The sequence below is a fragment of the Oceanimonas aquatica genome (genome assembly GCF_030732065.1).
In the GTDB taxonomy this organism is placed as follows: Bacteria; Pseudomonadota; Gammaproteobacteria; order Enterobacterales; family Aeromonadaceae; genus Oceanimonas.
Genome location: NZ_JAVBHX010000002.1, coordinates 245,904 through 360,623, shown reverse-complemented (window position 1 = coordinate 360,623; position 114,720 = coordinate 245,904). Strand labels below are relative to the sequence as shown.

Annotated in this window: 104 protein-coding genes and 10 tRNA genes (1 of these 114 cut by a window edge); 76 read left to right on the top strand and 38 right to left on the bottom strand. The window is 60.4% G+C overall.

All coding sequences use genetic code 11. From position 1 onward, the window contains the following. From Q9290_RS04835 to ung, 6 genes are all read left to right on the top strand, one after another. Window positions 1-3,302, top strand: partial view of a retention module-containing protein gene (locus Q9290_RS04835; RefSeq protein WP_306078500.1) — the 3' portion only. The gene continues 1,027 nt to the left of window position 1, outside the view; only the last 3,302 of its 4,329 coding nucleotides appear in the window; the start codon falls outside the window, past its left edge; the stop codon is at window positions 3,300-3,302. A gap of 28 nt (window positions 3,303-3,330) precedes the next feature. Then, the gene (locus Q9290_RS04830) at window positions 3,331-3,822 is read left to right on the top strand and encodes a hypothetical protein (RefSeq protein WP_306078499.1); all 492 of its coding nucleotides are present in this window, start codon (window positions 3,331-3,333) and stop codon (window positions 3,820-3,822) included. A 173-nt stretch (window positions 3,823-3,995) separates the two neighbouring features. Further along, entirely contained in the window at window positions 3,996-4,700 is a 705-nt protein-coding gene (locus Q9290_RS04825; RefSeq protein WP_306078498.1) for an SIMPL domain-containing protein, read from the top strand. Between the two features lie 291 nt (window positions 4,701-4,991). After that, complete coding sequence (serA, locus tag Q9290_RS04820; RefSeq protein WP_306078497.1) at window positions 4,992-6,221, top strand: phosphoglycerate dehydrogenase; 1,230 nt, start codon at window positions 4,992-4,994, stop codon at window positions 6,219-6,221. Window positions 6,222-6,488: 267 nt separating this feature from the next. Further along, window positions 6,489-7,382, top strand: a complete 894-nt coding sequence (tesB, locus tag Q9290_RS04815; RefSeq protein WP_306078496.1) for an acyl-CoA thioesterase II — start codon at window positions 6,489-6,491, stop codon at window positions 7,380-7,382. Window positions 7,383-7,480: 98 nt separating this feature from the next. Beyond that, window positions 7,481-8,155: a uracil-DNA glycosylase gene (gene ung, locus Q9290_RS04810; RefSeq protein ID WP_306078495.1), complete on the top strand. Its 675-nt coding sequence runs from the start codon at window positions 7,481-7,483 to the stop codon at window positions 8,153-8,155. 65 nt (window positions 8,156-8,220) lie between these two features. Here the strand turns inward: ung and Q9290_RS04805 are convergent, their stop codons facing one another. The 3 genes from Q9290_RS04805 to tal form a co-directional block, all read right to left on the bottom strand. Then, window positions 8,221-8,406, bottom strand: a complete 186-nt coding sequence (locus Q9290_RS04805; RefSeq protein ID WP_306078494.1) for a DUF3545 family protein — start codon at window positions 8,404-8,406, stop codon at window positions 8,221-8,223. 166 nt (window positions 8,407-8,572) lie between these two features. Continuing rightward, window positions 8,573-8,761, bottom strand: a complete 189-nt coding sequence (locus tag Q9290_RS04800) for a DUF3545 family protein (RefSeq protein WP_306078493.1) — start codon at window positions 8,759-8,761, stop codon at window positions 8,573-8,575. Window positions 8,762-9,042: 281 nt separating this feature from the next. Further along, complete coding sequence (gene tal, locus Q9290_RS04795) at window positions 9,043-9,996, bottom strand: transaldolase (RefSeq protein ID WP_306078492.1); 954 nt, start codon at window positions 9,994-9,996, stop codon at window positions 9,043-9,045. Window positions 9,997-10,218: 222 nt separating this feature from the next. Between tal and Q9290_RS04790 the strand changes: the two genes are divergently transcribed. Beyond that, the gene (locus tag Q9290_RS04790) at window positions 10,219-11,640 is read left to right on the top strand and encodes an alanine/glycine:cation symporter family protein (RefSeq protein ID WP_306078491.1); all 1,422 of its coding nucleotides are present in this window, start codon (window positions 10,219-10,221) and stop codon (window positions 11,638-11,640) included. 191 nt (window positions 11,641-11,831) lie between these two features. Here the strand turns inward: Q9290_RS04790 and Q9290_RS04785 are convergent, their stop codons facing one another. Then, window positions 11,832-12,383, bottom strand: a complete 552-nt coding sequence (locus Q9290_RS04785) for a hydrolase (protein WP_306078490.1) — start codon at window positions 12,381-12,383, stop codon at window positions 11,832-11,834. Window positions 12,384-12,584: 201 nt separating this feature from the next. On the opposite strand from Q9290_RS04785, the gene Q9290_RS04780 reads away from it, so the two are divergent. Then, the gene (locus Q9290_RS04780; protein ID WP_306078489.1) at window positions 12,585-13,220 is read left to right on the top strand and encodes a YceH family protein; all 636 of its coding nucleotides are present in this window, start codon (window positions 12,585-12,587) and stop codon (window positions 13,218-13,220) included. 3 nt (window positions 13,221-13,223) lie between these two features. On the opposite strand, the gene Q9290_RS04775 is transcribed toward Q9290_RS04780, so the two are convergent. The 13 genes from Q9290_RS04775 to rbsD all read right to left on the bottom strand — a co-directional run bounded on the left by Q9290_RS04775 (window position 13,224) and on the right by rbsD (window position 24,985). After that, on the bottom strand, window positions 13,224-13,763 hold the full coding sequence (locus Q9290_RS04775; protein ID WP_306078488.1) for an SCO family protein: 540 nt from the start codon (window positions 13,761-13,763) through the stop codon (window positions 13,224-13,226). Next, window positions 13,720-14,505 (bottom strand): formylglycine-generating enzyme family protein, encoded by a 786-nt coding sequence (locus Q9290_RS04770; protein ID WP_306078487.1) that lies wholly within the window; start codon window positions 14,503-14,505, stop codon window positions 13,720-13,722. The genes Q9290_RS04775 and Q9290_RS04770 overlap by 44 nt, the downstream gene beginning before the upstream one ends. Then, a complete protein-coding gene (gene nirK, locus Q9290_RS04765) occupies window positions 14,505-15,926 on the bottom strand; it encodes a copper-containing nitrite reductase (protein ID WP_306078486.1) in 1,422 nt (473 codons plus the stop codon). The genes Q9290_RS04770 and nirK overlap by 1 nt, the downstream gene beginning before the upstream one ends. A gap of 192 nt (window positions 15,927-16,118) precedes the next feature. Further along, window positions 16,119-17,018 (bottom strand): LysR family transcriptional regulator, encoded by a 900-nt coding sequence (locus Q9290_RS04760; protein ID WP_306078485.1) that lies wholly within the window; start codon window positions 17,016-17,018, stop codon window positions 16,119-16,121. A gap of 100 nt (window positions 17,019-17,118) precedes the next feature. Beyond that, a complete protein-coding gene (locus Q9290_RS04755; protein WP_306078484.1) occupies window positions 17,119-17,418 on the bottom strand; it encodes a YciI family protein in 300 nt (99 codons plus the stop codon). 11 nt (window positions 17,419-17,429) lie between these two features. Then, window positions 17,430-17,981, bottom strand: coding sequence for a septation protein A (locus Q9290_RS04750; RefSeq protein ID WP_306078483.1), 552 nt, complete (start codon window positions 17,979-17,981; stop codon window positions 17,430-17,432). Between the two features lie 71 nt (window positions 17,982-18,052). Further along, window positions 18,053-18,949 (bottom strand): DMT family transporter, encoded by an 897-nt coding sequence (locus Q9290_RS04745; RefSeq protein WP_306078482.1) that lies wholly within the window; start codon window positions 18,947-18,949, stop codon window positions 18,053-18,055. A gap of 46 nt (window positions 18,950-18,995) precedes the next feature. Continuing rightward, window positions 18,996-20,000, bottom strand: a complete 1,005-nt coding sequence (locus tag Q9290_RS04740; protein WP_306078481.1) for a substrate-binding domain-containing protein — start codon at window positions 19,998-20,000, stop codon at window positions 18,996-18,998. Beyond that, entirely contained in the window at window positions 20,001-20,912 is a 912-nt protein-coding gene (gene rbsK, locus Q9290_RS04735; RefSeq protein ID WP_306078480.1) for a ribokinase, read from the bottom strand. It lies immediately after the preceding gene. 259 nt (window positions 20,913-21,171) lie between these two features. Further along, window positions 21,172-22,053 (bottom strand): ribose ABC transporter substrate-binding protein RbsB, encoded by an 882-nt coding sequence (rbsB, locus tag Q9290_RS04730; protein ID WP_306078479.1) that lies wholly within the window; start codon window positions 22,051-22,053, stop codon window positions 21,172-21,174. 39 nt (window positions 22,054-22,092) lie between these two features. Beyond that, window positions 22,093-23,058, bottom strand: a complete 966-nt coding sequence (gene rbsC / locus Q9290_RS04725) for a ribose ABC transporter permease (protein WP_306078478.1) — start codon at window positions 23,056-23,058, stop codon at window positions 22,093-22,095. Continuing rightward, complete coding sequence (gene rbsA / locus Q9290_RS04720) at window positions 23,055-24,557, bottom strand: ribose ABC transporter ATP-binding protein RbsA (RefSeq protein WP_306078477.1); 1,503 nt, start codon at window positions 24,555-24,557, stop codon at window positions 23,055-23,057. Before rbsA ends, rbsC begins: the two co-directional genes overlap by 4 nt. An 8-nt stretch (window positions 24,558-24,565) precedes the next feature. Then, window positions 24,566-24,985 carry a D-ribose pyranase gene (gene rbsD / locus Q9290_RS04715; protein ID WP_306078476.1) on the bottom strand — a complete coding sequence of 140 codons (420 nt, stop codon included), beginning with the start codon at window positions 24,983-24,985 and terminating at the stop codon, window positions 24,566-24,568. A gap of 315 nt (window positions 24,986-25,300) precedes the next feature. Here rbsD and miaE point away from each other — a divergent pair, with 315 nt between their 5' ends. Beyond that, window positions 25,301-26,071, top strand: a complete 771-nt coding sequence (gene miaE / locus Q9290_RS04710) for a tRNA isopentenyl-2-thiomethyl-A-37 hydroxylase MiaE (protein WP_306078475.1) — start codon at window positions 25,301-25,303, stop codon at window positions 26,069-26,071. Between the two features lie 252 nt (window positions 26,072-26,323). On the opposite strand, the gene Q9290_RS04705 is transcribed toward miaE, so the two are convergent. Genes Q9290_RS04705 through pspF form a run of 6 tightly spaced genes read right to left on the bottom strand, consistent with a single transcriptional unit; the run spans window position 26,324 to window position 32,551 of the window. Next, entirely contained in the window at window positions 26,324-27,121 is a 798-nt protein-coding gene (locus Q9290_RS04705; protein WP_306078474.1) for a peptide ABC transporter ATP-binding protein, read from the bottom strand. After that, the gene (locus Q9290_RS04700; protein ID WP_306078473.1) at window positions 27,118-28,119 is read right to left on the bottom strand and encodes a peptide ABC transporter ATP-binding protein; all 1,002 of its coding nucleotides are present in this window, start codon (window positions 28,117-28,119) and stop codon (window positions 27,118-27,120) included. The genes Q9290_RS04705 and Q9290_RS04700 overlap by 4 nt, the downstream gene beginning before the upstream one ends. Next, window positions 28,119-29,012, bottom strand: a complete 894-nt coding sequence (locus Q9290_RS04695) for an ABC transporter permease subunit (protein ID WP_306078472.1) — start codon at window positions 29,010-29,012, stop codon at window positions 28,119-28,121. Before Q9290_RS04695 ends, Q9290_RS04700 begins: the two co-directional genes overlap by 1 nt. After that, window positions 28,996-29,958 carry an ABC transporter permease gene (locus Q9290_RS04690; RefSeq protein WP_306078471.1) on the bottom strand — a complete coding sequence of 321 codons (963 nt, stop codon included), beginning with the start codon at window positions 29,956-29,958 and terminating at the stop codon, window positions 28,996-28,998. Before Q9290_RS04690 ends, Q9290_RS04695 begins: the two co-directional genes overlap by 17 nt. Window positions 29,959-29,960: 2 nt before the next feature. After that, window positions 29,961-31,559 (bottom strand): ABC transporter substrate-binding protein, encoded by a 1,599-nt coding sequence (locus Q9290_RS04685; RefSeq protein ID WP_306078470.1) that lies wholly within the window; start codon window positions 31,557-31,559, stop codon window positions 29,961-29,963. A gap of 2 nt (window positions 31,560-31,561) precedes the next feature. Continuing rightward, on the bottom strand, window positions 31,562-32,551 hold the full coding sequence (pspF, locus tag Q9290_RS04680) for a phage shock protein operon transcriptional activator (RefSeq protein ID WP_306078469.1): 990 nt from the start codon (window positions 32,549-32,551) through the stop codon (window positions 31,562-31,564). Window positions 32,552-32,736: 185 nt separating this feature from the next. Here pspF and pspA point away from each other — a divergent pair, with 185 nt between their 5' ends. The 6 genes from pspA to Q9290_RS04650 are packed head-to-tail and all read left to right on the top strand — an operon-like array spanning window position 32,737 to window position 37,063. Then, a complete protein-coding gene (pspA, locus tag Q9290_RS04675) occupies window positions 32,737-33,402 on the top strand; it encodes a phage shock protein PspA (protein ID WP_306078468.1) in 666 nt (221 codons plus the stop codon). Then, window positions 33,402-33,635, top strand: a complete 234-nt coding sequence (gene pspB / locus Q9290_RS04670) for an envelope stress response membrane protein PspB (protein WP_306078467.1) — start codon at window positions 33,402-33,404, stop codon at window positions 33,633-33,635. Before pspA ends, pspB begins: the two co-directional genes overlap by 1 nt. Continuing rightward, window positions 33,620-34,015: an envelope stress response membrane protein PspC gene (pspC, locus tag Q9290_RS04665; RefSeq protein WP_306078466.1), complete on the top strand. Its 396-nt coding sequence runs from the start codon at window positions 33,620-33,622 to the stop codon at window positions 34,013-34,015. Before pspB ends, pspC begins: the two co-directional genes overlap by 16 nt. Continuing rightward, on the top strand, window positions 34,012-35,415 hold the full coding sequence (locus Q9290_RS04660; RefSeq protein ID WP_306078465.1) for a YcjX family GTP-binding protein: 1,404 nt from the start codon (window positions 34,012-34,014) through the stop codon (window positions 35,413-35,415). Before pspC ends, Q9290_RS04660 begins: the two co-directional genes overlap by 4 nt. Beyond that, window positions 35,412-36,422, top strand: coding sequence for a YcjF family protein (locus tag Q9290_RS04655; RefSeq protein WP_306078464.1), 1,011 nt, complete (start codon window positions 35,412-35,414; stop codon window positions 36,420-36,422). Before Q9290_RS04660 ends, Q9290_RS04655 begins: the two co-directional genes overlap by 4 nt. Beyond that, window positions 36,422-37,063, top strand: coding sequence for a tellurite resistance TerB family protein (locus tag Q9290_RS04650; RefSeq protein ID WP_306078463.1), 642 nt, complete (start codon window positions 36,422-36,424; stop codon window positions 37,061-37,063). The genes Q9290_RS04655 and Q9290_RS04650 overlap by 1 nt, the downstream gene beginning before the upstream one ends. Window positions 37,064-37,107: 44 nt before the next feature. Here the strand turns inward: Q9290_RS04650 and Q9290_RS04645 are convergent. Next, a tRNA-His gene (locus Q9290_RS04645) sits at window positions 37,108-37,183 on the bottom strand. A 6-nt stretch (window positions 37,184-37,189) separates the two neighbouring features. Continuing rightward, a tRNA-Arg gene (locus Q9290_RS04640) sits at window positions 37,190-37,266 on the bottom strand. A 150-nt stretch (window positions 37,267-37,416) separates the two neighbouring features. Between Q9290_RS04640 and folD the strand changes: the two genes are divergently transcribed. Beyond that, the gene (gene folD, locus Q9290_RS04635; protein WP_306078462.1) at window positions 37,417-38,274 is read left to right on the top strand and encodes a bifunctional methylenetetrahydrofolate dehydrogenase/methenyltetrahydrofolate cyclohydrolase FolD; all 858 of its coding nucleotides are present in this window, start codon (window positions 37,417-37,419) and stop codon (window positions 38,272-38,274) included. Between the two features lie 19 nt (window positions 38,275-38,293). Next, window positions 38,294-39,118: an ion transporter gene (locus tag Q9290_RS04630; protein WP_306078461.1), complete on the top strand. Its 825-nt coding sequence runs from the start codon at window positions 38,294-38,296 to the stop codon at window positions 39,116-39,118. Between the two features lie 60 nt (window positions 39,119-39,178). On the opposite strand, the gene Q9290_RS04625 is transcribed toward Q9290_RS04630, so the two are convergent. The 4 genes from Q9290_RS04625 to Q9290_RS04610 all read right to left on the bottom strand — a co-directional run bounded on the left by Q9290_RS04625 (window position 39,179) and on the right by Q9290_RS04610 (window position 43,145). Next, on the bottom strand, window positions 39,179-39,676 hold the full coding sequence (locus tag Q9290_RS04625) for a hypothetical protein (RefSeq protein ID WP_306078460.1): 498 nt from the start codon (window positions 39,674-39,676) through the stop codon (window positions 39,179-39,181). A 243-nt stretch (window positions 39,677-39,919) separates the two neighbouring features. Then, the gene (locus tag Q9290_RS04620; RefSeq protein ID WP_306078459.1) at window positions 39,920-40,186 is read right to left on the bottom strand and encodes a hypothetical protein; all 267 of its coding nucleotides are present in this window, start codon (window positions 40,184-40,186) and stop codon (window positions 39,920-39,922) included. 113 nt (window positions 40,187-40,299) lie between these two features. Then, the gene (cysS, locus tag Q9290_RS04615; RefSeq protein WP_306078458.1) at window positions 40,300-41,679 is read right to left on the bottom strand and encodes a cysteine--tRNA ligase; all 1,380 of its coding nucleotides are present in this window, start codon (window positions 41,677-41,679) and stop codon (window positions 40,300-40,302) included. A 452-nt stretch (window positions 41,680-42,131) separates the two neighbouring features. Further along, a complete protein-coding gene (locus Q9290_RS04610; RefSeq protein ID WP_306078457.1) occupies window positions 42,132-43,145 on the bottom strand; it encodes an IS110 family RNA-guided transposase in 1,014 nt (337 codons plus the stop codon). A 402-nt stretch (window positions 43,146-43,547) separates the two neighbouring features. Here Q9290_RS04610 and Q9290_RS04605 point away from each other — a divergent pair, with 402 nt between their 5' ends. The 6 genes from Q9290_RS04605 (at window position 43,548) to Q9290_RS04580 (ending at window position 50,328) form a co-directional block, all read left to right on the top strand. Further along, window positions 43,548-44,045 (top strand): peptidylprolyl isomerase, encoded by a 498-nt coding sequence (locus Q9290_RS04605; protein ID WP_306078586.1) that lies wholly within the window; start codon window positions 43,548-43,550, stop codon window positions 44,043-44,045. Window positions 44,046-44,117: 72 nt separating this feature from the next. Beyond that, entirely contained in the window at window positions 44,118-44,855 is a 738-nt protein-coding gene (gene lpxH / locus Q9290_RS04600; RefSeq protein WP_306078456.1) for a UDP-2,3-diacylglucosamine diphosphatase, read from the top strand. Window positions 44,856-44,881: 26 nt separating this feature from the next. Then, window positions 44,882-45,220, top strand: a complete 339-nt coding sequence (locus Q9290_RS04595; protein WP_306078455.1) for a diacylglycerol kinase — start codon at window positions 44,882-44,884, stop codon at window positions 45,218-45,220. Between the two features lie 298 nt (window positions 45,221-45,518). Continuing rightward, window positions 45,519-46,730 carry a M24 family metallopeptidase gene (locus Q9290_RS04590; RefSeq protein ID WP_094199728.1) on the top strand — a complete coding sequence of 404 codons (1,212 nt, stop codon included), beginning with the start codon at window positions 45,519-45,521 and terminating at the stop codon, window positions 46,728-46,730. Between the two features lie 305 nt (window positions 46,731-47,035). Continuing rightward, window positions 47,036-48,499, top strand: coding sequence for a sodium:solute symporter family protein (locus Q9290_RS04585; RefSeq protein ID WP_306078454.1), 1,464 nt, complete (start codon window positions 47,036-47,038; stop codon window positions 48,497-48,499). Window positions 48,500-48,747: 248 nt separating this feature from the next. Further along, the gene (locus Q9290_RS04580; protein WP_306078453.1) at window positions 48,748-50,328 is read left to right on the top strand and encodes a methyl-accepting chemotaxis protein; all 1,581 of its coding nucleotides are present in this window, start codon (window positions 48,748-48,750) and stop codon (window positions 50,326-50,328) included. On the opposite strand, the gene Q9290_RS04575 is transcribed toward Q9290_RS04580, so the two are convergent. Further along, complete coding sequence (locus Q9290_RS04575) at window positions 50,329-51,186, bottom strand: LysR substrate-binding domain-containing protein (RefSeq protein WP_306078452.1); 858 nt, start codon at window positions 51,184-51,186, stop codon at window positions 50,329-50,331. Between the two features lie 113 nt (window positions 51,187-51,299). Continuing rightward, the gene (locus Q9290_RS04570; RefSeq protein WP_306078451.1) at window positions 51,300-52,685 is read right to left on the bottom strand and encodes a DEAD/DEAH box helicase; all 1,386 of its coding nucleotides are present in this window, start codon (window positions 52,683-52,685) and stop codon (window positions 51,300-51,302) included. Between the two features lie 194 nt (window positions 52,686-52,879). Here Q9290_RS04570 and Q9290_RS04565 point away from each other — a divergent pair, with 194 nt between their 5' ends. The 3 genes from Q9290_RS04565 to Q9290_RS04555 are packed head-to-tail and all read left to right on the top strand — an operon-like array spanning window position 52,880 to window position 55,832. Further along, complete coding sequence (locus Q9290_RS04565; protein ID WP_306078450.1) at window positions 52,880-53,995, top strand: ABC transporter substrate-binding protein; 1,116 nt, start codon at window positions 52,880-52,882, stop codon at window positions 53,993-53,995. Then, a complete protein-coding gene (locus Q9290_RS04560; RefSeq protein ID WP_306078449.1) occupies window positions 53,992-55,065 on the top strand; it encodes a FecCD family ABC transporter permease in 1,074 nt (357 codons plus the stop codon). The genes Q9290_RS04565 and Q9290_RS04560 overlap by 4 nt, the downstream gene beginning before the upstream one ends. Then, window positions 55,062-55,832: an ABC transporter ATP-binding protein gene (locus Q9290_RS04555; RefSeq protein WP_306078448.1), complete on the top strand. Its 771-nt coding sequence runs from the start codon at window positions 55,062-55,064 to the stop codon at window positions 55,830-55,832. The genes Q9290_RS04560 and Q9290_RS04555 overlap by 4 nt, the downstream gene beginning before the upstream one ends. Before the next feature lies 1 nt (window position 55,833). Here the strand turns inward: Q9290_RS04555 and Q9290_RS04550 are convergent, their stop codons facing one another. The 3 genes from Q9290_RS04550 to Q9290_RS04540 form a co-directional block, all read right to left on the bottom strand. Continuing rightward, entirely contained in the window at window positions 55,834-56,097 is a 264-nt protein-coding gene (locus Q9290_RS04550) for a DksA/TraR family C4-type zinc finger protein (protein WP_306078447.1), read from the bottom strand. Window positions 56,098-56,178: 81 nt separating this feature from the next. Continuing rightward, window positions 56,179-56,826 (bottom strand): DODA-type extradiol aromatic ring-opening family dioxygenase, encoded by a 648-nt coding sequence (locus tag Q9290_RS04545; protein WP_306078446.1) that lies wholly within the window; start codon window positions 56,824-56,826, stop codon window positions 56,179-56,181. Between the two features lie 57 nt (window positions 56,827-56,883). Next, complete coding sequence (locus tag Q9290_RS04540; RefSeq protein WP_306078445.1) at window positions 56,884-57,351, bottom strand: DoxX family protein; 468 nt, start codon at window positions 57,349-57,351, stop codon at window positions 56,884-56,886. Window positions 57,352-57,500: 149 nt separating this feature from the next. Here Q9290_RS04540 and Q9290_RS04535 point away from each other — a divergent pair, with 149 nt between their 5' ends. The 10 genes from Q9290_RS04535 to Q9290_RS04490 all read left to right on the top strand — a co-directional run bounded on the left by Q9290_RS04535 (window position 57,501) and on the right by Q9290_RS04490 (window position 70,036). After that, window positions 57,501-58,382, top strand: a complete 882-nt coding sequence (locus Q9290_RS04535; RefSeq protein WP_306078444.1) for a LysR family transcriptional regulator — start codon at window positions 57,501-57,503, stop codon at window positions 58,380-58,382. A 159-nt stretch (window positions 58,383-58,541) separates the two neighbouring features. Beyond that, entirely contained in the window at window positions 58,542-59,240 is a 699-nt protein-coding gene (locus tag Q9290_RS04530; protein WP_306078443.1) for an isochorismatase family protein, read from the top strand. Window positions 59,241-59,315: 75 nt separating this feature from the next. Further along, window positions 59,316-60,356 (top strand): TRAP transporter substrate-binding protein DctP, encoded by a 1,041-nt coding sequence (dctP, locus tag Q9290_RS04525; RefSeq protein WP_306078442.1) that lies wholly within the window; start codon window positions 59,316-59,318, stop codon window positions 60,354-60,356. A 60-nt stretch (window positions 60,357-60,416) separates the two neighbouring features. Continuing rightward, window positions 60,417-60,932, top strand: coding sequence for a TRAP transporter small permease (locus tag Q9290_RS04520; protein WP_306078441.1), 516 nt, complete (start codon window positions 60,417-60,419; stop codon window positions 60,930-60,932). Beyond that, window positions 60,932-62,218 (top strand): TRAP transporter large permease, encoded by a 1,287-nt coding sequence (locus Q9290_RS04515; RefSeq protein WP_306078440.1) that lies wholly within the window; start codon window positions 60,932-60,934, stop codon window positions 62,216-62,218. Before Q9290_RS04520 ends, Q9290_RS04515 begins: the two co-directional genes overlap by 1 nt. 220 nt (window positions 62,219-62,438) lie before the next feature. After that, complete coding sequence (locus tag Q9290_RS04510) at window positions 62,439-63,128, top strand: isochorismatase family protein (RefSeq protein WP_306078439.1); 690 nt, start codon at window positions 62,439-62,441, stop codon at window positions 63,126-63,128. A gap of 79 nt (window positions 63,129-63,207) precedes the next feature. Beyond that, entirely contained in the window at window positions 63,208-65,301 is a 2,094-nt protein-coding gene (locus Q9290_RS04505) for a hydantoinase/oxoprolinase family protein (protein ID WP_306078438.1), read from the top strand. 13 nt (window positions 65,302-65,314) lie between these two features. Continuing rightward, complete coding sequence (locus tag Q9290_RS04500) at window positions 65,315-67,081, top strand: hydantoinase B/oxoprolinase family protein (protein WP_306078437.1); 1,767 nt, start codon at window positions 65,315-65,317, stop codon at window positions 67,079-67,081. Window positions 67,082-67,168: 87 nt separating this feature from the next. Continuing rightward, window positions 67,169-68,656, top strand: coding sequence for an NCS1 family transporter (locus Q9290_RS04495; protein WP_306078436.1), 1,488 nt, complete (start codon window positions 67,169-67,171; stop codon window positions 68,654-68,656). A 168-nt stretch (window positions 68,657-68,824) separates the two neighbouring features. Then, window positions 68,825-70,036 (top strand): beta-ketoacyl synthase N-terminal-like domain-containing protein, encoded by a 1,212-nt coding sequence (locus tag Q9290_RS04490; RefSeq protein ID WP_306078435.1) that lies wholly within the window; start codon window positions 68,825-68,827, stop codon window positions 70,034-70,036. 2 nt (window positions 70,037-70,038) lie between these two features. On the opposite strand, the gene Q9290_RS04485 is transcribed toward Q9290_RS04490, so the two are convergent. Continuing rightward, entirely contained in the window at window positions 70,039-70,938 is a 900-nt protein-coding gene (locus Q9290_RS04485; protein ID WP_306078434.1) for a LysR family transcriptional regulator, read from the bottom strand. A 404-nt stretch (window positions 70,939-71,342) separates the two neighbouring features. Here Q9290_RS04485 and clrA (Q9290_RS04480) point away from each other — a divergent pair, with 404 nt between their 5' ends. The 13 genes from clrA (Q9290_RS04480) (at window position 71,343) to fdhF (ending at window position 91,250) form a co-directional block, all read left to right on the top strand. Then, window positions 71,343-74,114 carry a chlorate reductase subunit alpha gene (gene clrA, locus Q9290_RS04480; RefSeq protein ID WP_306078433.1) on the top strand — a complete coding sequence of 924 codons (2,772 nt, stop codon included), beginning with the start codon at window positions 71,343-71,345 and terminating at the stop codon, window positions 74,112-74,114. 12 nt (window positions 74,115-74,126) lie between these two features. Beyond that, window positions 74,127-75,107, top strand: coding sequence for a chlorate reductase subunit beta (gene clrB / locus Q9290_RS04475; protein ID WP_306078431.1), 981 nt, complete (start codon window positions 74,127-74,129; stop codon window positions 75,105-75,107). A gap of 14 nt (window positions 75,108-75,121) precedes the next feature. Beyond that, a complete protein-coding gene (locus Q9290_RS04470) occupies window positions 75,122-75,910 on the top strand; it encodes an ethylbenzene dehydrogenase-related protein (RefSeq protein WP_306078430.1) in 789 nt (262 codons plus the stop codon). A 431-nt stretch (window positions 75,911-76,341) separates the two neighbouring features. Then, entirely contained in the window at window positions 76,342-79,110 is a 2,769-nt protein-coding gene (gene clrA, locus Q9290_RS04465; RefSeq protein ID WP_306078429.1) for a chlorate reductase subunit alpha, read from the top strand. A gap of 12 nt (window positions 79,111-79,122) precedes the next feature. Then, window positions 79,123-80,103: a chlorate reductase subunit beta gene (clrB, locus tag Q9290_RS04460; RefSeq protein WP_306078427.1), complete on the top strand. Its 981-nt coding sequence runs from the start codon at window positions 79,123-79,125 to the stop codon at window positions 80,101-80,103. A gap of 14 nt (window positions 80,104-80,117) precedes the next feature. Continuing rightward, window positions 80,118-80,837, top strand: a complete 720-nt coding sequence (locus tag Q9290_RS04455) for a molecular chaperone TorD family protein (protein WP_306078426.1) — start codon at window positions 80,118-80,120, stop codon at window positions 80,835-80,837. 13 nt (window positions 80,838-80,850) lie between these two features. Continuing rightward, a complete protein-coding gene (locus Q9290_RS04450) occupies window positions 80,851-81,633 on the top strand; it encodes an ethylbenzene dehydrogenase-related protein (RefSeq protein WP_306078425.1) in 783 nt (260 codons plus the stop codon). A gap of 22 nt (window positions 81,634-81,655) precedes the next feature. Then, a complete protein-coding gene (locus tag Q9290_RS04445; RefSeq protein WP_306078424.1) occupies window positions 81,656-82,759 on the top strand; it encodes an Mrp/NBP35 family ATP-binding protein in 1,104 nt (367 codons plus the stop codon). A 22-nt stretch (window positions 82,760-82,781) separates the two neighbouring features. Further along, window positions 82,782-84,638 carry a beta propeller repeat protein gene (locus Q9290_RS04440; protein ID WP_306078423.1) on the top strand — a complete coding sequence of 619 codons (1,857 nt, stop codon included), beginning with the start codon at window positions 82,782-82,784 and terminating at the stop codon, window positions 84,636-84,638. 403 nt (window positions 84,639-85,041) lie between these two features. Continuing rightward, window positions 85,042-86,241, top strand: coding sequence for a formaldehyde dehydrogenase, glutathione-independent (gene fdhA / locus Q9290_RS04435; RefSeq protein WP_306078422.1), 1,200 nt, complete (start codon window positions 85,042-85,044; stop codon window positions 86,239-86,241). 82 nt (window positions 86,242-86,323) lie between these two features. Next, on the top strand, window positions 86,324-86,842 hold the full coding sequence (locus Q9290_RS04430; RefSeq protein ID WP_306078421.1) for a formate dehydrogenase subunit gamma: 519 nt from the start codon (window positions 86,324-86,326) through the stop codon (window positions 86,840-86,842). Next, on the top strand, window positions 86,842-88,386 hold the full coding sequence (locus Q9290_RS04425; protein ID WP_306078420.1) for a formate dehydrogenase beta subunit: 1,545 nt from the start codon (window positions 86,842-86,844) through the stop codon (window positions 88,384-88,386). Before Q9290_RS04430 ends, Q9290_RS04425 begins: the two co-directional genes overlap by 1 nt. Beyond that, window positions 88,383-91,250, top strand: coding sequence for a formate dehydrogenase subunit alpha (gene fdhF, locus Q9290_RS04420; RefSeq protein ID WP_306078419.1), 2,868 nt, complete (start codon window positions 88,383-88,385; stop codon window positions 91,248-91,250). The genes Q9290_RS04425 and fdhF overlap by 4 nt, the downstream gene beginning before the upstream one ends. 481 nt (window positions 91,251-91,731) lie before the next feature. On the opposite strand, the gene Q9290_RS04415 is transcribed toward fdhF, so the two are convergent. Continuing rightward, window positions 91,732-92,838 carry an FAD-binding oxidoreductase gene (locus Q9290_RS04415; protein ID WP_306078418.1) on the bottom strand — a complete coding sequence of 369 codons (1,107 nt, stop codon included), beginning with the start codon at window positions 92,836-92,838 and terminating at the stop codon, window positions 91,732-91,734. A 289-nt stretch (window positions 92,839-93,127) separates the two neighbouring features. Here Q9290_RS04415 and Q9290_RS04410 point away from each other — a divergent pair, with 289 nt between their 5' ends. From Q9290_RS04410 to Q9290_RS04395, 4 genes are all read left to right on the top strand, one after another. Further along, window positions 93,128-94,405, top strand: a complete 1,278-nt coding sequence (locus tag Q9290_RS04410) for an aromatic ring-hydroxylating oxygenase subunit alpha (protein ID WP_306078417.1) — start codon at window positions 93,128-93,130, stop codon at window positions 94,403-94,405. 487 nt (window positions 94,406-94,892) lie between these two features. Continuing rightward, the gene (dctP, locus tag Q9290_RS04405) at window positions 94,893-95,900 is read left to right on the top strand and encodes a TRAP transporter substrate-binding protein DctP (protein ID WP_306078416.1); all 1,008 of its coding nucleotides are present in this window, start codon (window positions 94,893-94,895) and stop codon (window positions 95,898-95,900) included. Between the two features lie 63 nt (window positions 95,901-95,963). Continuing rightward, a complete protein-coding gene (locus Q9290_RS04400) occupies window positions 95,964-96,494 on the top strand; it encodes a TRAP transporter small permease (RefSeq protein ID WP_306078415.1) in 531 nt (176 codons plus the stop codon). A gap of 1 nt (window position 96,495) precedes the next feature. Continuing rightward, the gene (locus Q9290_RS04395) at window positions 96,496-97,794 is read left to right on the top strand and encodes a TRAP transporter large permease (protein WP_306078414.1); all 1,299 of its coding nucleotides are present in this window, start codon (window positions 96,496-96,498) and stop codon (window positions 97,792-97,794) included. Between the two features lie 434 nt (window positions 97,795-98,228). Here Q9290_RS04395 and Q9290_RS04390 read toward each other — a convergent pair whose 3' ends face one another. Further along, window positions 98,229-98,456: a hypothetical protein gene (locus tag Q9290_RS04390; RefSeq protein WP_306078413.1), complete on the bottom strand. Its 228-nt coding sequence runs from the start codon at window positions 98,454-98,456 to the stop codon at window positions 98,229-98,231. Window positions 98,457-98,758: 302 nt separating this feature from the next. On the opposite strand from Q9290_RS04390, the gene Q9290_RS04385 reads away from it, so the two are divergent. Together Q9290_RS04385 and gbdR are read left to right on the top strand one after the other, a co-directional pair. After that, window positions 98,759-100,357, top strand: coding sequence for a BCCT family transporter (locus Q9290_RS04385; RefSeq protein ID WP_371930893.1), 1,599 nt, complete (start codon window positions 98,759-98,761; stop codon window positions 100,355-100,357). Between the two features lie 455 nt (window positions 100,358-100,812). Further along, entirely contained in the window at window positions 100,813-101,868 is a 1,056-nt protein-coding gene (gene gbdR / locus Q9290_RS04380; RefSeq protein ID WP_371930892.1) for a choline metabolism transcriptional regulator GbdR, read from the top strand. A 163-nt stretch (window positions 101,869-102,031) separates the two neighbouring features. On the opposite strand, the gene Q9290_RS04375 is transcribed toward gbdR, so the two are convergent. Continuing rightward, entirely contained in the window at window positions 102,032-102,874 is an 843-nt protein-coding gene (locus Q9290_RS04375; protein ID WP_306078411.1) for a DUF72 domain-containing protein, read from the bottom strand. 250 nt (window positions 102,875-103,124) lie between these two features. Here Q9290_RS04375 and aspS point away from each other — a divergent pair, with 250 nt between their 5' ends. The 21 genes from aspS (at window position 103,125) to Q9290_RS04270 (ending at window position 114,713) form a co-directional block, all read left to right on the top strand. After that, the gene (gene aspS, locus Q9290_RS04370; RefSeq protein ID WP_306078410.1) at window positions 103,125-104,888 is read left to right on the top strand and encodes an aspartate--tRNA ligase; all 1,764 of its coding nucleotides are present in this window, start codon (window positions 103,125-103,127) and stop codon (window positions 104,886-104,888) included. 3 nt (window positions 104,889-104,891) lie between these two features. After that, the gene (gene nudB, locus Q9290_RS04365; protein WP_306078409.1) at window positions 104,892-105,323 is read left to right on the top strand and encodes a dihydroneopterin triphosphate diphosphatase; all 432 of its coding nucleotides are present in this window, start codon (window positions 104,892-104,894) and stop codon (window positions 105,321-105,323) included. Window positions 105,324-105,338: 15 nt separating this feature from the next. After that, window positions 105,339-106,079 carry a YebC/PmpR family DNA-binding transcriptional regulator gene (locus Q9290_RS04360; RefSeq protein WP_306078408.1) on the top strand — a complete coding sequence of 247 codons (741 nt, stop codon included), beginning with the start codon at window positions 105,339-105,341 and terminating at the stop codon, window positions 106,077-106,079. A gap of 124 nt (window positions 106,080-106,203) precedes the next feature. Continuing rightward, on the top strand, window positions 106,204-106,725 hold the full coding sequence (ruvC, locus tag Q9290_RS04355; RefSeq protein ID WP_306078407.1) for a crossover junction endodeoxyribonuclease RuvC: 522 nt from the start codon (window positions 106,204-106,206) through the stop codon (window positions 106,723-106,725). 74 nt (window positions 106,726-106,799) lie between these two features. Beyond that, window positions 106,800-107,402, top strand: a complete 603-nt coding sequence (gene ruvA / locus Q9290_RS04350; protein ID WP_306078406.1) for a Holliday junction branch migration protein RuvA — start codon at window positions 106,800-106,802, stop codon at window positions 107,400-107,402. A 3-nt stretch (window positions 107,403-107,405) separates the two neighbouring features. After that, complete coding sequence (ruvB, locus tag Q9290_RS04345; RefSeq protein ID WP_306078405.1) at window positions 107,406-108,413, top strand: Holliday junction branch migration DNA helicase RuvB; 1,008 nt, start codon at window positions 107,406-107,408, stop codon at window positions 108,411-108,413. Between the two features lie 234 nt (window positions 108,414-108,647). Beyond that, window positions 108,648-109,058 (top strand): tol-pal system-associated acyl-CoA thioesterase, encoded by a 411-nt coding sequence (ybgC, locus tag Q9290_RS04340; RefSeq protein ID WP_306078404.1) that lies wholly within the window; start codon window positions 108,648-108,650, stop codon window positions 109,056-109,058. Continuing rightward, window positions 109,048-109,728, top strand: coding sequence for a protein TolQ (tolQ, locus tag Q9290_RS04335; RefSeq protein WP_462806082.1), 681 nt, complete (start codon window positions 109,048-109,050; stop codon window positions 109,726-109,728). The genes ybgC and tolQ overlap by 11 nt, the downstream gene beginning before the upstream one ends. Beyond that, window positions 109,728-110,153: a protein TolR gene (gene tolR / locus Q9290_RS04330; RefSeq protein WP_306078403.1), complete on the top strand. Its 426-nt coding sequence runs from the start codon at window positions 109,728-109,730 to the stop codon at window positions 110,151-110,153. Before tolQ ends, tolR begins: the two co-directional genes overlap by 1 nt. 3 nt (window positions 110,154-110,156) lie before the next feature. Then, window positions 110,157-111,221, top strand: a complete 1,065-nt coding sequence (gene tolA, locus Q9290_RS04325) for a cell envelope integrity protein TolA (RefSeq protein WP_306078402.1) — start codon at window positions 110,157-110,159, stop codon at window positions 111,219-111,221. A 2-nt stretch (window positions 111,222-111,223) separates the two neighbouring features. Then, window positions 111,224-112,522, top strand: coding sequence for a Tol-Pal system beta propeller repeat protein TolB (tolB, locus tag Q9290_RS04320; protein ID WP_306078584.1), 1,299 nt, complete (start codon window positions 111,224-111,226; stop codon window positions 112,520-112,522). A gap of 25 nt (window positions 112,523-112,547) precedes the next feature. Further along, window positions 112,548-113,075: a peptidoglycan-associated lipoprotein Pal gene (pal, locus tag Q9290_RS04315; protein WP_306078401.1), complete on the top strand. Its 528-nt coding sequence runs from the start codon at window positions 112,548-112,550 to the stop codon at window positions 113,073-113,075. A 16-nt stretch (window positions 113,076-113,091) separates the two neighbouring features. Beyond that, window positions 113,092-113,841 (top strand): tol-pal system protein YbgF, encoded by a 750-nt coding sequence (gene ybgF / locus Q9290_RS04310; protein ID WP_306078400.1) that lies wholly within the window; start codon window positions 113,092-113,094, stop codon window positions 113,839-113,841. Between the two features lie 140 nt (window positions 113,842-113,981). Beyond that, window positions 113,982-114,057 (top strand) — tRNA-Lys (locus Q9290_RS04305). A gap of 6 nt (window positions 114,058-114,063) precedes the next feature. Further along, window positions 114,064-114,139, top strand: a tRNA-Val gene (locus tag Q9290_RS04300). Between the two features lie 31 nt (window positions 114,140-114,170). Beyond that, window positions 114,171-114,246, top strand: a tRNA-Val gene (locus Q9290_RS04295). A 22-nt stretch (window positions 114,247-114,268) separates the two neighbouring features. After that, window positions 114,269-114,344: transfer RNA gene (locus Q9290_RS04290), tRNA-Lys, on the top strand. A 6-nt stretch (window positions 114,345-114,350) separates the two neighbouring features. Then, window positions 114,351-114,426: transfer RNA gene (locus Q9290_RS04285), tRNA-Val, on the top strand. 31 nt (window positions 114,427-114,457) lie between these two features. Beyond that, window positions 114,458-114,533: transfer RNA gene (locus Q9290_RS04280), tRNA-Val, on the top strand. A gap of 22 nt (window positions 114,534-114,555) precedes the next feature. Next, window positions 114,556-114,631, top strand: a tRNA-Lys gene (locus tag Q9290_RS04275). A 6-nt stretch (window positions 114,632-114,637) separates the two neighbouring features. After that, window positions 114,638-114,713 (top strand) — tRNA-Val (locus Q9290_RS04270). The last annotated feature ends 7 nt before the right edge of the window (window positions 114,714-114,720 follow it).

Here is a 114,720-nt window from a genome sequence, read left to right as displayed (position 1 = left end):
TCACCGAAGGAGCAGGCTCGGTCAGCTTTACCGAAGAGGGTCTGGTGCGCTTTGAGCCGGCCCCTGGTTTTGAAGGCAACGCACAAATTCAGTACACCCTGACCGACAGTGATGGCGACAGCGACACGGCCGTGCTGACGGTGACCGTTGGTGACGACTCCGAGCCGAACCTGGGCATTACCTTTGCGGACGGTCGTGACTGGGTCGATGAAGCGGCCCTGGACGGCAAGGGTTCGAATGAGCAAAGTGGTAACGAGACCACCACTGGTACCTTTGAAATCAATACCTTTGGCGATGATCTGGCCAGTCTGGAAGTGCAGGTGAAGGACAGCAATGGCAATTGGGTGAATGTGACGGAGGGGGGAATCATTGATGGTCAGTATGGTGCGCTGACCGTTACCCAGAATCCGGATGGCAGTTACAGCTGGAGCTATACCCTGGCGGACAACACCGACAACCACGATGACCCGCTGCAGACTGGCGCCGGTGATGTGGTGGCCGACGATTTTGATGTACGGGTGACCGACAGTGATGCCAGCGAGCAACTCGGTGTGCTGTCCATTGATGTTCGTGATGATGGTCCTGGTGCGATTGCCGACACCGTCAGTACACCCGAAGACACTGCCATTGAAGTGGACGTCATCAGTAACGACATTCAGGGGGCCGACGGTGCAACCGTGACCGGTGTTACCCTGCTGACCGAAGGTGCGGGCACGGTCAGCCTTACCGAAGAGGGGCAGCTACGCTTTGTCCCGGCCGCCGGCTTTGAAGGTGATGCGCAAATTCAGTACACCCTCACTGACAGTGACGGCGACAGCGACACCGCGGTGCTGACGGTGACGGTGGGCGAGGATTCCGAGCCGGATCTGAAGATCACCTTCGACGATGACCGCAACTGGGTAGATGAAGCGGCCTTGGATGGCAAGGGCTCCAATGAGCAGAGCGGCAATGAGACCACTAGTGGCACCTTTGGCATCAATACCTTCGGTGATCAGTTGGCCAGTCTGGAAGTGCAGGTGAAGGACAGCAATGGCAATTGGGTGAATGTGACGGAGGGGGGAATCATTGATGGTCAGTATGGTGCGCTGACCGTTACCCAGAATCCGGATGGCAGTTACAGCTGGAGCTATACCCTGGCGGACAACACCGACAACCACGATGACCCGCTGCAGACTGGCGCCGGTGATGTGGTGGCCGACGATTTTGATGTACGGGTGACCGACAGTGATGCCAGCGAGCAACTCGGTGTGCTGTCCATTGATGTTCGTGATGATGGTCCTGGTGCGATTGCCGACACCGTCAGTACACCCGAAGACACTGCCATTGAAGTGGACGTCATCAGTAACGACATTCAGGGGGCCGACGGTGCAACCGTGACCGGTGTTACCCTGCTGACCGAAGGTGCGGGCACGGTCAGCCTTACCGAAGAGGGGCAGCTACGCTTTGTTCCGGCCGCCGGCTTTGAAGGTGATGCGCAAATTCAGTACACCCTCACTGACAGTGACGGCGACAGCGACACCGCCGTGCTGACGGTGACGGTGGGCGAGGATTCCGAGCCGGATCTGAAGATCACCTTTGACGATGACCGCAACTGGGTAGATGAAGCGGCCTTGGATGGCAAAGGCTCCAATGAGCAGAGCGGCAATGAGACCACTAGTGGCACCTTTGGCATCAATACCTTCGGTGATCAGTTGGCCAGCCTGGAAGTGCAGGTGAAGGACAGTAATGGCAACTGGGTCAATGTGACCAATGGCGGCAGTATTGATGGCCAGTACGGTGAACTGACCGTGATCCTTAATCCGGATGGCAGTTACAGCTGGAGTTATACTCTGACGGACAACACGGAGAATCACACCGATCCGTTACAGACCGGCGCTGCCGATGTGGTGACCGACGACTTTGATGTGCGTGTGACCGACAGTGATGACTCCCAGCAAAGCGGCATTCTGAGTATCGATATCTGGGATGACGGCCCCACAATTGACGCGGTGCAAGACGGTATTATGGCCAATGTGGCCGGTACCCTCAGCGGACTGATCGACCTCGGTTTCGGGGCTGATGGGCAGGGATCGCTTGTCGTATCGGGAGAGGAGCCGGACGGCCTGGTTTACACGGTTACGGATGGTCCGGATGGCAGCCAGGTGCTGACCGCGAACCTTGATGATGACAGCGGAGATGTGTATTTCATTCTGACGGTGTACCCGGATGGCAATTATGACTTTGAACTGGTAAACCCGGAACCCTTGCTGGCGACCACAAAAGAGCTTACCGGCTTGACCCCTGGTGGCCCTGAACCTGTTGTTGTGTTGCCTATCAATGGTATTACAGCCACCTTTACCGAGCTTCAACCCAGCCCTGGAGAGAAAGGCATCAACTCATCTGAAAATGGTATGGGGGTTGATGACAACCGTATCGACAATGGGGATGTCCTAAGGATTGCCTTCAGCGGCTCTGTATCCAATACCAGTTTTACCCTTAATAAACTCAGTGATAAAGATGTCATGGCCTGGGTGGTGCTCAGCGCCGGTATCGTGGTGGCGTCGGGCACCTGGTCGCCGCCCGCTGGCGCCGGGGAAGGCGGCGATACGGTATTCAACCTGCTTGAACCGATTGAGGGCTCATTCATTACCTATGACGAGGGTTACAGCGCCGAGGACATTAAAGCCGGCGGTTTTGACGAAATTCAGCTCGGCTCGGACAGCGGTGACTATCGTCTGCTCGACATGACCATCTATGAAGAGGTGTTCCCGGAAGACGGCAATTTGCTCTTTGATATCGATATCAAGGACGGGGACCATGACATGGACTCGGCCAGCCTCAGCATTACCATTGAGGCCGATGGCACCGAAGCGAGCGGCTTTACCCTGTCGGGGACCAGTGCCAATGAAGTGCTGCTGGGCAGTGACGGCGACGATATCCTGACGGGTGGCGAAGGTGACGACATACTGCTTGGGGGCCTGGGCGATAACATCCTCACTGGCGGTGAGGGCATTGATACCTTCCGCTTTACCGAAGCCGATGCCGGTTCAGTCAATGCCATCACCGACTTTGAAAAAGGCGTGGATGTGGTCGACCTGAAAGAGCTGCTGTCGGGTGAAGAAGGCGGCAACCTGACCGATTACCTGACATTCAGTATGGAGGGGAACGACACCGTATTGAGTGTGACCCCGGCCGGCGATGGCGGTGATACTCAGGAGATCCGCTTTGAAGACACCAATTTAATGGATCTCTACGGTGCGGCCAGCAGCGAGGCACTGATCCAGGCCATGGTGGATGATCAGACCCTGCAGGTGGACAAGTAATCGGGCACAATCCGAGGGGAGGTGAGCCATGGCCAAGGTGATCACGGTAATGTTGCAGGGAGTGGGTTACCACTGGAATGGAGAAGATATTCTGGTGGATGACGGCATCAGCCTGCCGTGGTCACTGGCCGGCTCATCACTGGAGCAAATAGAACTTGTTGATGAGGAAGGCGAAACCACCGGCACCTTTTCCATCGACTTTGAGCGGCAGGACTGGAGCCTGTCGGGCGAAAGCGAACCGGGAGAGGTCATTCTGGTGGATGACAAGGGGGCGGCCCTGACCGCCCTTTCCCCTCTCACGGTGCAGGCAATGTTGTTGCCCGAAGCACCGCTGGTGCCTGATGCAAGTCTCAGTCCCGCCGACGATGAACCGCTGCCCCTGAGCCTGGACGATATTCTGCTGAGCAGTGAACTGCCCGATACCCTGACGGATGCGACGTTTTCCGACACGAGCGGTCTCGACAGTGATCTGATCGACGATGTTATCAATTGGCTCTCGGTGTATAGTCCACCAGAATAGTTCTGTTACCACTTCGAGATTTATTGGAGCGCAGGTCTTGTCCCTGAACAGGGGCTGCCAGTCTGCATCAGGCGCCCGCAGGGCGCTTTTTTTACTGGTCATTCCCGCGAAGGCGGGAATCCACTTCTGGCCGTTTGGCGGCCATTCGTACTGACACCACAAAGAGGATCCCCATGCATAAAAAGCCCCTGTCAGCCCTGCTCAGTCTGCCCCTGCTGTTCAGCTCGGCGGTGTTCGCCATTGCCGTTCCCGATGCACCGCACCTGATGACTCAGGGGGAGGCCAGCATCAGTGTCGCCCCCGACATGGCCACGCTGGATCTTGCGGTCACGGCGGTAAAAAAGGACAGTCGTCAGGCCAAGGAGGAAGTGGACACCCGCGTGGCCGCGCTGTTCAGCGGCCTGAGCGCCCTGGGTGTTAAAAAGGCCGACATCGACAGCGGCAACCTGGTGACCCGGCCGAATTATGATTATTCGAAAAACGGCAAGCGCGAACTCAAGGGGTACTCGGCGGAGCGTACCGTGACCATTCGTCTGTATCAGCTTGATAACCTGAGCCAGGTGCTCGACACCGCGCTGGCCCAGGGGGTGCAGAATGTGCAGCGCATTCGTTACGGTGTGCGCGAGTCTGAGGGCTATCAGCAGCAGGCTCGCCAGGCCGCCATGGCCCACGCCCGGGAGCTGGCCGGTGAGCTGGCCAGCGGTTTTGAGCAGGCCTTGGGTGAGGTGTATGCCATTGAATATGCCGGTCAGCCTCCGGTGCAGCCGCGCCCGCTCGGCGCCACCAGAATGATGGCCGCCGATGCCGCCCAGGAAAGCTACCAGCAAAACGAGATTGAATTCACCGACCGGGTACGCGTGGTGTATACCCTGAAGTAAACGTTAGTTGGTGCTAAAAGTCCCGTCATGCCGGGCCCCGATCCGGCATCTTGTTACAGGCAGCACCGTGGTTAACAGATTCCGGCTTAAGGCCGGAATGACAAGTTTGCTTGTTCCTGCGCTCTGCGTAGGAGCGAAGCTAACGTCTTACATTCCACCTTTTTCGTCTTATATATTAAAAAAAAATTTATAACTTAAAAAAACGTGACTTTGGAGGCAAAAATTCCCTAAAGTCGATGTTTTTGGTACTTTATGGAAAACCCCCAAGCAGTAGTCATAAAGGACCCGGTAATGGCCAACTATTCCCTCGAAAAAGAAAAAATCAAAATTTTATTACTGGAAGGCGTACACCCTGGCACGGTTGAGTCTTTCAAAGCCGCTGGTTACAGCAATATTGATTATCTGAAAACCTCCCTGGCCGAAGACGAGCTGAAAGAGCGGATCAAGGACGTTCACTTCGTGGGTCTCCGCTCCCGTACCCAGCTGACCGAGTCCGTGCTGGACGCCGCCGAAAAGCTGGTAGCCATTGGCTGCTTCTGCATCGGCACCAACCAGGTGAACCTGTCTGCCGCCGAAGTCCGTGGCATTCCGGTGTTCAACGCGCCCTTTTCCAACACCCGCAGCGTGGCCGAGCTGGTGCTGGGCGAACTGCTGCTGCTGCTGCGCGGCATTCCAGAGCGTAACGCCAAGGCCCACCGGGGCGAGTGGCAGAAAACCGCAACCCATTCCTTTGAAGCTCGTGGCAAGAAGCTGGGCATTATCGGCTACGGCCACATCGGAACCCAGCTGGGTATCATCGCCGAAGGCATCGGCATGCAGGTGTATTACTACGACATCGAAAACAAGCTGTCGCTGGGTAACGCCATTCAGGTGGGCAGCCTGAAAGAGCTGCTCAACATGGCCGACGTGGTCTCCCTGCACGTGCCGGAAACCGCCCAGACCAAGAACATGTTTGGTGCCGAGCAGCTGGCCATGATGAAGCCGGGTGCCATTCTGATCAACGCTTCCCGCGGTACCGTGGTCGACATCGACGCCCTGGCGGCGTCCCTGGCCAGCAAGCACGTGGCCGGCGCGGCCATCGACGTCTTCCCGGTGGAGCCCAAGTCTAACGACGAAGAGTTTGTATCGCCGCTGCGCGAGTTCGACAATGTTATCCTCACGCCGCACATTGGTGGTTCCACCCAGGAAGCTCAGGAAAACATCGGTTACGAAGTGGCGGGCAAGCTCATCAAGTATTCCGACAACGGCTCCACCCTGTCGGCGGTCAACTTCCCCGAGGTGTCCCTGCCGGGCCACGCCGGTACCAGCCGTTTGCTGCACATTCACCACAACAAGCCGGGCATTCTCAGCCAGATTGCTCAGGCCTTTGCCGGTGACGACATCAACATCGCGGCCCAGTACCTGCAAACCTCACCCAAGATCGGTTACGTGGTGATCGACGTGGAAACCGCCCAGAGCGAGCAGGCCCTGGAGAAACTCAAGGCCATCAGCGGCACCATTCGTGCCCGTATTCTGCACTGAGTTGCCGTTCGTCACTCCCGCGCTTTCTTTTGTCACTCCCGCACTTTCTTTTGTCACTCCCGCGAAGGCGGGAGTCCAGTGCAGACGAGGGTGAATCATCACTGTGCGAAGACGTTAAAAGTTCAATAAGGGGCGAAAGCCCCTTTTTTAATGGTAAGATTTTTGTCGGTTGCGAATGAGCGAAGCGAATTCCAACATTTGCGCTATCTGCAGAGCAGACTCCGGCGTTCGCCGGAGTGACGAGGTTATATTCAAACGGATAACACCATGAGCCGAGCACTGGACGATTTGTTGAACCTGCTGGCGCTGGAGCCGCTGGACGATGGCCTCTACCGGGGGCAAAGCATGGATCTGGGATTTGGCGCCGTGTTTGGCGGCCAGGTCATGGGCCAGGCGCTGGCGGCAGCCAAATATACCCTGGCACCGGAGCGGCCGGTGCATTCCTTTCACTCCTATTTTCTGCGCCCCGGGGATGTGAACAAGCCCATCATTTACGATGTGGAAAACATTCGCGACGGCAAAACAATCTCCACCCGCCGGGTGCAGGCGCTGCAGTATGGCAAGCCCATTTTTTACATGACGGCCTCGTTTCAGCAGCCGGTGGCGGGCTTTGAACATCAGGCATTAATGCCGGACGTACCCGGCCCCGACGGGCTGACGCCGGAAAGCGAACGGCTGGCGGCCCTGGCCGAGCAGGTACCGCCCAGGCTGCGTAAAAAGCTGCTGGCGGAAAACCCCATCGATATGCGCCAGGTGAACTACGTGGATCCCATGAAGCCGGAAAAGGCCGAGCCGCGGCGCTGTGTCTGGCTCAGGGCCAACGGCACCCTGCCCGACGATCTGCGCATTCATAAATACCTGCTGGCCTATGCCTCCGATTTCAACTTTTTGCCCACGGCGCTGATGCCCCACGGCCATTCCTTCTGGGAGCGGCAATTGCAGGTAGCCACCATTGACCATTCCATGTGGTACCACGATGATTTCCGGTTTGACGACTGGGTGCTGTACGTAATGGAAAGCCCGCGCGCCATTGCCGGACGCGGTCTGGTACAGGGCCAGCTGTACAGCCGGGATGGCCGGCTGGTGGCAACGGCGGTACAGGAGGGGCTGATCCGCCCGCGCGATGCCCTGGCGGGCGAGAATCAGTCATTCCGGCCTTGAGCCGGAATCTGTTAACGACAGTGTCTGTAACAGGATGCCGGGTCGTGGCCCGGCATGACCGGACTTTTTAGTAAATTATCGTTATCTGGATATATGTAATGAGTACAACCTGGAGCGAGGCCATCGGGCCGGAAAAACAACAGCCCTATTTTCAGCAGGCCATGGCGGCGGTCACTCAGGCCCGTGAGGCCGGCAAAGAAATTTACCCGCCGGAAGAAGACGTGTTTAATGCCCTGAAACTGACCGAGCTTGAAAAGGTAAAAGTGGTGATGCTGGGGCAGGATCCTTATCACGGCCCTGGCCAGGCCCATGGCCTGTGCTTTTCCGTGCGCCCGGGCGTCAAGGTGCCGCCGTCGCTGCGTAATATGTACAAGGAGCTGGAAAGTGATATTCCCGGCTTTGCAATACCGACACACGGTTTTCTGGAATCATGGGCCCGCCAGGGAGTATTAATGCTCAATACCGTGCTCACGGTTGAAAAAGGCAAGGCCCATTCCCATGCCAAACTGGGCTGGGAAACATTTACCGACAGCCTGATCCAGGCGGTAAACGATCACTGCAACGGCGTGGTGTTTTTATTGTGGGGCAGCCATGCCCAGAAAAAAGGCCGCCATATCGACCGTCAGCGCCATCATGTGCTGAGTGCGCCTCATCCCAGCCCGTTATCCGCGCACCGGGGTTTTTTTGGTTGCCGGCATTTTTCCCAGGCCAACCAGTTGCTGACCGCTCAGGGTAAAACCCCCATTGAATGGCAGTTGCCGCTGGAGGTATAAGTCCCGTTGTAACAGGGCTGCAAGCGGAGAGTATTGTCCGCTTGCAGCGAGCATAACCTCAGGGCTTACAGTTCAAACTCGTCCAGGTTACCTTCAAAGGCGCAGTCCAGTTGCTGCAGCTCCTGCTTCAGGCGCCGCTTGTCCATGATGGCTTCAATTTCCCGCCACTTGCGGTTTTTGCTTTTCTCGACCGGCGCCCGGCGCGAATATCCGTCAAACCCTGCGTCCTGGCTGAAAATCAATTTTTGCATCATCGCCTCCTGTTCATTGTTAGTTTCAAATAGCCCGAATACTTGCTCAGGGCCATATCACCCATGAAAGTGGTATGGATAAACGGACGGACAGGAGCGCGACTTTAATGATGTAAAAACACAATAAAAAAGGCGCCACCAGGGCGCCTGAATTATTGCTGTGCTCTTACAGCTCCAGCTCTTCGATAAGTTCATCGAGCTCGAAAGTACAATCGAGTTGCTGAAGCTCTTCCCGTAAACGTTTTTTATCCTTAAGGGCTTCTATCTCCCGCCATTTACGTTTTTTAGCCGGCTCGCGCGGAGTGCGGGTCGGCTTTTCAACCACAAATTCCTGATCGAAGCGTGACCTCTCCATGGGGCTCCCTCCTGTTGGCTATCAGTTGCAGTCGCAGTTCGTATATCACAACAGGTTATAAAATAGAACTTTGTTATTGCAGTTTTATTAAGTTGCAATGCAAATGGCGGGAGTTTGAGCAAATAAACAAAGGGGAGGAGAGAATAGGAAGTAGATTTTTTGGAGCGCGGGTCTTGTCCCTGAATAGGGGCTGCCAGCCCGCAAATTGCCGCGAAGCGGCAACCCATTAACAAAAGCGCCCTTGCGGGCGCTAATGCAGGCGGGGCCGCCTGCGCTCCGGTTTAGATCATGGCTTTCAGCATGTCTTCCAGCTTGCCCTGATCGATGGCGAAATTGCGAATGCCTTCGGCCAGTTTCTCGGTGGCCATGGCGTCCTGGTTTTGCTCCCAGCGGAACTCGGCTTCGGTCATGGGGGCGGGGCGGGTTTCGGTGACGCCCTTGTCCTGCAGCTTTTGCACTACCTCACCGTCGGCCTGGCTCAGCTCTTCCAGCAGGCCCGGGCCAATGGTCAGGCGATCGCAACCGGCCAGCTCGAGAATTTCACCGGTATTGCGGAAGCTCGCGCCCATCACTACGGTGTGATAGCCGTGGGCCTTGTAGTAGTCGTAGATACGGGTCACCGACAGCACGCCCGGATCTTCCGCCGGGGCATAGTCCTTCTTGTCGGTGTTGTTCTTGTACCAGTCGAGGATCCGGCCCACGAAGGGAGAGATGAGATAAGCACCGGCTTCGGCACAGGCGCGGGCCTGGGCAAAGCTGAACAGCAGGGTCAGGTTGCAGTTGATGCCTTCCTGCTCCAGCACTTCGGCAGCGCGAATGCCTTCCCAGGTGGAGGCCAGCTTGATCAGAATGCGCTCCTTGCCGATGCCGGCCTCGGCGTACAGGGCAATCAGGCGACGGGCCTTGGCGATGCTGGCCTCGGTGTCGAACGACAGCCGGGCGTCCACCTCGGTGGAGATGCGACCGGGAATAATCTTGAGGATTTCACAGCCAATGTTGACCGCCAGCTTGTCGGACGCATCGATCAACTGCTGTTCGGCATCCTGGCTCTGGGCCTTGGCCCAGGCCACGGCGTCTTCCAGCAGCGGACGGTATTCGGGGATCTGCGCCGCTTTCAGAATAAGAGACGGGTTGGTGGTGGCATCTTCGGGCTGATACTTGCGAATGGCGTCAATGTCGCCGGTATCGGCCACGACGGTGGTGAGCTTGCGCAGTTGAGCGAGTTTGTTGGCCATGAACGGGTCCTTCAGGGTGATGTTTAGCGCTATATTCTAGTTTTAACGGGTATGAAAGTCATTTGCCGTGGCCAATCGGTGCTGTTTGGCAGGGCAGGGAAGATGCCGTCCGCTGTGATCCGGCTCACGGGGATTGAGCGGGCGGCTGTGATAAAGTCCGCCGCTTCGCGTGGAACGCATGCAAATGGCGGCCATGAATTTTGATTTAACGCAGAGGTGCTCATGGACTCCTTTATCTCCTTCATCAACAACCTGCTGTGGGGATCCGTGCTGATCTACCTGTTGCTGGGGGTTGGCATTTTCTTTACCGTGCGGCTGGGGCTTATTCAGTTTCGCCATTTCGGGCACATGTTTTCGGTGCTGAAGCACAGCCGTCAGTCCGACGCGGCGGGCATTTCCTCGTTTCAGGCACTGTGTACCAGCCTGGCGGCCCGGGTGGGCACCGGCAACCTGGCGGGGGTGGCGGTGGCCCTTTATCTGGGCGGCCCCGGCGCCATTTTCTGGATGTGGCTGATTGCGCTGATCGGCATGGCCACCGCCTTTGCCGAGAGTGCTCTGGCCCAGCTGTACAAGGTCAAGGACGACGACGGCAACTACCGGGGTGGGCCGGCCTACTACATGGAGCGGGGCCTGGGCATGCGCTGGATGGGAATGCTGTTCGCGGTGTTCCTGATCATCGCCTTTGGCCTGGTGTTTAATGCGGTGCAAGCCAACTCCATCAGTGCCGCCATGCAGGTGGCGTTCAGCGTGCCCGAGTGGGCCACCGGCCTGGTGCTGGTGGTGCTGGCGGGGCTGATCATTTTTGGCGGCCTGCGCACCATCGCCCGTTTTGCCGAGCTGGTGGTGCCGCTGATGGCGCTGGCCTACCTGTTGATTGCGCTGGTGGTGGTGGCCATGAACCTCACCGAGCTGCCCGGCGTGCTGGCGCTGATTGTGAAGTCGGCCTTTGGTCTGGAGCAGGCCGGTGGCGGCGCCATGGGCTACGCCATTTCCCAGGCGCTGATGAACGGCATCAAGCGCGGCCTGTTCTCGAACGAAGCGGGCATGGGCTCGGCGCCCAACGCCGCCGCGTCGGCCACGCCTTATCCGCCGCACCCGGCATCCCAGGGTTATGTGCAGATGCTGGGGGTGTTTGCCGACACCCTGGTTATTTGTACCTGCACCGCCTCCATTATTCTGCTGTCCGGCCAGTTTGACCCCGGCTCCGGCATCACCGGCATTGAGCTGACCCAGAAGGCGCTGTCTCATGAGGTGGGGGACTGGGGCAATATCTTTATCGCCATTGCCATTCTGTTCTTTGCCTTTACCAGTATCGTGGCCAACTACGCCTACGCCGAAAACAACCTGGTGTTTCTGGAGCATAACCACCCGGCCGGCCTGCTGGTGTTCCGGCTGTTTGTGCTGGGCATGGTCATGTTTGGCTCCATTGGCGAGCTGCCCACCATCTGGGCGATGGCCGACACTTCCATGGGCATGATGGCACTCATTAACCTGGTGGCCATATTGCTGCTGTCGGGCGTAGTGGTGAAACTGGCGAAGGATTACAACGACCAGCGCAAGCTGGGCCGGGTGCCCACCTTTGACGCCAGCAAGTATCCCGAGCTGCACAGCCAGCTGGAAGAAGGGATCTGGGACAAGAAGTAAATGCAGGGATTAGGGGTTAGGCCGTTTTTTTAGTCATTCCCGTGAAGACGGGAATCCATAAACCGGGCGACAAAGGTGATGCCCGCACATGGTCCCCCGCCTTCGCGGGGGTGACCAACAAGGTCGGGGTTGCCGCTTCGCGCCAATATGCGGGCTGGCAGCCCCTATTCAGGGACAAGACCCGCGCTCCATTAAGGCTGCTTCCCCACCAAAAACTGCTTGCTGATGGTCTTGAAGGTGTCGGTGCCGGCCTGTTGCATCAGCTCAAACACCACCATTTCCCGGCTTACAATCTGCGCACCGGCAGCGCGCATGCGCTCCAGCCCCAGCTGGCGGTTTTCCTCAGTGCGGCTGCCCACGGCATCGGCCACCACAAACACTTCCTTGCCGCTCTGTAACAGCTCCAGCACGGTTTGCAGCACGCATACATGGGTTTCCATTCCACACACGATGATCTGGCTGCGTTCCTGCCAGTGCTTGGGCACACAGCCGCCGGCCACGGCGGAAAAATGCACCTTTTTCACGACCTCGGGACGCTCCACCAGGCTGGTGAGCGCGGGCAGGGTATGGCCCAGGCCGCGAGGGTATTGCTCGGTGAACAGGGTGGGGGTACCCAGCAGCTGGCAGGCGCCGATCAGCCAGCCGGCACGGGCCACCAGGCGATCACCCTGATCGATGGCGGGCACCAGTTTTTCCTGAATATCGATCACCATCAGGGCGGCTTTTTCGGGTTGCATCAGCATGAAAATCTCCTTCTTGTAACAATACTGTCAAGTATGCCGGTTTTGTTACAAATAAAAAGGGCGCCGGCGCACGCAATGGCTTGATTGGCACTGTTTTCAGTCTGGTCGCGGCATCATCAAGTGGGTGAGTATAAGCAACGGAAAATGCTGGTGTTTTGAGGGCGGTCCGGTAGTCTTTAGACAAACACAAGGAGCATGATTATGGAAAAACTGTCTGCCCTCGAACAACGCGTGATTGGCTGCCTGATTGAAAAGCAGGTGTCCACCCCCGATGTGTATCCGCTCACCCTCAATTCACTGCTGAATGCCTGCAATCAGAAAAGCAACCGGGATCCGGTTCTGGGCCTGACTGAAGGTGAGGTGCAGTCGGTGCTCAATACTCTTGGGGCCCGGCGGCTGGTCAACAATGTGGCCGGCTTCAACGCCCGGGCCCCCAAGTATCAGCACCGTTTTTGCAACACCGAGTTTGGCGAGCTGCAGTTCAGCCCCGGCGAGCTGGCCATTGTGTGCGAACTGCTGTTGCGGGGCCCGCAAACTCCGGGCGAGCTGCGCAGCCGCTGTGCCCGGCTGCATTCCTTTGGCGATGTCAGCGAGGTGGATGCCTGCCTGCACAGCCTGATGGAAAAAGGTCCCTTTGTGGTGAAGCTGGAACGCCAGCCCGGCAAGCGGGAGTCGCGTTATGCTCATCTGTTTGGTGACGCACCGGTAATCGAGCCGGTGGCTCCGGTCACCCCCAAAGAAGATGCCCAGGCCCGAATTGCCGAGCTGGAAGCGGAAGTGGCCCGGCTCAAGGCTCGCATCGCCGAGCTGGAAGGCGACCCCTCCGGGGAGTTGTAAGCTTCAAAGCCCCATTTTTTCAATCACGGCCTCGGGCCCGCCGGGCAGGCCGCTTTGCTGAAACAGAATGCGGCCCTGATCGTCCAGCGCGGTAATGGCATTGGAGTGGGCAATTTCGCCATTGGCCAGCCCCGTGTATTTGATATTGAGCGCCATGGCCAGGGTGCGCACCTGGCCGTCGTCACCGCTCAGCAGGGTCCAATGTTCATCCAGCTTTCGCTTGCCGGCGAAGTGCGCCATTACTTTGGGGGTATCGACCCCGGGGGTGAGGGAGACCAGCACAAAGCCGAGCCGTTGTTGCTGGGCCGGCGTCAGCGCCTGCTGAATGCGCTTGAGATCCGATACGAGCACCGGGCAGGCGGTGGCGCAGTCGGTATAAATGAAGGCAAGCAGCTGTTTTTTGCCCGTCAGGCTGGCCATTGTCACTGTTTTTTCATGGTGGTTCTGCCAGGTATCATCAAGCTGGTAAAGGGAGTCGCCAGGCAGTGAGGCCAGCACGTTAAGGCTCAGCAGCATCAGCAACCAGGTGAGGCGTTTCATCATTTATCTCCTTGGCACAGCGAAAGCCCAGGTTGCCCAGGGCGTAGGTGGCTTTCAGGCTGGAGCGAAAGCCGTAGCGCATAAAGGCGGCGTAGTCTGAAGGATCGGCGCTGCCGGCAGAAGCCGAACCACAAAACAGGCCCTGATCCAGGCTGCTGTCGCCGCGGGACTCACCCGTAACCAGAGCCGAGTTAAAATCCTGAGTCCATTCCCATACCAGCCCATGCAGATCCTGCACTTGCCAGTAGTTGGACGGGCTTTGGCCCACTTCATGCAATTGCGCGGTGGCGGGCCGGGCATACCAGTCAAGAATGCGTCGGGTAAAACCGGGCTCGCGCGCGCCGTTGGCGGCGGTTGCCGAGGCCTGAGCGGCGTATTCCCATTCCGCCACCTTGGGCAGCCGCTTGCCCTGAGCCCGGCAGTAGGCATCGGCCGCAAACCAGGATACATAGGTCACCGGCTGATTGAGTTGTTCCTGAGACGGGCTCATACCGGCCCAGTGTCGCAGGTAGCCCGGCTCGGTAAAGAGGGCCGGAGGCCGCCCCGGTTGCCATGCCGAGTGCGCGGCCACAAAGGCCGCGAACTGGCGGTTGGTAACCGGGGTAACATCGAGCATAAAGGGCGCCACCGGCGTGAGCGGGCTGTCTTTGGTCAGATACAGAGGGCGAACTTCTCCCGCGGGAAGTTCAACCATGGCGGTAACCGATACGGGCAGCGCCAGACTCAGCAGCAGCGCCATGCTCATCAGTGAGCACTCCCTTCCATGATGATGGTCTGTCCTTTTTCCCGGCGCTCGGCCACCTGCTCGGGCGTGACTTCGCCGCTGTCGTTATCCCAGCTGTTGAGCACATAGGTCAGTACGTTGGCGGTGTCTTCGTCCGACAGCCGCATGGCCGGCATGATGCTGTCAAAGGCCTGATCATTAACCTTGATGGGGCCTTTCAGGCCGTGCAGCACCACATCGGTGGCGCGGGTATGATCCGCGTTAAGAAAGTCGGATGCCGCCAGCGGAGGAAAGGCGCCGGGAATACCCTGGCCTTCGTTCTGGTGACAGGCCTGACAGTTGGCTTCATACACCCGCTTGCCGTACAGCAGCCGTTCTTCCCTGTTTTTGGCCACCACTTTGGGGTGCCCGTTGGGCATGACCTGTACCGCCGAGCCTTCGGGCAGATACACGTTTTCGGCCACCTTGCCGGAATAGACGATTTTGTCTTCCGGACCCTCTACCTGCATCATGCCCAGCGCGCCCTTGTTAAAGGCGCGGAAGATGGAGTGATCCACCATGATGAAGTTGCCGGGCACGTCGAGTGTGAACTCGGCCATGGCGGCCCCGCCGGCGGGCACCAGGGTGGTTTGCACGTTTTCGTTGATGGCGGTGCCGCCTTCCAGATTGACCTTGTCAAAGATCTCGCCAATCACGTGGAACGAGGACACCAGGTTGGGACCGCCGTTGCCCACGTAAAGGCGCACGGTTTCACCTACGTTGGCGGTCAGGGCCTTGTCGCCGTTGAGTGCACCCACAGAGCCGTTGAACACCACATAGTCGGCCTGTTCACGAATGGCCTTGTCCATGTCAAAGGACTGCAGGCCCTGCTCGCCGTATTCACCCTTGGTGTAGAAGTCGCCCTGCATCACGTAGTATTCCCGGTCTACCGCGGGCAGGCCTTCTTCCGGCTCTACCAGGATCAGGCCATACATGCCGTTGGCAATGTGCATGCCCACCGGCGCGGTGGCGCAGTGATACACATAGAGCCCGGGGTTCAGCGCCTTGAAGTTGAATACCGAGGTGTGGCCGGGCGCGGTAAAGGAAGACGCCGCGCCACCGCCCGGGCCGGTAACCGCGTGCAGATCGATGTTGTGAGGCATTTTGGAGCTGGGGTGGTTGGAGAGGTGGAATTCGACTTCATCCCCTTCCCGCACCCGCAGAAACTGGCCGGGCACCGAGCCGCCAAAGGTCCAGAACATGTATTCCACACCGTCGGCGATTTCCATCACTTTTTCCACGGTTTCCATTTTGACCACCACTTTGGCGGCATGATCCCGAGTGATCGGCGGCGGTACCACCGGCGGCGAGGTGAGCATGGCTTCTTCGACAGGCAACTGGCTGGCCTGGGCAGAAAAGGCGAGGGCGAGGCTGATGGCGGCAACAAGCTTGCATGGCTTCATAGGATACTCCCTGCACTGAGTGCTTAGATATTGTTTATCTGTATCTCAGATGCAAGTTTGTTCTCAACGTTGTCAAACAGGCCTGATCTGGATCAAAAAAAGAGGCGGTTATGATTCGATGAAGAAGGTGACCCACGTTTTGGTGATCCGGCGCACGGTTTTTGTTCCAAACCGGTCCTTACCCTTCACCCCTTACTCCTCACCCGTCCCCAGCGTCTCCAGAAAGGTATCCAGCACCAGACCGGGGCGGCGGCTGCGGGCGGTAATGGCACAAAAGTGGGTGGTAAAGCCCGGTTGCAGAGCGCGCAGCCGACCCGCCTGAACCCAGGGGGCGGCATAATGATCGGGCAGGTAACCCAGATAACAGCCGGTCAGCACCAGAAACAGTATGCCTTCCCGATCATTGGCATGGGCGCCGGTCATATGACGGGCATACAGGGCGCTGGCCTCGGCGGGCTGGGCAAAACGGGGGTGCACCACTTCGTGACTGAACACATCGGGCCTTGAGGCGGTAAACAGCGGGTGAGTGTCGGCGCAATAGAGGCTGGCGCTTTCTTCATACAGAGGGGCATGGTTGAGCCCCGGCAGCTCCCGTACCCGGGGGATCACCCCCACATTGAGCCGGCCGTCGAGCACGCCCATTTCAATGTCGTCGGACGGCTGCATGCGCAGATCGATGCGTACCTCCGGCCCGTGAGCTTTTAGCGCCGCCAGGCCATGAGTGATTTTCATGCCCGGGTGGCTCACCAGGTTGTCGGTAATGCCGATCACCAGGGTGCCCTGCAAATGCCGGTGCAGCTCGCTGATTTCGGTGCGAAAGTGATCCACGGCGCCAAACAGCCGGTCGCTGGCTTCCAGCACTCGCCGGCCCTCGTCGGTCAGTGCAAAGCCGGCCCGGCCGCGCTGGCACAGTTTGACCCCCAGCCGTTTCTCCAGATCCGCCATCTGCATGCTGATGGCCGCCCGGCTCACGCCCAGTGCCACCTCGGCGGCTGCAAATCCGCCACAGGCCGCCACGGTGCGAAACACCCTCAGCAGTTTGAGCTCAAAATCGCTGACCTGGCCCAGGGGCGAAGATTTGGAGGATTTCATCGTGATTTCATGGCGGACAGGGCGGGGGCCTGAACCTGTTCATGTTGGCGAGAAAATAACAACGCCTTCTTCAGGAAACCCGAAGAAGGCGTCTGCATCATCAGGGCAGGACTTTCTTGAACGGCTTGACGATCACGCTGGCATAGACGCCGGCGGCCACATAGGGATCGGCGTCGGCCCAGGCCTGAGCAGCCTCGAGGGAATCGAATTCGGCAATCACTGTGCTGCCGGTAAAGCCGGCATCGGCGGGATCGTCGGCGTCGATGGCCGGGTTGGGGCCCGCCACCAGCAGACGGCCTTCATCGGCCAGGGCCTGCAGCCGCGCCAGATGGGCCGGGCGGGCTTCCTTGCGCAGGGGCAGACTGTTGGGGTTATCCTGGCTGAAAATCACGTACCACATGAAGATTGTCCTTAACGTTGGTTATTTTGTTCTGATTGCACGGGTTGCTGACGATACAGATAAAGCACGGTCGCCAGGGTAAAGAGCAGGGTCAGCCCTAGCAGGCCAAATACCTTGAAGTTGACCCACCATTCCTGAGGCAGGTTGAACGCCACATACACGTTCAGCGCGCCACAAAAGGCAAAAAAGCCGGCCCAGGTCAGGTTGGCCCTGTCCCATACCGCGGCGGGCAGGGTCAGCTCCTTGCCCAGCATCTGCTGAATGGGGTTCTTGCCAAAGCCGTAGCGGCTGACCAGCAGGCCCAGGGCAAACAGGCCGTTGACCGCAGTGACCTTCCATTTGATAAAGGCGTCGTCATGAAAAAACATGGTCATGCCACCAAAACCCAGCACCAGCACCAGGGTGATCAGGTGCATTTTTTCCAGTTTTTTGTGGCGCAGCCACTGCACCAGCATCTGCACGCAGGTGGCGGCCATCAGGGCGCCGGTGGCGGCGTAGATGTCCACGGTTTTGTAGACCACAAAAAAAATGATCAGTGGAAGGAATTCGGCAAACTGCTTCATTGTCGTCACCTGTACGAGAGTTATGCTTCAAGTTTACCCGCAGGGCCGCCGGCGGGTAAAGCCAGGGTGTATCAGGACTGTCCCTGGGACGACAGCACCGGCTGCACATGCTGGCGGTATTTGCGCCTGTCCAGCGCGCTTTTAACGATCATCGCCAGCAGCACAATGGCGCCGCCCAGCAGCCCCTGGTTGCTGGGGCGCTCGCTTAAAAACAGCCATACCAGCAGGGTGCCAAACACGGTTTCCAGCAGCATCAGCAGGCTCACTTCCGCCGAGGGCAGATAAAGCGGGCCACGCTGAATAAGGGTAAAGCCTGCCGGCAACAACACCAGGCACAATAGCACCAGCCAGCCCATGTCCACCGGGCCGGGCAGCATGACATGGCCACTCCAGGCAAAGGTCAGCAAAAAGGTAAACAGGCCGCTCAGGGCCAGCATGGGACTCATGTCGACGCCGGGCTTGCTGCGCGCCAGGGTAAGGTTGCCCGCCAGACCGACCGCGGACATCAGTGCCAGCAGGTTGCCGAGCAGGGAACCTTCGCCGGCATCGTCGAGCACGATAAGACTGATGCCGAACAGGCAGGCGGTAATGGCCAGCCAGGTGCGCAATGGCAGCCGCTCATGAAGAAAAATGCGGCTTAGCAGGGCGGCGATCAGGGGAGTGGAAGCCAGGATCACCAGCACGTTGCCGGCCTTGGTGAAGTGGTTGCCGAGCACAAAGCCAAAGGTACCAATGGTAAACATCAGGGCACAGCCCACGCCGGCAAGCCCGCACACACGAAAGGCGGCAGGCCAGGCCAGGCGGTGGCGGGCCGCCACAATCAGCCAGAAGCCAAACAGGTTAAGCAGGGCGCGCCACAACACCAGCTGGTCCGGTGGAATGTTAATCAGCCGCAGCAGCAGCGCATCGGGGGAGATAATTAGCACCCCAAGGGCGGTCAGCAGCAGCCCCTTCTGATGATGGTCCATAAGTTACCGTTCAGACAGCAAAACCCTGAGGCTAACCGGAGTGGGCTCAAATGGCCAGTGGGGCGCTGCTTTCACGTACCACCAATGAGGGCTCCAGCGGTAACAGGCGGCGGGGGCCTTGAGGATCCTGTATGCGTGCCAGCAGGGTATCCACCGCCAGGGCCCCCAGTTTTGCCTTGGGCTGCTCTATGCTGGTAAGGGCCGGTACCAGATAGCGGGCCAGTTCGATATTGTCGTAGCCCACCACCGCCATATTCCGAGGCACTTTCAGCCCGGCGTCGGCCAGGGCCCGCAGGGCGCCGGCGGCCATCATGTCGTTGCAGGCAAACACCGCCGAGGGCTGCTCGGGCCGGGCCAGCAGTCGTGCCATGGCGGCCTTGCCCCCGGCCAGCTCAAAGCCGCCTTCCACTATCCATTCGCTGCGTACCGCCAGGCCGGCGTCGGCCATGGCCGCCTCGAACCCGGCCTGCCGTTCATCACTGGCACGCTGACCGGCGGGGCCGGTAATGCAGCCAATGTGGCGATGACCCAGGCTTATCAGATGGTCGGTGGCCAGCCGGCCACCCTGCTGGCCCGAGTCCGTGATCAGATCGGCATCCAGATCCACCGGCCCCCAGTCGGCCAGCACCAGGGGCAGGCCGGCGTGACGGGCAAAGGCGCCGTCATTGAGTTTGGCCTGAGTACACATCACGATAACGCCGTCCACCCGCTTTTGCTGCAGCATGTCGAGGCTGGCGCCCAGCCGGGCCCGGTCGCCGCCGGTGTTGCACAGCACCAGGCTGTAGCCCAGCTCGTAGCAGCGTTGCTCCACGCCCTGCACCACTTCCGCAAAAAACGGGTTGGAACTGGAGCTGACCAGCATGCCCAGCGTGCGGGTCTGGTTAACCTTGAGACTGCGGGCCAGCGCCGAGGGGGTGTAGTTCAGCTCGTTAATGGCCTGCTGCACCTTGTCGGTGATCTCGGGGCTGACGAAACGGGTCTTGTTCAGCACATGGCTGACGGTGGAGGTGGAGACCCCGGCGAGCCTTGCCACGTCCTTGATGGTGGCCATTTAGTGTTGCTCCAGCAGGGCCTCGATTTCGGCCCTGAAAGGTACCGAAGTCTGGGCGCCGGGGCGGGTGACGGAAATGGCCGCCGCGGCCTGGGCAAAACGTACCGCCGGCTCCAGTGCCTGGCCCTGTTGCAGGGCCGCCACCAGGGCACCGTTAAAGGTATCCCCGGCGGCGGTGGTGTCTACGGCCTGCACCGCAAAGCCGGGAATGCGCCGGCCATGGCCGGCTTCGCTCAGCCACACGCCCCGGGCGCCCAGAGTGATAATCACGATAGCAATGCCCCGGTCGTGCAGCACGCGAGCGGCGGCAGCGGCGCCGGCTTCGTCATTGACCGCCACGCCGGTGAGACGCTCGGCTTCGGTCTCGTTGGGGGTGATCATGTCCACCATCGCCAGCAGCGTGTCGGGCAGCGTCTGGGCGGGGGCGGGGTTGAGCACCACTGTTGCTCCCTGGGCCTTGGCAATTTGTGCGGCGGCCAGGTTGGTTTCCAGCGGAATTTCCAGCTGCAGCAGCAGTTGCCGGCAGTGCAGGGCGCTGGCATGGCGCTCCAGCCGCTCCGGGATCAACTCGGCGTTGGCGCCGGCGGCCAGGGCAATGGTGTTTTCGCCGGCGTCGCTCACCTGGATCAGCGCTACCCCGGTATTGACGCCGGCCACTGCGTCGATGGCGCTGGTGTTAATACCATCGGCGGCAAAGCCGGCCACCAGATCTTTGGCCATGGCGTCGTCGCCGACGCAGGCCACCAGTTGCGTGACGGCGCCGGCCCGGGCGGCAGCCACCGCCTGGTTGGCGCCCTTGCCACCGGGCACAATGCGGTAATCGCGGCCGGTGAGGGTTTCGCCGGGGCGGGGAAACTGGGGCAGACGGATCACATGATCGATATTGATGCTGCCGGTTACGGTTAATGTCATGGTGTTTGCTCTAAAATGCCTTGGCTAATACGTCATTCACCGCGCAGGAACGTCATTCATCACGAAGGAACGTCATCCCCGCGAAGGCGGGGATCCAGAGCCAACGGCGCCGGATTACAACCTATGCACGTTTCGTGGACTCCCGCCTTCGCGGGAGTGACAAGTTTGTTGAGCGAGACTGACGAGTGTGGATGCGAGAGTGACATGTATACGCCGACATGACGATATCGGCACAGGAATAATGTCATTTCGCAATGTTTTACTTGCTGATCACCTGCAGCGGCACCGGAATATGGTCGGCCACGGTTTCACCTTTCAGAACCCGGTCGGCGGTTTCCACCGCAATGGCGCCGATTTCTCCGGGCTGCTGGGCAATGGTGGCCGCCAGCCGGCCGCCTTGTACCGCCTTGATGCCGTCTTCGGTGCCGTCAAAGCCCACGATCAGCACGTCTTTTTTGTTGGCGGCCTGCAGGGCGCGCATGGCCCCCAGGGCCATTTCGTCGTTCTGGGCAAACACCGCCTGCACGTCCGGGTTGCCGGTGAGCAGGTTTTCCATCACGTTCAGGCCCTTGGTGCGGTCAAAGTCGGCGGGCTGGCTGGCCATCAGATTAAAGCCGTGCTCGCTGACCGCCCGGGCAAAGCCTTCGCCGCGCTCGCGGGCGGCGCTGGTGCCGGCAATGCCTTCCAGCTGAATGACCCTGGCATTCGAGCTCACGCGCTCGGCAATGAAATCACCGGCCATTTTGCCACCGGCCACGTTGTCGGAGGCGATGTGCGACACCACGTCACCCCGGCTGGCGGCGCGATCCAGGGTCAGCACCGGCAGCTTGGCGCGATTGGCCAGACGAATGGCGTTGGCCACGGCGTCGGAGTCGGTGGGGTTGATCAGCAGTACCTTGGCGCCGCGCACGTTGAGGTCTTCCACGTTGGCCAGCTCCTTGGCGGGATCGTTCTGGGAGTCGAGCACGATCAGGTTATAACCCAGCTCGGCGGCCTTCTGCTCGGCGCCTTCCTTCATGGTCACGAAAAAGGGGTTGTTCAGAGTGGAGATCACCAGCGCCAGGGTGTCCTGGGCATAGGCGCCGGCGGTCATGGTGGCGCTCACCAGGGCGGCGGAAAGCAGTGTAGTCAGTTTTTTCATGATGTTGGTCCTTTCCTTGCGTATGTTACTTGACGTGAGTTACTTGTTCTTGTTGTCGACCAGCACGGCCAGCAGGATCACCGAGGCCTTGGCGATCATCTGGTAGTAGGACGACACGTCGAGCAGGTTAAGGGCGTTGTTGAGAAAGCCGATGATCAGCGCCCCGATCAGGGTGCCCATAATGGCTCCCCGGCCGCCGGCCAGGCTGGTGCCGCCCAGTACCACGGCGGCAATGGCGTCCAGCTCGTAGCTGGTGCCGGCGGTGGGCTGGGCCGACGACAGCCGGCTGGTGACAATAATGGCTGCCAGCGCCGACAGCATGCCGCAGATGGCATAGACCCCCATTTTCACCCGGGCCACATTGATGCCCGACAGCCGGGCCGCCGCTTCGTTGCCACCCACGGCGTAAATATAGCGGCCAAAACGGGTGTGGTTGAGCAGATGCCAGGCGCCCAGAAAGGTCATGGCCATCAGCCATACCGGCACCGGAATGCCGAACACGTAACCGGTACCAAACCAGGCGAATACGTCACCGGCATCGGTAAAGCCGGTGGAAATGGGCCGGCCTTCGGTATACACCATGGTGACGCCACGCAGCAGGGTCATGGTGACCAGAGTGGCAATAAAGGCCTGCACCCGCCCCTTGGCCACGATCACCCCGCTGACTCCGCCCAGAGCAAAGCCCGCCAGCAGCACCGCCGGCAGGGTGATGAAAATGGACAGCTCCATCGACACCATGCTGGCGGCAAAGGCGCCGCACAGGGCCAGCACCGAGCCCACGCTGAGATCGATACCGGCAGTGAGGATCACCAGGGTCATGCCCACGGCGATAATGGCGTTGACCGAGGTCTGGCGCAAAATATTGAGCAGGTTGTCGACGGTAAAGAAGTTGGGGTTGAGTACGGACACCACCCCAATCAGCAGGATCAGGGCGATCAACGACTTCTGGGCGATCAGCCATTCCTTGCTGAACCAGCGACGGCCGGAGTTGAGAGCGGTGTTCATGCCATTTCCTCTTGTTGTACCTGGCTCACGGCGGCGGCCAGCAGTTGTTCCTGAGTGGCCTCGGCGGCCTTGAATTCACCGGTAATGCGGCCTTCGTGCATCACCATAATGCGATCGCTGATCCCCAGCACTTCCGGCATGTCGGACGACAGCAGCAAAATGGCCATGCCTTCCTGCTTGAAGCGGTTGATCAGCTGATAAATTTCCTTCTTGGCGCCCACGTCCACGCCCCGGGTGGGCTCGTCGAGGATCAGCACCCTGGGTTTGGTCATCAGTCCCTTGGCAATGGCCACCTTTTGCTGGTTGCCGCCGGAGAGGTTGCCAATGAGCTGATCGCGGCCCGGGGTCTTGATATTGAACAGGCGAATAAATTCGTCCACCGCGCGGCGTTCGGCGCCGTGATCGAGCTGAGGGCCCCGGCTGAACTCCGCCAGCGCCGACAGGCTCATGTTGGCCAGCACCGACAGCCCCAGCACCAGGCCGTCGCCCTTGCGATCTTCGGAAATATAGGCAATGCCGGCGTCCAGCCCCTGATGCGGGGTGCTGGCACGGTAGGGCCGGCCCGCCAGTTGCGTCTTGCCGCCGCTGCGGGGCTCGGCGCCGTATAGAATGCGCGCCAGCTCGGTGCGGCCGGCGCCCATCAGGCCGGAAAAGCCGAGGATCTCACCTTCTCTCAGGATAAAGCTGACGTCCTTTACACCGGCGCCTGACAGGCGGTCTACCCGCAGCACTTCGTTGCCGGCGGGGACATTCAGGCGCGGGTATTGTTCGTCGAGGCGGCGGCCCACCATCATTTCTATCAGGTGATCTTCGTCGATATCGGCCACGGCTTCTTCGCCAATCCACTTGCCGTCGCGCAGCACGGTAATGCGATCGCAGATCTCAAAAATTTCCGCCAGCCGGTGGGAGATATAGACAATGCCGCAGCCGGACTGGCGCAGCTCTTCAATCACCCGGAACAGGGCCCGGGTCTCGGTGTCGGTCAGGGCGTCGGTGGGCTCGTCCATGATGATCACATCGGCGTTGAACGACAGCGCCTTGGCGATTTCCACCATCTGCTGGGCGCCAATGCTGAGGCTGCCCACCCGGGTTTTGGGAGAATGGTGGATCTGCAGCCGGTCCAGCAGCGCCTGTGCGTCGGCGTAAAGCCGGCGCCAGTCGATTTTGCCAAAGGCGTTGACCGGCTCCTGACCGAGAAAGATGTTCTCGGCAATGGTCAGCTCCGGCAGCAGGTTCAGCTCCTGGTGAATAATGCCGATGCCCGCCTGTTGCGAGTCGCGCGGGCCTTTGAACCGGCGCGCTTCGCCCCGGTAGCAAATGGTGCCGGCGTCGGCCTGATAGATGCCGGTGAGCACTTTCATCAGGGTGGACTTGCCGGCGCCATTTTCGCCCATCAGGGCCATGACCTGGCCCGCATAGACGTTGAGACCGGCCTGATCCAGCGCCTTAACGCCGGGAAAGGCCTTGTCGATGCCGGAAAGAGACAATATCGGGTTCATGGGTTACCTCAGAAGGGCACGCCGGCGCACAAAATGAGATTGGCGTAGGGCGTGCATTCGCCGGTGCGGATCACCGCCCGGCTGTGGCCGTTGCGGCGCTTGAACTCGGCATGGCTGATGTAGCCGACACTGATGTCGCGCCCCTGAGCATGGCCGGCGCCGGCAATTTTCGCCAGCAGGCGCCGGTGCAGATCCGGGCTTGCCGTTTTGATTTCTTCCGCCAGCACCACGGCTTCCAGCTGCAGCTCGGTGAGCAGCGCCGCCAGTGTGTCTTCAACCCCAGGCAGGCCGGGACTCACCGCCAGATCGATACGTTCCACCTCGACAGGCACCGGCAGGCCGGCATCACCAAGCGTGATCTCGTCGGTATGGCCCAGGCGTGCCACCAGGGCGGAGAGGTGGCTGTTCAGCAGAGTGGTTTTTTTCACGGTGGCGCCTTGTCTGTGGGAGAAGCAGCTTCTCCTGGTTAACCGAAAAATGCGGGCAAAACGATTACGCAAACGTTTCGATGGCGGGATTTTAGGTAAAAACAGAAATAATGTTAGGCGAAAAACGGCTTCATCCCGAAAACTGTGATCGGGATCTTGTTTTGGTGCCATGGCTGTTTGGTAGTGAAATATTCGTTTGTATCCCATTCGGTTCAGACGGCGAAGCGGGCAGGAAAAAAACCTGTCAAGGCTGCCTCTGTTCAAGCGAATTGGTACACTGCGGGCCGCCGTTTTTGCACCGAACAGGTAATATTTGTGAACGCCAGCTTACCCAACACCGAATTTGACGCCCTGCTTGCGCCCATTCATGACTTTCTACACTGCGCCACCCCCGACGCATGGATTACCGAGGCGAGAAAGCCCGAACGGCTGGCGGTGTTGCTGGTGGATCACGCCAACTGTGAAATGAAGGCGGCGATGAGCGCCCACAGTCTGGTGCGCCGTTACTGCCTGCCGAAGGACAAGCGCAAGCTGCTGCCCAACCTCGACTTTTACAAGTCCCTCGATGCCCTGCCGGAAAAGGGCGAGGTGCTGGGCAAGCAGACCCTGCTGGGAGACAACCGCCGAGTGTTTGACGAGCTGTCCAAGAACGATCTGCTGGTAAAAATGGTGCGGCTGATTCAGGAAGAGCTGCATCATTTCGAGCAGGTGCTGGAGATCATGGCTGCCCGTAGTGTGCCCTACGACATCCTGTCGGCCTCCCGCTACGCCAAGGGCCTGCTGGCCCATGTGCGTACTCACGAGCCGGCGGCCATCGTGGACCGCCTGATCATCGGCGCCTACATTGAAGCCCGCTCCTGCGAGCGCTTTGCTCAATTGGCGCCTTGGCTGGATGAGGAGCTGAGCCGGTTTTATGTGTCGCTGTTGCGCTCGGAAGCCCGCCACTATCAGGACTACCTGACGCTGGCGCGGGATTACGCGGGGAAAAATATCGATGACCGGGTGGCGTTTTTCGGTGAGCAGGAAGCGGCCCTGATTCAGGCCCCCGATGAGCTGTTCCGTTTTCACAGCGGCGTGCCGGTATGAACTTGGTAAAGACGGGAGTCCATTCAACAAACACCTGGGTTTGTTGATTTCGGCACCATTACAGCAGGTTCGGCATCGCTTGCCTCTGGATTTCCGCCTTCGCGGAAATGACGGCTTGTTGCATGTGCAAGGGCTAAACTCCGTCACTCCCGCGAAGGCGGGAGTCCATTCTGCCAATACCGCGGCTTGTTCATTCCGGCATAAAGACAACAGGCGCGGACATATCGGGACGAGCGGCTCGCCCACGCACCATTACTTCGGCGGTTGCCAGCGAAACTCGTTGTTGTAGCTTTGCAGCAGACGCACCGCCTGCTCGCTTTGGGGGGTGTTCAGCACCTTGTGAGTGGGGCCCGCTTCAATGACGTGGCCCTCGTGCATCAGGATCACCTGGTCGCTGATATGGCGCACCACCCCCAGATCGTTGGCCACCAGTACGTAAGACAGCCCCAGACTTTCCTGCAGGCTCAGCAGCAGGTTGATGACCTGGGAGCGCACCGAAATATCCAGATTGGAAATGGCCTCGTCGGCGACGATGATACTGGGAGAGAGGATCAGCGCCCGGGCCAGGGCCACCCGCTGTTTCTGGCCGGTGGAGATCATCTGCGGATAGAAATGATAGTGATCCGGCAGCAAGCCCACCATGCGCAGTGTGTCTATCACCAGGGCCTCGCGCTGCTCAGCATCCAGCTCGGTGTTCAGCAGCAGGGGCGCATCCAGGATCTGACCAATGCGGCTGCGTGGATTAAAGGCGGTATTGGGATCCTGAAAAATCATGCGAATAAGCTGGCAGCGCTTTTTGTAATCGCCCGCCTCGATTTTTTCTCCGTCGATAAAAATGCTGCCCTGGGTGGGGGGCAGTACGCCGGCCAGCACCTTGGCCAGACTGCTTTTGCCCGAGCCGGCGTCGCCCATCAGCGCCAGGGTCTGGCCCCGTTCCAGGGTGAACGACAGCGGGTAAAAGGCGGTTTTGACGGTTTTGCGGAACAGCCCGGAGTGGTTGACGAACACCTTGCTGAGGTTGTCGACCTTGAGCAGCGGAGGACGGGTCATTTCTTTTTGCCCTTCGGCATGTTGAGGGGAAAGTGGCAGTAATAGCTCTGCCCCTTGTATTTGGCCAGCGGCGGCGCCACCACACACTGGCGCTGGGCGCGCGGGCAGCGTGGCCCAAGCCGGCAGCCGATGGGCAGGCTCTGCAGCGGCGGTATGACGCCGGGCAGGGTATTGAGCCGGGACTTGTGGGGCAGGCTGCCGTCGAGATCGGGCATCATTTGCAGCAGGGCATCGGTATAGGGATGATGGGGGCGGGACAATAGCTGATCCCGGGTGCCCGATTCCACCGCCTGGCCGCAATACATGACGGTAATGTTGTGGGTGAGGTGGGCAAAGCTGGTGATGTCGTTGCCAATCAGCAAAATGGTGGTGCCCGAGAGCTTGTTGACCCGCTCCAGCAGCCGGAATATCTGGGCCTGGTTGGTGGCCTCCATGGCGTTGGTGGGCTCGTCGGCCACCAGCAGCTTGGGCTGGTTGGCAATGGCCATGGCGATCATGACTTTCTGGCATTCGCCGTCGGAGAGCTGAAACGGATAGGCGTTCATCACCATTTTATGGTCCCGAATGCCCACCCGGTGCAGCAGGCCGATGGCCTGTTTGCGCCGCCACAGCCAGCGTTGCCACCACTTGCCCTGAAAGCTGCGGGACGGAATGGCTTCCACCAGCTGGGCGCCGATTTTCTCCGACGGGTCCAGGCTGGTGGAGGGCTCCTGAAACACCATGGCCATGTCCCGGCCCATCAGCAGCCGTCGCTCTTTGGCCGACAGACTCTGCAGATCCACGTTGTCCAGATACATGCGATCGGCGGTCACCCGCCAGTTGTCCCGCTCAATGCCGACAATGGTCTGGGCCACCAGGCTCTTGCCCGAACCCGATTCGCCCACCAGACCGCGAATTTCACCGTCGGCCAGGGTCAGGCTGAACTTGTCCACCGCCTTGACCATGCCCTGGGGGGTGTCGATTTCAATGGTGAGATTGCGAATATCCAGCAGCGGCATCAGTCCATTACCTCGTTAATGGCCTGGCGCAGGCCTTCTCCCACCATGTTCACCACCAGCACGCTGAACAGTATGGCCAGCCCCGGCAGGGTGACGGTCCAGGGGGCCAGAAACACCAGATCCATGGCATCCGACAGCATGGCCCCCCATTCCGGCCGGGGCGGCTGGGCGCCCAGGCCCAGAAAGCCCACGGCGGTGATGTCGAGCATGGCCGCCGACAGCGCCCGGGTGGTCTGACTCACCAGGGTATCGCTCAGGTTGGGCACAATGCCAAAGCGCAGAATACGCCAGGCATTGCCGCCGTCCAGGCGAATGGCGGTGATGTATTCCTTTTGCATCTCCTCCGATACCGCGTTGTAGGTGGCGCGAATGTACTGGGGAATGAGTGCCAGGGTAATGGCGATCAGGGTATTGAACAGCCCGGGCCCCAGAATGGCCACGAAAATGATGGCCAGCAGCAGTGACGGAATGGACAGCAGGGTATCGAGCAGGTGGTTGAGTACGCTGGCCTTGAGGCCCCGGCTCATGCCGCCGAGAATGCCGATGGCACTGCCTACCAGCAGCGCAACTATCACAATCAGCACGGCGTTGCCAAAGGTCAGCCGGGCGCCGTTAATCAGTCGCGAGAGCATGTCCCGGCCCAGATCATCGGTGCCCAGGAAAAAGTCGACATTGCCTTCGTCGGCCCAGGACGGCGGCAGCAGCAGCGCTTCGTTAAACTGCTCGTAAGGGGCATAGGGGGCCAGCCAGGGCCCCAGCAGGGTGAAGGCACACAGAATGCCCAGTCCCCACAGTCCCACCATGGCCAGGGTGTTTTTGCGAAACAGCTGCCAGGCCCGCTCCTGAGGCGAACGCACATGCAACTCGGGGTAGATGTTAGCCCTGGCTGGCATAGATGGTCTTCCTTCTGCTGGGGTAAATCAGGGTGGAGAGAATGTCCATGCTCACACTGGCGACGATGGTAAAGGTGGCAATGGCCAGGGTGCCGCCCTTGATGGAGGCGTAGTCCTGCAGGGAAATGCTGGTCACCAGCCAGCGCCCCAGGCCCGGCCAGTCAAACACGATTTCGGTCATCATGGCCGAGGTGAGCACGGTGCCAAACTGCAGCCCCAGGGTGGGAATGGCCATGGGAAAGGCATTGCGCAGGCCGTGGCGCAGCACCACATGAGTGTCGCTGAAGCCCTTGGTCAGGGCCGCGCGAATGTAGTTTTGCTTGAGCACTTCCAGCAGGGCGCTGCGAATTTGCCGGATTACTTCGGTGGTGGGCACGATGGCCAGTACCAGCGCCGGCAGCACCAGGTGGCGCAGGGCGTCGAGAAAGGACTCCCATTTGTGCGGATGGTCGGTCAGCAGGGTGTCGATGGTCATGATGCCGGTGACCGGGGTGATTTCATACAGCAGGCTGAGCTGGCCCGACACCGGCAGCCAGCCCAGATGCAGGGAAAACAGCATCACCAGCAGCAGCCCCAGCCAGAACACCGGCACCGAATAGCCCACCAGGGTGCCGGTGAGGATCAGGGTGTCCTGCCAGCGGCCCTGTCGCACCGCCGCCAGGGTACCCACCGGCACGCCCACCGCCAGCGAGATCACAAAGGCCGCCAGGCACAGTTCCAGGGTGGCCGGAAAGTATTGCCCCAGGGCGCCCAGCACCGGCAGCCCGGTGGCGCTGGAGATGCCGAAGTCGCCGGCCATCAGCGCCTGCAAAAACAGCCAGTAGCCGTGCCAGAATTCGCCTTCGCCCTGTTGCAGCAGGCGAAATTCCAGGCCGTAGGCGATCAGGGTGAGCAACAGCAGGGTGCTGATCAGCAGGTTGAAGCGTCGCAACAGGTAAATCAGCATGACTACTCCTTCCAGGCCTGGCGCAGGGTAACGCCGCCGTAGGGCCGCAGCAGCAGGCCCTGAACCGTGCGCCGGTGGGCCTGCTGTTTGAGGGTATGGTTAAGGGGAATGAGCGGCATGTCCAGCTGGGCGATTTCCTGGGCTCTGTGGTAGTAACCGATGCGATCGCTGAGCAGGGGGGCGGTGAGCGCCGCGGCCAGTTGCTGCTCAAACAGCGGATGGCACCAGCGGCTGGCATTGGTGCCGGTGGCAATGGCCTGACAGCTCAGCAGATTATGCAATATGTTGTCGGGATCCGGGTTGTCGGCAGACCAGCCGGTGAGCACGGCGTCCTGCTCGCCGGCCATCAGCTCCCGGCGCAAAATCTGCTCTTCCAGGCTTTGCAGCCGCACACGAATGCCGAGCTCTCCCAGCCGGCGCTGAATAAGCTGGCCGGTCTTGAGGCTGTCGGGGTTGTAGCTGCGGGCGCCCGCAGGGGCCAGCAGGGTCATGTCAAAGCCGTTTTCCAGCCCCGCCTGAGCCAGCAGCCAGCGGGCGCGTTCCACGTCGGGCAGGGGCATCACCAGATTGGGGTTGTAGCCCCAGGACACCGGCGGCAGCACCGACTCGGCGGGGTAGCCGATACCGAAATACACCGCCTGCAGAATGTCGTCGCGAGACAGCGCCAGGGCCAGCGCCTTGCGCACCCGCACATCGTTAAAGGGGGGCTTTTGCGTATTGAGGGCCAGCACCGACACATTCATGCCGGTGGCCTGATCCAGCACCAGCTCGGGGTGTTTTTTTATCACTGCCATCTGGCTGGCGCCGGGGTGAGCCATCACATCGCACTCACCGGTGAGCAGCTTGGCCAGCCGCTTGGAGGATTTGGGCGTGATGTCGAACACCAGCTGGGCCAGTTGCACATCGCCGCGCCAGTAGCCGGCGTGGCGGTGATAACGAATAAAGTCATCAATGCGGTACTGGGCCAGCAAAAAGGGCCCGGTGCCCACGGGCTGCTGGTCTATCAGCTCGGGCGTGCCTGCCACCAGCAGCTGGGCGGCATACTCCGCCGACAAGATCACCCCGTAGTCGGTGGCCAGGTTGGTGATAAAGGAAGCGTCGGGCCGGCTCAGCACAAATTCGACTTCCCGCGGCCCCAGAGCCTTTACCTCGGTGATCAGTTCGCTCAGGCCAATGCTGTCGAAAAAGGGGTAACGGCCGCCGCTGACGTCGTGATAAGGATGGTTTTTATCGATCAACCGCTGATAGCTGAACACCACGTCGTCGGCATTCAGGGGCCGGGTCGGCGTAAACCAGTCGGTGTGATGAAACTGGACCCCGGGGCGCAGGGTAACGCGGTAGCGCAGGCCGTCGTCACTGCGGTGCCAGTCCAGCGCCAGGGCGGGCTCGGGTTGCAGGGTCTCGGGGTTGATGTCGAGCAGACGGTCATAAAGCTGGTGGGCGGTGGCGTCCAGGGTCTGGGTGGAGGCGGCCAGCTGCGGGTTGAAGGTAAGGGGAGCGCCTTCAGCACAGTAAAGCAGGCTTTCTTTTGCCAGTTGTCGGTCACTGCCATCACATCCCGCCAGCAGCAGGGCGGTGAGCCAGCATAGCCAGAAACGCATGTTCAGTCCTTTTGTTCCGTGGCCGAGGTGGCCACGGCATGTTTACGCAGCAGGCCGCGCAACTGATGGTAACTCAGCCCCAGCAATTCGGCCGCCTGGCGCTGATTATAACGGGCGCGGGTGAGCGCCGTCTCGACCAGGGTCCGCTCCTGTGACGCCAGATGGGTTTTCAGATCCAGCGGCCAGCTTGTTGCACTGTTCTCCGGGGTGCCGCTGTCCGGCTGCCAGGGCGAGGCAAACGGGTCCAGACACAGCACTTCAAGGGGCTGGTCGGGCTCACGCTGGCGGGACAGGCTGCGTTCTACTGCGCTTTTCAGCTCGCGAACATTGCCCGGCCAGGCGTGGGCCAGCAGTTGCCGGCGTGCGGCGGAAGCAAAGCCCGCAAACAGGGGACGGCCCAGCTCGGCACACCATTTTACCGCAAAGTGCTCTGCCAGTTGCAGCACATCCTCTTCCCGGGCCCGCAGGGGCGGCAATGTAATCACATCAAAGGCCAGTCTATCAAGCAGATCGGCGCGGAACTCGCCCTTTTTGACCAGGGAGAGCAAATCCTGATTGGTGGCGCACAGCAGGCGCACGTCCACCCGCACCGGCTGGCTGCCGCCCACCCGTTCAAATTCGCCGTATTCGATGACTCTGAGCAGCTTTTCCTGCACTCTGGGACTGGTGGTGGCGAGCTCATCCAGAAACAGGGTGCCGCCGTCGGCGCGCTCAAAGCGGCCGGCGTGGCGCTTTTGCGCACCGGTAAAGGCGCCGGCTTCATGACCGAACAGCTCGCTTTCCAGCAGGCTTTCGGCCAGGGTGGCGCAGTTGATGGAGACAAAGGGCTGCTGCCAGCGGGCCGACAAAAAATGCAGCCGGTGCGCCACCAGCTCCTTGCCGGTGCCGCGCTCGCCCACCACCAGCACCGGCCGGTTCAGGGGCGCCAGGCGGGAGACTTCGTCCAGTACCCCGAGCAGGGCATTGGACTGGCCAATGAGGTCGCTGTCCATGATGACACCACCTTGGTGAATTTCGCCAAATAGTAGTGCTTTTTGCCAGTAACAGCCACTCCTGCCGGCCCGGATTGGCCCGCAGCCCGCTGCTGACGAGCATTCCACAGGCTGGCACGAACCTTGTATTGATCATGGCCAAAGACACGGGCCGTCCGTCCGTGGTTTTATCAAGGAGACGCCTCATGAGCATATTTTCAAGAATGGCCGACATCATTAACGCCAACCTCAACTCGCTGCTCGACAAGGCAGAAGACCCGGAAAAAATGGTGCGGCTGATCATTCAGGAGATGGAAGACGAACTGGTGCGCGAGCGTTCCAATCTGGCCCGTTTTCTGGCCGAGAAAAAGGATCTGCTGCGCCAGATTGAGCGGCACCAGGAGCGGGTGGACGAATGGCAGGGCAAGGCCGAACTGGCGCTGACCAAGCAACGGGAAGACCTGGCCCGGGCCGCGCTGCTGGAAAAGAAAAAGCAAAGCGAGCTGCTTACCGCCCTGGAGCAGGAATGCACCGTAGTGGAAGAGAGTATGAACAAGCTGGCCGATGCCATTGCCAAGCTGGAAGCCAAGCTGGGTGACGCCCGCGGCCGCCAGCAGGCCATGCAGCTGCGCCAGCAAAGCGCCCAGAGCCGCATCAAGGTGCAGGAGCGGGTGCGCCGCAGTGAAAACCAGTCTGCTATCGACAAGTTCAATCGCATGGAGCGCAAAATTGACGAGCTGGAAGCCCGCGCCGATCTTTACAGCCAGAGCAAGGGGCTGGATCAGGAGTTTGCCGAGCTGGAAGTAGATGATGCCATCAGCAAGGAGCTGGAGCGGCTCAAGGCAAAAATGCATGATGACAAGGAGCAGTAATGAGTGAACTGGCCTGGGCCCTGGTGGCCCCGTTAAACATCTTTCTGTTCCTGGTGGTGCCCATCTGGCTGGTGCTGCACTATCGCAGCAAGCGCCGGCTGGATGAAGGGCTGGATGACAACGCCCGCACCCGTCTGGAGCAGGCGCTGCAACAATCCGAGCAGCTGGCCGAACGGGTCGAGACCCTGGAGCGGTTATTGGATCAGGAGGTGCCCGAATGGCGTCGACGCTGATTAATCTTTATCGTGACAAGCAAAACGGCAAGCTCGGCGGTGTCTGTGCCGGCATCGCCCGCCGGCTGGAGGTGGAGCCCTGGCTGGTGCGGGTGCTGGCCATCACCGGGTTGCTGTTTGCCAGCTTTCTGACCCTAGTGCTCTACATTGCCGCCTGGCTGCTGCTGGACGATCTGCCCCGGGAGCAACCGGAGCCCGCGTCCCGGGAGCACGTCAAGGCCGCCGGCTGGCGCTCGGGGCTGGCCCCCCGGGAAGCCCTGGAGCGGCTGGAAAGCCGGCTGGAGCGACTGAACGGTCGGGTGGCGGCCATGGAGCGGCTGATCACCTCCGGCGAGTTTCGCCTGCGCCGCCAATTCAACGATTTGCGCGAGGATAAATGAACAAAGCGGCCATGCGCCAGTGGCGCAACAAGGCGGAATCCTGGGTGCAGCGAGGGCTGGACCGCCGGCTGAGGCTGGCGGTGACGGGCCTGAGCCGCAGCGGCAAAACCGCCTTTATCACCAGTCTGGTCAATCAGCTGGAGCATGCCGGGCTCGATGCCCGGCTGCCGCACTGGCCGCCGGCGGCAGAAGGACGCTTGCTGGGCAGCCAGCGGGTGCCCGGACGTCATCATCACGTGCCCGCCTTTGGCTACGAGGCGGCGTTGAATCAGCTGTCGGCCACCCCGCCGGTGTGGCCCGAGCCCACCCGGGGCATCAGTGAAATTACCCTAGCCATTCGTTACTGCCCCAAAAACCGGCTCAAGCGCCGGTTGCAGGACACCGCGACTCTCTACCTTGAACTGGTGGACTATCCCGGCGAATGGCTGCTCGACCTGCCGCTGCTGTCCATGAGTTATGCCCAGTGGAGTGCCCAGCAGCGCGAGCTGCTGCAAACCCCGGCGCTGGCCCGCCTGGCCCAGCCCTGGCTGAACGCCGGCGAGACCATTGCTCCCGACAGCCCCGCCGATGATGCCGTGCTGGCGCCCCTGGCAGCGGCCTACACCCAGTGGCTGCACGACATCAAGCGGGAAGGCGGCGCCTACCTGGTACAGCCGGGGCGTTTTATTTTGCCCGGCGAATACCAGGGTGCGCCCATGCTGCAGTTTGTGCCCTGGGTATGGGGCGAGGTGCCGGCGGGGCTGAACGAGCAGCACCACTACGGCATGATGGAAACCCGCTTTGAACATTACAAAAAGCATTTGGTGGCGGGCTTTTACCGGGATCACTTCGCCGGTTTTGATCGCCAGATTGTGTTGGTGGACTGCCTCAGTGCGCTCAATCGCGGCCCCGACAGCTTTGCGGATCTGAGCCGGGCGGTGAACGCCATTGTGCAGAGCTTTGATTACGGCAAAAGTGGCTGGTGGCGGCGGCTGTTTGCCCCGCGCATCGACAAGCTGCTGTTTGCCGCCACCAAGGCCGATCACCTGACCCCGGATCAGCATGGCCGGCTGACTCAGTTGCTGGCCACCCTGGTGCGCGGCGGTCATCGCCATGCGCGGCTGTCGGGCATCGACATCGAAACCCTGGCGCTGGCCTCCATCAAGGCCACCACCAGCGGTGAGGTCAGTCATCAGGGCGAGGCCATTCCGGCGCTGCAGGGCCGGCGCCTGGATAACGGCGAGCCGGTCACCCTGTATCCGGGGGAAGTGCCGCAAAGCTCGCCCGACGCCGCTTTCTGGCAACGCCAGGGCTTTGATTTTACCGATTTTGCGCCCCCCGGCTGGCAGCCGGAGCAGCCACTGCCGCATCTGCGCCTGGACCGGGCGCTGGCCTTTTTACTGGGAGACAAACTCGCGTGACCCTGAAAACCAAAGTGATCCTTGACCAGCCCCTGACCACGGCCAGGGATGAGCCGCTGCGGGCCGGACAAACCCTTGACGATGATGATTTTCTGCAGGCCGAGGCCACGGCGAATGGCCCGGCCGAGGTGCTGCGCCCCAAGCGCCGCCACCGGCTGTGGTGGAGTGCGGTGAGTCTGATCCTGATATTGCTGCTGGTGCACTCCGGCCTGTCACTGTGGCAGACCTGGCAGGACAGCCAGTGGCTGGGCGCGGCCTGGAGCCTGGCGCTGGCTCTGCTGGCATTGGCGGCCGGCAGCAGCCTGTGGCGTGAAGCCAGGCAGCTGCGCCGGCTGGAGCGGGTGTCGACACAGCGGGCCCGGGCCGAGCAACTGCTGGCCAATGCCGGCCATGGCCAGGCAAGGGGGTTTTGTGAACAGCTGGCCCGTGGAAGCGGGCTTGAACACAGCGACGCCTTTGCCCAGTGGCAAACGGGACTCACCGGCGACGAGCAGGACGGCGAAGTGCTGAGCCTGTACAGCCGGCAGGTGCTGGCCACTCAGGACCGGCAGGCCCGTGCCCAAGTACTGAAATGGTCGGGCGAGGCGGCGGTGATGGTGGCGGCCAGCCCCCTGGCGGCGGTAGACATGCTGCTGGTGCTGTGGCGCAACCTGAAAATGATGGAAGACATTACGCGCTGCTACGGCATTCGGCTGGGGGCGGTCAGCCGGCTCAGGTTACTGAAAAGCGTGCTGCACCATATGCTTTACGTGGGCGTGTCGGAAGCAGCCATCGACGCCGGCATGGATCTGCTCGGGCTGGAGCTGGCCGGCCGGCTGTCGGCCCGGGCCGGGCAGGGCGTAGGCGCCGGCCTGCTGACCGCCCGGCTGGGCCTGCAGACCATGGATCTGTGCCGGCCCGTGCCCTGGCAGGGGGATGAGAAAAAGCAGCTGGGTGGCATTCGTCGCGCCCTGATTGACCGGGTGGCAGCCTTGCTGTCCCGGCGTGAGCACAAGGAGACGCAATAATGGACGCAGAAAAACTGATGAAAAAGTTTCTGGGAAATTCGTCGGGCTTTGGCAAGGGGGCGGCCACCGGCGGCATTCTCGGGGCCGTGCTGGGCAGTAAAAAGGGCCGCAAAATGGCCGGCAGCACCATCAAGTATGCAGGGCTCGCCGCCGCCGGTGTGATGGCCTGGAAGGCCTACCAGGGCTGGCAGCAGGGCAAGCAGCCGGAGCAGGCCACGCCGGTACGGGAAGGGGATATGCAGCACATGGACCCGCGTTTTTCCCCCGAGGCTCCCGCCGCCGGTGGCGAGTCGTTTCAGCTGTCGCTGATGCGCGCCATGATCGGTGCCGCCAGGGCCGATGGCCATGTGGATGCCAGTGAGCAGCAGCGCATCTTTGAACAGGTGGAGCAAATGGGGCTGGCGGCCGACGAAAAGGCGCTGGTGTTTGACATGCTGTCGGCGCCGGTATCCATGAGCGATATCGTCGCCTCGGCCAAAGGCCCGGAGCAGGCGGCGGAGCTCTATCTGGCATCACGGCTGGTGATCGATCCCGACCAGGCTTCGGAGCGGGTTTATCTGGACGCGCTGGCGCACCGGCTGCAACTGCCGGCCGAACTGGTGGCACATCTGGAGCAGCAGGTAAAACAGGGGCTGGAGTAAAAAATTCAGGGAGATTGAAATATTTTGCAGGAAAGCCGGGGAATTGGGGTGACCGACGGGGCTCGAACCCGCGACAACCGGAATCACAATCCGGGACTCTACCAACTGAGCTACGGTCACCACTAATGGCGCGCCCTGCAGGACTCGAACCTGCGACCATCCGCTTAGAAGGCGGATGCTCTATCCAGCTGAGCTAAGGGCGCATGTTGCGCGGCCTGGCGGCTGGCAACGGGGCGGCATAATACCGGCTTGAGCCCACAGGGTCAACGGCTTTATCCGCCCGGGGTTTCTTATCAAAGGCCCGAAAAAATGCGACAATTGTCGCAGGTTTATAAAGGTGAGAAACAACGCAGATGTCAGCTCAAATAATCGATGGAAAAGCGATTGCACAGGCGGTTCGCAACCAGGTGGCCGAACGGGTCGCTGCCCGCAAAAACGCCGGCAAACGGGCCCCTGGCCTGGCGGTCATACTGGTGGGGGCCAACCCGGCGTCCCAGGTGTATGTGGGCAGCAAGCGCCGCGCCTGTGAGGAAGTCGGGTTCGTGTCCAAATCCCACGATTTGCCCGAGCACACCACGGAGCAGCAATTGCTGGATCTGATCGATGAGCTGAATCAGGACGCCACCATCGATGGCATTCTGGTGCAGTTGCCGTTGCCGGCCCATATCGACAGCACCCTGGTGATTGAACGCATTCATCCCCACAAGGATGTAGACGGTTTTCACCCCTACAATGTGGGCCGTCTGGCCCAGCGTATTCCGGCCCTGCGCCCCTGCACCCCCAAGGGCATCATGACCCTGATCGAGCGCAGTCACATCAAGACCCATGGCCTTAATGCCGTGGTGGTGGGCGCGTCCAACATTGTTGGCCGCCCCATGACCATGGAGCTGTTGCTGGCCGGCTGCACCACCACCACCTGTCATCGTTTTACCGAGGATCTGCGTGGCAAGGTGGAAAGTGCCGATCTGCTGGTGGTGGCCGTGGGCAAGCCCAATTTCATTCCCGGTGACTGGATCAAGCCCGGCGCCGTGGTGATCGATGTGGGCATCAACCGCCTGGACGACGGTCGTCTGGTGGGGGATGTGGAATACGCCGTGGCCGCCGAGCGTGCATCTTACATCACGCCTGTACCCGGTGGCGTGGGCCCGATGACGGTGGCTTCGCTCATTGAAAACACCCTGATCGCCTGCGAGCGCTACCACGACAACTAATCAGTAACAGGGGAATGGCATGAAGTGGCTCGACAAGGATGTCCTGTACACCGTCATTTTCGGTACCGAGACCCCGGCGGGGCGGCGCTTTGATATTGCCCTGATCGTCGCCATTTTGCTGTCGATGGTGGTGTTGCTGCTGGACTCCATCGGCTCATTCAGGGCTCAGTACGGACCCTGGCTCTACGGCCTGGAGTGGGGCTTTACCCTGCTGTTTACGGTGGAGTTCGGTCTGCGCATCTGGTGCGCGCAAAGCCGCACGGCTTATCTGCGCAGCTTTTACGGCATTATCGATCTGCTGGCGGTGCTGCCCACCTACCTGGCCATCTTTATGCCCGGCGCCAGCTTTTTGCTGATGGTGCGCCTGCTCAGGGTGCTGAGAGTATTCCGCATTCTCAAGCTTATTCGCTACATGGACGAGGCCAACACCCTGATGCGCTCGCTCTACCAGAGCCGGCGCAAGATCCTGGTGTTCTTCAGCAGCCTGTTTATTCTGGTGACCCTGTTCGGCTCTCTGCTTTATGTGGTGGAAGGGCCGGAAAACGGCTTTACCAGCATACCTACCGGCATTTACTGGGCCATTGTGACCATCACCACGGTGGGGTTTGGCGACATCACCCCGCAAACCTGGCTGGGCCGGGGCATTGCCGCGGTCACCATGCTGATGGGCTATGCCATTATCGCCGTGCCCACCGGCATTATTACCGCGGAGCTTGGGCGTGAGATGCGGCGGGAGTATTCCCGCCGCCATTGCCCTCAGTGCGATCGCAGCGGTCATGAGCGGGATGCGAAGTTCTGCAACCACTGCGGTGCCGAGCTGGAACCACCGAATGACAATGCATAAGGTGAGACGTAAAACCTAAAAGGGGAGCGGAAGCTCCCCTTTTGCTTACTGCGCGCTTGCTTACTGCTCGCTTTCTTCAAGCACTTCGTTGACCTTACGCTCGGCTTCGGCGCTGATCTCGTCCATGGTTTCACCTACCGCCTCGGCGGTGTCTTCGGCCGCCTCCATGGTGTCATCCATCATGTCACCGGCGGCCTGGGTGGCATCGTCCATGGCCTCACCGGCGGCCTCCATGGTGTCATCCATCATGTCGCCGGCGGCCTGGGTGGTGTCGTCCATGCTCTCGCCGGCGGCTTCGGCCTGGTCACCGGTGGCCTGGGCGGCATCATTCACCGCCTCATCCACGGCTTCACCCATTTGCTCCATGGTGCCTTCACTTTCAACGCCCAGCGCTTCCTGAGTGTCGTCCACGGCCTGCTCGGTTTGCTCCTGCACCTGTTCGACCGTTTCATCCACTTGCTCACCCGCCTGCTCTGCCGGGCCCTGGTTATCACAGGCCACCAGACCAAAGGTGGTGACGTAGGTCAGCAGTAAAATATTCAGCAGTGACTTGTTCATGGGCTCTCCCTTGTTGTTGTTAAGTCTGAATCGCGGAACATTCCGCCTTTCGGGAATCTCATTAACAGTAATAGCCCAGGTCGGCCGGAATCAACAGCCCGGTTACCGGGCTGCTGTATACCGGAAATAAAATAAAGTCCTTTAAAATCAACTAATAAAATGAGAAGGCGAAACCGGCTGACGCACTCGATCAGCATGAAGGGGCCTTGAGTATGACGAACCCTGACCGGTTTGGGGCCAGGTTCAGCTGTTTTCCAGTATTTGCTCCAGCTTGTTTTGTGCTTCCTGTGAGGCCTGCTCTATCACCTGCCGGTGTTGCTGCTTCTGCTGCTCGGTTACTTCGGGCGCGGGCGCAGGCTGGCGGGTGCGGACCGGCGGTGCGGAAACGGAGTCGGTGGTGTTCACCACCTCGTCAATATGATCCTCCACATTGGCGGCGGGGCCCTGAGGCTCGCAACCGGCCAGCAGCATCAGAGAAAGGGCGAGGGCGGAAGAAATGAACTTTTTCATGACAGGCTCCTGTTGGTAAAACATCGGCCACTGTGTTCAGACAAACAGTCGTGGGCATAAAACATCAAGGGCACCATATTGGTGCCCTTGATGCGAATTTCAACCGCTGTGGCTTATTTGCGGCGCCAGCGGGTGCCTTCCGGGCCGTCTTCCAGCACTATGCCCATGGCGGTGAGGGTATCCCGGGCGGCATCGGCGGCGGCCCAGTCCTTGCTCTGGCGAGCGTCCAGGCGGGCCTGGATCAGGCGTTCGATCTCGGCCACCTCGTCATCGGCACCGGCATCGCCGCGCAAAAAGGCCTCGGGCTCCTGCGTCAGCAGGCCCAGCACGCCGGCCAGCTCGCGCAGGCGGCCGGCCAGACCGGCGGCGGCGGTGTCGTCCTTGCCCTTCTGGCGGTTGATTTCCCGGGCCAGGTCAAACAGCACCGAGTAGGCCTCGGGGGTGTTGAAGTCGTCGTTCATGGCGGCGGTAAAGCGGCTGACAAACTCCTCGCCACCGGCGGCCGGTGCCTCGGGCAAATCCCGCAGGGCGGTATAGAGCCGCTCCAGGGCGGTGCGCGCCTGCTTCAGGTTTTCGTCGGAGTAGTTGAGCTGGCTGCGATAGTGGCCGGACAGCAAAAAGTAGCGAATGGTTTCGCCGTCGTAATGCTTGAGCACGTCGCGAATGGTAAAGAAGTTACCCAGTGACTTGGACATTTTCTCCTGATCCACCATCACCATGCCCGAGTGCATCCAGGTGTTGACGTAGGGGCTGTGGTTGGCGCAGCAGCTCTGGGCGATTTCGTTCTCGTGGTGGGGGAACTGCAGATCCGAGCCACCGCCGTGAATGTCGAAGTGTTTGCCCAGGTGCTTGCCGTTCATGGCCGAGCACTCAATGTGCCAGCCCGGACGGCCCGGACCCCAGGGCGACTCCCAGCTCGGCTCGCCGGGCTTGGACTGCTTCCACAGCACAAAATCGAGGGGGTTACGCTTGGCCTGCTCCACTTCCACCCGGGCGCCGGCCTGCAGCTGCTCCAGGTTCTGGCCCGAGAGTTTGCCATAGTCGGCAAAGCTGTTGACCTCAAACAGCACGTCGCCGTTGTCGGCCACATAGGCGTGACCGTCCTGGATCAGGGTTTCCACCATGGCAATGATTTCGGGAATATGACCGGTGGCTTTGGGCTCGATATCGGGTCGGGCAATATTGAGGGCGTCGAAGTCCTGGTACATTTCGCCGGTCAGGCGCTCGGTCAGGGCCTGCCAGTCTTCGCCGTTCTCGGCAGCACGCTTAATGATCTTGTCGTCAATGTCGGTGATGTTGCGCACAAAGGTCAGATCGTAACCGGCGTAGCGCAGGTAACGGGTAACCACGTCAAAGGCCACAAAGGTGCGGCCGTGTCCGATATGACAGAGATCGTAAATGGTGACACCACACACATACATGCCGACCTTGCCGGGCACCAGGGGTTTGAATTCTTCTTTTTGTCGGGTCAGGGAATTATATATTTTCAGCATGTTTATGAAGTCTTGGTGGTGGTGAGTGGTCAATAAAGTCTGCCGTATTGAACCGTTTATGGCCAGCGGGTGCAAGCAATGCGAAGCATCAGTGCGGTTGCGCTCCGCCGACACGCTACAAGTACTTCCCTGTAACGCTCGAAAATGCCATATATGGACACCTCGCTTTTCGCAAGTGGGGTTCCGTGTTTTGGCAGCCAGGATTAACTGCATCCGTATATTCGGCCTGTGCTGATGAGGGAGTCATTGGCTCACTCTGGCCCTAATGAGAACCGCGCCCTTGCTGCCTATCGTCCCTACGGAGTTCAGACTCCTGACATTTTCTCGGCGTTTGCAAGGGCCGGTTTAACCTGTTGCCTCATTCACGTTTTCCACATCGCGTTTCGTCGGGGTGACAACCTCTTGTTTTCCTTCCTGCTAAACAGGGTTTAATTCAGTTTCTTTATGTCAGCTCAGGCTGCCCGATAGCGCTCCTGCCGGAACAGCATGACCCAGATAATCCGTGCCAGCTTGTTGGCCGTGGCCACGGCAGCGCGTTGCTTGCCTCTGCGCTCGGCTAGCTGTTTGACCCACAGTGATAACCGGTCTGCGGCCTTGTTCAGGTGCCGGATAATCGACCAGGCTCCTTGTATCAACAGCTTGCGCAAGTACCCATTACCACGCTTGGTGATGCTGCCCAGCTTTTGCTTGCCGCCACTGGAGTGCTCTTTCGGCACCAACCCCAGGTTGGCGGAGAAGTGCCGGGCATTGCGGTACTGACTGCCGTTACCGACAAAGGCGACCATGGCGGTTGCAGTTACCGCGCCTACACCTCGAATGTCGGTGAGTCGGGTGCAGGCCTCGTTATCGCGACATTGCTGTTCGATGTCTTTATCCAAGCGCCGGATAGCCTCATCCAGCTGCCGCCATTCTTCCATGATGTCACCACAATAGGCCCGAGCCCGTGATGTCAGTTCGTTATCGGCATCCTCCAGTAGCAAGGGCATAGCCTGCCTCAGGCTTTCTTTACCGCCGGCCAGGACAATGCCGTACTCATTGAGCAAGCCCCGTAACTGGTTAATCAACCGGGTTCGTTCCCCAACACGGCGCTCTCGCAGCCGGTGCGCCAGGCTGATATCAGTCTGCTCCAGCGTGCGCGGCTGCACGAACGTCATATTGGGGCGCCGTGCCGCTTCGCAGATGGCAAAGGCATCGTTGCGGTCGTTCTTGTTACCTTTGACGAACGGTTTGACATGCTGGGGTGGCAACAACATCACTGGGTGCCCCCGCTGCTGCAGGGCTCTGCCCCAGTAATTGGAGCCGCTGCAGGCTTCCATGGCAATAGGCACCTGAGGGTGCTGGCTAAGCAGCTCCAGCACCTTGTTTCGGGCTACCTTGCGATTGAATACCGCCTTGCCAGCTTGATTGACGCCACAAACCTGAATCACATTCTTTGCCAAATCGAGACCAATGAGCGTAATGTTCATAGTGGACACCTTTTGTGGATATTTGAGCTTCAACCCAAATATGGCGCATCGCGACGCCGGTTACCCAAGAGGTGTCCATCTCATCATCCATGGCATTTAATGGTCGGCTACGGCAATCCCCACTGCTGCTTCGAGCTGCATTGGCAGTGTCTGCCAGTCAGCATCGAGCAAACTGAGGAGGACAAAGGGTGTCTGCTTCGCCGTGCCCTTTGCGCCATGGATGGCGCAACGGAGCCTACAGGGAGGTATTCACGGCGTGCCGGAGAAGTAGTGCCCTTTGGCCGACGGTAGTGCACGGCTTTGCAAGCGAGTGACTTGCGACCAGGAGTCCGCCGGGGGTTCGCTAACGCCGCTGCTTGCGCTAAACTCGGCAACTGAACTCAAATACTCGGAAGCATGAACATGGTCACACTGCACACTACCTACGGCGACATCACCCTTAACCTGTTTGCCGACAAGGCCCCGGAAACCGTTGCCAACTTTCTGCAATACTGCCGCGACGGCCACTACGACAACACCCTGTTTCACCGGGTGATTGACGGTTTCATGATTCAGGGCGGCGGCTACGGTCCGGGCTTTGAAGAAAAGGAAACCCGCGCCGCCATCAAGAACGAAGCCGACAACGGCCTGCCCAACAAGGTGGGCGCCATTTCCATGGCCCGCACCATGGAGCCCCACTCCGCCACCGCTCAGTTCTTTATCAACGTCAACGACAACGACTTCCTGAACTTCAAGTCCGCCACCACTCAGGGTTACGGCTACTGTGTATTCGGCGAAGTAAGCGAAGGCATGGACGTGGTCAACAAGATCAAGGGCGTGGCCACCGGCACCCGTGGCTACATGCACCAGGACGTACCGGTTGACGACGTGCTGATCACCGGCGTGACCGTCAGCGAATAAGGCACTCCCGTTATTGCCTTGCAATGCCCGCCACGGCGGGCATTGTTGTGTTTGAATCCGGACTTTCAATTCATGCCTCATACCCTGTTTATTGCCGATCTGCACCTGAGCGCCGGCCGGCCCGATATTACCTCCGCCTTTCTGCACTTTATGGAACACGAAGCTCCCGAGGCAGATGCCCTCTATGTGCTGGGGGATTTGTTTGAATTCTGGATCGGCGACGACGAGCCGGGTGAACTGAACCGGCAAGTGGCGGCGGCGTTCCGCATTTGCAGCGAGAGCGGCACGCCCGTTTATTACATTCACGGCAACCGGGATTTCATGATTGGCCGGCGCTTTGCCGCCGAGGCAGGCATGACGCTGCTGCCCGAACATCAAGTGATTGATCTTTATGGCGAGCCCACCCTCATCATGCACGGCGACACCCTGTGCACCGACGATGCCGGCTACCAGCGCTACCGCCGCATTACCCGCTGGCGCTGGCTGCAGTGGCTGTTTCTGCGCCTGCCCCTGCACAAACGCTTGAGCATCGCCGACGGCATTCGCGGCAAGAGTGCCGAGTCCAAGCAGGACAAGAACATTACCATAATGGACGTGAACCAGCATGAGGTGGCGCGGCAAATGCGCAAGGCCGGGGTACGGCGGCTGATCCACGGCCATACCCACAGGCCCGCCATGCATGAATTTGAACTCGACGGCCGGCCCGTTCAGCGCCTGGTACTGGGCGACTGGTATACCCAGGGCAGTGTGCTGACTATCACCCCCAAGGGGGCCGAACTGCAAAATCGTGCTTTCAGGGAGACGGCATGAAACCGGGCAAAACCGGAATGCGGCGAATGATCGCGGCCCTGGGCTATTCCCGTCAGGGGATGGCCAGTGCCTGGCGCTTTGAGGCGGCCTTTCGTCAGGAGTGTGCATTGGCGCTGGTACTGGTACCGTTCGCCTTCTGGCTGGATCTGGGGTTAAGCGAAACCCTGTGGCTGGTGGCGAGCCTGGTCATGGTGTTGGTGGTGGAATTGCTCAATTCCGCCATTGAAGCCGTGGTGGACCGCATTGGCCCCGAGCACCACGAGCTGGCGGGCCGGGCCAAGGATACCGCCTCGGCGGCGGTGCTGCTGACCCTGTTGCTGGCGATATTTGTCTGGGCCATGGTGCTGGGCACGCATTTTTTTTGACTTGATGGCATGGTCCCGCGGGGCGGCCGGCCAGACGAAGGCGTCAAATTGTGCCCAATTATGGTCACAAACAGGACCCTCTGGTTAAAATAATGTGATCACCATCTGCTTTTGAACGCAATGCAGTGGCGCTCTCACCACCGGGAGTAACAAGGTATTAACAAGCTAAATGCGCTGATTTGAAGTATTCATTTCTGTTATGGACAGCCAGGCTCTAGCATCAGGGACATGCGCTAACTCAGCCATTCATGGGGCGCAGTTAACAACCCTGTTACCGATATAAGGAAGGAGCCTTACCATGCAGATGCCCAACACCCTGACCATTCCCAACGGTGAAAAAGTTCGCGGCATGTTTTCCGAGGCGGAAATGCGTTCCCGCCAGCAGAAGCTGCGCCAGTACATGGCCGCCAACGACGTGGACGCCGTGCTGTTCACCTCTTATCACAACATCAACTACTTCAGTGATTTTGTGTATTGCCGTTTCGGTCGGGACTATGGCCTGGCGGTGACTCAGGACATTCACACCACCATTACCGCCAACATCGACGGCGGCCAACCTTACCGCCGCAACGCCCTGGGCGACAACCTGGTCTACACCGACTGGCAGAAAGACAACTTCTTCCGTGGCGTACAGCAGCTGATTGGCGGTGCCCGTCGCGTGGGTGTGGAATTTGACCATCTGAGCCTGCAAAACCTCGACAAGCTGAAGGCGGCCATGCCGGAAGCCGAGTTCGTGGACATTGGCGTGCCCACCATGAAGATGCGCATGATCAAGTCTGCCGAGGAAATCGCGCTGATCAAGCAGGGTGCCCGTGTGGCCGATGTGGGCGGTGCCGCCATTCGTGACGCCATTGGCGTGGGCGTGCCCGAGTACGAAGTGGCCCTGGCCGGTACTCAGGCCATGGTGCGCGAAATTGCCCGCACCTTCCCCCACGGCGAGCTGATGGACACCTGGGTCTGGTTCCAGTCCGGTATCAACACCGACGGTGCCCACAACCCGGTCACCAGCCGCAAGATTGAAGCCGGCGACATTCTGAGCCTGAACACCTTCCCGATGATCGGGGGTTACTACACCGCCCTGGAGCGTACCCTGTTCAGCGAGCACGTGTCCGACCGTCATCTGGAGCTGTGGGAAATCAACTGCAAGGTGCACCGCCGTGGTCTGGAGCTGATCAAGGCCGGCAACCGCTGCAGTGACATCGCCGCCGAGCTGAACGAAATCTTCGCCGAGCACGACGTGCTGCAGTACCGCACCTTTGGTTACGGTCACTCCTTCGGCACCCTGAGCCACTACTACGGCCGCGAAGCGGGCCTGGAACTGCGTGAAGACATCGACACCGTACTGGAGCCGGGCCACGTGGTATCCATGGAGCCGATGATCATGCTGCCGGAAGGCCTGCCTGGTGCCGGTGGTTATCGCGAGCACGATATTCTGGTTATCAGCGAGAGCGGTGTGGAAAACATCACTCGCTTCCCCTTCGGCCCTGAACACAACATTATCAAGGGCTGATGAAAGCAGGCTCGCCCAAAAGGTGAGCCTGCTTTGTTTTAACGGCAATGAAGGGAATATTGTTGCCGTCCTACTTCTGGTGAGGCCGGCCACGGCCGGTGGAATCAGTGACGTTAAACCAGCTTCGCAAGAAGCCGCTCAAAGAGGTAGAAGTCATGTTAAGTGAATCCTGGACCATGGAATGGTTTGTTTATCTCAACGCCATCATTCTTGCCTGGGCCACCCTGGCCTATGTCTACCGGGAATACGTTCGTAAATCCGATGATTAATGAACGACTCGACCAAACGACCAAAGGGAATTTGTGATGGAAAACTATTCATTTCTAAACTGGGCCCTGCTGCTGGGCTCCTTCGGCGTGCTGATTTTTATCGGCTACCTGTCCAGCCGAGTGGTAAAAGACAGCGATGAAACCGGCTTTCTGGTAGCCGGCCGCAGCCTGGGCCCCTTCGTGGGCGCCGGTACCATTGTCGCCACCGGCTTCAGCGGCTGGGGCTTTATGGGCTCTCCCGGTGTGGCCTACGAGTTCGGCTCGGTGGAAGTGCTGGGTAACTTCTTCTTTGCTCCCGCCATGGTGATTGCCGTGCTGTACTTTGCTCACTTCCTGCGCCGTCGCGCCGAGGAGCTGGGCAGCTGCACCATTCCGGAGTATGTGTCTCAGGTACACGGCGGTGGTGCCGGGCTGGAGCGCTGGGTCAAGGGCGTGGCGGCCACCATTACCATAGTGTTGCTGCTGGTGTTCCTCACCAGTCAGATCAAGGCGGTGGGCCTGCTGGGTGCTTCATGGCTGGGCATCAGCCTGACCGAAAGCGCGCTGCTGATGATCTCGGTGATCATTCTCTACACCATGCTCGGTGGTCTGGCCGCGGTGGCCTGGACCGATACCCTTATGGTGGCGGGCATGGGCATCGGGGCCGTGGTCATGATGTTCCAGATCTTCACCGACATTAACCTGTCCGAGTTTATCGAGCGTCTGAACGCCGTGGACACCGAGCTGCTCAACCCGAGCACCTCCGCGCCCTACGGTGAAAGCAAGGGCTCGGTCTTCCTGGTGCTTCCTTACGCCTTCCTGTTCACCGCCGTGCTGCCTTACATGGCCGTGCGTTTCCTGGCGTTCAAGCCGAGCGTGAAAATGCATCAGGTGGCCATCTGGGTGGCGCCCATGGGTTGCTTGCTGAGCCTGGTGCCCATCGTGGGCATGTATGTGCGCATCGCGCATCCCGAGCTGGCGGAAGCGGATCAGGCCATGCCGGTCTATCTGGCCAACTTCCTGCACCCGGCGCTGGCGGGCATCATTACCCTGTTCATTCTGTTCGCCATGAAGTCGACCGCCAACTCGCTGCTGCATACCGTATCGAGTGCCGCGTCTCACGATCTGCGTACCGCCCTGTTCCCCAACAGCAAGTCCTCCGGTGCCCGTATTCTGTGGGTCAACCGTATCTGGGTTGCCCTGCTGGGTATCATCGGCTTCCTGATGATGCTGTACGCGCCGCCCTTCATGTTGTCGTGGCTGGGTATTCTCGGCTCCGGCACCCTGCTGGCGGTGATGATCGGTCCGGTGTTCATCTCCTCCTTCTGGCAAGGTAACGGCTATGGCGCCCTGGCTTCCATGTTCACCGGCCTGGTGACCAGCGGCAGCTTCCTGCTGTTCACCAATGTGGGCTGGGTGGAAGGTCCGCTCTATGGCTGTCTGGCGTCCTCCATCGTCTATGTGACCGTGAGCAAGCTGACCCAGTCTGTTCCGGCCGGTACGGTGGCCCGCAGCTACTGAGCATCGTAAACCTTGATAATGCAAAGCCCGGTTCGCCGGGCTTTTTGCGTTGGCGGCCTTGCGGAAAGAGCGTGTAAATAAGTCTCGTATGAGAATATTTATTGGTGCTCTGGATCACATTTCTGTCACCTGCGCATGGATAATAACCACTTTTCTCACAAGGATATAATGCTGTCGGCAATGTGTTCACAAGGACAAATTGACATCGTCGGCATTCATCATGGACGAGATGACCGGAGAGAAATGGAATGCGTAACAATCAGCCCGTAACCGGGCGCAATGTGGAATTGCCGGAAGGCATCAACATACTGTCCACCACCAGTCCGGACAGTCATATCACCTATATCAACCAGGCCTTTGTGGATGTGTGCGGCTTTCAGCGGGAGGAGCTCATTGGCGAACCCCACAACCTGATCCGCCACCCGGACATGCCTTCCCAGGCCTTTGCTCACCTGTGGCAAACCCTCAAGGCCGGCCGCTCCTGGATGGGGCTGGTCAAGAATCGCTGTAAAAACGGGGATCACTACTGGGTCAGTGCTTATGTCACCCCCATTGTGCACGACGGTGAAACAGTGGAATACCAGTCGGTGCGCACCAGGCCCGAGCCCGGCCAGGTGGCCGCGGCAGAAGCGCTGTACGCCCGGCTGCGGGCTGGCAAGGCTGTGGGCTCCCGCTGGGGGCGGCTGAGCCTGAGCGTGCGGCTGTGCCTGCTGATGCTGTTGTTCACCCTGGCAGGCACGCTGGGCATGGCGGCACTGTTTTCCAGTGCCTGGCTGCCGGTAGTGCTGGCGGCGGCAGTCAGCGGCGGGCTCTGTGCCGCCACGGCAGCTGTCATGCTGTCGCCGTTGCGCAAGCTCGCGGCCCAGGCCCGGCGCCAGGCCGACAACCCCCTCAGCCGGCTGGCCTATACCGGGCGGGAAGACGAGCTGGGGCAGATTGACTTTGCCCTGAAAATGGCCCGGTCCGAGTCTGGTGCTTTGCTGGGGCGGTTATCCGACTCGGCCCAGCGCCTGGGCGGACACAGCAGTGATCTATTGCACAACATGGCGGCCGGCCAGAAACTGACCACACAGCAGCAGGCCGAAACCGATCAGGTGGCCACTGCCATCAATCAGATGGCGGCCAGTATTCAGGAGGTGGCGTCCAGCGCTCAGCAGGCGGCCACAGCTGCCGAGCGGGCGGATGAGGATACCCATACCGGCCAGCGGCTGGTGGCCAGTACCAGCGAATCCATTCATGCCCTGGATGGCGAAATTCGGGAAGCGGGCCGGGTGATTCAGGAGCTGGAAAGCCATGGCCAGAGCATTTCCACCATTCTGGAAGTGATTCGGGACATCGCCGAGCAGACCAACCTGCTGGCACTCAATGCCGCCATTGAGGCGGCCCGGGCCGGCGAGCAGGGGCGGGGCTTTGCGGTGGTGGCCGACGAGGTGCGTAACCTGGCGGGCAGGACCAGCGAGTCGACCACCGATATTCAGAACATGATCAGCAATCTGCAGCAGGGGACTCGCATGGCGGTGTCGGTCATGGAGCGCAGCCGGGAGCAGGCCCGGCATTGCGTGGATCATGCTCAGCAGGCGGCGGGCGCCCTGGATGGCATTGGCCTTAGGGTGCGGGAAATCACCGAGATGAACATTCAGATCGCCACCGCGGTGGAGCAGCAAAGTGCGGTCAGTGAAGAGATCAACCGGGGGGTGAGCACCATTCGCGATGCCGCCGATCACCAGGTGGAAACCGGCCAGCATAACCGCCGGCGCTGCGATCTGGTGGCGGAGCTGGCGGAAGGGCTGAACGAGCTGTCACGCCAGCTGTGGCTGCGACGGGCCTGATCAGAGTGCGTTCAGCCCCTGCTTGAGGTAATCCAGCAGCATGTGGCCCGCCGAGGTGAGCTCGTTGGCATCGTAGCAAAAGCCGATGGAGACACTGCCCAGATCCGGGCAGTGGGCAAAGCTGGGCGAGGCTTCCAGCCCGTCGGGCACCGTGCTTTTGGACAGCACGCTGATGCCCAGACCGGCCTTGATGGCGGACTGAATGCCGAGCAGGCTGGAGGTGCTGTACACAATGCGCCAGGGCAGGTTGGCACGGGTAAGGGCATTGATGATGGAGCGTCGATACAGGCAGCCCTTGGGGTAGAGGATCAAGGGCAGGGGCGCATCCGGCGACAGCATCATGTTGTTGTTACGCACCCACACCAGCGGCTCGGTAATATAGTCGGTCAGCTGCGGGTGATTGGGGCGGCTTTCCTCGATGGCCATCACCAGATCGTAGGCGCCCTTTTTGTAGTCGCTGAGCAGGTTGGCGCTGATGTCGCTGCTTACGTCCAGGGTCACCTCCGGATAGGCCTGGGAAAACCGCCCCAGGGTGGTGGCCAGGAAGGACACTTCAAAGTCATTGGGAATGCCGAGGCGCACCGAGCCGCTCACCCTGGGGGTGCCCAGGCGGGAGATCAGGGTGTCGTTGAGTTCCAGCATGCGCTGGGCGCAGGTCAGCAGCAACTGGCCTTCTTCGGTGAGTTGCAGGCCCTGACCGCGATTGAACAGTTTCACATCCAGCAGCTCTTCCAGCCGCTTCATCTGCAGGCTGACGGCGGGCTGGGAACGGCCCAGCCGCTCGCCGGCCTGGGTAAAGCCCCCCAGCTGGATAATGGTGACAAAGGTACGCAGCAAATCCGTGGGTAGGTTCTTCATTCTTGAAGTGCGGCCATTTAAAAGGTTAATAATCTTATTATTAACATTTGATTAGCAAATGTAAAAGGGCCGGTGCCGAAAAACGGCACCGCCCTCATGTCGCCAAGCCGTGGTTATTCCTGCTCGGGCTTTGGCTTTTTGCGTTTGAGCGGCGCCATGCCATCGTCGCCGGCGCCTGCCGCCGGGCCCAGGCCCTGACCGGTAAAGCCTTTCGGGCGTTTGGGCGCCGGCTTGCGGCCCGGCTTTTTGGCCCCCGGCTTGTGGCTCTTGCCCTGAACCGTACCGGGTTTGTCGCCGGGCTTGCCCTTGAAACCGTGCTTGCGCGCCGGCGGCCGCAGCCCCTTGAACTTGCCCGGCAGCCCCTCGATCTCGGTAAAGCTGACGGCCCGCTGCAAAAACTTCTCCACCCGCTTGAAGGCATCCCAGTCGCGCGGACCCACCAGCGAAACGGCGGTGCCGCTGGCGCCGGCCCGACCGGTGCGACCGATGCGGTGTACGTATTCTTCCGGTTGCTTGGGCATGTCGAAGTTGATCACCAGTGAGACCTGCAGCAGGTCCAGCCCGCGTGAGGCCACGTCGGTGGTGATCAGCACCTTGTGCTGGCCCCGGGCAAAGGCATCCATAATGCGGTTTCGCTCGGCCTGGCTCATGTCGCCATGCAGCGCCGCCGTGGCCAGCCCCTGTTGCTGCAGGTGGCCGGCCAGGCGCTCGGTGTCGGCACGGGTGGCGGTAAAGATAATGGCCTGCTGGTAGGACTCGTTGGCCAGCAGATGCTCCAGCAATGCCTGCTTGTGATCCAGGTGATCACCCAGTACAAAGCGCTGCTCAATGTCCTGATGCTCGGCATGGGCTTCACCCACTGCCACCCGTTTGGGAGACTTGAGCAGGGTGGCGGCCATGGTGTTGGCCTCGGCGTGATCCAGGGTCGCGGAAAACATCAGGGTCTGGCGGCGACGGTGGTCGGCGGCCCGGTGAATGCGTTCAAGCTGGGGCGCAAAACCCAGATCCAGCATGCGGTCGGCTTCGTCGAGGATCAGCAGTTCCAGGCCGTTCAGCATCAATGAGCGGGTATCCAGGTGGTTGGCCAGCCGGCCCGGGGTGGCCACAATCACATCCGGCTGGCGGCGCAACGACTTGAGCTGATCGTTGAAGTTCTCGCCGCCCAGCAGCAGGGCGATATTAAAGCTGCTGCCGGCTAGAGAGCGCAGCTGCACATAGACCTGACGGGCCAGCTCGCGGGTGGGGGCGAGGATCAGCGCGCGCGGATCCCGTTTGCTCAGGGCCCGGCTTTTCATCAGCCGCTGCAGCGCCGGCAGCAGATAGGCCAGGGTTTTGCCGGATCCGGTTTTGGAGGATGCCAGCAGGTCATGACCGGCCAGCACCACGGGAATGGCCTTGAGCTGGATCTCGGTGGGGGTCTCGAGCCCCTGGTGATCCAGTGCTCGAACAAGACGGGTATCCAGTCCAAAATCGCGGAAAGTGTCGTTATTTTGCGCCAAGTCGCTGCTCCGGGAAGTTCGGGAAATGAGAGGCCGAGAACCGGCCTGCATAATTGGCCAGTATTGTATAAGAAAGCGGGACGCTTGTAATGGCCGGCGGTTGAGTGCGGTAACGGGAAAAGCAATGGTTTACAAAAAGCAATAATTCGCAATACCATTACTGCTCTTTTACTTACCCTTAGTCGAGAACGTTCATGTTCAGAAAATGCCTGCTGCTTCTGTGTGCCTGCCTGATGTCCGTGCCGGCCCTGGCCGGTGAACGCCAGATCACCGATCTGCTGGGGCGCACCGTGACCCTGCCTGATCAGGTTGACCGTATTATTCTTTCCGAAGCCCGTCTGATGTACATACTGATGCCGCTGCAAAAGGATGATCCCTTTGCCCATGTGGTGGCCTGGTCGGACGACATGGAGCGGGCCGATCCCGACACCTATGCCAAGCTGGCCGAAACCTTTCCCGGCATCGTCGAAAACCTGCCGCGCTTTGGTCATCCGGGCAAGGTCACTTTTAATGTGGAAAAGGCACTGACCCTGGATGCCCAGCTGGTGGTGGTGAATCAGGCCTATTATCAGCTTTGGCGAGAAAACGGCACCCTCGACAAGTTGAATAAGGCCGGCATTGCGGTGCTGTTTGTGGATTTTCGCGATGAACCGGTGGCCAATACCGCCCCCAGCATTCGCATTCTCGGCGAGGTGCTTCACAAGGAGCAGGAAGCCGAGGCGGTTAACACCTTTATCGAGCAGAAAATGGCCCGGGTTACCGAGCGTCTGCAGGATCTTGGTGATGAACAGCGGCCGCTGGTGCTAATGGAGCGGGCTTCCGGCATGGGCGACTGCTGCCGGGTGTTTGGTCCCAACAACTTCGGCCACTTTGTGGAGCTGGCCGGTGGCCGCAACTGGGGCAGCGACAAGACCCAGGCGCTGTCGCTGGACATCAACCCCGAGTCGCTGGTGACCGAGCCCTTTGACTTGATCGTCGGCACCGGTGCCAACTGGCAGGCGGCCTACCCTGAAGCCACCAGCATCAACCTGGGCTACCAGGCCGACAGCGACAATCTGCAACAGGGTCTGGCCGCGCTCAGCCAGCGGCCCGGCTGGCCCGCCATTGACGCCGTGGCCAACAAGCAGTTCTATGGCATCTGGCACCAGTTTTACAATCACCCGGCCTGGTTTGCGGCAGTAGAAGCCATGGCCGGCTGGATGCACCCGGAGCGCATGCGGGGCATTGATGCCGATGTCGATCTGCGTGAATACCACGAGCGCTTCATGCCCTTTGCCTACGAAGGCCACTTCTGGGTGAAAATGCAATGAGTGAGCACGCTATGGTGACGGCGCCGGATGCGCCATTTCACTATCAGCGACATCAGGGAAGACGCAGACAATGGGTGGCCCTCGGGGCTGCCCTGTTACTGGGCATTTTTCTGTTCGACATGACACTGGGGCCGGGCCATCTGGGGCTGGGGCAGGTGCTGAATACCCTGTTAAGCCCGAATGAGGCGGATATCAAGTCCCGCTTTATTGTGTGGGACATTCGCCTGCCGGTGGCACTGATGGCCATACTGGTGGGCGCGGCCCTGGGCGGGGCCGGCGCCCTGATGCAGACCATTCTCAACAATCCGCTGGCCGAGCCCTTTACCCTGGGGGTGTCTCATGCCGCCGCCTTTGGCGCGGCCCTGGCCATTGCCTTTGGCACCGGCCTGCTGCCCTGGGAGTGGGCCCAGGGCTACATCATTACTCTCAACGCCTTTGTGTTTGCCAGCCTGAGTGCCCTGGTGATCTTTCTGGTGAGCCGGCTGCGCGGCGCCACCCAGGAAACCATGATCCTCACCGGCATTGCCATTTTGTTTGTGTTTTCGGCGCTGAACGCCATGCTGCAGTTTGCCGCCAGCGCCGAAACCCTGCAGCAGATCGTGTTCTGGGCCATGGGCTCACTGGGGCGCGCCACCTGGCCCAAGGTGGGGGTGGCGGCGGCCCTGCTGGCGCTGGCCTGTGCCTTGCTCTGGCGCAGTGCCTGGCGGCTGACCGCCCTGCGGATGGGCGATGAAGCCGCCGAGGCCATGGGGGTGAACGTCAGCCGCATTCGGCTGGTGGTACTGATGCTGTCGTCGCTGCTGGCTGCGGTGGCGGTGGCCTTCGTGGGCATCATTGGTTTTGTCGGGCTGGTGGGGCCGCACATGGCGCGCATGCTGCTGGGGGAAGATCAGCGCTTTTTCCTGCCCGGCTCCATGCTGTTTGGTGCCATTTTGCTGACTATTGCCGAAATGCTGTCCAAGAGCATTATTCCCGGCGTTCTGCTGCCCATCGGCATTACCACCTCGCTGATTGGCGTGCCGTTTTTTGTCTTTCTGCTGGTGGTGGTACGTAGAAGGAGCGGGTCATGAGCCTGACACTGGAACAACTCAGCCTGGGCTATGGCCGGGAACTGATCGTCAATGAGCTTGATCTTGCCGCCAACGCCGGGCGACTGTGCGTGCTGCTGGGCCCAAACGGTACCGGCAAGTCGACCCTGCTCAAGGGCATTGCCGGCCTGCTGGCGCCCAGACAGGGCCGGGTGCTGCTGAACGGTGAGGATCTGGCCGGCCTGAGCCGCGCCCGCCGGGCGGGCAGTGTGGTGTATCTGCCGCAAATCAGCCCCGGTGGTGCCCGTATTACCGTGTTTGAGGCGATATTGATGGCGCTCAAGGTGCACGGTGCGGTGCGGGTGACCGAGGCGGATCTGGCGGCGGTACACGGCGTGCTGAAGGAGCTCGGCATAGAGCCACTGGCTGCCCGTTATCTGGAGCAGCTTTCCGGTGGCCAGCGCCAACTGGTGGCCATCGCCCAGGCGCTGATCCGCAAGCCGGCGGTATTGCTGCTTGATGAGCCCACCAGTGCCCTGGATCTCTACCATTCGCTGCATATCATGGCGGTGCTGCGCCGGCTGACTCAATCGCAGAACATGGTGACCCTGGTGGCCATTCACGATCTCAACCTGGCGGCACGCACCGCCGACGATGTGCTGGCGGTAAAAAACGGCAGCCTGCAGGCCCATGGCCCGCTGCACCAGTGCCTGAGCCCGGAACTGGTGCATACCCTGTACGGGGTTGAGGCCGACCTGCTCACCGGCCCCGACGGCAGCCTGCTGGTACACCCGCGGCTGGCGAGTTGAGTTACCGTAACTGACTGTCTTTACTGGCGCGGCGGTTAATGCCACTGCTTTCGCGCTGTTTTTCCTGCTGGCTCTGGCATTCAATGCATAGCCGCACGCCCGGCACCGCTCGGCGGCGGGCGTCGGGAATGGGGGCATCGCACTCTTCGCAGTGGCTCAGGCTGTCGCCGGCACCCAGCCGGCTGCGGGCGCTTTGCACCGCGTCTTCCACACTGGCGTCTATTTGATCCTGCACGGCGCCGTCCCGTGACCATCCTCCTGCCATGGTGCTCTCCTGTGGTGTATTTATGCCCACCATGGTGGCACCGAACCCGCGCGTTTGCCGTGCGCCCGGTGGCAAAACCGTCTACTCGGCCGTATTGCCATGCCAGCAGAAAAAGCCCGATTGCTTGCCCAGTATGTTGAGGGACAGGTGGCGATCGCAGGCCCGGCCGGCAAGGCCAGCACACACCTGCAGGGGCAACAGGTGTTCTTCCCGCGGATGACAAAAGCGGGCGTAAGGGGCCTGCTCCCAGTGCTGCAGGCGTTGCCGCCGCTCGGCCTCGCTTAAGGTGGCATCGCAACAGGTTTGCTCGAGCCAGTGCTCAAAGGCCTGATTTTTAACGTTGGCGTCGGGGTACATGATTTTCAGGGGCACAAACAGGCCGTGGTCAAAGCCCCGTTGCGGGTCCTGCCGGCAGGGCAGGCCGGCCTTTACCAGCGCCTGCTGTACCCGCTGCGCCAGGGCGGGCTCGCCGGGGCAGGGGTAGTCAATGGCATAAGACTCGGGCGGAAAGCCGTAATAGTCGTAAATCAGCCCGGGCGTGGCTCCGGCGGTGACGGTGGGTTCGTTTTCTTCCCAGTGGGCGCTGATCAGCACAATGGCATCGGGCCGCGGCAGCTCGGCGGCCAGCCGGGCAAGCTGAGCGACCATGTCGGCATGAGCGGGATCACCCAGCAGTGGCAGCGGGCCGCCGCCATGGGAAATAAACAGAATATCGGGGGATGAAGCCATAGGGTTCTCCTGCAAAATGGCAGGCCGCTGCAAGGCGGCCTGCCTGCATTTTATGGGTCAGGCAAGGGCGGGCTTCACCGCACCCAGCCGGGTCAGCAGCCAGTTGTCCAGGGCCAGGCGTCCGCCCCCCTGAATGGCCAGGGCCAGGCTTACCGCAAACAGCGTAAGGGCATACTCGTAACCATTGTTGGCCATAAACAGGCCGTTGCCGATATGCACGCTGAACAGGGCCACCAGCATGGTAAAGGCCGTGACTACGGCTGCCGGCCGGGTCAGCAGCCCCAGCAACAGCGCCAGACCACCAAAGAACTCGGCGCTGCCGGCCAGCAGGGCCATCAGGTAGCCGGGGGCCAGGCCAATGCTCGCCATCCACTGGCCGGTACCTTCCAGGCCATAGCCGCCAAACCAGCCAAACAGTTTCTGGGCGCCGTGGGCCGCCAGAATAAGCCCGGTGGGCACACGCAGCGCCAGGGCGGCGAGGCCGGCATTGGAATGCAGCAGGGTATGAGTCAGTCGCGTGTTCATGGTGGTCTCCTCCTCAGGATAATGGCTGTTCCCGTTTGAGCAACGAGAGTATGGAGACCACTTTACTATCATCAGATTAATGGATTAATCGGGCTGTCGTTGTTTTATTATCAACAAAATGTTGATAATTGATATGCAGGAGTCCGGTTTTGGATCGCATCGATGCCATGCGTGCCTTCGTTACCATCGTGACCGAGGGCAGCTTTACCCGCGCCGCCGAGCGGCTTGGCCATTCCCCCCAGCTGGTGAGCAAGTCTATCGCCCGGCTGGAACAGCAACTGGGCACCCGGTTGCTTAACCGCACCACTCGGAGAGTGAGTCCGACCGAGGCCGGCCTGCGTTATGCCGAGCGGGCCCGGCAAATACTGAATGACATCGACGAGATGGAGCAAGGACTGAGTGATGCCCGTCACCACCCCCACGGGCGCCTGCGGGTGAGTGCACCGGTGTCCTTCGCCAGCCGCCACCTGGCTCCCTTGTTATGTGACTATCAGCGCACTTATCCGCAGGTTAGCGTCGATTTGCAGCTTAATGACCGCAAGGTGGATATCGTGGAAGAAGGCTTCGATGTGGCCCTGCGTATCGGTCATCTCAAAAGCTCGTCGCTGATCGCCCGGCGGATGGCGCCCATACGCCTGGTGATCTGCGCCTCGCCATCCTACCTGGAACGCCACGGCACCCCCGCCAGTATTTCGGATCTTGAGCAGCACCGCTGCCTGCACTACAGCTACATGGAGCACGACACCGGCCTGCCCGGCGAGGCGGTATTCTCCTGCAATAACGGCGACGTGCTGGTGGGCGCGGCCATTCACGGTGCCGGCATCGTGATTCAGCCCAGTTTTATCGCGGGCCCGGCCCTGGCCGACGGCCGGCTGGTGGAAATTTTGCCCGAACAGGCGCCGCTCCCCATGGCGCTGTACGCGGTCTACGCCCACCGCACTCTGATGCCGGGCAAGATCCGCAGCTTTGTCGATTTTATGGATGGCTATTTCGGCGATCCGCCGTACTGGGATGACCCCGAGCGATCCTGAGGCACACAATTCGATTGTTAACTCTATGTTATCAATCGCACCAAAAAGTGAATTGGATGTTATTTGTGACGGTTGTTAACTTGAAATCACCCAAGGGGGAAAGCGCCGGAAAAGGTGCCGGAGCTCAACCATTTTTATAGTGAAATCAGGAGAATAACCATGTCCAAAGAGTCCCAGGATCTGATGACCATGCTCAACCAGGCGTTCGATGAAGCCACTTCCCTGTATCAGCAAAACGGCTTTCAGCGCCGTGTCGGTTTCGGCAAAAAGCCGGCGTTGATCAGCGTCGACCTGGCTAACGCCTGGACTCAGCCCGGCAACCCCTTTACCTGCGACAAGATTGACGACGAGATCATTCCCGGCATGCAGCGCCTGCTGGAAGCGTTCCGCGCCAAGAACCTGCCCATTGTGCACGTCACCACCTGCTATCAGGTGAATGACCGCAACAATCCCAACACCGACATGGGCCTGTGGCACAACAAGATCCCGGTGGACTTCTGCGCCCAGGACAACGAAGAGCTGTGGGCCATCGACGACCGTATTGCGCCCATTGAGGGCGAACAGGTCCTCATCAAGAAGCACGCCAGCTCCTTTCAAGGGACCTACCTGGCCGGCTTCCTGCGTGCCGCCGGTGTTGACACCGTGCTGGTAACCGGGGTGACTGCGTCTGCCTGTGTGCGTACCACCATCTGTGACGCCATGGCTGAAGGTTTCCGCCCCATCGCGGTGAAGGAATGCATCGGTGACCGTATTCCCGGTGCCGTGGCCTGGAACCTGTTCGACATCGACGCCAAGTTCGGCGACGTGGAAACCGTCGACACCTGTGTGGACTACCTGAACAAGCTGGAACGTCAGTAATTAGGTACTGATAGCTGAAATCAGGACCGGCACCGACCGTTGTCCGGCGCCGGTCCTCAAATATAGGGATATATGATGAAAGCGCTCAAACCAACCAGGCTTACCCTGGCGCTGACCGCCGCTCTGACGGTCACGCCCTTTCTTTCCACCATGGCGCAGGCCGCGCCCACCGTACTCAAGTTTCACAGCGGCTACGCCGAATCCCGGCCGGAAGCCGGTTACCTCAACGAATTTGCCAAGGACGTGGAGCAGCTGTCCGGTGGCGACCTGAAAGTGGACGTGTTTCATGCCGCCTCACTGGGGCTGAGCGAGCCCGATGTGCTGCGTATACTGCAGCGGGGTTCGGTGGACATGGCCCTGCTCTATGGCGAGTATTACACCCGTGATGCGCCCGAGCTGGCCGCCGTTTACGCTCAGGGCGCCATTACCGAACCCGAGCAGCATCTCCAGATCCTTCCCACCATTCGCGACACTTACGAGCAGGGTTACGCCAAATGGAACATCAAGACCATCGGTGGCATTGTCTCGCCGGTGTTCAGCGTGGGCCTGCACTGCAAGGAGCCCATCAACAGCCTGGACGGGCTCAAGGACAAAAAGGTGCGGGTGTGGTCGGCTCAGCTGGTCGACGCCTTTGGCAAACTCGATATTTCCGCTCAGGTCATTCCCCAGAACGACATGTACATGGCGTTGCAGACCGGGGTCGTGGACTGCGCCTATTACCTTTCCACCGTGGCCGAAACCGTTTCCCTGCACGAAGTCACCGATTACGAAGCCTATCTGCATCCCTGGGCAGCGGTGCCGGCCCTGTTCGGTATCAGCGAGCGCAGCTGGAAAAAGCTGAGCGAGAAGCAGCAGCAGGTATTACAGCAGGCCGGTGAAAAGCTGTGGCAAAAAACCCGCAGCGCCGCCGTGGACCCGGATCGGGGAGCCATCGCCCGGGCCCGTCGTGAGTCTCTCGGGGTCACCATGCTGGACGACTTTTCGGCCCAGGATGTGGCCAGTTTCCAGCAGGCGGCCATGTCGGCCTGGCATACCATTGCCGAGCGGGCCGGCCCGGACGGCGAAACCATTTACGACACAGTGACCGGCAAGCTCAGCGCGCTGGCCAACAAGTAAGCGCTGCACCGGAGCGGCGGCTGCCGCCCCGGTTGTGGCTCACCAGGAGGGTGAATCACCATGTCCCTGTTCACAAAAACAGTCGACAGGCTATGTTACGGCCTGTTTCTCGTCGGGGTCGCCGGCGGCATACTGATGACCATTACCGTGTTCGCCAGTACCCTGCTTCGCTACCTGTTTGGCAGCCCCATCCATTTTTCCAACGAACTTGCCGGTTTATTGTTTTTTTCCCTGACCTTTCTCACCATTCCTCATGTACTCAACAGTGGCCGGCATATTCGCATCGACCTCATTACCCGCAGTCTGTCCGCACGGGCGGCGCGCCTGTCCGAGACCTTTGCCGGTCTGGTGCTGATCCTGTTTTCCGCCATCGTTATTTATGAGTCCTGGGATTTCATGGTGTTTTCCCGGGAGATCGAATCCCGGTCTGATATCAGCGGCCTGCTGCTGTGGCCCTGGATGGCACTGATGCCGCTGTCCTTTGTGCTGTGCATGCTGGTACAGCTGCGCCACGGCTTGCGCTACCCGGACGTGAATGCCCATTCCGATGACGACCAGTCTGTGGAGGTGGCGTAATGAGCTGGCTTATTCTGAGTTCCGGCCTGCTGGTGCTGCTCGGCAGCGGTGCCTTGCTGGGGGCCGCCCTGGGCCTGGTGGGGCTGATTTTGCTGCACTTCCAGGGAGGCGGTGCTACGTCCCTTGCCATTAATTCGGTATGGAACCTGCTCACCGGGTTCTCCCTGACGGCGGTGCCGCTGTTTATCTTTCTCGGTGACATATTGCTGGCAAGCGGCGTGTCGACCCGGGTTTACAACGGCCTCACGCCGTTGTTCCGGCGTATTCCGGGCCAGCTGCTGCACACCAACATTGCGGTCTGTACCCTGTTCAGTGCGGTCAGCGGCTCCAGCTCGGCCACGGCGGCGGCCATCGGCTCCATTGGTTATCCGGAGCTGAAGCGGCGGGGTTATTCCCCCAGCATGGTGGTGGGCACCCTGGCGGCGGGCGGCACCCTCGGGCTGCTTATTCCACCCAGTCTGGCGCTGATCATCTATGGTGCCACTCAGCATGTGTCCATCGGCAAGCTGTTTCTCGCCGGCATTTTGCCCGGGCTGATGATCTCTGCGGCCTTTTTTGCCTGGATCATCATTCGCTCGAACATTGGCAGCCGAGTGGTACCGGAAGGCCGCGAGGCCATGGACTGGGCCGAGGTGCGCCGGGGGCTGACCCAGATCTGGCCGCTGCCCATTCTGATTTTCTTTGTGCTGGGCACCATTTATCTGGGCATTGCCACGCCCACGGAGGCGGCGTCGCTCGGAGTCATGGCCAGCATCGGGCTGGGCTTTACCTGGGGCGATCTGACTTTTGGCAAGCTGTGGCAGGCGTTCAAGCGCTCCACCATCATGTTCAGCGCCATCGCCTTTATTATGCTGGGCACGGCCATACTGTCCCAGGCGGTGAGCATGCTGGCGCTGCCCCGGGAAGCGGTGGCGGCCATCTCGGAAATCGGCTTTGGCCCCTACGGCATATTGCTGATGATCGTGCTGGTCTACATAGTGCTGGGCTGCTTTTTTGACGGCATCTCCCTGTTGCTGATGACCCTGCCCATTACCTTTCCCATGGTGATGAGTCTGGGGTTTGATCCCATCTGGTTCGGGGTCATTGTCACCCTGCTGATGGAAATCGGCATGATCACGCCACCGGTGGGGCTCAACCTGTTTGTGCTGACCTCGATCACCCGTAACGAGGTCAACCTCACCGAGGCGGCCTGGGCTTCATTGCCTTACTGGCTGATCCTGCTGGGGGCGGTGGGTTTGTACACCCTGTTCCCGGGGCTGGTGCTGTGGCTGCCCGGCTTTGGCTGACGGAATGAATGTGTAGCGATAGGTACTAAAAACCGGCGAAATGCCGGTTTTTTTATGGCCGAAACACAGCGCAAGATTATTCCACTCAGGTTATTAATCCTTTAAAAAAGTGAATTGGATGTTAATAAATTGGCTGGTTACTCTGTATTTGCCAACGAAGAAAACGGCGCGAATGAGCCGGGATATTCGACTTTTATCAGCAAAAAAACGGAGAACAACCATGTCCAAGGATTTAATGAGCATGCTGAACCAGGCATTTGATGAAGCCACTTCCCTATATCAGCAAAACGGCTTTCAGCGCCGTGTCGGTTTCGGTAAAAAGCCGGCGTTGATCAGCGTCGACCTGGCCAACGCCTGGACTCAGCCCGGCAATCCCTTCACCTGTGACAAGATTGACGACGAGATCATTCCCGGCATGCAGCGCCTGCTGGAAGCGTTCCGCGCCAAGAACCTGCCGGTTGTGCACGTCACCACCTGCTATCAGGTGAACGACCGCAACAACCCCAACACCGACATGGGCCTGTGGCACAACAAGATCCCGGTGGACTTCTGCGCCCAGGACAACGAAGAGCTGTGGGCCATCGACGACCGTATTGCGCCCATTGAGGGCGAGCAGGTCCTCATCAAGAAGCACGCCAGCTCCTTTCAAGGGACCTACCTGGCCGGCTTCCTGCGCGCCGCCGGTGTTGACACTGTGCTGGTGACCGGGGTGACTGCGTCTGCCTGTGTGCGTACCACCATCTGTGACGCCATGGCCGAAGGTTTCCGCCCCATCGCGGTGAAGGAGTGTATCGGCGACCGTATTCCCGGTGCCGTGGCCTGGAACCTGTTCGACATCGACGCCAAGTTCGGCGACGTGGAAACCGTCGACACCTGTGTGGACTACCTGAACAAGCTTGAAAAGCAGTAATATCACCCTCGGCTCGGTGGAAGGCGGAGCCGGATAAAACGTCTTCCACCAGCTCCTTAATGGATTGAAGGAGAAGCAAATGGCACGTATCGGCGTAGACGTAGGCGGTACCAACACCGACCTGATACTGGAAACCACGGAAAGGGACTCAATCGGAAGGGGGATTTTTGAACACAAGGTGCCCAGCACCACCGAAGATCAGTCCATCGCGGTGATGCAGGGCATAGTGGAAATCTGTGACAAGGCCGGGCTCGACAAGCGCGAAATCGACCTGATTGTGCACGGCACTACGGTGGCCACCAATATTTCCATTGAAAAGAACGGCGCCGAAGTGGGCATGCTGACCACCAGGGGCTTTCGCGACATACTGCATATCGGCCGCCACAAGCGCCCGCACAATTTCTCTCTGCACTTCGACGCTCCCTGGCAGTCTTCTCCGCTGGTCAAACGCCGCAACCGTATTCCCATCAACGAACGCATATTGCCGCCCCATGGCACCGTGGAAACCGCCCTCGACGAGCAGGAAGTGCGCGACGCCGTGACCACCCTCAAGGCCCGGGGCGTGCAGGCGGTGATCATCGGCTTTCTCTATTCCTTCCTGAACCGGGAGCATGAGCAAAAAGCCAGGGAAATTGTGCAGGAAATGATGCCCGGCGCCTTTGTCTGCTGCTCCAGCGAAGTGGTGGACGTGATGCGCGAGTATGAGCGCTTCTCCACCACCGCCATGAACGCCTATGTGGGCCCCAGCACCTCCAGTTACCTGACCCATCTTTCCAGCCAGTTGCGGGAACACGGCATTGACGCCGATCTGCGCATCATGCAGTCCAACGGCGGCGTGGCCACGGTGGAAAGCTGCTGCGAGCGCCCGGTCAACATTCTGATGTCGGGCCCCGCCGGCGGCGTGATTGGCGGTCACCACTTCGCCCAGCTCGACGGCGAGCAGAACATCATTACCGTGGACATCGGCGGTACCTCGGCGGACATTTCCACCCTGTCCGACGGCGGCATCAAGATCATGAACCCGCGGGATTCCTACGTGGCCGGCTACCCGGTGATGGTGCCGATGATTGATCTCATCACCATAGGGGCGGGTGGCGGCTCCATCGCCTATATCGACGAGGCCGGCGGCTTTCAGGTAGGGCCGCGGTCAGCGGGCTCCAACCCCGGCCCGGCCTGCTACAACCGGGGCGGTACCGAGCCCACGGTCACCGATGCCAACATTGTGCTGGGCCGGCTGGATCCGGACCGCATGCTGGGGGGGGATCTCAACCTGGACCCGGCGCTGTCCGAGCGTGCCATTCGCGAGAAGATCGCCGAGCCCCTGGGCCTCAGCGTAAAAGATGCTGCGCTGGGCATTCTCAAGATCGTCAACAACAACATGGCCCTGGCCATTCGCTCCAACTCGGTGGCCCGAGGCGTGGATCCGCGCGACTTTGTGCTGATGCCCTTTGGCGGCGCCGGCCCGGTGCACGGCCCGGCGCTGGCGGCAGAAGTGAACGCCAAGGCGGTGTTCGTGCCACCGGCACCGGGTATTACCGCCGCCGCCGGTCTGCTGACCACCAACCTGCAGTATGAAGCCACCCGCTCCATGCTGTGCGATCTCAACACCATTGCCGACGATGGCCTGACGCGGCTGCAGCATAACCTGTCGCTGCTGGAAACCGAGATTATTCAGAAACTGAAGGACGACGGCGTCGAGCCGGAAAACATGGTGCTCACCCGGCTGGCGGAATGCCGCTACTACGGCCAGGGCTTTGAGCTGAGGGCCACCATTCCCGCCGGCGAAGTGACCCGCGACGGTGTGCAGCAGGTGATTGAGGCCTTCCACCAGGCCCACGAGGCGGATTACGGCTACTGCTTCCAGGATGCGGTGGTGGAGCTGGTGACCCTGCGGGTGATCGGCAATGCCGAGTCGCGCAAGCTCGAATGGCCGTTAAGCGAAGAAGCCGGCCCGGACGATCTGGCCAAGGCGCTGCTGTATGAGCGCACAACCGTGTTTGACGACGGTCAGGAATGCGTGACCCCGCGCTATGACCGCAAGGCGCTGAAGGCCGGACAGCGAGTGCCGGGGCCGGCGCTGCTGGTGCAACGGGATTCCACTTCACTGGTGCCGCCCGGATGGCAGGCCCGGATTTCCCGCCATGGCAATCTCTTTATTTCCAAGGACGCGTAAGAGGATGAGTGACATGAACCAGACACAGGTCGATCCCATTACCCTGCAGGTCATTAACGGTGCCCTGAAAACCATTGCCGAAGAAATGGGCCACATTCTCTACCGCATGTCCTTTTCTTCCATTATTCGTGAATCCCAGGATCTGGGGGCGGGGCTGTTTGACACCAACTTCCAGACCATCTGCGAGTCGGAGTCCACGCCCATGCACATCGGCTCCATTCCCGCCTACCTGCGAGGTGTTGAGCAGACGCTGCAGGGCGGGGAATGGCACGAAGGGGACGTGGTGATCCACAACCATCCCTATTACGGCTCCAGTCATTCGCCGGATCTGGCGGTGATCATTCCGGTGTTTTACGAAGGCGAGCTGGTGGGCTTTTCCGGCAACACGGCTCACCACATCGACATTGGCGCCGCTACCCCGGGGCTGATTATCGACGTGGGCGACGTCTATGCCGAGGGCATGCTGCTGGCGGGCATCAAGCTCTATGAAAAGGGCGTACGCAATGAGGCCCTGGCCCAGATGATCACCCAGAACAGCCGGGCGTCCACCCAGCTGCTGCGGGACATCGATGCTCAGGTGGCCTCGGCCCAGCTCGGGGTGAAGCGCTTCAAGGAACTGCTGGACCGCTACGGCAAGGACACCACCTTTACCGCCGTGGATCAGCTTATCGACTACTCCGAGAGCATACTGCGCCAGAAAATCCGCGAGGTGCCCAACGGCGAATACAAGGCCGAGGGCTTTCTCGACGATGACGGCCGCAACCGGGAAGAACGGTTGCCGGTGGTGGTGACGGTGAAGGTGGAAGACGACAGCATCACGGTGGATCTCACCGGCTCGGCGCCCCAGACGCCCACCGCCTACAACGTGCCCTTTGAGGGCTCGTGCAAGGTGGCCGCCTATGCCGCCTTTCGCAAGCTGTTGCTCGACACCTACACCATGGATGTGCCGGTGCCTTCCAACGAGGGCTCGTTCCGGCCCATCAATGTGGTGGCGCCCAAAGGCTCCATCTTTAACCCCGTGTTTCCGGCGGCGGCCGAGGCCCGCTTTACCCAGTGCAACCGCATGATTGATCTCATCATCAAGGCGCTGGCGCCGGTCATGCCCGATAGGGTGATCGCCGGCAGCTCGGCCTCCATCTCCTTTGCTTCCTACTCCGGGGTCAAGGACGACGGTGACTACTGGGTGTTCCTGGAGGTGAACGAAGGCGCCTACGGTGGCCGGCCCCACTCCGACGGGCCCGACAGCATCGACAACCTGATGGCCAATACCCGCAACAACCCCATTGAGGATCTGGGCATGCACCTGCCGATGATCTGCGACCGCTACGAGCTGCGCGACGACGTCATGCCCGGCGCGGGCAAATACCGGGGGGGCATTGGCGTGGTCAAGGCCCAGCGGGTACTGACACCGGGCTTTATCACTCACGAGAGCGAGCGCCATTTCGACGTGCCCTGGGGGGGGTTCGGCGGCACCGACGGCACCGTGGGCAAGACCGAGATCTACAACCAGGCCACGCCGGAGCGAGTGACGCCAATGCACTCCAAGTTTTCCGGCCACGCCACTCGGGCCGGAGACGTGATGGCCTATTACTCCCCCTGCGGTGGCGGCTACGGCAACCCGCTGGAGCGCCCGGCGGAGCAGGTGCGGGAAGACGTGCTGGACGACTTCTGTACCCGGGAGCACGCCTTTGAAGTGTATGGCGTGGTGCTGGACGAGGCCCTTGAGCTCGACATGGTGGCCACTCTGGACCGCCGGGAGCTGCTCGGCCGCGCCGGCTAAACAATAACATCGTCATTGAGTACAGCTTTGCTCGGGGCGGGTTATCCGCCCCTTTTTTTGCGCTTTTTTAACGCTAAGGACGGTAATATGAATGCAAATGAGCAAGTGGTCACTTCGCCCGACACGGCTGCCGGGCATCATACCAACCACCTGTTGGAGTCGTCGATTTTGCCGGTGCGCCAGCAGCGCAGAACCATCGGTGCCTGGGGCTTTGTGTGGATCTGGGTGGGCATCGCGGTCATCATCGCCACCTTTCAGCTGGGTGCCAACGGGGTTACCGGCCTGCCATTGTGGCAGGTGATCCTGACCATTTTGATCGCCAACGTGATCCTGGCGTCACTGATGACCCTCACCGCCGACATCGGCACCGAGCATGGCTTGTCGTTCTCGGTGTACCTGAGGGCGCCGTTCGGCGTGTACGGCACCCATATTCCCTCGATTTTTCGAGGGCTGATCGCGGCGGTGTGGTTTGGCATTCAGACCTATCTGGGGGCCCTGGCGCTGAACGGCATAGTGGAGTACCTGACCGGGTTTTCCAGCTGGCCCTTGTGGTATCTGGTGTTTGCCCTGGTGCAGATTGGCAACACCGCCCTGGGCATCAAGTCGGTGGAGCGGCTGGCGGCCATTGCCGCGCCGGCGATACTGGCGATTTCGGTGTGGATGTATTTCACTCTGGACGTGTTGGCCTGGACTCAGGGCATCAATATCTGGACCTTTGTCGGCGAGGCCGATGTGTCCATTCTCACGCTGTTTCTGGCCAATGTGGCGTTTTGGTCGACCCTTGCCATCGACATTCCCAATATCACCCGTTATGTCAAAACCACGCCGGGAGCCCGGGGCTTTGTGGCGCGTAACCGCAATATTTTTCTGGCTCAGCTGGTGGCGCTGCCGGTGACCCAGGCCTGGATTGCGCTGATCGGCGCCGTCTCCTTTATTGCTGCCGGCGACTGGAACCCGATCACCGTCATTCAGGGGCAGAGTGAAGGTTTCAGCCTGATCGTGCTGCTGGTGCTGGTGATCCTGGCGCAGTGGTCCACCAATAATGCTGCCAATCTGATCCCGGCGTCGCTGGCATTTGTCAATGCGGGGGCACCTTATATCAAATATCCGGTGGCGGTATTTATTGCCGGTGTGGTGGGTACTTTATCCATGCCCTGGGCGATACTGGATAATCTGTTTTCATTTTTGTTTTCCTATGGCTCCTTTTTGTCGGCCATTGGTGGCATCATGATTGCCGATTATTTTATTTTGCGACACCGGCGGCTGAATGTGCCCGAGCTGTATTCCACTCAGGGGCAGTTTCGTTATTACAAGGGGGTGAATCCGGCAGGGCTCATTGCCTGGCTGGCCGCCGGTGGCCTGGCCTTCTACTCAGGTTCCTGGGCCTTTCTGGTGGGGCTGTTCGCGGGCATGTTTATTTACTGGCTGCTGATGAAGGTGTGGATATTGCGTTATTATCCCCAGAAAGACATTGAGGATAAAAACGGATCTCATTATCTTGGTACCAGCAGCGCCATTAACTGGCACTATGATAAATCCCTGCGCGTTTTTCAGCGGATAAGGTCCGATGAGTAATGTTTTTTAATTCCTGTCTGTACTCTTTTGGGCAAGTTTTCTTGCCCTTTTTTATTGTTTCTTTTTCATGTTTTATTGATGTTTATATTCAATCAATGGCCCGATACTGGCGTGTTACCGTTAACTCGACAATAACAAACCACCAAACACAGTGCAGAGGTGAGCAACATGCGTCGAGTTGTAGTGACAGGAATGGGAATAGTTTCAAGCCTTGGCAACAGCCTGGAAGCGGTGACCTCGTCACTGAAAAACGGTTATTCCGGCATCGATATCAACCCCGCTTACCGGGAAGCGGGCCTGCGCAGCCATGTCTCCGGCATGCTGGACGCGGACTTCGGCCGTATTAACCGCAAGCACCGGCGTTTTATGGGCGATGCCGCCGCCTATGCCTATCTGGCCATGCAGGACGCCATTGCCGACGCCGGCCTGGATCAGGAGCAGGTGTCCCATGTGAAAACCGGCTGCGTGATGGGCTCGGGAGGCGGCTCCAGCCGCGATATCGTCGAAGCCAACCAGCTGCTGGCAAGTTCCGGGGTGAAAAAGGTCGGTCCCTACCGGGTGCCGCGCACCATGACCAGCACGGTGTCGGCCTGTATCGCCAGCTTTTTCAATATTCGCGGTCTTAACTACTCCATTGCCTCGGCCTGTGCTACCAGCGCCCACTGCATTGGCCATGCCTTTGAGCAAATTCAGTTCGGCAAGCAGGACATCGTCTTTGCCGGCGGCGCCGAGGCGGAAGACGTGAGTCAGAGCTGCATGTTCGACGCCATGGGCGCCTTCAGCACCAGCTATCACGAGGATCCCACCCGGGCCAGCCGGCCATACGACAAGCACAGAGACGGCTTTGTGATCAGCGGCGGCGCCGGTGTGCTGGTACTGGAAGAACGCGAACACGCCCTGGCTCGGGGGGCGCATATCTACGGTGAAATCGTCGGTTACGGCACTTCATCCGATGGGCAGGACATGGTCTCGCCCTCGGGAGAAGGGGCATTGCGGGCCATGCAAATGGCGCTGGAGAGTTGCGAGCTGCCGGTGGATTACCTCAATACCCACGGCACCAGCACCCAGGCCGGGGATCTGGTGGAAATTGATGCGGCCCGGGATGCCTTTGGCGGCACACTGCCGGCGTTCAGCTCCACCAAGGCCCTGAGCGGCCACGCCCTGGGGGCGGCGGGGGTGCACGAGGCCATTTATTGCCTGCTGATGATGCGCGGAAATTTTCTGGCTGCCTCGCATCATATTGAGCAACTGGATGACTCACTCAAGGACGCGCCTATTCTGCTTAATACCCTGAATGACGAGCCGGTGAATTGCGTCATGTCCAACAGCTTTGGCTTTGGTGGCGCCAACGCCAGCCTGGTGTTTACCCGCGCCGATTGAGTTTAAGCGGGCAGGGCCTCGCCCTGCAGATGCCGTATAAAGTGGGCAAAGCTGGGGCTGATAAAGGCACTGTTCCAGGCCGCCACGGTTTCCACCTGGTGTTCAATGCCCTGCAGCGGGATCAGGTGAATGTCTTCCCGGGTGAACTTGCGCACACATTCCGTGTATACCGAAATGCCCATATTGGCCGCCACCAGTCCGAAAATACCGGTGCTGGTGGTGGCTTCCTGGACGATATTGGGAGAAAAGCCTGCCTGCTGGCAGTTTTTCAGAAAGCGGCTGCGAAACGCCTTCCAGCTGTTGTCCGCCCCCAGAATGAACTTTTCATCCCGGAGATCTTTCAAGCTCAGGCTGCTGCGCCCGGCCAGCGGGTGGCGCAGGGGCAGCACCACCAGTAGTCCTTCTACCGCGCAGGAAATGGTTTCAATGCCCGGCATGTTGAGCGGACCTATCATAAAGCCCGCGTCTATGCTGCAGTCCTGCAGCGCCCTGTGCTGCTCGTGAGACGGCATGTGGGTGAGTTCAATGGAGATAGTGGGGAATTTTTCCTTGAATCGCTCAATGATATCGGGCAGCACACCGTTGATGGAAAAGTCGTTGTAAGCGATGGAGATATGGCCAATGTCGCCCTGAGACGCGGCCTGGGCCAGATGCACGCCCCGCTCCAGTACCCGCAGGCCTTCCCGGCATTCGGCCAGAAACAGCCGGCCCGCTTCGGTCAGTGCCACCTGGCGGGTGGTGCGGGCCAGCAGCTCCACGCCTACGGCTTCTTCCAGCCCCTTGATCAACCGGCTCAGTGCCGGCTGAGTGATAAACAGGCTGTCTGCCGCCTTTTTGAAATGCAATGACTCGGCCACGGCCATAAAGGCCTTGATATGGCGCAGATCGAATCTGAAATTCATGCTCACGCTACAACATCCTTGCGTTGGTTTACCCTTGGTGGTTGTTCCCTTTCTTTCCTGAAAGGGCACTCATGACCATAAAGATTGCGTCAATGGCTGTAAAGTAGGGTCGATCACGCCGGCGTCGAAAACCGGCGATCCGCCCCGGGTCCACATGAACAGGGAGGTGTCAAGTGAACCAAGATCAGGCATAAAACCTTGAGATAAGTTGTATTTGTAATATTTTTTAACGATTTCTTATATTTTCTTCGCTTGATCTGCATCAACTCCGAGTCAACTAAACTGCACTGAAACTGGCTAAAATGTAACCAGGTTGTTACCCCGGTGTTATTTTTAAATGATGCCAGCAGTTCCCCGCCAAAGTAGCTTCAGTCGCTTCGGGCGGGGCTCAGGAGGACAGCAGCATGTCATTGTCTAAACTCAAGCGCCGCGACTTTCTCAAGGGGCTGGGCCTGACCGGGGCCGGCCTGGTGTTCAGCCCGCAGGGCTGGGCGCTTAACCGGCTCGAGCCCATTTCCGATCCCCTTGCCACAGATTATCCCTACCGCAGCTGGGAAGATCTGTACCGCAAGGAGTGGGACTGGGATCATATCGGCCACGCCGCCCACTGCATCAACTGCATGGGTAACTGCGCCTGGGACGTCTACGTAAAAGACGGCCTGGTGATCCGCGAAGAGCAGGTCGCCAAATACCCGCAGGTCAACCCCAGGGTGCCCGATGCCAACCCCCGGGGTTGTCAGAAGGGCGCCATTCACTCCACCGCCATGTATGAGGCCGATCGGCTGCGCTATCCCCTCAAGCGAGCCGGCGAGCGGGGCGAGGGCAAGTGGCAGCGCATTTCCTGGGATCAGGCTACCGAAGAAATCGCCGACAAGATCATCGATATTTTCGTCAAATACGGTCCCGGCAAGCTGAAAACCCACCAGGGCTCGGGCAACCAGACCATGGTACGCCAGTCCGGCCCCAACCGCTTTGCCTCTTTGGTGGGCGGCATTCAGCTCGACGGCTTTACCGTGGTGGGGGACCTCAGTACAGGTGCGCACCTGGCTTACGGCAACCCGTTGGAAAGCTTTACCTCCGATGCCTGGTTTGATGCCGACTACATCATGCTCGGCATGATCAACCCCAACGCCACCCGTATTCCCGATGCCCACTACATCTGGGAGGCCAAGTACAATGGTGCACGCATTATCAGCACCGCCCCGGATTACAACCCCAGCTCCATTCACACCGACTTGTGGATGCCCATTCAGCAGGGCTCGGACCCCTTTCTGGCGTTATCGTTCGTCAACGTCATCATCGAGGAAAAGCTGTACAAGCCGGCCTTTATGAAGGAGCAGACCGACCTGCCTATGCTGGTTCGGCAGGACAACGGCAAGCTGCTGCGCGAGGCCGACCTGGTGGAAGGCGGCTCCGATGAGGTCTTCTATCACTGGGATTTGAACAGCAACAGCGCGGTCAAGGCCAAGGGCTCCATGGGCAGTGAGGAAAAAGACCTGAAACTGGGCGAGGTGGATCCGGCCCTGGAAGGGGAGTTTGAGGTCGACGGGGTCAAGGTCACCACCGTGTTTGAGCAGGTAAAGCTGGAGGCGGCCAAATATCCGCCGGAAAGCACGCAAGAGCAAACCGGCCTGCACCCCAATGTGGTGCGTCAGGAAGCCCGCCACCTGGCCGCTTCCCGCAAGGCCATCATCATGCTGGGGTACATCACCTCCAGCTACTCCAACTGCCTCTATATCGGCTGGGGCTATGCCCTGGCGCTGGCGCTCACCGGTCACGGCGGCCGCACCGGCGGCCTGGATACCTCCTGGGTGGTGTGGAATCACCCCAAATGGACCGAACTGGCCACCTTTGACGGCAAGAAATCGGCCCGTTACGAGCCGGGTGGCCTGGGTGAGGTGCTGCGCGGCGACATGATGGACGGCATTCGCCGGCACTTCGACAACAAGAAGCTCAAGGAGCGGGTCGGTTTTGATGTGGACGAGATGGAAGCCATGATGCAGGAGTCCATCGACGAGGGCTGGATGCCCTATTACGGCGAGATCAAGGGCATGATCTCCATTGCCGACAACACCTTCCGCCGTAACAAGCTGGCCGAGCACTACCGGGATGAGCACCTGCGCCAGGCCAGTGAGCTGTATGTGAACGTCAATGTGCGCATGGACTCCACCGCCGAGTGGGCCGACTATGTGCTGCCGGCGGCAAGCCACTACGAGGCCTGGGATCTGCGTACGCAGGGCTATCACCGCTTCTGCAACGTGTTTACCGAGTCGGTGCCCCCGGTGGGCGAGTCCAAGCCCGACTGGGACATCATGGCCTTGCTTACCCAAAAGATTCAGGAGCGCGCCATCGCCCGGAACATAGGCCCGATTCAGGACGGTGACGTCACCCGGGATCTGCACACCATTCACGACGACTACACCATGAACGGCAAGCTCAATACCGCCCTGGATGCCTGCCGCTATATCGTCGACAATTCGCCCGAATTTGGCGGTGTTACCCTGGAAGAGGCGGCCGAGCGCGGCTTTATCGTGATGAACGAGCATGCCGGCCTGAACCAGCCGCTCAAACCCGATGAGCCTTATAATCCGTTCACCGCCCAGACCGACGGTAAAAAGCCTTACGAAACCCTGACCGGGCGCATCACCTTCTACGTCGACCATCCGCGTTTCGTCAAGCTCAAGTCCACCGTGCCCACGGCCCGGCTTTATGCCGGCCCGGAAGCGTCCAACTATCCGCTGCACTTCTACTCGCCGCACACCCGCTGGGGCATTCACTCCAACTGGCGCAGCAACAAGTACATGCTGCGGCTGCAGCGGGGTGAGCCCAATATTTACATCAATCCCAAACTGGCGGCGGAGCGGGGCATCAAGGACGGCGACCGGGTCAAGCTGTTTAACGACAACGGCGAGTTCTTCGCTCAGGCCAAGTTCTACCCCAGCCTTCCGGTCAACTCCATCATGATGGAGCACGGCTGGGAGCCGCATCAGTACATACATCGCAAGCCCATGAACAACTCGCACGCCACCCTGCTGCACCCGCTGGAGCTGGTGGGGGGCTGGGGCCATCTGAAGTTCATCTATGCCAAATGGAACGCCAACCAGACGATCCACGAAAGCAGCTATGACATTGCGCTGGCCAAACCCGATGAAATCAGTGACCCAAGGGCCATCTAACAGGAGGCTGTCATGGCTGTAAAAAGACAACTCAGCATGGTGCTGGATCTGAACAAGTGCATTGGCTGTCAGACCTGTACCTCGGCCTGCAAGCTGATGTGGACCAACCGCAATGGCCGCGAGTTCATGTACTGGAACAATGTGGAAACCATGCCGGGCAAGGGCTACCCCCGCGATTATCAGAACATGGGGGGTGGCTTTGATGCCGACGGTGCCCTGCGCATGGGCCGTCAGCCCAGCCAGGAAGACTACGGCATTCCCTGGGAATACAACTACGAAGAAGCGCTGATGACCGGCACCGACCCCTGGCTGCGCCCCAACGTCAAACCCACCTGGGGCGCCAACTGGGACGAAGACGAAGGCCTGGGTGACTATCCCAACAGCTATTACTTCTACCTGCCGCGGCTGTGCAACCATTGCTCCAATCCGGGCTGTCTGGCGGCCTGTACCCGTAACGCCATCTACAAGCGTCAGGAAGACGGCATTGTGCTGGTGGATCAGGAGCGCTGCCGGGGTTACCGCTACTGTGTGAACGCCTGCCCCTACAAGAAGGTGTACTTCAACGAGCAGATCTCCAAGTCGGAGAAATGCATCTTCTGCTACCCGCGTATCGAAAAGGGCCTGGCCACCGCCTGTGCCCGCCAGTGTGTGGGCCGCATTCGCTGGATTGGCTACCTGGACGACGAGGACGGCCCCATTCACCAGCTGGTGGAGCAATTCAAGGTGGCACTGCCACTGCACGCCGAGTGGGGCACTCAGCCCAATGTGTTCTATGTGCCGCCGCTGTCGCCGCCCAAATACGGCCCCGACGGTGACGTACTGGAAGAGTCGCGCATTCCGCTGGCGTATCTGGAAAGCCTGTTTGGGCCGCGGGTGGGCGAGGTGCTCGACACCCTCAAGAGCGAGCGCCAGGCCAAGGCGGAAGGACGCGAGAGCGCCCTGATGGATCTGCTGATCGGCTACAACCACGCCGAGATGTTCAAGCTGAGCTGAGGGGGAAGTTACCCATGAACACCCATTCCGTCACCGCCCATTGCCGGGCCCTGTTGCTGGGGCTGGCCATGACCAGCACCGGGGCCCTGGCCGATCACAGCGAAGTGAATCCCAATGTCATCGAGGTGAAGCCCTGGGACACCGTCAAGGTGGCACGTATTCCCGGCACCATCTATTTACGTACCCAGAATGACCCGGACGACCTGATCTGGGACCGGTTGCCCATGTACCGTACAGGCTTGTATGCGGCACCGCCGGTGCATCAGTCGGTCAAGCTGCGTTTTGAACAGGATCAGGCCTATGAGGCCAAGCACATGTATTTTCAGGTGGCCCGCTCCGACGAACGTTTTTACCTGCGGCTGCGCTGGAAGGACGGCACGGAAGACAGAGCCACCACGGTGGACGGTTTTCGCGATGGCGTGGCGGTGCAGTTTGCCCTCAAGGGTGCAGACACCTCCTACATGATGGGCTCAGGCCCGGACAAGCCGGTCAATATCTGGTACTGGCGCGCGGATCGGGATCAGATTGCAGATCTGGCCGCCGGTGGTTATGGCAGTACCACTCACTTGCCAGATCAGCTTATCAATGGCGCCAGCGCCTGGGTGGCGGAAGAAATTCAGCAGGACAGCGAGTGGCATGTGGTGATGTCCCGGCCGCTTGAGGTCAAGGGCGAACACCAGGTCGATCTGTCCCGGGAGCAGATCCCGGTGGTGTTCGCGGTGTGGGAAGGCCACCACAACCAGCGCGACGGCGACAAGCGAGTGTCGCCCAACTGGATCCTGCTGGACAACAGTGAGGGCTGAGCGTTATCAGAGTAAAGGCGCCTGCTCCCGGAGGACACCGGCTCCCCCGAGCAGGTCGCTCCCGGCTGTTATTCATCCCTCGAATCAAGGTTTCATTCCCGATCTCTGTCCGCCTGCGGATGGTGCAGTTCGAGTCTGACATGAACGGGCTTGTTAACGTCCATCACAGGTGAGTCTGGTAGTGTCACCAGGCAGAAGAATAAGCCTCAAATGGGTATTCTGTTGGTTTAAAGTTTTGATATTGTTACTTGATTTAACTTTTGCTGTTGTTTTCTTCGTTGCGCATGGTTGATCTGCATCAATCGAGATTGAACTAAAGTACTTTTGGCCCAGTTATCGAATGACTGCATTTTGAGCCTGGTGTTATGTTTTCGCGACACCAAAAGCGCCCCGTCGAAGCAGGTTCAGCCGGGGCCCAGGAGGACAGCAGAATGCAATTGTCTACACTCAAGCGCCGCGACTTTCTCAAGGGGCTGGGCCTGACCGGGGCCGGCCTCGTGATAAGCAGTAAAAGCTGGGCGCTCAACCGTCTGGAGCCCATCTCAGACACTCTCGCCACCGAATATCCCTACCGCAGTTGGGAAGACCTGTACCGCAAGGAATGGGACTGGGATTACATCGGCCACGCCGCCCACTGCATCAACTGCATGGGCAACTGCGCCTGGAACGTCTACGTCAAGGATGGCCTGGTGGTCCGCGAAGAGCAGATCGCCAAGTATCCCCAGGTCAACCCGAATGTGCCCGATGCCAACCCCCGTGGCTGCCAGAAGGGCGCCATTCACTCCACCGCCATGTACGAAGCCGACCGGCTGCGCTATCCGCTCAAGCGGGCCGGCGAGCGCGGCGAGGGCAAGTGGCAGCGCATTTCCTGGGATCAGGCGACCGAGGAAATCGCTGACAAGATCATCGATATTTTCGTCAAGTACGGCCCCGGCAAACTCAAGACCCACCAGGGCTCCGGCAACCAGACCATGGTGCGTCACTCCGGTCCCAACCGCTTCTCGTCGCTGGTGGGCGGCATTCAGCTCGACGGTTTCACCGTGGTGGGCGATCTCAATACCGGTGCTCATCTGACCTACGGCAACCCATTGGAAAGCTTCACCTCCGATGCCTGGTTTGATGCCGATTATATTCTGATGGGCATGATCAACCCCAACGCCACCCGTATTCCCGATGCCCACTATATCTGGGAGGCCAAGTACAACGGCGCCCGCATTACCAGCACCGCCCCGGATCACAACACCAGTGCCGTGCACACCGACTTGTGGATGCCCATCAACCAGGGCTCGGATCCCTTCCTTGCCATGTCGTTTGTAAACGTCATTATCGAGGAAAAACTGTTCAAGCCTGACTTTATGAAGGAGCAGACCGATCTGCCCATGCTGGTGCGCCGTGACAACGGCAAGCTGCTGCGCGAGGCCGATCTGGTGGAAGGGGGCTCCGATGAAGTGTTCTATCACTGGGACATGAACACCAAGCAGGCGGTCAAGGCCAAGGGCTCCATGGGCAGTGATGACAAGACCCTGAAGCTCGGCAACGTCGACCCGGCCATTGAGGGCGAGTTTGAGGTGGACGGCATCAAGGTCACCACAGTGTTTGAGCAGGTAAAGCTGGAAGCGGCCAAATACCGCCCGGAAGACACCTTTGAACTCACCAATATTCACCCGGACGTGGTGCGCCAGGAAGCCCGCTACCTGGCCAAGGCCCGCAAGGCCATCGTCATGCTGGGTTACATTACCTCCGGCTATTCCAACTGCATTCATATCGGCCGGGCCTACGGGCTGGCGCTGTCGCTCACCGGCCACTGTGGCCGCACCGGCGGCCTCGACACTTCCTGGGTGGTGTGGAATCACCCGAAATGGGCAGAGCTGTCCGAGTTCGGCGACAAGAAGCCTCGCTACGAGCCCGGTGGTCTGGGCGAGTTTCTGCGCGGCGGCATGATGGAAGGCGCCCGCGAGCACTTCAACAATAAGAAGCTCAAGGAGCGGGTTGGCTTCGATCTCGACGACCTGGACGCCATGATCAAGGAGTCCATCGACGAAGGCTGGATGCCGTATCACGGCGAGATCAAGGGCATGATCTCGGTGGCCGACAATACCTTCCGCCGCAACAAGTTCGCCAACCGTTACCGCGACGAGCACCTGCGCCAGGCCAGCGAGCTCTATGTCAACGTGAACGTGCGCATGGACTCCACCGCCGAGTGGGCCGACTATGTGCTGCCGGCGGCGGGCCATTACGAGAGCTGGGATCTGCGTACTCAGGGCTATCACCGCTTCTGTAACGTCTTTACCCGTTCGGTCCGGCCGGTGGGCGAGTCCAAGCCCGACTGGGACATCATGGCGCTGCTCACCAAAAAGATTCAGGAGCGCGCCATCGCCCGGGGCGTCGGTCCCATTCAGGACGGTGATGTCACCCGGGATCTGCACACCATTCACGATGACTTCACCCGCAACGGTACCCTCAACACCGATCTCGACGTGTTCACCTATATCGTGGAGAACTCGCCGGAGTTTGGCGGCGTCAGCGTGAAAGAGGCGGTGGAACGCGGCTTTATCGTGATGAACGAGCACGCCGGCACCAACCAGCCGCTCAAACCCGATGAGCCCTACAACCCGTTCACCGCCCAGACCGACGGCAAAAAGCCTTACGACACCCTGACCGGGCGCATCACCTTCTACTGTGATCACCCGCGCTTTATGAAGCTGGGTGCCACCGTGCCCACGGCCCGGCTTTATGCCGGCCCCGAGGCGTCGAACTACCCGCTGCACTTCTATTCGCCCCATGCCCGCTGGGGTGTGCACTCCAACTGGCGCAGCAACAAGTATCTGCTGCGGCTGCAACGGGGCGAGCCCAACATCTATATCAACCCCGGGCTGGCAGCAGAGCGGGGCATCAAGGACGGCGACCGGGTGCGGCTGTTCAACGGCACCGGCGACTTTTTCGCCCAGGCCAAGTTCTACCCCAGCATTCCCAAGCATTCCATCATGATGGAGCACGGCTGGGAGCCCCATCAGTACATTCACAAGAAGCCGATGAACAACTCCATGGCTACCTTCCTGCAGCCGCTGGAACTGGTGGGCGGCTGGGGTCACCTGGGCTTCAAATACTGCATGTGGAACGCCAACCAGTTACTGCACGAATCCAGCTTCGACATCGAGCTGGCCAAGCCGGAAGACATCGCCGACCCGCGGACCGTTTAAGAGGAGATTGCCATGGCTGTCAAACGCCAACTCAGCATGGTGCTGGACCTGAACAAGTGCATCGGATGCCAGACCTGTACCTCAGCCTGCAAGCTGATGTGGACCAACCGCAACGGCCGCGAATTCATGTACTGGAATAACGTGGAGTCCCAGCCCGGGCTGGGCTACCCCCGCGACTACCAGAACATGGGCGGCGGTTTCGACAAGGATGGCGCCCTGCGCCTGGGCCGCCAGCCCAGCCAGGAAGACTACGGTATTCCCTGGGAATACAACTATGAAGAAGCGCTGATGACCGGCACCGATCCCTGGCTGCGTCCCAACGTCAAACCCACCTGGGGCGCCAACTGGGACGAAGACAGAGGCGAGGGGGACTACCCCAACAGCTACTACTTCTATCTGCCGCGGCTGTGTAACCACTGCGCCAACCCGGGCTGCCTGGCGGCCTGTACCCGCAACGCCATCTACAAGCGCCAGGAAGACGGCATTGTGCTGGTGGATCAGGAGCGCTGCCGCGGTTACCGCTATTGCGTGAACGCCTGCCCCTACAAGAAGGTGTATTTCAACGAGCAGATCTCCAAGTCGGAGAAGTGCATCTTCTGTTATCCGCGTATCGAAAAAGGCCTGGCCAACGCCTGTGCCCGTCAGTGTGTGGGTCGCATTCGCTGGGTCGGCTACCGGGACGACAAGGAAGGTCCCATTCACAAGCTGGTGGAGCAATTCAAGGTGGCATTGCCGCTGCACGCCGAGTGGGGCACCCAGCCCAATGTATTCTACGTGCCGCCGCTGTCGTCGCCCAAATACGGCTCCGATGGCCGCACTCTGGAAGAGCCGCGCATTCCGCTGGACTACCTGGAAAGCCTGTTCGGCCCCCGGGTGGGCGAGGTGCTGGAAACACTCAAGACCGAGCGCCAGGCCAAGGCCGAAGGCCGCGAGAGCGCGCTGATGGATCTGCTGATCGGCTATAACCATGCTGACATGTTCAAGCTGAGCTGAGAGAGAGGTTACCCATGAACACCCAATCCGTTACCGCCGACCAGGTTCAGGCCCGGGGCACCGTGTTCCGGCTGGCCGCCGCCATGCTGGACTACCCGCTGGCCGAAACCCAGCAGGCCCTGCGCGAAGGTCGCATGGCACAGGTGCTGAGTCAGGCCATGGCGATACAGGGCGAGCCCGCCTGGCCCGCCCTGCCGGCAAGCAGTGACCTGCAGGCGCTGGAAGTGGGCTACATGGCCACCTTTGTACATGGCCGGCGTGGCCGGCCCCATGTGCCGCTGGTGGCCAGCGCCTACGAACAGCTGCTGGCCGGCGACACCCCGGGCCGTTACCTGCTCAACGTACAGGCCTTTTACCGGCATTTCGGCCTCAAGGCCGCCACCGATGACGAAGGCCATATCGACGAGCCGGATCACCTGGTCACCATGCTCGAATTCTGCGCCCTGCTGTGCCATCTGGAGCAGCAGGCGCTTGAAAGCGGGGGAGATGTCGGTTCGCCCCGGCGGGCACTGCGGGACTTTCTGACCCGCTATCTGGTGCCGATGGCAAGCGCTGTGCGTGAGCGCTTTAACCGGGAAGCCGACCAGGGCCTGGACGCCAACCTGGCCTGCCTGGTGCAGCGTCTGCCCGACTGGGCCGCCCGCCAGTGCGAGTTGCTGGAGCACCAGGTTGGCCCCTGTCCGCAACCGGGCCAGCGCGCCGCGACCGGCAATTCCGAAGGCATGTGGGAATAATGAGGAACATAGAATGAAAGCGATGACGTCCATTTACCGGGCCATGCTGCTGGGACTGGCCATGACCACGGCCGGTACCGCCCTGGCCGATCACAGCGAGATGAACCCCAACGTTACCGAGGTGCAGCCGGGCGATACCGTCAAGGTGGCACGCATTCCCGGTACCATCTATTTGCGCACTCAGAATGATCCGGATGATCTGATCTGGGACCGCCTGCCCATGTACCGCGTTGGTCTGTATCCGGCCCCGCCGGTGCATCAGTCGGTCAAGCTGCGTTTTGAACAGGACCAGGCCTATGAGGCCAAGCACATGTATTTTCAGGTGGCCCGCTCCGACGAACGGTTTTACCTGCGGCTACGCTGGAAGGACGGCACCGAAGACAGAGCCACCACGGTAGACGACTTTCGTGATGGCGTGGCGGTGCAGTTTGCCCTCGAAGGCGCCGACACCTCCTACATGATGGGCTCGGGCCCGGACAAGCCGGTCAATATCTGGTACTGGCGCGCGGATCGGGAGCAGATTGAAGATCTGGCCGCCGGCGGTTACGGCAGCACCACCCGCCTGCCGGATCAGCTGATTGACGGTGCCAGTGCCTGGGTGGCGGAAGAAATTCAGCAGGACAGCGAGTGGCATGTGGTGATGTCCCGGCCGCTTGAGGTCAAGGGTAAGCACCAGGTCGATCTGGACCGGGCTCAGATCCCCGTGGTGTTCGCGGTCTGGGAAGGCCACCACAACCAGCGTGACGGTGACAAACGGGTAACCCCCAACTGGATCCTGCTGGACAACAGCCACTGATACTCAAGGGGAGGAGTTCATCATGACGGTAAACCAATTTAATGCCGGCCAGGACGACGACCTGGCCGTGCGCCCGGCCGACTGCGGCCGGGGCCATGCCTGCCAGTTTTGCCCCAAAGAGCCGGAGTGCACCCTGGACAAGCCCCACCACGAGCAGCGGTTGCTGCAGCGCCGGCTGGCCGACATTGGCCAGATCATTCTGGTCATGGCCAACAAGGGCGGCGTGGGTAAAAGCACCGTCTCGGCCAACCTGGCCGCCGGTCTGGCCGCACGGGGCTTCCGCGTAGGCGTGGCCGATGCGGATATTCATGGTCCCAACCAGAGCCGTTTTTTCGACCAGGTGGGTCAGCGGGTGCGGGTCAGCGAGCGCGGCCTGGATACCCTTGAGAGCTTCGGCGATCGGCTGCCGCATCCGGTCAAGGTGGGCTCGCTGGCCTTTATGATGCAGCGGGATGACACCCCCATCGTCTGGCGCGACGCCTACAAGCACGACTTTATGCATCACCTGATAGGCAGCTTTGACTGGGGCCCGCTGGATTTTCTGGTGGTCGACATGCCCCCGGGCACCGGCAATGAGCTGATCACCCTGAGCGATCTGCTGGAGCAGCAGGCGGTGGCGGCGGTGATTGCCACCACCCCCCAGCAAGTGGCACTGATGGACAGCCTCAAGGCCATCCGCTTCTGCCAGGAGCGCGGCCTGCCGCTGATCGGCGTGGTGGAAAACATGGCCGGGGTGACCTGCCCTCATTGCGGCGGCGAGTTTCAGTTGTTCCCACGGGCTCACCTGGCCGAGGCGCTGGATGAGCTGGGGGTGGAATCATTGGCCAGCATTCCGTTGTCGCCGCTGCTGGCCACGGCCTCTGACTCGGGCGCCCCGCTCACCATGGACCAGCCCGACAGCCCCGAGGCGAAAGCCTTTGCACCGGCGGTGGACGCCTGTATTGACCATGCCCGGAAAGTCAGTGTTGAGGCCGCCACCGAGGAGCTGCAGGCGGTGATGGTGGCCGATACCGACGATCTGGAAGCCATGCTCAACGACCTGCCCGAGGAAGACAGGGACCAGGCCCGGCGCGACCTTGAAGCGCTGCTTGCCGGCGAGCGCGCCCGGCTGAAAAACGATCGCTAATCACTGTTATGAGGAGAGCGCCATGAGCTCAGTACACAACCCTTCCCGCCGGCATTTTTTTCGCCAGCTGGCCAGCCGGGTAGAAGCGGCCACGCCGGTGGGCACCCCCTGGCACCCGGTGCTGGAAGCCCATGCCGGCGATGGCGACGTGCTCTGGTCCGGCTGGGCCGGAGCGGGCGAAGTGTTCGTGGTGGGCGACGAGGGCCGCATTCTGCACTTCAACGCCGACCAGCCGGGCTGGCACGAGCAGGCCACGCCGGTACCGCTGCCCCTGCACGGTATCTGGGGCAACCAGACCGACAGTCTGCACGCGGTGGGCTGGATGGGCTGCATTCTGCATTACGACGGCGAGCAGTGGCGGCGAGTGCAGGGCGGTGTGGTCAACGATGACACCGGTCGCTACGCCTCCTGCGAGGAAAACACACCGCTGTTTGCCATCGACGGCAACACGGCCGGCGAGGCCTGGGCGGTGGGCGACGACGGCCGCATTCTGCATTTTAACGGCGAGGGCTGGCAGTCTGAGGCCTCGGGCACTCGCATCAACCTGCGGGCAGTGGCCTGTGCACCAAACGGCCGGGTCTATGCCGCCGGCGGCGAAGGTACCCTGCTGTGCCGGGACGTGAATGGTGAATGGCAACCGATGGATTGCCCCTTAAGTACCGGTTTTCATGCCCTGCTGGTGCTGAACGACGACGAGCTGCTGCTGGCAGGCGGGCGTTACTTTGTGGATCAGGGCGGCTTTCGCGGCGAACTGGTGCATTACCGCCACGGCGAGTTTCACAACCTGGCCCACGAGGCGGGGCTGCCGCGGCTCAGGGCCCTGCGTGCCTACAAGGACGGCGTGCTGCTGGTGGGCGACAAGGGCCACCTGCTGTATCTGCACAACAACAAGGTGCACAGGCTGGCCTGCAACACCCATCACGATCTGATGGACATCGTTACCCTGGGCTCCGGCGAGGCGCTGGTGGTGGGGGACTTCGGTACCCTGATGACCGCCGCGCCCGACTTTGAAAAGGCGCTGGCCATTCCTCACCGGGAAGTGGCGGCGCAAAGCCGGTGGGAAACCATGGCAAGCCCCACCCAGCGTCAGCTGTGGGGACTGTGGCAGGCCCACGATGGCCAAATGTATGCCTGCGGCGATGTTGGCACCGTGCTGCGGCTGGACGGCGAGCAGTGGGTGGCGCTGCCGGCGCCCGATGAGCAACTGGCGGTGCACTGTTTATGGAGCTGTGAAGGCAGCGGCCTGCTGGCCGGCGGCCAGGAAGGGCGCATTTATCGCTTCAATGGCGAGCAGTGGCAGCTTCACTTCGATCTGCACCTGCACACCACCATACTGGCGATGTGGGGCACCGGGCCCGACTGCATTTATGCGGTGGGCGACGAGGGACTGGTGCTGCATTACGACGGCCTGGGCTGGCAGCGGATGGCTAGCGGCACCACGTCAGCACTCTACGATCTCTGGGGCCTGGATGCCGAGCACCTGCTGGCGGTGGGCGACTTCGGCCTGGCGTTGCGCTACAACGGCAAGGAATGGAAAGAATTCAACACCGGCACCGAGCAGTTTATTTACAGCGTCTGGGGCCGGGGACTGAACGACATCTACGCCGTGGGCCTGTCGGGCACAGTGGTGCATTTCAACGGCCAGCGCTGGCACACCATGCCCACCCGGCTGCAGCAGGATTTGTTGTCGATCTCCGGCAACGACACCGGTGGCGTGTTTGCCGTGGGCGGACGGGGCACGGTGCTCAGGCTGGAGCAGGGCCAGTGGCTGCGTGAAACCGCCCCCACCGAGGCCGGCCTGCGCGCCGTGTGCGCCGCTCGGGACGGCACCGTCTACGCCGTGGGCGATAGGGGCACCATAGTGCGGCGGTCTGCCTGACCGCAGTCATACCGTCATTCCCGCCTTCATTTTGTCATTCCCGCGAAGGCGGAGATCCAGAACATGGAGCACGGGTCTCAATCCCCAGCATTGTCTGCAGACCCGCACTGGACCCCCGCCTGCGGCGGGGGTGACGGAAAACGCCGCCGTCATGCCCGTGAAGACGGGCATCCAGGGCATGTAGCACTATCCTTAACCCCCTGCATTGTCTGCAGACCCGCACCGAACCCCGCCCAATCCCTTTCATGTCTCGTTCTGACAAAACCATGTCTTAATCAGCAATGCCCATAAACGGCATCGGCAGTCTACTGGGAGCCGGCCTGTGAAGGCATGATTTTGCCCCCAGGCCCGGTGCGTTCGTGCGGCGAACGCGACACTCGTCATAAGACAAGGATGCTGAATTATGTGCGCAATACACGGTAACAGAGGCGTGGTCTACACCGGGCCCGGCAAGGTCGAGGTACAGTCCATTGCCTTTCCCGAGCTGTCCCTGGGCAAGCGGGCCTGCCATCACGGCGTGATCCTCAAGGTGGTGTCCACCAACATCTGCGGCAGCGATCAGCACATGGTACGCGGGCGCACCACGGCGCCGTCAGGCCTGGTGCTGGGCCACGAGATCACCGGCCAGATCATCGAATGCGGCCGGGACGTGGAGTTCCTCAAGGTGGGCGACATCGTCTCCGTGCCCTTTAACATTGCCTGCGGCCGCTGCCGCAACTGCAAGGAAGGCAAGACCGGCATCTGCCTGAACGTCAACCCGGCCCGTCCCGGCGCCGCCTACGGTTACGTCGACATGGGCGGCTGGGTCGGCGGCCAGTCCGAATACGTGATGGTGCCTTATGCCGACTTCAACCTGCTGAAGTTCCCGGACCCGGATCAGGCGCTGGAAAAAATTCGCGATCTCACCCTGCTCTCCGACATTTTCCCCACCGGTTTCCACGGCTGTGTCACCGCCGGCGTGGGCCCGGGCTCCACCGTGTATATCGCCGGTGCCGGCCCGGTGGGTCTGGCGGCCGCCGCCTCGGCCCAGTTGCTGGGGGCGGCCTGTGTGATCGTGGGCGACATGAACCCGGAACGCCTGGCCCAGGCTCGCAGCTTTGGCTGCGAGACCATCGATCTGCGCGAAGAGGGCTCGATGGAAGACAAGCTGGAAGTCATTCTGGGCGAGCGGGAAGTGGATGCCTTTGTCGACTGCGTCGGCTTCGAGGCCCATGCCTGTGGCTGCAACCATGGCAAGGAAGCGCCGGCCACCGTGCTCAACTCGGCCATGCAAATCACCCGCGCCGGCGGCCAGATTGGCATTCCCGGCCTGTATGTGACCGAAGATCCGGGCGCGGTAGACGAAGCGGCCCGTGAAGGCGCGCTCAGCATGCGCTTTGGCCTGGGCTGGGCCAAGTCCCACTCTCTGCACACCGGTCAGTGCCCGGTGATGAAGTATCACCGCCAGCTGATGCAGGCCATTCTGTTCGACAAGATCGACATCGCCAAGGCCGTGAACGTGAAGGTGATTACCCTGGATGAGTCGGTGCAGGGGTATGCCGACTTTGACGGTGGTGTGGCCCGCAAATTTGTGATCGACCCCCATGGCATGATTCCCGCGTGAGGGATAGGGTTGAAGATGATATAGCCGGCCAGGATGACTGGCGGCACTGACCCCATCATGGCGGCGGCAACAGGCCGCCGCCATGATCGTTAATGAGGTGGACTTTCTAATGGATGAGAAACAGGTGAAAGGGATGCACGCCATCGAGCGTATCGTGGCGTCCCTTCGGCACCAGCCGGGGGCGCTGCTGCCTATGCTGCATGGTATTCAGGACGAGCTGGGTTACATTCCCGACGACGCCATTCCCGTTATCGCCAAGGCATTGCGCATTACCGCCGCCGACGTGCACGGGGTGGTGAGTTTTTATCATTATTTCCGCTCCGAGCAGCCGGGCCGCCATGTGGTGGAAGTGTGCCGGGCCGAGGCCTGTCAGGCCCGGGGCGCCCGGGAGCTGGAAGCCCACGCCAAGGCCAGACTGGGCATCGACTATGGCCAGACCACGGCGGATCGCAACATCACCCTCAAGCCGGTGTACTGCCTGGGCAACTGCGCCACCGGGCCCTCGGTACGGGTGGGCAAGTGCATCAAGAGTCGCACCACGCCGGCCCGCTTCGATCAACTGGTGGATGAACTCGCCACCTACAAGCTGGAGCTGAAATAATGACCCTGCGTATTTTTGTTCCGAGCGAAACCACGGCGCTGTCGGTGGGCGCCGACGATGTGGCCACCCTGATAAAGCGCGAAGCCGATGCCCGCGGCATCAGCATTGAGCTGGTGCGTAACGGCTCCCGGGGCCTGTTCTGGCTGGAGCCCCTGGTGGAAGTGGATGACGGTCGCGGCCGCCGTGCCTTTGGCCCGGTCGAAGCCGGTGATGTGGCCTCGCTATTTGAACACGACTTTGGCGACGACCATCCCCTGGCCCTGGGGCCGACCGAGGAGATTGCCTATCTTCAGCGTCAGCAGCGGGTGACCTTTGCCCGCCTGGGCGTGACCGATCCGCTGTCGTTGCTCGACTACCAGGCCACCGGCGGTTTTGACGGCCTGAAGCGGGCGCTGGACTGCACTCCTCAGCAGCTGGTGGATCAGGTCAAGGCTTCCGGCCTGCGTGGCCGGGGCGGGGCGGCCTTTCCCACCGGCATCAAGTGGCAGACGGTGCTCGACGCCAAAGGCGCGCAGAAATACATCGTCTGCAACGCCGATGAAGGCGACTCCGGCACCTTTGCCGACCGGCTGGTGATGGAATGCGATCCCTACATGCTGATTGAAGGCATGACCATAGCCGGGCTTGCCGTGGGCGCGACCCAGGGCTACATCTACCTGCGCGAGGAATATCCCCTGGCCCAGGAGCGCCTGGAGCAGGCCATTGCCCGGGCCGAGGCCGCCGGCTTTCTCGGCACCAATTTACTGAACAGCGGCCGCGATTTTGCACTGGAAGTGCGCCTGGGCGCCGGCGCCTACATTTGCGGCGAGGAAACCTCCCTGCTCGAAAGCCTGGAAGGCAAGCGTGGCATGGTGCGCGCCAAGCCGCCGCTGCCGGCCATCGAGGGCCTGTTTGGTCAGCCCACCGTGGTTAACAACGTACTCAGCCTGGCGGCGGTGCCGTCCATTCTGAGCGACGGCCCCGAGCATTATGCCGGTTTCGGCATGGAGCGCTCCCGGGGCACACTGCCATTCCAGCTGGCCGGCAACATTGCTCAAGGGGGGCTGGTGGAATTGCCCTTTGGCCATACCCTGCGAGAGCTGATTGAAGACTTTGGTGGCGGCACCGCCAGTGGCCGGCCTCTGCGCTCGGTGCAGGTGGGTGGCCCGCTGGGTGCCTACCTGTCCGAGGCCCAGCTCGACACGCCGCTTGATTATGAAGCCTTTGCCGCCATCGGCGCCGTGCTCGGCCACGGTGGCGTGGTGGTGTTTGATGACAGCGTCGACATGGCCGAACAGGCCCGGTTTTCCATGGAATTTTGCGCCGAGGAGTCCTGCGGCAAGTGCACGCCCTGCCGTATTGGCGCGGTGCGCGGGGTGGAGGTGATCGATCGCATTATCAACAACGATAATCGCGACGCCAACCTGGCCCTGCTTGACGATCTGTGCGACACCATGATGCAGGGCTCACTGTGCGCCATGGGCGGCATGACGCCGTTCCCGGTGAAAAGTGCGCTCACCCTGTTCCCCGAGGACTTTCAGCGCCAGGGAGGAGAAAAGGCATGATTGAATATTGTTTCCCGGACAAGGATCTGGGCACCCCGGCCAAGGAGTCGGAGGTGCAGGTCACCCTGAGTATCGACGGCGTTGAAGTGACCGTGCCAGAAGGCACGTCGGTCATGCGCGCTGCCGCCCTGGTGGACATCAACATCCCCAGGCTGTGTGCCAGCGACAATCTGGAAGCTTTTGGCTCCTGCCGGCTGTGCACGGTGGAAATTGAAGGCCGGCGCGGCATGCATGCGTCCTGCACCACCCCGGTAGCGCCGGGCATGTTGGTGCGCAGCCAGACCGAGGCGCTGGCCAAACTACGGCGCAACATCATGGAGCTGTATATCTCCGATCATCCCCTCGATTGCCTGACCTGCCCGGCCAACGGCGACTGCGAGCTGCAGGACATGGCCGGTGACGTGGGCCTGCGTGAGGTGCGCTACGGCTTTGCCGGCGAAAACCACCTGAATTTGCCCAAGGACGAGTCCAACCCCTATTTCACCTTTGACGCCAGCAAGTGCATTCTCTGCTCCCGCTGCGTGCGCGCCTGCGCCGAGGTGCAGGGCACCTTTGCCCTGACCATTGAAAAGCGTGGCTTTGAGTCCAAGGTGTCCACCGGCAAGGGCAGTGATTTTCTGAGCTCCGACTGTGTATCGTGCGGCGCCTGCGTGCAAAGCTGCCCCACCGCCACCCTGAGCGAAAAATCGGTGATCGAGCAGGGCCAGCCCGAGCACAGCGTGGTAACCACCTGCGCCTACTGCGGCGTGGGCTGCTCGTTCAAGGCCGAGATGAAGGGTGACCAGCTGGTGCGCATGACCCCGTACAAGGGCGGCCAGGCCAACCACGGCCACGCCTGTGTCAAGGGCCGCTTCGCCTTTGGCTATGCCACCCACAAGGACCGGGTGAAACAGCCCATGATCCGCGACAGCATCGATCAGCCCTGGCGCGAAGTAAGCTGGGACGAAGCCATCGGCTTTGCCGCTCGGCGCCTGCGTGAGGTGCAGCAACAGCACGGCAAACACAGCGTGGGCGGCATTACCTCGTCCCGCTGCACCAACGAAGAAACCTACCTGGTGCAAAAGCTGGTGCGTGCCGCGCTGGGCAACAACAACACCGACACCTGCGCCCGGGTGTGCCACAGCCCCACCGGCTATGGCCTGAAAATGACCCTGGGTGAGTCGGCGGGCACCCAGGACTTTGACTCCGTGCTGCAGTCCGACACCATTCTGGTGATTGGTGCCAACCCCACCGACGCCCACCCGGTGTTCGGATCCTTGCTGCGCAAGCGGCTGCGCCAGGGCGCGAAGCTGATTGTGGCGGATCCGCGCCATATCGACTTGCTGGAAACCCCGCACACCGAGCAGGCCCTGCACCTGCCCATTCGTCCGGGATCCAACGTGGCCCTGGTGAACGCCCTGGCTCATGTGATTGTGACCGAGGGGCTGGAAGACCAGGACTTTATCGCCGCCCGCTGCGCCCCCGAGGAATACGCCGCCTGGCGCGAATTTATTCTCGACCCGGCCCATGCCCCCGAGGCCATGAGTGAAGTGATTGGCGTGCCCGCTGAGCGCCTGCGCGACGCCGCCCGGCTTTATGCCACCGGCGGCAACGGTGCCATCTATTACGGCCTGGGCGTGACCGAGCACAGCCAGGGCTCCACCACGGTTATGGGCATTGCCAACCTGGCCATGGCCACCGGCAACATTGGCCGGCCCGGTGTCGGGGTAAACCCGCTGCGGGGTCAGAACAACGTGCAGGGCTCCTGCGACATGGGCTCTTTCCCTCACGAGCTGCCGGGCTACCAGCCGGTGACCGACGACGCCATTCGCGGCCGCTTTGAGCACGTCTGGGGCGCCGAGCTGGACGCCGAGCCGGGGCTGCGCATTCCGGGCATGTTCAACGCCGCCATCGAGGGCCGCTTCAAGGCCATGTATGTGCAGGGTGAAGACATTGCCCAGTCGGACCCGAACACCCAGCACGTGGAGGCGGCGCTGCGCTCGCTGGAGCTGCTGATCGTGCAGGATATTTTCCTTAACGAAACCGCCAAGTTTGCCCATGTGCTGCTGCCCGGCGCCACCTTCCTGGAGAAAAACGGCACCTTTACCAACGCCGAGCGGCGCATCAACCGAGTGCGCAAGGTGATGGCGCCGCTGGCCGGCAAGGAAGACTGGGAAGTGACCATGGCCCTGGCCAACGCGCTTGGCTACCCCATGAACTACCGGCATCCGTCCGAGATCATGGACGAGATTGCCAGCCTGACGCCGTCCTTTACCGGGGTCAGTTATCAGCGGCTGGAAGAGCTGGGCAGCATTCAGTGGCCCTGCAACGATGAGTTTCCGGCCGGCATGCCGGTGATGCACGGCGACAGTTTCCCCATTGGCCTGGGCCGTATGGTGGTGACCGAGTTTATTCCCACCACCGAAAAGGTGAGCCAGGCCTATCCGCTGCTGCTGACCACGGGGCGGATCCTCAGCCAGTACAACGTGGGTGCCCAGACCCGGCGCACCGACAACAACGTCTGGCACGGGGAAGATTGGCTTGAAATTCACCCTCACGACGCCACTGCCCGGGGCATTGCCGACGGCCAGCCGGTCACCATTGCCAGCCGCACCGGCAGTACCGTGTTGCGGGCCAAACACAGCGAGCGCATGCAGCCCGGGGTGGTGTACACCACCTTCCACTTTCCCCACAGCGGCGCCAACGTGATCACTACCGACAACTCGGACTGGGCCACCAACTGTCCGGAATACAAGGTGACGGCGGTGCAGGTCACCGGCACCAACGACCAGACGCTGTCGGACTGGCAACGCCGGTTCGAGGCCTTTACCGAGCAGCAACTGGCCTATGCGGAGCAGGCCCATCACCAGGTGAAGGAGCACTAAATAGAAACGCCGGCGAAAGCCGGCGTTTTTGTGTGATAGCCACGCTGGATCTTAATTCGTCATGCCCATGAAGATGGGCATTCAAGGGCATGGTGCGCTGATCTGAAAGCAACGCTTTGTCTGAAGATCCCCTGGACCTCCGCCTTCGCGGAGGTGACGAAGAAATCAAAAGCTGAGGTGACGGAATAACGCGGAAGTGATTTCGGTGCCGTCATTCCCGCGAAGGCGGGAATCCAGAGCATGGTGCACATGACCCGAAACCACTCCGGCGCAGAAGACAGGGCTGGGGTTACAGCATGGCTGCACCAGACAACCCGTCAGCCGTCTGCCCTGGACTCCCGTCTTCACGGGAGTGACAGAGTTGGGGAACAAGCGTGTAAATAACAGTAAAAACAAAAAAGCCTGAGCCGAATGCCGGCTCAGGCGAAAACGGGCTTACCTGTGAGTTCTTGCTAACAGGCTGACCAGCCGTACCAAACAGTTAAAACGCGATGTCCACATCTTCCTCGGGCACGCTGCAGCAGCTCAGCACATAGCCGTCGGCAATGTCTTCGTCGGTAATGCCGCCGTTGTGATCCATGTTGACCTTGCCCCTGGCGACCTTCACCTTGCAGGTGCCGCAAATGCCCATGCCGCAGGCCTTGGGGATGTGCAGGCCCACCTGGGCGGCGGCGCTGTGCAGGGTTTCGCCGGGCAGAATGCTGGCCTGCAGATCGCTTTCCAGAAATGAAATGTTCAGCCGGTCTTCGCTGTGCTCCAGCTCGTCCGCCAGATCCGAGGCTTCCTGGGCCAGCTGCTCAACATCCTCAATCACTTCCACCGGCGTGGCACCGAAGCTTTCTTCGTGATAGTGGTCCATGTCGAAGCCGGCTCGCTGCAGCAGGTCGCGAATCGCCTTCATGTAGGGCGCCGGGCCACAGCAGAACACTTCCCGATCCATAAAGTCGGGGGAAATCTGAGCCAGCATGGCGCTGTTCAAAAAGCCCCGGTAGCCGCTCCAGGTTTCGCCAATGTCGGTGCGTTCGCAGATCAGGCTCATCTGAATATTGGGCAGCCGTGAGTCCATGTGCTGCAGCTCACGGTAAAACACCAGATCCTTGGGGGTGCGGGCGCTGTGCACAAACTGAATGTCCACCTCGGCGTTGGTATCAAACCACCAGCGCAGCATCGACATCACCGGGGTAATGCCCACGCCGCCGGAGAGCAGCAGTACTTTTTCGTTGGGATAGTCAATGCAGTTGAAGTTGCCCACCGGGCCGTGCGCCGCCAGGGCGTCGCCTTCCTTCAGGTTATCGTGCAGCCAGTTCGACACCACGCCGCCGGGCACCCGTTTCACAGTAATGGAAAAGCTGTAGGGCACGGAAGGAGAGGAGGCGATGGTGTAACTGCGCATCACCGTCTGTTCGTCAATTTCCAGCTCCAGGGTTACGAACTGCCCGGGCTTGAAGAAAAACAGCAAGGGGCTTTCCGCGGTAAAGCAAAAGGTGCGTACGTCCCAGGTTTCCTGGATCACGCGCACACAGCGCACCGGATGGCGGCCATTGCTCCAGGTCTGGGTATTGATGGGGGATAGAAAGTCCTGATTCATCGCCGTTCTCCGATGCGCGTAAAGTGAATGACCTGTTTTCCTTGATGGCTTCATTTTTGATGAGAACGGCCGGATGGAATTGCCTGAAAACGACACCGACATATCCGTTCACCCCGTTTACAGGCCGGCCGAAAGCCGTGCTGGCGGGGCAGGTCGGAAACAAGCGCGGCGAGCGTCGCTTTCAGGCAATCCGGTTTACATAACCTTGGCAACAATAAGGTCAACCGTGGCCCTGGCGGCTGTCGCCGGGATACCTCAGGCACTCATCAACAGAAAGGAAGCAAGACAGATGGAGCAGACCAACACCACCGTTATCGGAGCCGTCAACAGCCTGGCAGACACAGTTCAGCTGTTGCGCCAGCGCCGGCCCGGCTATTCCCTTCCTCAGGCCTGTTACAACAGCCCCGAGGTGTTTGCCGCCGACATGGAGCAAATCTTCTGCAAGGAATGGCTGTACGTGGGGCTGACCTGTGAAATTCCCCAGCCCGGCAACTTTATTACCCTGGAAGTGGGCAACAATCCCATTACCATAGTGCGCAACAAGCAGATGGAGGTGCAGGCGTTTCACAACGTGTGCCGGCACCGCGGCTCGCGCATCTGTCTGCCCAGGCAGGGCAAGGTGGCCAAAATGGTGTGCCCCTATCACCAGTGGACCTACGAGCTGGACGGCGAGCTGATTTATGCCGGCAACGACATGGGCGACCAGTTCAACAAGGCCGACTTTCCGTTGAAAAAGGTGCACACCAAAACCGCCGGCGGTTACATTTTTGTCAGCCTGGCCGACAACCCGCCCGAAATTGACGACTTCCTTGCCGAACTCGGCCGTTACCTGGAACCTTACGATCTGGAAAACGCCAAGGTGGCGGTGCAGTCCGAGATTCTGGAAGAGGCCAACTGGAAGCTGGTGATCGAGAACAACCGCGAGTGTTATCACTGCGCCGGCTCGCACCCCGAGCTGCTTAACACCCTGCTGGAATGGGACGACACCAACGACCCCCGCGCCACCGACGCCTTCAAGGCCCATGTGGCGCGCAAGGCGGCGGAGTGGGACGCCGAAGGCATTCCCCATGAGCATGTGTCGTTCGGCCTGCGCAACCGCATGGTGCGCATGCCCCTGGCCGAGGGCAAGGTGGCCATGACCATAGACGGCAGCGCCGCGTGCAAGAAAAATCTGGGCCGGGTGCAGAACCGGGATCTGGGCTCCCTGCGTATTCTGCACCTGCCCAACTCCTGGAACCACGGTCAGGGCGACCATCTGATCACCTTTCAGGTGATTCCGGTCGGCCCCCAGCAGACCAAGGTGGTCACCAAGTGGGTGGTGCACAAGGACGCGGTGGAAGGCGTCGACTACGACGTGGAAAAACTGCGCCGGGTATGGGATGCCACCAACGCCCAGGACCGGGCCCTGGCCGAGGAAAACCAGCGCGGCATTAACTCCGTGGCCTATGAGCCGGGCCCCTATTCACCCACCTACGAGTTTGGTGTGGTGAACTTCGTTAACTGGTATGCCGACACCCTGGTGGCGAACGCCGAAGGCCCGACACTGTCGGTTGAGTTGCCGGAGTAAGCTGGCTGTTTCGTTACTACTCCCCCTTGCTTTGTTACCCCCGTGCCTTTCATTTCGTCACCCCTGTGTTCCCTCGTCGCCCCCGCGGAGGCGGGGGCCCAGGACAGACGGCTGAAGGACCGCCGGGTGCGGTGATACTGCAAACCCAGTCATTTCTTCAGACCCGCACCAAAGTTAATGCCGTGCAGCATGCTCTGGATGCCCGTCTGCACGGGCATGACGAACAGTGTGTCGCCCCCGCGCTGGCACGTCATCCCCGTGCAGACGGGGACGGGAGCCCAAGGCTGACGGGGCGTGACTCGCGCCGCATTTGGCGCAAGGCCCGTCGCTATCGGGACAATGGCGTAATCACACAAACGTAGTATGGATATCGCCCTGCAGCCGAGGCGAGGGCGCAGCAACCGCCAGTGTTGCACGCCACCCGCCCGGGTTCTGCAAAAGGAAATTGCACACCGTTCATACGGCATCACATCAGGAAGGTAATCACATGAAAACTCGCGGACTCAACTTCAAAACCCTGCTGGCGTCTGCCATCACTGCCGCTTGCCTGGTCAGCACCAGCGCCCAGGCATTGACCCTGAAGCTGGCCACCGACTCCGGCACTCAGGGGTCACCGGCCGGTGAAGCCCTGAAAAAATGGGGGGAGCTTATCGAGCAGAAATCCGGTGGCGACATCGAGACCAAGGTTTTCTATCAGAATGAGCTGGGCGGTCAGCAGGAAGTGTTCGACCTGCATGTGGCCGGTGATGTGGACGTGATGCTGAACTGGCCCATGACCTCCTACGACAAGCGCATTGGCGTGATTTACACCCCCTACATGACGCTGTCGTGGAAGGAAGCGCTGGACGCCTACAGCCCGGGCGGCTGGGTCAACAACCTGCTCGGCGGTGTGTATCAGGATATTGGCCTGAAGTTCTTCGGCCCCTGGCCGGAAGGCTTTAACGGCGTGGGTTCCCGCGACAAGTACGCCCTCAATATCAAGGATGCCGAAGGCCTCAAGGTGCGCACCATGACCGTGTTCCCGGCTCCCCAAACCATGCAGGCGCTTGGCTACCAGACCGCCGCCATTGACTGGGGAGAAGTGTACACCGCACTGCAGACCGGCGTGGTCGACGGTGAGGCCGGCAACGTCATCTACTGGGATTACGAGTATTTCCGTGACTCGCTCGACTACTACGTGCAGACCAAGCACTTCTTCATGACCGGTGTGCTCTCCATGAACCTGGATGTGTGGGACAGCATGAGCGAAGACCAGCAGAAGGTGGTGCAGGAAGCGGCAGTGGAAATCATGAACGAGCAGTTCAAGGCCGCCAAGGAGCAGGACGAGTTCTACATCAAGAAGGCCCAGGAAGCCGGCATGAAGTACTTCGAGCCCAGCAACGAGCAACTGCGCGAATTTGCCCGCGCCGCCCGCGAGCAGGTCTGGCCGCTGATGGACAAGGAAATCGGCGCCGACATCATGAACACCATTCGTGCCAACGCTACCAAGCTGTAACCGGCGGATTGTTTTAACACGACCGGCCTGTTATCGGGCCGGTCCGTTCAGAGGGTGTAATCAATGAGCAGCAGATTCTTTTCCGGACTGGACCGGCGGGTGGGCTGGTTGCTGGAAGCGGCCGCCTTCACCGCCAGCCTGCTGGTGGTCGGACTGATGTTGTTTCTGGTGCTGGCGCGTTACGTGTTTGGCTGGTCGGTGGTGGGCTTGCTGGAGCTGATCATGCTGTTTGGCATGTGGCTGTACATGCTGGGGGCGCTGATCGCCAGCCGCCGCAACGAGCACCTGGTGGTGGACTTCGTGGAGTTGCAGATCACCGATGATCGCATTCGGTTTCTGCACAGAACGTTGATCTCCCTGATCACTTTTGTGATCTGCCTGTTCTTTGTGGTGCTGGCTTACCGCATGCTGGCCTGGGGGCTGCGTAGACCTCAGTCAACCCCGGGCATGGGCATTCCGCTGTGGTTACCCCAGGCGTCCATCATGCTGGCGGCCGTGGGATGCAGCTGTTATTCGCTGCGTGATTTGCTGAAGGCCGTTGCCGGCCTGTGCGGCGCGGGCTCCGGCTCTCGCCAGCTGAAAGAGGAACACTGAGATGGAAGGTTTCATGGCCGTAGGCCTGTTGATGCTGTTGATGATCATCGGTGTGCCGGTGGCCTGGTCCTTTGCCGGCGTGCTGGCATACATGGTGTATGTGTACGACGCCAACCTGAATACCCTGATGCTGCAGGGCTATCGCTCGGTCGACTCGGTGATCCTGATTGCCCTGCCGCTGTTTGTGCTTACCGGATACATGATGCAAAGCGGCGGCATTGCCAAACGGCTGGTGGACTTTATTGAGGTAATGATCGGCAAGCGCAAAGGCGGCATGGGTGCCTCCATGGTCATGGCCTCGGGCATTTTCGGTGCCATTGCCGGCACCGCCACCGCCGCCGTGGCCTCTATCGGTACCATCATGATCGGACCCCTGGAGCAGCGTGGCTATCCGCGCAGTTATTCCTCGGCCTTGCTGGGCATTTCGTCATTGCTGGGCATTCTTATTCCGCCGTCGATCACCATGATTTTGTTTGCCGTGGTCACCCGGCAGTCGGTGGCCGCCTGTTTTGCCGCCTCGGTGGGGCCGGCCATTTTGCTGATAGTGGGGTTGATCCTCGCCAACCGGTTTGGCGTGGGCCGCTTTTTCAACGAGGTGAGCAGTGCCGCCGGCAACGGAATGGAAAAACTGCCGAGCAAGGGTAAAGCCACGCTCAAGGCCTTTCCGGCGCTGTCGTTGCCGGTGATCATCCTCGGCGGCATTTACGGCGGCGTGTTCACGCCCACCGAGGCGGCGGCGGTGGCGGCCTTTTCGGCCATGCTGATCGGGTTTTTCATCTACCGCGACATGAACCTGAAAAGTTTTGCTCGAAGCGTGGTGGCGGCGGCAGAAACCACCGGCACCGTGATTTTGATCCTGCTGTTCAGCTTCATGATTGGCCGTATTCTGGCCTCGGAGCGTATTCCCCAGGATCTGACCGAGCTGGTCAGCACCTTTATTCAGAATCCGCTGCTGATCCTGATTGCGGTTAACCTGTTCCTGATTTTCGCCGGCATGATCATGGATGACGTATCGGTCACTGTGGTGGTGGCGCCGCTGTTCCTGCCGCTGATGGTGGACACTGGCATTCACCCGGTGCACTTTGCCTCCATTGTCGCCTGCTCAGTGGTGATCGGGGCCAACAGCCCGCCGGTGGCCCCCATCCTCTACATGGCCTGCCGCATCGGCAAGGTGTCGATACACAAAACGGTGAAACCCGCCCTGGCACTGATGGCCTTTGTCGGCCTGCCGGTGATGCTGGTCACCACCTTTGTGCCCGAGCTGTCGCTGTTTCTGCCCCGCTGGCTCGGGTTTGTGTGATGGCGTAAATGGAATAAGTGGGAAGGGGAGCCGATGGCTCCCCTTTTTGTTTTGTCACTCCCGGGCTTTACTTCGTCACTTCCGCGATGGCGGGAGTCCAGGGCAGACGAGGGAGGATGTTGTTTTAACGCGGTAAAGGCCGGGCCCTCTCATGTCTTCAGATCAGGCGTTGTTGTCTGGAAGCGTGCACCATGCACTGGATCTCCGCCTTCGCGGAGATGACCAAGGTTAGGTTGCGTAAATGACGAGCGATAGCGTACTCCCGCGTTGTGGCTCGTCACTCCCGTGAAGACGGGAGTCCAGGGCCGACGACTGAGGATGCTGCTGTGTGCGGTGATGTTGCAGGCCCGAGCCTGTCTGCAGATCAGGCGTTGTTGCCGGCAAGTGTGCACCATGTCTGGATGCCCGTTTACACGGGCATGACGAACACTGGGTCACTCCTGCTTCAAACTCTCCTCCACCAACGCCAGCACTTCCGGGTGCAGCAGCGCCCGCTGGGCCAGCAGGGCCTCCAGCCGTTCCCGCCAGACGTCGCCGTCGGGGCCGGCCAGCGCGTCGGTCAGCAGTGGTGAACAGTCGGCCAGCCGTTCCGGAGGGGTCAGGCCCCAGGCCTTTAGCCGGGCCAGAAAATCCTGTTGATCAATCAGTTCGGTGATCATCATGGCGTGGGTCCTCTCAGGGTGAAAAAGCTCAGGCTAATCCCGGCCGCCACGGGCGACAAGGCCATTTGCGACATGCTGTCGCAATGGAAACAGAATATGACGCTCGAGGCGGAACTGGTTAATACAGTGTCGCATTGAAGAAGTTTTAAGCAGCCGTTAGCTGTTTTTATAAGGGCCGGTACTTCACCGACGAGCGCCTGACCGGCGCCATGTTATCAACCCGCAGTCGCGACCGGGGCCATGGGGACGAGGAGGCCCGGGTGGCGGCTGACCCACCATTAATCCGACGGAGATCTCTTGCTATGGTTGGCAAAGATGGAGTGTTAAAAGGAATGAGTCCGGCGGCAACGATCAGCTCCATGATGATCGTTACCTTGTTTGTGTTGGGCGGCGCCCTGTATCCGGACGCCGCTGCCAGTTTGTTCGACAGTGTGTCGGGCGGCATATTGTCTCACTTCAAATGGTATTACATCGCCATTGTGGCGCTGATGCTGGTGTTCTGCGTGGTGCTGGCCTGCAGCCGGTTTGGCAGGATGCGCCTGGGCAGCGACGACGATCGGCCGGAATATGGCCTGTTTTCCTGGTTTGCCATGCTGTTCAGCGCCGGCATGGGCATTGGCCTGGTGTTCTGGTCCATTGCCGAGCCCATTTATCACTTTCAGAGCAACCCTTTCATCGCCGAGGGAATGACCCCTGAGGCGGCTGAAATGGCCATGCGCATTACCTTCTTTCACTGGGGCCTGCACCCCTGGGCCATTTACGTGGTGGTGGGCCTGTCACTGGCGTATTTTTCCTACCGGCTGAAGTTGCCCCTGACCATTCGTTCGGCGCTGTACCCGCTTATCGGTAAACGCATTTACGGCTGGATGGGTCATGCCGTCGACACCCTGGCGGTGTTTGGTACCGTATTTGGCGTGGCCACCTCGCTGGGTCTGGGCGTCAGCCAGATCAACACCGGCCTGAATCATCTGTTCGGGGTGGAAGTCAGCACCGGTAACCAGCTGTTGCTGATCCTGGTGATTTCGGCCATCGCTACCGCTTCGGTACTGTCCGGCATTGGCCGGGGCGTGAAGTGGCTGTCGGAGATCAATATCTGGCTGACCGTGGCGATCCTGCTGTTTTTGCTGGTGTATGGCCCCACGCGCTACCTGCTGCAAAGTTATGTGCAGGGGGTGGGTGATTACCTGGCTCATGTGATACCCCTCAGTACCTGGACCGATGCCAGCAAAGACGGCCAGTGGCAGTCCTGGTGGACCGTGTTTTACTGGGGCTGGTGGATGTCCTGGTCGCCCTTTGTCGGCATGTTTATTGCGCGTATCTCGAAGGGTCGCACCATTCGTGAATTTATCTGTGGCGTGCTGTTGGTGCCGACGCTGCTTGGCATGCTGTGGCTGACCCTGTTTGGCGGCTCGGCCCTTTATCTGGAACTGACCCATTCCCTCACCAATGCGGCGGGCGAGGCGAGCGCCGCCATTGGCCAGGCCGGCATTGTGGCGGCGGTAAGCGAAAACGTGACCACGGCACTGTATGCCACCCTGACCCTGCTGGACGGCGGTACCATGGGGTATCTGGCCTCGGTGCTGGCCACCGTGCTGGTGGCGCTGTATTTCATCACTTCGGCCGACTCCGGCACTCTGGTGGTGACCACCATACTGTCGCTGGGGGATGAACATCCGCCCCGCAGCCAGCGGGTATTGTGGGGCATGGCGGTGGCCGCCGTGGCGGCCATTCTGATGCTGGCGGGCGGGCTCAAGGCACTGCAGACCGCCGCCATTATTGCCGCGTTCCCGTTCTCGGCGGTGATCATGGTGATGATGTGGGGCCTGTTCCGGGCCCTGCATCAGGAAATGCCTTTTGAAGAGGCCGTGACGGTGCCGGTGAAGCTGCCGCCTGCGCCCTGACACCGCCTCATTTCGGGGCAGGGCACCGCGACTCTGCCCCAAGACAGGGAGTTCTGAATGATAACAATGTTGTTATTTGACTCCTTTTCTCGGTATCCCCCGTCTTTTAGCTAACAAAATCGCCCGTAACGGGCGATTTTTCATTGCTTATCTTCCCCTTGAGTGCTGGCACGAAAGTTGCCGTATCTGACCGTAAGCGAGTGTGACACGGTGACTTTTTCTGACTCACAAGACCGGTTGTTAACCTGTAAAGCGTACACTTTCTGAGCTTGCTCACAGTTTGCTTTCGAGGCATGAAAAAAACCGCTTTTAGTGATGTTGCATGTCGCTCTGGTGTTATATATTTTTTAAATGTTTGCATCAATAATGTAAATGCACCCTTTCGGTGGCGCTGGATGGCCAGCGATAACACAAGGCTTACGCCTTGTAGCTCGGCAAGGACAGGAGGAGTAGCAATGAGTCAGCCGCAACGTGTTGGTTTTCTGTTGGTGGAGAATTTCACCATGATCTCCCTGGCCTCGGCCATTGAGCCGCTGCGCATGGCCAACCAGCTGTCGGGAAAAAATCTGTACGAGTGGGTCATGCTGACCGAAACCGGCCAGCCGGTGCGGGCCAGTGATGGTGTGCTGGTGACACCGGATCACGCCACCCACGACTGTGGCCATCTCGATATGATGCTGCTGTGCGGTGGGGTAGGGGTGTCCAATGCCCGCAGCCGTCATCTGCGTACCTGGCTGCAGCAACTGGCCCATCGCAAGGTCAAGCTGGGTGCGGTGTGTACCGGCAGTTTTCTGCTGGCCGATGCAGGTGTGCTCGATGGCTACCGCTGTACCATTCACTGGGAATACATGGCCGCCTTCAAGGAAGCCTTTCCCCGCCTTGATACCAGTAATGCCCTCTATTGCATCGACCGTGACCGGCTGACCTGCAGTGGCGGCACGGCCCCCATCGACATGATGATGCACCTGATTGAAAAGGAGCACTCCAGCGCGCTCAGCACCGCCATTTGCGACATGTTCCTGTGTGAGCGCATTCGCGATGGTCAGGAAGAGCAGAAAGTGTTGCTGCGCCATCTGGTGGGGCCGGCCCAGCCCAAGCTGGCGGAAGTAGTGGCACTGATGGAAGCCAATCTGGAAGAGCCCATTACTCTGGACGAACTGTCTCATTACGTGGGGCTGTCACGTCGCCAGGTGGAGCGGCTGTTCCAGCGCCATGTGAAATGCTCGCCGTCGCGCTATTACCTTAACCTGCGCCTGAAGCGGGCCCGGCAGCTGCTGCGCCAGACTTCAATGGCGATCATCGACATCGCCACCGCCTGCGGTTTTGTGTCCATGCCCCATTTCAGCAAGTGCTATCGGGAATGTTTTGGCGTGCCGCCCCGGGACGATCGCTGTGGCCGCCCCGTGCCCAAAGCCACGGAAGAAGCCATGCCGGCCATGCCTGACCTGGCCCTCAATGCCCGCCTCGACACCTCCCGCAGCGAACCTACCTTCGCCTCGGTAACGCTCTGATGGTGGTATTGCCCCTGGCCCTGTCATGCCCAATGAAAACGGGCATTCAGGGCATGGTGCACTGAACTTGCCAATATTACGTGTCTGCAGACCCGCACTGGACCCCGACTTCGCCGATGTGACGACAGAATAATACGATGTAACAGTCAGCAATGTGTGGCTTCTAAAACAAACTGCCCTGCGGCTCGGGTGCCTGACCGGGAAAGGCGGGCAGGGACGCACCCAGTGCTTCGGCGATTGTAGCTGCCAGGATGGGCGCTTCCACGTTGTCGGCGGTATGCACAAACAGATACACCGACTTGCCCTCATTAAGCCAGCCTTGCAGGCGGGGCAGCCAGGGTTGCCAGAAGGGCGTGTTGGCGGCCAGATCCGGGTTGCCGATAAAGCGCACCACAGGCGCGTTCCCGGTGCTGATGATATGCACCGGCACTTTGGGTTTCTTTTGCTGGGCATCGGCCAGCGCCGGCGTGGCAGGAGGCACCGCAAATACCGGCCTTGAGTCCATGATAATACGGTTGGCGTTGTGCTCCAGCAGCAGCCGGTTGAGCCGGCGCTCCGCTTCGCCCTTGGCAAAAAACGCCGGATGGCGCACTTCCACGCCTATTTCAAAATTATTCGGCAGGGCGTTCAGCAAATGCGCCAGGCCGTTGAGCTGCTCGGGGCCGCAGGCGGCGGGCAGTTGCAGCATCAGCATGCCCAGCTTGTGATGCAGGGGGGTTAACTGCTCGATAAATGCCAGAGCCGGGGCGATATTGTCGGCGAGGCGGCCCTGATGGCTGACGGCGGACGGAAACTTGAAGGTAAAGCGAAAGTCCGGGCCTGTCATGGCCTCCCAGCGCGTCAGGCTGTGGGCGTCGGGCACGCCGTAGAAGCTGGTATTGCCTTCCACGGTATTGAACACCTTTGCATAGTCGGACAAATGCTCGGTGCTTTTAAGCCCCCGGCCGAGCAGGCTGCCCGGCCAGCCGGCATGAGACCACTGACTCAGACCCAGATATAACGGCATGTTTCTCCTTCATCGAAATACAAGCTGGAAGTGATTAGCCGGATGCTGCCACCCGCCCGGTCGGGTTGCAGACACGGCACCATGCCTGCCGGCCATTCAGGTCTGCTTTCAGCTTTCCGCTTCAAGCTTCCAGCTGTTGTTAAGCGGTTGGATCCCTGTTCGGGTTTCCGATTATACTAGCGCGCTGTTTACAGACAAATTCAAGCCTGCGGCCGGGTGCCGCAGCCAAAGCACATCATAGGAAGACTCCATGCGCACTCATTATTGCGGGCAGGTAGACGCCTCCCTGGTTGGCCAGAGCGTAACCCTCAGTGGCTGGGTTCATCGTCGTCGTGATCTGGGCGGTCTCATCTTTATCGATATGCGCGATCGCGAAGGCATCGTGCAGGTGTTTTTCGATCCCGACAAGGCCGAGGCCTACGACAAGGCGTCCGAGCTGCGTGCCGAGTTTTGCGTGCAGATCACCGGTCAGGTGCGTGCGCGGCCCGAGTCTCAGGTGAACAAGGACATGGCCACCGGCGAGGTGGAAATCTTTGCCCACGAGCTCACCATCATCAACAAGGCGGCGCCGCTGCCGCTGGACTTCAATCAGAACAACTCCGAAGAGCAGCGCCTCAAGTACCGCTATCTGGACTTGCGCCGCCCCGAGCAGGCGCGGTTCCTGAAAACCCGTGCCCAGGTCACCAGCCGGGTGCGCCGCTTTATGGACGAGCACGGCTTTCTGGATATCGAAACCCCCATGCTCACCAAGGCCACCCCGGAAGGCGCCCGTGACTACCTGGTGCCGAGCCGGGTGCACAAGGGCTATTTCTACGCGCTGCCCCAGTCGCCTCAGCTGTTTAAACAGCTGCTGATGATGAGCGGTTTCGACCGTTACTACCAGATCGTCAAGTGCTTCCGCGACGAGGATCTGCGTGCCGACCGCCAGCCCGAGTTCACCCAGATCGATGTGGAAACCTCCTTTATGAGTGCCGAGCAGGTGCGTGAGGTGATGGAGCAGCTGGTGCGTGAACTGTGGCAGGACGTGGCCGGCGTGGATCTGGGCACCTTCCCGATCATGACCCACGAAGAAGCCATGCGCCGCTACGGCTCCGACAAGCCGGATCTGCGTATTGCCATGGAACTGACCGACGTCGCCGATCTGGTGAAGGACGTGGACTTTCAGGTGTTTGCCGGCCCGGCCAATGACCCCAAGGGCCGCGTGGCTGCCCTGCGCGTGCCCGGTGGCGCTAAGCTTTCCCGCAAGCAGATCGATGAATACGGCAAGTTCGTGGGCATTTACGGCGCCAAGGGCCTGGCCTGGCTCAAGGTCAACGAAGCGTCCAAGGGGCTTGAAGGTATTCAGTCGCCGGTGGCCAAGTTCCTGAACGAATCCATTGTGACCGAGCTCATCAGCCGCACCGGCGCCACCGACGGCGACGCCATCTTCTTTGGCGCCGACAGTGCCAAGGTGGTGGCCGACGCCATGGGTGCCCTGCGCCTGAAACTGGGCAAGGATCTGGAGCTGGTCGAGAACAGCTGGAAGCCGCTGTGGGTGGTGGACTTCCCCATGTTCGAGGAAGAGGACGATCGTCTCTACGCCATGCACCATCCCTTTACCGCCGCCAAGGACGTGTCGGTCGACGAGCTGGAAGCCAACCCGCTGGCGGCGCTGGCCAACGCCTATGACATGGTGATCAACGGTTACGAAGTGGGCGGTGGCTCGGTGCGTATTCACGACAACGCCATGCAGCAGACCGTGTTCCGTCTGCTCGGCATCAACGCCGAGGATCAGCAGGAGAAATTCGGCTTCCTGCTCGACGCCCTCAAGTACGGTACTCCGCCCCATGCCGGTCTGGCCTTTGGTCTGGACCGCCTGGTGATGCTGCTGACCGGCACCGACAACATTCGGGACGTGATTGCCTTCCCGAAAACCACCACCGCGTCCTGTTTGCTGACCGATGCCCCCAGCCTGGCCAACCCGGACGCGTTGACCGAGCTGGCCATTCGCACCGAGCAGCCCAAGGCGGAGTAAGCCATGGCCCACAAGCACCCGGAGTCGGTACTGATCCTCATTCATACCGAGGATCGCGTACTGCTGCTGCAGCGCAAGGACAACCCGGATTTCTGGCAGTCGGTCACCGGCAGCCTGGAAGCCGGGGAGAATCGCATGCAGGCCGCCGCCCGCGAACTGGAGGAAGAAACCGGTTTGGTGGTGGGCAACGGCCTGCAACTGGTGGAAACCGGGCACCGGGTGCGTTTTGAAATTTACCCTCACTGGCGGCACCGCTACCGGCCGGGGGTCACCCACAACTGGGAATACGAATTTCGTTTATGCCTGCCCGAGCCGCAAACCGTGCGGCTTACCGAGCACCTGGATCAGTGCTGGCTGCCCTTTGAGGAGGCGCGTGCCAGGGCCGGCTCCTGGACCAACCGGGATGCCATCGGCAGGCTGATAAACACAGAGTAAAAGGAGACTGACGTTATGGCAGGTCACAGTAAATGGGCCAACATCAAGCACCGCAAGGCGGCTCAGGACGCCAAGCGCGGCAAGATCTTCACCAAGCTGATCCGTGAACTGACCACGGCGGCCCGTGAAGGCGGATCCGATGCGGCTTCCAATCCCCGGCTGCGTGCCGCCATCGACAAGGCGCTGTCCAACAACATGACCCGGGACACCGTCGAGCGGGCAGTGAAGCGCGGCGCCGGCGAGCTCGACGGCCAGCAGCTGGAAACCATCGTCTACGAGGGCTATGGTCCGGGCGGCACCGCCGTCATGGTGGAATGCATGACCGATAACCGCAACCGCACCGTGTCGGAAGTGCGCCATGCCTTTTCCAAGAGCGGCGGCAACCTGGGCACCGATGGCTCGGTGGCTTACCTGTTCGAGAAAAAGGGCGTGATCACCTACGCCGAGGCGGACGAGGAAACCGTGATGGACGCGGCGCTGGAAGCCGGGGCCGACGATGTGGTGGTCAACGAGGACGACTCCATCGACGTGTACACCCAGTGGGACGAGTTCGGTACGGTGAAGGACGCCCTGGATGAAAGCGGCCTCGAGGCCGTTAACGCCGAAGTGACCATGATTCCGTCAACCAAGTCGGAACTGGATGAAGACACCGCGCCCAAGCTGCTGCGCCTCGTCGACATGCTGGAAGATCTGGACGACGTTCAGGAGGTTTACCATAACGGTGACATCTCCGACGAACTGGCGGAACAGCTTTAAACAACGGTTTGTCATCTCCGCGCAGGCGGAGATCCAGTGCGGCTCTGCAGGCGATGCCTTGCCTGAAGGGCCGTGCCTCTTTTCCCTGGACCCCCGCCGTCGCGGGGGTGACCATTAATTCTTTATGTCCATTATTCTCGGTATCGATCCCGGCTCGCGCATCACCGGTTATGGGGTGGTGCGCCAGACCGGCAATAAAATGGAGTACCTGGGCTCCGGCTGCATTCGCATGACCGATGATGCACTGGCGCCTCGGCTCAAGAAAATTTACGACGGGGTCAGCGAAATCGTGCTGCAGTTTCGCCCGGACCTGTTCGCCATTGAACAGGTGTTTATGGCCCGCAATCCCGACTCGGCGCTGAAGCTTGGTCAGGCCCGGGGCGCGGCCATTGTGGCCGCCGCCAATGCCGGGCTGGAAGTGGCGGAGTACTCCGCCCGTCAGATCAAACAGGCGGTGGTGGGGCAGGGGGGAGCCGACAAAAGTCAGGTTCAGCACATGGTGGTAAAACTGCTGAGTCTGCCGGGCACCCCCCAGGCCGACGCCGCCGACGCCCTGGCGGTGGCCCTGTGTCACGGCCATACCCGTCAGAGCCTGATCAGCATGGCCGGTCAGGTGCGCGGCACCGTGCGCGGGCGCATGCGCTGACGCAAGTACATGGATATTTATCCAGTTATTTATTATTCTTGGCCCAGTTTTGTTCGGGTTAGCGGAGAGCCTCAGTGATTGGTCGGTTAAAAGGTATTATCGTTGAAAAGCAGCCCCCGGAGATCCTGCTGGATGTGAATGGCGTCGGCTATGAAGTCACCCTGCCCATGAGTTGCTTTTACGAGCTGCCCAATGTGGGCCAGGCGGCCACCGTATTGACCCACTTTGTAGTGCGGGAAGACGCCCAGCTGCTGTTTGGCTTTAACACCAAAACCGAGCGGGCGTTGTTTCGGGAACTGATCAAGACCAACGGTGTGGGCCCCAAGCTGGCGCTGGCCATTCTCTCGGGCATGACCGCCGATCAGTTTATTCATAATGTCGAGCAGGGCGAAATCACCGCCCTGGTCAAGCTGCCGGGCGTGGGCAAGAAAACCGCCGAGCGGCTGGTGGTGGAAATGCGTGACCGGCTCAAGGGCTTTGGCGGCTACGATCTGTTTAATCCGGCTCCCGAGTCAGCCATGGCGGCGGGAGGAGAGGGTGCCAAAGACGAGGCCCTGGCCGCACTGCAGGCGCTGGGTTACAAGGCCGGTCAGGCCGAGCAACTGATGAAGAAAATCGCCAAGCCCGGCATGGACGCGGAGCAGCTGATCCGCGAAGCCCTCAAAAGCATGGGATAAGCCATGATAGAAGCGGATCGTTTTATTAACCCGGCCCCCCGGCAGGAAGAAGAAGCCATCGACCGGGCCATTCGCCCGCGAGCGCTGGCGGATTACCGCGGCCAGGATCATGTGCGCGGCCAGATGGAAATTTTTATCGAGGCGGCGCGGCGGCGGGAAGAAGCCCTGGATCACTTGCTGATCTTCGGGCCGCCGGGGCTGGGCAAAACCACCCTGGCCAACATTGTTGCCAATGAAATGGGCGTGAGCATCAAGACTACCTCGGGGCCGGTGCTGGAAAAGGCCGGCGATCTGGCGGCCATGCTCACTAATCTGGAGCCGGGCGATGTGCTCTTTATCGATGAAATTCACCGCCTGAGTCCGGTGGTGGAAGAAATTCTCTACCCGGCGATGGAAGATTATCAGCTCGATATCATGATCGGTGAAGGCCCTGCCGCTCGTTCCATCAAGCTGGAATTGCCGCCCTTTACCCTGGTGGGGGCCACCACCAGGGCCGGCTCGCTGACCTCACCATTGCGGGATCGCTTTGGTATCGTGCAGCGGCTGGAGTTCTATCAGGTTGGGGATCTGGCCCATATCATCAGCCGCAGTGCCGGCAAGCTGGGTCTGGACATCGATGACGACGGCGCCCTGGAAATGGCCCGCCGGGCCCGGGGCACACCGCGTATTGCCAACCGGCTGTTGCGACGGGTGCGTGACTTTGCCGAGGTCAAGGGCAGTGGTGCCATCGACGCCGCCATTGCGGCGCAGGCCCTGGACATGCTGGACGTCGACAAGCAGGGCTTTGACTACATGGACCGCAAGCTGCTGATGGCGGTGCTCGACAAGTTCATGGGCGGCCCGGTGGGCCTCGACAACCTGGCGGCGGCCATCGGCGAAGAAAAGGAAACCATCGAGGATGTGATCGAGCCCTACCTTATTCAGCAGGGCTTTTTGCAGCGCACTCCCCGCGGTCGCATGGCCACTCCGCGTGCCTACCTGCACTTCGGTTTTGATCTCCCCGAGGCTTGACCTGGAGCGCGGGCAGCCTGTCCGCAATTTGCCGCGCAGCGGCAATGTCTTGAGCGCCTGGCGGCGCTGATGCAGGCTGGCAGCCCCTCTTCAGGGACAAGACCTGCGCTCCACCTCTTCCCTCACAGCCCTGTCCGGGTCAGCCAATGTCGTGCTCTGACGCGGCCTTCTTCTTTCACGGCGTCGACTTGGGTATAGTAATTCCATCCTTTTGGCCGGATTCCCGGGATTTGCATGTCACAAACGCCGTTTCACTGGCCGGTGCGTATCTACTACGAAGATACCGATGCCGGCGGTATCGTCTATAACGCCAACTATCTGAAATTCATGGAGCGGGCCCGCACCGAGTGGCTGCGGCATCTGGGCATTGAGCAGGATGGCCTGCTCAATGACGGCATCGCCTTTGTGGTGCGCCGGGTCGAGATGGACCTGCGTCGGGCGGCCCGCTTCAATGATGCATTAACGGTCACCGTCACGGTGAAAATGCTCAAACGTGCCTCTATTGTGTTTGAGCAGGAAATTCTGGATGATGCGGGCCTTTGTCTGGTGAGGGGCGAGGTGGTTATCGCCTGTGTCGACATCGCCAGAATGAAGCCTTTTGCCATTCCTGAGCCACTGATGGGAGTATTGTCGGGTGCACGCTGAAATCTCGTTTATAGGTCTTTTTCTGCAGGCCAGTCTGCTGGTCAAACTGGTGATGCTGGGGCTGGTGGGCATGTCGGTGCTGAGCTGGGCGCTGATCATCAACCGCCGCCGGGTGCTCACCTCCGCTCGGGCCGACGCCGAAAAGTTTGAAGACAAGTTCTGGTCCGGCGCCGATCTCAGCCGCCTCTACCACGAGTCCAACGCCCGCCGCGACAGCCTGGCGGGCATGGAGCAGATTTTTCATGCCGGCTTTCGCGAATTTGTGCGCCTGCAAAAGCAGGGCCGGCCCCAGGAAACCATGCTCGAAGGCACCTACCGCACCATGCGCGTAGCCCTGTCCCGGGAAGTCGACCGGCTGGAAACCAACCTGTCGGTGCTGGCCACCATCGGCTCCATCAGTCCCTATATCGGTCTGTTCGGTACCGTCTGGGGCATCATGAACGCCTTTATCGCCCTGTCGGAAATCAAGCAGGCGACCCTGGCCATGGTGGCGCCGGGCATCGCCGAGGCGCTGATCGCCACCGCCATGGGTCTGTTTGCCGCCATTCCGGCGGTAATTGCCTATAACCGTTTCAGCTATCAGGTTGAGCGGCTGGAAAACCACCTGGCCAACTTCATGGACGAGTTTTCCACCATTCTCAACCGGCAAGTGACCACGGGTAACCAGTAATGCAGAGCTATCAGCGCAAGCGGCGCAAACGCGTGGCCGAAATCAACGTGGTGCCTTATATCGACGTCATGCTGGTGCTGCTGATCATCTTTATGGCCACGGCGCCGGTGATTACCCAGGGGGTCAAGGTGGATCTGCCCCAGGCAGAAGCCGAGCTGCTGCCGGAAGACAGCGAGACGCCCCTGGTGGCCTCGGTGGATGCCGAAGGCCGCTATTTCCTGGACGTGGGCGAAAGCCGGGACGAGGCGGTGGATCTGCTGGCCCTGGCCGAGATGGTACAGCAGAAGCTGGCCTCCAATCCCAAGGCGCCCGTGGTGGTGCAGGGGGATGCCAATGTGCGCTATGACGCGGTTATTCAGTTAATGGCCACGCTCAAGGCGGCCGGGGTGCCCAGTGTGGGCCTGATGACCCAACCGGAGCAGTAAGGCGTGTTCAGAAACGAAGACGGCAGTATTCGCAAGGCGCTGGTGATCTCCCTGGGGCTGCACCTGCTGATTGGCGTGTTGTTCCTGGTGGGGGTGAATTTCACTACCCCCAAGCGACCCACCCAGGCGGCCTCCATTATTGAAGCCACCATGATAGACGACGGCATGGTGGCGGCCCAGGCCGAGCGCCTGGCCGAGATGCAGGCCCAGCGGGATGCCGAGCAGGCCGCCGCCCAGGCGAAAGCCGATGCCGAACAAAAGGCCGCCGAAGAAGCCGAGCGCAAGGCCGCAGAAAAAGCGGCAGCGGACGAGGCGGCCCGCCAGGCGGAGCAGCAGAAAGCCGTTGCCGAGCAAAAGGCCAAAGCCGAAGCGGAACGCCAGCAGATACTGGAGCAGCAACGCAAGGCCGAAGAAGCCCGCAAGGCAGCCGAAGCGAAGAAACAGGCGGAAGCCGAAGCGGCCCGCAAGGCGGCGGAAGCCAGGAAACAGGCGGAGGCCGAAGCGGCACGCAAGGCGGCGGAAGCCAAGAAACAGGCGGAGGCCGAAGCGGCCCGCAAGGCGGCCGAAGCGAAGAAACAGGCGGAAGCCGAAGCGGCGCGCAAGGCTGCGGAAGCGAAGAAAAAAGCCGAAGCCGAGCAGCAACGCAAGGCCGCCGAGGCCAAAAAGAAAGCCGAGGCCGAAGCAGCCCGCAAGGCGGCAGAAGCAAAGAAAAAGGCGGAAGCCGAGCAGGCGCTGAAGGATCTGGAGGCGCTGATGGGCGGCTCGGCGGGGGGCTCTTCGTCGGCCGCCTCGGCGGCGGAAGTGGATCGTTACACCGGCATGATCATTGCGGCCATTCAGCGCAACTGGCTGGTGGCGCCGACCATGGTGGGCAAGCAGTGCCGTATTAATGTGCGGGTGGCGTCCGATGGTCTTATTCTGACCATAGGGCAGGGGCAGGGCGATGCAGAGGTCTGCCGCTCGGCAACGCTTGCCATTCGCAAGACCGGTACCCTGCCCATGCCCAAGGATCCGGCCGTGAACAAACAGCTGCAAAATCTGAATTTAACCCTGATACCGAGGCTTTGATGATGACAAAACGATGGTTGTGGTTATGGCTGCCACTGCTGATGCTGGCAGGACGGGCCCAGGCGGCGCTGGATATCGTGATCACCGGCGGCATAGACAGTGCCCGGCCGGTGGCGGTGGTGCCCTTTGAATGGACCGGCGGTGGTGCTGCGCCTCAGGAACTGTCGGAAGTGATCGGCAATGACCTGCGCAACAGCGGCATGTTCCGCCCGCTGGAGCGCAACAACCTGCCCCAGCGTGTCTCCCGGGCCGACCAGCTCGACCCCATGCTGTGGCGTTCCCGTCAGGCGGAAGCCGTGGTGGTGGGCAGCATTGCCCCGGCGGGCAACAACCAGTACCGCATCAGCTTTGAGCTGGCCGACGTGCTCGGCGGCAACGGTCCCAAACTGCTTGAAAGCCGCAGTGCCACCGTGCCCGCGGCCCAGTTGCGCCAGTATGCTCACCGCATTGCCGATATCGTGTTTGAAAAGCTCACTGGCATCAAGGGCGCCTTTCTTACCCGCATCGCCTACGTGACTGTGCAGCATGGCACCCAGTATCCGTATCAGCTGATGATCGCCGACTACGACGGTTTTAACGAGCAGGTGCTGCTGCGCTCCCGGGAGCCGTTGATGTCGCCGTCCTGGTCGCCGGATGGCCGCAAGCTGGCTTATGTGTCCTTTGAAAACAAGAAGGCCGAGATAGTGGTACAGGACATTTACAGCCAGCAGCGCCAGGTGGTGAGCTCCCAGCCGGGCATCAATGGCGCACCCGCCTGGTCGCCCGACGGCAGCCGGCTGGCACTGGTGTTGTCCCGGGACGGTCAGCCCGAAGTATACGTACTCAATCTGGCCAGCCGCCAGTTGACCCGGGTGACCAATAACCGCACAATCGATACCGAGCCGACCTGGTCGGCGGACGGAAAAAGTATTTATTTTGTCTCCGAGCGGGGCGGGCGGCCACAGGTCTACCAAACCGAGCCGGGCAGCGGCAATGCCCGCCGCGTGACCTTTGAGGGAGACATGAATCTGGGCCCCCGGGTCACGGCAGACGGTCAGAACATGGTGCTGGTCAGCCGTTCCCAGGGGCAATACCGGATTGCCCGACAGGAGCTGGACGGCGGCTATCTGCAGGTGTTGACTGAAACACGGCTGGATGAGTCCCCGAGCCCGGCGCCCAACGGCACCATGATCATCTACAGTACCACCTATCAGGGCCGTCAGGTGCTGTCATTGGTATCGATGGATGGTCGATTCAAGGCCAGACTGCCGGCGCGCAGCGGCGATGTCCGCTCACCGGCGTGGTCACCGTTTCTAAACTAGAAATTGCTTTTTCTAAGGAAAAATCATGCAAATGAAAAAACTGCTTCAGAGTCTGGCGGTAGCACTTCCCATGTTGACCCTGGCTGCATGTAGCTCGACCAGCGATTCCGATGCCATGACCGGAACCGACGGCAGCTACCAGGACGGTGGCGTTCAGACTGGTGGTGTTCAGACCGGAGGCGCCCTGTCCGCCGAAGAGCAGATGCGTCAGCAATACGAAGCCCTGCGTCGTGAAAACGTGATTTACTTCGAGTTCGACCAGGACGAAGTGACCGGCCACTATGCCCAGGTGCTGGAAGCCCATGCCAGCTTCCTGCGTTCCAACCCCAATGTCAGCATTCTGGTGGAAGGCCACGCCGATGAGCGCGGTACCCCCGAGTACAACATCGCCCTGGGCGAGCGTCGTGCCAAGGCCGTGACCAGCTACCTGCAGAGCCTGGGTGTAAGCGGTGCTCAGCTGGCCATCGTCAGCTACGGTGAAGAAAAGCCGATTGATACCTCACGCAGCGAAGCCGGTTTTGCCAAGAACCGCCGCGCGGTACTGGTTTACTAAGGACTGATTCGGTTACATGATGATTAAATTCGCGGCCATTTCGATGGCCGCTGTTTTATCCACCGCCAGCTGGGCTCAGGCCCCGGTGGTCAGCGTGGGTGGCAGCGGCTCCGTCAACGAGCGCCTGGCCGAGCTGGAGCGGGGCTTCAGCGCCCGCAGCCAGGCGCAGATCGATCAACAACGCCAGCTTAATGCCATGCAGCAGGAGCTGAGTGAATTGCGCGGCTTGCTGGAAGAGCAGAGCTACCGGCTGGAGCAGGTGATAGAGCGTCAGCGCTCGATACTGTCCGCCCAGCAGGAAGCGGCCCCGGCGCCGGCAAAGGCAGCGGAGACAGCGGCCGGTCGCAGTGAGCCCGAGCCGGCCCGTCCGGCTGCCGCCGAGCCTGCCGGCGACGAGCAGGCCACCTACGACCGGGCGGTGAATCTGGTGCTCCAGGAGAAAGACTACAACGCCGCCATTCCGGCCTTTGCCCGCTTTATTACCCAGTATCCCCAGTCCACCTATGTGCCCAATGCCCACTACTGGCTGGGACAGCTGCTCTATGCCCAGAAACGCTTTGACCAGTCCAAGGCGCAGTTTGCCCGGGTGGTGGAAGCCTATCCCAAGTCCAACAAGCGTGCCGATTCGCTGCTGAAGCTGGGGCTGATTGCCCGGGAGCAACAGGATAATGGTCAGGCCCGGCAGCATTTTGAGCAGGTACTGAGCGAATACGGGGGCAGCGGTGCCGCCCGGCTGGCTCGGGAAAACCTGGATGCGATGAAATAAACGGCGGATTGGCGGAATTTTGTGAGAGTCGCTTGATCCTTGAGCAAACAAAATAAAATGACAATTTAGCTGTTGCGTCACACAATTAAATCCGTATTATAGGCCGCCGTTGGCAGGGGGCAGCAGTCACCCACCAAGCCGGGTCGTTAGCTCAGTTGGTAGAGCAGTTGACTTTTAATCAATTGGTCGCAGGTTCGAATCCTGCACGACCCACCAGAATCCGGACGCTTAGCTCAGCCGGGAGAGCACCTCCCTTACAAGGAGGGGGTCACTGGTTCGATCCCAGTAGCGTCCACCAGTTTTCGCACTTTTGCTAAAAGTGCAGCCCAGGGTGATTAGCTCAGCTGGGAGAGCACCTCCCTTACAAGGAGGGGGTCACTGGTTCGAGCCCAGTATCACCCACCACTTTTGAAGTGGATTACAATTCGGGTCGTTAGCTCAGTTGGTAGAGCAGTTGACTTTTAATCAATTGGTCGCAGGTTCGAATCCTGCACGACCCACCAGATTCCGGACGCTTAGCTCAGCCGGGAGAGCACCTCCCTTACAAGGAGGGGGTCACTGGTTCGATCCCAGTAGCGTCCACCAGTTTTCGTGCTTTTGCTAAAAGTACAGCCCAGGGTGATTAGCTCAGCTGGGAGAGCACCTCCCTTACAAGGAGGGGGTCACTGGTTCGAGCCCAGTATCACCCACCACTTTTGAAGTGGATTACAATTCGGGTCGTTAGCTCAGTTGGTAGAGCAGTTGACTTTTAATCAATTGGTCGCAGGTTCGAATCCTGCACGACCCACCAGATTCCGGACGCTTAGCTCAGCCGGGAGAGCACCTCCCTTACAAGGAGGGGGTCACTGGTTCGATCCCAGTAGCGTCCACCAGTTTTCG

Coding starts and splice junctions, on each gene's coding strand:
- ruvB (WP_306078405.1), top strand. CDS start 107,406: ATGATAGAAGCGGATCGTTTTATTAACCCGGCCCCCCGGCAGGAAGAA.
- Q9290_RS04390 (WP_306078413.1), bottom strand. CDS start 98,456: ATGATGATCACCGAACTGATTGATCAACAGGATTTTCTGGCCCGGCTA.
- Q9290_RS04415 (WP_306078418.1), bottom strand. CDS start 92,838: ATGAATCAGGACTTTCTATCCCCCATCAATACCCAGACCTGGAGCAAT.
- Q9290_RS04790 (WP_306078491.1), top strand. CDS start 10,219: ATGGACTCCTTTATCTCCTTCATCAACAACCTGCTGTGGGGATCCGTG.
- Q9290_RS04595 (WP_306078455.1), top strand. CDS start 44,882: ATGATCGCGGCCCTGGGCTATTCCCGTCAGGGGATGGCCAGTGCCTGG.
- folD (WP_306078462.1), top strand. CDS start 37,417: ATGTCAGCTCAAATAATCGATGGAAAAGCGATTGCACAGGCGGTTCGC.
- Q9290_RS04625 (WP_306078460.1), bottom strand. CDS start 39,676: ATGAACAAGTCACTGCTGAATATTTTACTGCTGACCTACGTCACCACC.
- Q9290_RS04700 (WP_306078473.1), bottom strand. CDS start 28,119: ATGCCGCTGCTGGATATTCGCAATCTCACCATTGAAATCGACACCCCC.
- tal (WP_306078492.1), bottom strand. CDS start 9,996: ATGGCCAACAAACTCGCTCAACTGCGCAAGCTCACCACCGTCGTGGCC.
- Q9290_RS04660 (WP_306078465.1), top strand. CDS start 34,012: ATGAACAAAGCGGCCATGCGCCAGTGGCGCAACAAGGCGGAATCCTGG.
- Q9290_RS04630 (WP_306078461.1), top strand. CDS start 38,294: ATGAAGTGGCTCGACAAGGATGTCCTGTACACCGTCATTTTCGGTACC.
- Q9290_RS04560 (WP_306078449.1), top strand. CDS start 53,992: ATGAGTGAGCACGCTATGGTGACGGCGCCGGATGCGCCATTTCACTAT.
- Q9290_RS04770 (WP_306078487.1), bottom strand. CDS start 14,505: ATGAGCATGGCGCTGCTGCTGAGTCTGGCGCTGCCCGTATCGGTTACC.
- Q9290_RS04385 (WP_371930893.1), top strand. CDS start 98,759: ATGGTTGGCAAAGATGGAGTGTTAAAAGGAATGAGTCCGGCGGCAACG.
- Q9290_RS04500 (WP_306078437.1), top strand. CDS start 65,315: ATGAACCAGACACAGGTCGATCCCATTACCCTGCAGGTCATTAACGGT.
- Q9290_RS04400 (WP_306078415.1), top strand. CDS start 95,964: ATGAGCAGCAGATTCTTTTCCGGACTGGACCGGCGGGTGGGCTGGTTG.
- rbsC (WP_306078478.1), bottom strand. CDS start 23,058: ATGAACACCGCTCTCAACTCCGGCCGTCGCTGGTTCAGCAAGGAATGG.
- Q9290_RS04495 (WP_306078436.1), top strand. CDS start 67,169: ATGAATGCAAATGAGCAAGTGGTCACTTCGCCCGACACGGCTGCCGGG.
- Q9290_RS04360 (WP_306078408.1), top strand. CDS start 105,339: ATGGCAGGTCACAGTAAATGGGCCAACATCAAGCACCGCAAGGCGGCT.
- Q9290_RS04805 (WP_306078494.1), bottom strand. CDS start 8,406: ATGCAAAAATTGATTTTCAGCCAGGACGCAGGGTTTGACGGATATTCG.
- fdhF (WP_306078419.1), top strand. CDS start 88,383: ATGATTGAATATTGTTTCCCGGACAAGGATCTGGGCACCCCGGCCAAG.
- pspA (WP_306078468.1), top strand. CDS start 32,737: ATGAGCATATTTTCAAGAATGGCCGACATCATTAACGCCAACCTCAAC.
- pspF (WP_306078469.1), bottom strand. CDS start 32,551: ATGGACAGCGACCTCATTGGCCAGTCCAATGCCCTGCTCGGGGTACTG.
- Q9290_RS04585 (WP_306078454.1), top strand. CDS start 47,036: ATGGAAAACTATTCATTTCTAAACTGGGCCCTGCTGCTGGGCTCCTTC.
- Q9290_RS04445 (WP_306078424.1), top strand. CDS start 81,656: ATGACGGTAAACCAATTTAATGCCGGCCAGGACGACGACCTGGCCGTG.
- Q9290_RS04440 (WP_306078423.1), top strand. CDS start 82,782: ATGAGCTCAGTACACAACCCTTCCCGCCGGCATTTTTTTCGCCAGCTG.
- Q9290_RS04780 (WP_306078489.1), top strand. CDS start 12,585: ATGGAAAAACTGTCTGCCCTCGAACAACGCGTGATTGGCTGCCTGATT.
- ung (WP_306078495.1), top strand. CDS start 7,481: ATGAGTACAACCTGGAGCGAGGCCATCGGGCCGGAAAAACAACAGCCC.
- rbsB (WP_306078479.1), bottom strand. CDS start 22,053: ATGAAAAAACTGACTACACTGCTTTCCGCCGCCCTGGTGAGCGCCACC.
- fdhA (WP_306078422.1), top strand. CDS start 85,042: ATGTGCGCAATACACGGTAACAGAGGCGTGGTCTACACCGGGCCCGGC.
- serA (WP_306078497.1), top strand. CDS start 4,992: ATGGCCAACTATTCCCTCGAAAAAGAAAAAATCAAAATTTTATTACTG.
- clrB (WP_306078431.1), top strand. CDS start 74,127: ATGGCTGTAAAAAGACAACTCAGCATGGTGCTGGATCTGAACAAGTGC.
- ruvC (WP_306078407.1), top strand. CDS start 106,204: ATGTCCATTATTCTCGGTATCGATCCCGGCTCGCGCATCACCGGTTAT.
- Q9290_RS04745 (WP_306078482.1), bottom strand. CDS start 18,949: ATGGACCATCATCAGAAGGGGCTGCTGCTGACCGCCCTTGGGGTGCTA.
- cysS (WP_306078458.1), bottom strand. CDS start 41,679: ATGCTGAAAATATATAATTCCCTGACCCGACAAAAAGAAGAATTCAAA.
- Q9290_RS04515 (WP_306078440.1), top strand. CDS start 60,932: ATGAGCTGGCTTATTCTGAGTTCCGGCCTGCTGGTGCTGCTCGGCAGC.
- Q9290_RS04375 (WP_306078411.1), bottom strand. CDS start 102,874: ATGCCGTTATATCTGGGTCTGAGTCAGTGGTCTCATGCCGGCTGGCCG.
- Q9290_RS04650 (WP_306078463.1), top strand. CDS start 36,422: ATGGACGCAGAAAAACTGATGAAAAAGTTTCTGGGAAATTCGTCGGGC.
- Q9290_RS04510 (WP_306078439.1), top strand. CDS start 62,439: ATGTCCAAGGATTTAATGAGCATGCTGAACCAGGCATTTGATGAAGCC.
- Q9290_RS04505 (WP_306078438.1), top strand. CDS start 63,208: ATGGCACGTATCGGCGTAGACGTAGGCGGTACCAACACCGACCTGATA.
- rbsA (WP_306078477.1), bottom strand. CDS start 24,557: ATGAACCCGATATTGTCTCTTTCCGGCATCGACAAGGCCTTTCCCGGC.
- Q9290_RS04530 (WP_306078443.1), top strand. CDS start 58,542: ATGTCCAAAGAGTCCCAGGATCTGATGACCATGCTCAACCAGGCGTTC.
- tolR (WP_306078403.1), top strand. CDS start 109,728: ATGCAGAGCTATCAGCGCAAGCGGCGCAAACGCGTGGCCGAAATCAAC.
- clrA (WP_306078429.1), top strand. CDS start 76,342: ATGCAATTGTCTACACTCAAGCGCCGCGACTTTCTCAAGGGGCTGGGC.
- nirK (WP_306078486.1), bottom strand. CDS start 15,926: ATGAAGCCATGCAAGCTTGTTGCCGCCATCAGCCTCGCCCTCGCCTTT.
- Q9290_RS04750 (WP_306078483.1), bottom strand. CDS start 17,981: ATGAAGCAGTTTGCCGAATTCCTTCCACTGATCATTTTTTTTGTGGTC.
- Q9290_RS04520 (WP_306078441.1), top strand. CDS start 60,417: ATGTCCCTGTTCACAAAAACAGTCGACAGGCTATGTTACGGCCTGTTT.
- Q9290_RS04565 (WP_306078450.1), top strand. CDS start 52,880: ATGTTCAGAAAATGCCTGCTGCTTCTGTGTGCCTGCCTGATGTCCGTG.
- aspS (WP_306078410.1), top strand. CDS start 103,125: ATGCGCACTCATTATTGCGGGCAGGTAGACGCCTCCCTGGTTGGCCAG.
- ybgF (WP_306078400.1), top strand. CDS start 113,092: ATGATGATTAAATTCGCGGCCATTTCGATGGCCGCTGTTTTATCCACC.
- nudB (WP_306078409.1), top strand. CDS start 104,892: ATGGCCCACAAGCACCCGGAGTCGGTACTGATCCTCATTCATACCGAG.
- Q9290_RS04425 (WP_306078420.1), top strand. CDS start 86,842: ATGACCCTGCGTATTTTTGTTCCGAGCGAAACCACGGCGCTGTCGGTG.
- pspC (WP_306078466.1), top strand. CDS start 33,620: ATGGCGTCGACGCTGATTAATCTTTATCGTGACAAGCAAAACGGCAAG.
- Q9290_RS04550 (WP_306078447.1), bottom strand. CDS start 56,097: ATGGCAGGAGGATGGTCACGGGACGGCGCCGTGCAGGATCAAATAGAC.
- Q9290_RS04830 (WP_306078499.1), top strand. CDS start 3,331: ATGGCCAAGGTGATCACGGTAATGTTGCAGGGAGTGGGTTACCACTGG.
- Q9290_RS04825 (WP_306078498.1), top strand. CDS start 3,996: ATGCATAAAAAGCCCCTGTCAGCCCTGCTCAGTCTGCCCCTGCTGTTC.
- Q9290_RS04800 (WP_306078493.1), bottom strand. CDS start 8,761: ATGGAGAGGTCACGCTTCGATCAGGAATTTGTGGTTGAAAAGCCGACC.
- Q9290_RS04455 (WP_306078426.1), top strand. CDS start 80,118: ATGAACACCCAATCCGTTACCGCCGACCAGGTTCAGGCCCGGGGCACC.
- Q9290_RS04545 (WP_306078446.1), bottom strand. CDS start 56,826: ATGGCTTCATCCCCCGATATTCTGTTTATTTCCCATGGCGGCGGCCCG.
- Q9290_RS04695 (WP_306078472.1), bottom strand. CDS start 29,012: ATGCCAGCCAGGGCTAACATCTACCCCGAGTTGCATGTGCGTTCGCCT.
- rbsK (WP_306078480.1), bottom strand. CDS start 20,912: ATGACATTAACCGTAACCGGCAGCATCAATATCGATCATGTGATCCGT.
- gbdR (WP_371930892.1), top strand. CDS start 100,813: ATGAGTCAGCCGCAACGTGTTGGTTTTCTGTTGGTGGAGAATTTCACC.
- Q9290_RS04540 (WP_306078445.1), bottom strand. CDS start 57,351: ATGAACACGCGACTGACTCATACCCTGCTGCATTCCAATGCCGGCCTC.
- Q9290_RS04760 (WP_306078485.1), bottom strand. CDS start 17,018: ATGAAATCCTCCAAATCTTCGCCCCTGGGCCAGGTCAGCGATTTTGAG.
- Q9290_RS04685 (WP_306078470.1), bottom strand. CDS start 31,559: ATGCGTTTCTGGCTATGCTGGCTCACCGCCCTGCTGCTGGCGGGATGT.
- Q9290_RS04490 (WP_306078435.1), top strand. CDS start 68,825: ATGCGTCGAGTTGTAGTGACAGGAATGGGAATAGTTTCAAGCCTTGGC.
- ybgC (WP_306078404.1), top strand. CDS start 108,648: ATGTCACAAACGCCGTTTCACTGGCCGGTGCGTATCTACTACGAAGAT.
- Q9290_RS04555 (WP_306078448.1), top strand. CDS start 55,062: ATGAGCCTGACACTGGAACAACTCAGCCTGGGCTATGGCCGGGAACTG.
- Q9290_RS04590 (WP_094199728.1), top strand. CDS start 45,519: ATGCAGATGCCCAACACCCTGACCATTCCCAACGGTGAAAAAGTTCGC.
- Q9290_RS04620 (WP_306078459.1), bottom strand. CDS start 40,186: ATGAAAAAGTTCATTTCTTCCGCCCTCGCCCTTTCTCTGATGCTGCTG.
- pal (WP_306078401.1), top strand. CDS start 112,548: ATGCAAATGAAAAAACTGCTTCAGAGTCTGGCGGTAGCACTTCCCATG.
- clrB (WP_306078427.1), top strand. CDS start 79,123: ATGGCTGTCAAACGCCAACTCAGCATGGTGCTGGACCTGAACAAGTGC.
- Q9290_RS04755 (WP_306078484.1), bottom strand. CDS start 17,418: ATGTGGTACGTGATTTTCAGCCAGGATAACCCCAACAGTCTGCCCCTG.
- tesB (WP_306078496.1), top strand. CDS start 6,489: ATGAGCCGAGCACTGGACGATTTGTTGAACCTGCTGGCGCTGGAGCCG.
- Q9290_RS04470 (WP_306078430.1), top strand. CDS start 75,122: ATGAACACCCATTCCGTCACCGCCCATTGCCGGGCCCTGTTGCTGGGG.
- Q9290_RS04485 (WP_306078434.1), bottom strand. CDS start 70,938: ATGAATTTCAGATTCGATCTGCGCCATATCAAGGCCTTTATGGCCGTG.
- Q9290_RS04395 (WP_306078414.1), top strand. CDS start 96,496: ATGGAAGGTTTCATGGCCGTAGGCCTGTTGATGCTGTTGATGATCATC.
- clrA (WP_306078433.1), top strand. CDS start 71,343: ATGTCATTGTCTAAACTCAAGCGCCGCGACTTTCTCAAGGGGCTGGGC.
- Q9290_RS04605 (WP_306078586.1), top strand. CDS start 43,548: ATGGTCACACTGCACACTACCTACGGCGACATCACCCTTAACCTGTTT.
- tolB (WP_306078584.1), top strand. CDS start 111,224: ATGACAAAACGATGGTTGTGGTTATGGCTGCCACTGCTGATGCTGGCA.
- Q9290_RS04575 (WP_306078452.1), bottom strand. CDS start 51,186: ATGAAGAACCTACCCACGGATTTGCTGCGTACCTTTGTCACCATTATC.
- lpxH (WP_306078456.1), top strand. CDS start 44,118: ATGCCTCATACCCTGTTTATTGCCGATCTGCACCTGAGCGCCGGCCGG.
- Q9290_RS04775 (WP_306078488.1), bottom strand. CDS start 13,763: ATGATGAAACGCCTCACCTGGTTGCTGATGCTGCTGAGCCTTAACGTG.
- Q9290_RS04785 (WP_306078490.1), bottom strand. CDS start 12,383: ATGCTGATGCAACCCGAAAAAGCCGCCCTGATGGTGATCGATATTCAG.
- Q9290_RS04690 (WP_306078471.1), bottom strand. CDS start 29,958: ATGCTGATTTACCTGTTGCGACGCTTCAACCTGCTGATCAGCACCCTG.
- Q9290_RS04410 (WP_306078417.1), top strand. CDS start 93,128: ATGGAGCAGACCAACACCACCGTTATCGGAGCCGTCAACAGCCTGGCA.
- Q9290_RS04740 (WP_306078481.1), bottom strand. CDS start 20,000: ATGGCCACCATCAAGGACGTGGCAAGGCTCGCCGGGGTCTCCACCTCC.
- Q9290_RS04705 (WP_306078474.1), bottom strand. CDS start 27,121: ATGACCCGTCCTCCGCTGCTCAAGGTCGACAACCTCAGCAAGGTGTTC.
- Q9290_RS04430 (WP_306078421.1), top strand. CDS start 86,324: ATGATCGTTAATGAGGTGGACTTTCTAATGGATGAGAAACAGGTGAAA.
- pspB (WP_306078467.1), top strand. CDS start 33,402: ATGAGTGAACTGGCCTGGGCCCTGGTGGCCCCGTTAAACATCTTTCTG.
- Q9290_RS04610 (WP_306078457.1), bottom strand. CDS start 43,145: ATGAACATTACGCTCATTGGTCTCGATTTGGCAAAGAATGTGATTCAG.
- Q9290_RS04450 (WP_306078425.1), top strand. CDS start 80,851: ATGAAAGCGATGACGTCCATTTACCGGGCCATGCTGCTGGGACTGGCC.
- dctP (WP_306078416.1), top strand. CDS start 94,893: ATGAAAACTCGCGGACTCAACTTCAAAACCCTGCTGGCGTCTGCCATC.
- dctP (WP_306078442.1), top strand. CDS start 59,316: ATGAAAGCGCTCAAACCAACCAGGCTTACCCTGGCGCTGACCGCCGCT.
- Q9290_RS04580 (WP_306078453.1), top strand. CDS start 48,748: ATGCGTAACAATCAGCCCGTAACCGGGCGCAATGTGGAATTGCCGGAA.